General features: G+C 66.5%; 87 protein-coding genes and 3 tRNA genes (1 of these 90 running past the window's edge). 62 read left to right on the plus strand and 28 right to left on the minus strand.

The genetic code is table 11. From position 1 onward, the window contains the following. The 4 genes from CXY91_RS07400 to CXY91_RS07415 form a co-directional block, all read left to right on the plus strand. Positions 1-683, plus strand: partial view of a M20 family metallopeptidase gene (locus CXY91_RS07400; RefSeq protein WP_100960067.1) — the 3' portion only. 538 nt of this gene lie to the left of the window's left edge; only the last 683 of its 1,221 coding nucleotides appear in the window; the start codon falls outside the window, past its left edge; it ends in the stop codon at positions 681-683. Between the two features lie 327 nt (positions 684-1,010). Further along, complete coding sequence (locus tag CXY91_RS07405) at positions 1,011-1,340, plus strand: ArsR/SmtB family transcription factor (protein ID WP_100960069.1); 330 nt, start codon at positions 1,011-1,013, stop codon at positions 1,338-1,340. After that, positions 1,337-1,795, plus strand: a complete 459-nt coding sequence (locus tag CXY91_RS07410) for an SRPBCC family protein (RefSeq protein ID WP_248307390.1) — start codon at positions 1,337-1,339, stop codon at positions 1,793-1,795. Before CXY91_RS07405 ends, CXY91_RS07410 begins: the two co-directional genes overlap by 4 nt. A gap of 58 nt (positions 1,796-1,853) precedes the next feature. Next, positions 1,854-2,273 carry a GFA family protein gene (locus CXY91_RS07415; protein ID WP_100960071.1) on the plus strand — a complete coding sequence of 140 codons (420 nt, stop codon included), beginning with the start codon at positions 1,854-1,856 and terminating at the stop codon, positions 2,271-2,273. 139 nt (positions 2,274-2,412) lie between these two features. On the opposite strand, the gene pobA is transcribed toward CXY91_RS07415, so the two are convergent. Next, a complete protein-coding gene (pobA, locus tag CXY91_RS07420; protein ID WP_100960073.1) occupies positions 2,413-3,582 on the minus strand; it encodes a 4-hydroxybenzoate 3-monooxygenase in 1,170 nt (389 codons plus the stop codon). Between the two features lie 128 nt (positions 3,583-3,710). On the opposite strand from pobA, the gene CXY91_RS07425 reads away from it, so the two are divergent. Next, positions 3,711-4,586, plus strand: a complete 876-nt coding sequence (locus CXY91_RS07425) for a helix-turn-helix domain-containing protein (RefSeq protein WP_158673305.1) — start codon at positions 3,711-3,713, stop codon at positions 4,584-4,586. A 133-nt stretch (positions 4,587-4,719) separates the two neighbouring features. Next, a complete protein-coding gene (gene thpR / locus CXY91_RS07430) occupies positions 4,720-5,280 on the plus strand; it encodes an RNA 2',3'-cyclic phosphodiesterase (RefSeq protein ID WP_158673306.1) in 561 nt (186 codons plus the stop codon). A gap of 18 nt (positions 5,281-5,298) precedes the next feature. Here thpR and CXY91_RS07435 read toward each other — a convergent pair whose 3' ends face one another. Continuing rightward, entirely contained in the window at positions 5,299-5,880 is a 582-nt protein-coding gene (locus CXY91_RS07435; protein WP_100960079.1) for a phosphoribosyltransferase family protein, read from the minus strand. 181 nt (positions 5,881-6,061) lie between these two features. On the opposite strand from CXY91_RS07435, the gene CXY91_RS07440 reads away from it, so the two are divergent. The 3 genes from CXY91_RS07440 (at position 6,062) to CXY91_RS07450 (ending at position 8,396) form a co-directional block, all read left to right on the plus strand. Continuing rightward, positions 6,062-6,412, plus strand: coding sequence for an ArsC family reductase (locus CXY91_RS07440; protein ID WP_100960798.1), 351 nt, complete (start codon positions 6,062-6,064; stop codon positions 6,410-6,412). A gap of 71 nt (positions 6,413-6,483) precedes the next feature. Beyond that, positions 6,484-7,608 (plus strand): tRNA guanosine(34) transglycosylase Tgt, encoded by a 1,125-nt coding sequence (gene tgt, locus CXY91_RS07445; RefSeq protein WP_100960081.1) that lies wholly within the window; start codon positions 6,484-6,486, stop codon positions 7,606-7,608. Continuing rightward, positions 7,605-8,396: a hypothetical protein gene (locus CXY91_RS07450; protein ID WP_248307391.1), complete on the plus strand. Its 792-nt coding sequence runs from the start codon at positions 7,605-7,607 to the stop codon at positions 8,394-8,396. The genes tgt and CXY91_RS07450 overlap by 4 nt, the downstream gene beginning before the upstream one ends. On the opposite strand, the gene CXY91_RS07455 is transcribed toward CXY91_RS07450, so the two are convergent. Together CXY91_RS07455 and eno are read right to left on the minus strand one after the other, a co-directional pair. Beyond that, a complete protein-coding gene (locus tag CXY91_RS07455) occupies positions 8,370-9,278 on the minus strand; it encodes a DMT family transporter (RefSeq protein WP_158673307.1) in 909 nt (302 codons plus the stop codon). The two genes, CXY91_RS07450 and CXY91_RS07455, sit on opposite strands and share 27 nt — an antisense overlap. Before the next feature lie 100 nt (positions 9,279-9,378). After that, entirely contained in the window at positions 9,379-10,662 is a 1,284-nt protein-coding gene (eno, locus tag CXY91_RS07460; RefSeq protein ID WP_100960083.1) for a phosphopyruvate hydratase, read from the minus strand. Between the two features lie 158 nt (positions 10,663-10,820). Between eno and queF the strand changes: the two genes are divergently transcribed. Beyond that, on the plus strand, positions 10,821-11,276 hold the full coding sequence (gene queF / locus CXY91_RS07465) for a preQ(1) synthase (protein WP_100960803.1): 456 nt from the start codon (positions 10,821-10,823) through the stop codon (positions 11,274-11,276). Between the two features lie 17 nt (positions 11,277-11,293). Here the strand turns inward: queF and CXY91_RS07470 are convergent, their stop codons facing one another. From CXY91_RS07470 to CXY91_RS07480, 3 genes are all read right to left on the minus strand, one after another. Further along, a complete protein-coding gene (locus tag CXY91_RS07470) occupies positions 11,294-12,511 on the minus strand; it encodes an MFS transporter (protein ID WP_100960085.1) in 1,218 nt (405 codons plus the stop codon). After that, positions 12,504-13,373, minus strand: coding sequence for a 3-deoxy-8-phosphooctulonate synthase (gene kdsA / locus CXY91_RS07475; protein WP_100960087.1), 870 nt, complete (start codon positions 13,371-13,373; stop codon positions 12,504-12,506). The genes CXY91_RS07470 and kdsA overlap by 8 nt, the downstream gene beginning before the upstream one ends. Before the next feature lie 66 nt (positions 13,374-13,439). Further along, entirely contained in the window at positions 13,440-14,810 is a 1,371-nt protein-coding gene (locus tag CXY91_RS07480) for a multicopper oxidase family protein (protein ID WP_248307392.1), read from the minus strand. 241 nt (positions 14,811-15,051) lie between these two features. Between CXY91_RS07480 and CXY91_RS07485 the strand changes: the two genes are divergently transcribed. From CXY91_RS07485 to CXY91_RS30535, 6 genes are all read left to right on the plus strand, one after another. Next, positions 15,052-15,136 (plus strand) — tRNA-Leu (locus CXY91_RS07485). Between the two features lie 84 nt (positions 15,137-15,220). Then, positions 15,221-16,654: a trigger factor gene (gene tig, locus CXY91_RS07490; protein WP_100960091.1), complete on the plus strand. Its 1,434-nt coding sequence runs from the start codon at positions 15,221-15,223 to the stop codon at positions 16,652-16,654. Between the two features lie 144 nt (positions 16,655-16,798). Next, positions 16,799-17,419 (plus strand): ATP-dependent Clp protease proteolytic subunit, encoded by a 621-nt coding sequence (locus CXY91_RS07495; protein WP_100960805.1) that lies wholly within the window; start codon positions 16,799-16,801, stop codon positions 17,417-17,419. 269 nt (positions 17,420-17,688) lie between these two features. Then, positions 17,689-18,957, plus strand: a complete 1,269-nt coding sequence (gene clpX / locus CXY91_RS07500; RefSeq protein WP_091829463.1) for an ATP-dependent Clp protease ATP-binding subunit ClpX — start codon at positions 17,689-17,691, stop codon at positions 18,955-18,957. A gap of 336 nt (positions 18,958-19,293) precedes the next feature. After that, complete coding sequence (lon, locus tag CXY91_RS07505) at positions 19,294-21,723, plus strand: endopeptidase La (RefSeq protein ID WP_100960093.1); 2,430 nt, start codon at positions 19,294-19,296, stop codon at positions 21,721-21,723. Positions 21,724-21,835: 112 nt separating this feature from the next. Then, positions 21,836-22,918, plus strand: coding sequence for a MerR family transcriptional regulator (locus tag CXY91_RS30535; protein ID WP_199777376.1), 1,083 nt, complete (start codon positions 21,836-21,838; stop codon positions 22,916-22,918). Positions 22,919-22,936: 18 nt separating this feature from the next. Here CXY91_RS30535 and CXY91_RS07520 read toward each other — a convergent pair. Further along, positions 22,937-23,012: transfer RNA gene (locus CXY91_RS07520), tRNA-Val, on the minus strand. A 354-nt stretch (positions 23,013-23,366) separates the two neighbouring features. Here CXY91_RS07520 and CXY91_RS07525 point away from each other — a divergent pair. Further along, positions 23,367-23,443 (plus strand) — tRNA-Asp (locus CXY91_RS07525). Positions 23,444-23,646: 203 nt separating this feature from the next. Here the strand turns inward: CXY91_RS07525 and CXY91_RS07530 are convergent. Next, a complete protein-coding gene (locus tag CXY91_RS07530) occupies positions 23,647-24,264 on the minus strand; it encodes a YcbK family protein (protein ID WP_100960095.1) in 618 nt (205 codons plus the stop codon). 410 nt (positions 24,265-24,674) lie between these two features. Here CXY91_RS07530 and CXY91_RS07535 point away from each other — a divergent pair, with 410 nt between their 5' ends. The 24 genes from CXY91_RS07535 (at position 24,675) to queA (ending at position 46,905) form a co-directional block, all read left to right on the plus strand. After that, positions 24,675-25,040, plus strand: a complete 366-nt coding sequence (locus CXY91_RS07535; protein WP_091830508.1) for an NADH-quinone oxidoreductase subunit A — start codon at positions 24,675-24,677, stop codon at positions 25,038-25,040. A gap of 67 nt (positions 25,041-25,107) precedes the next feature. Next, positions 25,108-25,686, plus strand: a complete 579-nt coding sequence (locus CXY91_RS07540; protein ID WP_091830506.1) for a NuoB/complex I 20 kDa subunit family protein — start codon at positions 25,108-25,110, stop codon at positions 25,684-25,686. Positions 25,687-25,722: 36 nt separating this feature from the next. Then, on the plus strand, positions 25,723-26,328 hold the full coding sequence (locus CXY91_RS07545; RefSeq protein ID WP_100960097.1) for an NADH-quinone oxidoreductase subunit C: 606 nt from the start codon (positions 25,723-25,725) through the stop codon (positions 26,326-26,328). A gap of 12 nt (positions 26,329-26,340) precedes the next feature. Further along, positions 26,341-27,531, plus strand: coding sequence for an NADH-quinone oxidoreductase subunit D (locus CXY91_RS07550; protein WP_091829454.1), 1,191 nt, complete (start codon positions 26,341-26,343; stop codon positions 27,529-27,531). After that, positions 27,531-28,775, plus strand: a complete 1,245-nt coding sequence (gene nuoE / locus CXY91_RS07555) for an NADH-quinone oxidoreductase subunit NuoE (RefSeq protein ID WP_100960100.1) — start codon at positions 27,531-27,533, stop codon at positions 28,773-28,775. Before CXY91_RS07550 ends, nuoE begins: the two co-directional genes overlap by 1 nt. 10 nt (positions 28,776-28,785) lie before the next feature. Continuing rightward, positions 28,786-30,090 (plus strand): NADH-quinone oxidoreductase subunit NuoF, encoded by a 1,305-nt coding sequence (nuoF, locus tag CXY91_RS07560; protein ID WP_092154251.1) that lies wholly within the window; start codon positions 28,786-28,788, stop codon positions 30,088-30,090. A gap of 4 nt (positions 30,091-30,094) precedes the next feature. Beyond that, on the plus strand, positions 30,095-32,158 hold the full coding sequence (gene nuoG, locus CXY91_RS07565) for an NADH-quinone oxidoreductase subunit NuoG (RefSeq protein ID WP_100960102.1): 2,064 nt from the start codon (positions 30,095-30,097) through the stop codon (positions 32,156-32,158). 6 nt (positions 32,159-32,164) lie between these two features. Further along, a complete protein-coding gene (gene nuoH, locus CXY91_RS07570) occupies positions 32,165-33,184 on the plus strand; it encodes an NADH-quinone oxidoreductase subunit NuoH (RefSeq protein WP_091829447.1) in 1,020 nt (339 codons plus the stop codon). Continuing rightward, complete coding sequence (locus CXY91_RS07575) at positions 33,184-33,423, plus strand: hypothetical protein (RefSeq protein ID WP_091829444.1); 240 nt, start codon at positions 33,184-33,186, stop codon at positions 33,421-33,423. The genes nuoH and CXY91_RS07575 overlap by 1 nt, the downstream gene beginning before the upstream one ends. A gap of 21 nt (positions 33,424-33,444) precedes the next feature. Beyond that, on the plus strand, positions 33,445-33,933 hold the full coding sequence (gene nuoI / locus CXY91_RS07580; protein WP_057192642.1) for an NADH-quinone oxidoreductase subunit NuoI: 489 nt from the start codon (positions 33,445-33,447) through the stop codon (positions 33,931-33,933). A 129-nt stretch (positions 33,934-34,062) separates the two neighbouring features. Continuing rightward, positions 34,063-34,686: an NADH-quinone oxidoreductase subunit J gene (locus CXY91_RS07585; protein ID WP_091829442.1), complete on the plus strand. Its 624-nt coding sequence runs from the start codon at positions 34,063-34,065 to the stop codon at positions 34,684-34,686. Continuing rightward, positions 34,683-34,991 (plus strand): NADH-quinone oxidoreductase subunit NuoK, encoded by a 309-nt coding sequence (nuoK, locus tag CXY91_RS07590; RefSeq protein WP_091829440.1) that lies wholly within the window; start codon positions 34,683-34,685, stop codon positions 34,989-34,991. Before CXY91_RS07585 ends, nuoK begins: the two co-directional genes overlap by 4 nt. Before the next feature lie 26 nt (positions 34,992-35,017). Beyond that, positions 35,018-37,057, plus strand: a complete 2,040-nt coding sequence (gene nuoL, locus CXY91_RS07595; protein WP_100960104.1) for an NADH-quinone oxidoreductase subunit L — start codon at positions 35,018-35,020, stop codon at positions 37,055-37,057. A 4-nt stretch (positions 37,058-37,061) separates the two neighbouring features. Beyond that, entirely contained in the window at positions 37,062-38,573 is a 1,512-nt protein-coding gene (locus CXY91_RS07600; RefSeq protein ID WP_100960809.1) for an NADH-quinone oxidoreductase subunit M, read from the plus strand. Between the two features lie 10 nt (positions 38,574-38,583). Further along, positions 38,584-40,014 carry an NADH-quinone oxidoreductase subunit NuoN gene (gene nuoN, locus CXY91_RS07605; protein ID WP_100960106.1) on the plus strand — a complete coding sequence of 477 codons (1,431 nt, stop codon included), beginning with the start codon at positions 38,584-38,586 and terminating at the stop codon, positions 40,012-40,014. An 8-nt stretch (positions 40,015-40,022) separates the two neighbouring features. Then, positions 40,023-40,802 (plus strand): biotin--[acetyl-CoA-carboxylase] ligase, encoded by a 780-nt coding sequence (locus CXY91_RS07610; protein WP_248307393.1) that lies wholly within the window; start codon positions 40,023-40,025, stop codon positions 40,800-40,802. A gap of 105 nt (positions 40,803-40,907) precedes the next feature. After that, positions 40,908-42,578, plus strand: a complete 1,671-nt coding sequence (locus CXY91_RS07615; protein ID WP_100960107.1) for a ribonuclease J — start codon at positions 40,908-40,910, stop codon at positions 42,576-42,578. A gap of 48 nt (positions 42,579-42,626) precedes the next feature. Continuing rightward, a complete protein-coding gene (gene mce, locus CXY91_RS07620; protein WP_091829432.1) occupies positions 42,627-43,031 on the plus strand; it encodes a methylmalonyl-CoA epimerase in 405 nt (134 codons plus the stop codon). A gap of 3 nt (positions 43,032-43,034) precedes the next feature. Then, positions 43,035-43,436 (plus strand): RidA family protein, encoded by a 402-nt coding sequence (locus tag CXY91_RS07625; protein ID WP_100960109.1) that lies wholly within the window; start codon positions 43,035-43,037, stop codon positions 43,434-43,436. Further along, entirely contained in the window at positions 43,433-43,663 is a 231-nt protein-coding gene (locus CXY91_RS07630) for a DUF1467 family protein (protein WP_100960111.1), read from the plus strand. The genes CXY91_RS07625 and CXY91_RS07630 overlap by 4 nt, the downstream gene beginning before the upstream one ends. A gap of 394 nt (positions 43,664-44,057) precedes the next feature. Continuing rightward, the gene (locus CXY91_RS07635; RefSeq protein WP_100960113.1) at positions 44,058-44,630 is read left to right on the plus strand and encodes a peptidylprolyl isomerase; all 573 of its coding nucleotides are present in this window, start codon (positions 44,058-44,060) and stop codon (positions 44,628-44,630) included. A gap of 4 nt (positions 44,631-44,634) precedes the next feature. Continuing rightward, positions 44,635-45,267 (plus strand): hypothetical protein, encoded by a 633-nt coding sequence (locus CXY91_RS07640; RefSeq protein WP_100960116.1) that lies wholly within the window; start codon positions 44,635-44,637, stop codon positions 45,265-45,267. After that, a complete protein-coding gene (locus tag CXY91_RS07645) occupies positions 45,267-45,734 on the plus strand; it encodes a peptidylprolyl isomerase (RefSeq protein WP_091829418.1) in 468 nt (155 codons plus the stop codon). The genes CXY91_RS07640 and CXY91_RS07645 overlap by 1 nt, the downstream gene beginning before the upstream one ends. Before the next feature lie 76 nt (positions 45,735-45,810). Beyond that, the gene (gene queA, locus CXY91_RS07650; protein WP_100960118.1) at positions 45,811-46,905 is read left to right on the plus strand and encodes a tRNA preQ1(34) S-adenosylmethionine ribosyltransferase-isomerase QueA; all 1,095 of its coding nucleotides are present in this window, start codon (positions 45,811-45,813) and stop codon (positions 46,903-46,905) included. Between the two features lie 3 nt (positions 46,906-46,908). On the opposite strand, the gene CXY91_RS07655 is transcribed toward queA, so the two are convergent. After that, positions 46,909-47,925, minus strand: a complete 1,017-nt coding sequence (locus CXY91_RS07655; RefSeq protein WP_100960120.1) for a purine-nucleoside phosphorylase — start codon at positions 47,923-47,925, stop codon at positions 46,909-46,911. A 65-nt stretch (positions 47,926-47,990) separates the two neighbouring features. Beyond that, positions 47,991-48,395 carry a VOC family protein gene (locus CXY91_RS07660; protein ID WP_100960123.1) on the minus strand — a complete coding sequence of 135 codons (405 nt, stop codon included), beginning with the start codon at positions 48,393-48,395 and terminating at the stop codon, positions 47,991-47,993. Positions 48,396-48,465: 70 nt separating this feature from the next. On the opposite strand from CXY91_RS07660, the gene CXY91_RS07665 reads away from it, so the two are divergent. The 4 genes from CXY91_RS07665 to CXY91_RS07680 all read left to right on the plus strand — a co-directional run bounded on the left by CXY91_RS07665 (position 48,466) and on the right by CXY91_RS07680 (position 51,827). Then, a complete protein-coding gene (locus CXY91_RS07665; RefSeq protein ID WP_100960125.1) occupies positions 48,466-49,071 on the plus strand; it encodes a TetR/AcrR family transcriptional regulator in 606 nt (201 codons plus the stop codon). A 154-nt stretch (positions 49,072-49,225) separates the two neighbouring features. After that, a complete protein-coding gene (locus CXY91_RS07670; protein ID WP_100960127.1) occupies positions 49,226-49,888 on the plus strand; it encodes a tetratricopeptide repeat protein in 663 nt (220 codons plus the stop codon). Between the two features lie 104 nt (positions 49,889-49,992). Then, complete coding sequence (gene der / locus CXY91_RS07675; RefSeq protein ID WP_100960129.1) at positions 49,993-51,381, plus strand: ribosome biogenesis GTPase Der; 1,389 nt, start codon at positions 49,993-49,995, stop codon at positions 51,379-51,381. Continuing rightward, positions 51,381-51,827 carry an NUDIX hydrolase gene (locus tag CXY91_RS07680; RefSeq protein ID WP_100960130.1) on the plus strand — a complete coding sequence of 149 codons (447 nt, stop codon included), beginning with the start codon at positions 51,381-51,383 and terminating at the stop codon, positions 51,825-51,827. The genes der and CXY91_RS07680 overlap by 1 nt, the downstream gene beginning before the upstream one ends. A gap of 70 nt (positions 51,828-51,897) precedes the next feature. On the opposite strand, the gene CXY91_RS07685 is transcribed toward CXY91_RS07680, so the two are convergent. The 10 genes from CXY91_RS07685 to rpsF form a co-directional block, all read right to left on the minus strand. Next, positions 51,898-52,638: an SDR family NAD(P)-dependent oxidoreductase gene (locus CXY91_RS07685; protein WP_100960132.1), complete on the minus strand. Its 741-nt coding sequence runs from the start codon at positions 52,636-52,638 to the stop codon at positions 51,898-51,900. Positions 52,639-52,657: 19 nt separating this feature from the next. After that, a complete protein-coding gene (gene purF, locus CXY91_RS07690; protein ID WP_100960134.1) occupies positions 52,658-54,127 on the minus strand; it encodes an amidophosphoribosyltransferase in 1,470 nt (489 codons plus the stop codon). 141 nt (positions 54,128-54,268) lie between these two features. After that, complete coding sequence (locus CXY91_RS07695) at positions 54,269-54,985, minus strand: CvpA family protein (RefSeq protein WP_091829397.1); 717 nt, start codon at positions 54,983-54,985, stop codon at positions 54,269-54,271. Between the two features lie 193 nt (positions 54,986-55,178). Then, entirely contained in the window at positions 55,179-56,603 is a 1,425-nt protein-coding gene (radA, locus tag CXY91_RS07700) for a DNA repair protein RadA (RefSeq protein ID WP_091829395.1), read from the minus strand. A gap of 162 nt (positions 56,604-56,765) precedes the next feature. Further along, entirely contained in the window at positions 56,766-57,896 is a 1,131-nt protein-coding gene (gene alr, locus CXY91_RS07705; protein ID WP_100960135.1) for an alanine racemase, read from the minus strand. Then, on the minus strand, positions 57,893-59,386 hold the full coding sequence (locus CXY91_RS07710) for a replicative DNA helicase (protein ID WP_091829391.1): 1,494 nt from the start codon (positions 59,384-59,386) through the stop codon (positions 57,893-57,895). The genes alr and CXY91_RS07710 overlap by 4 nt, the downstream gene beginning before the upstream one ends. A gap of 164 nt (positions 59,387-59,550) precedes the next feature. Beyond that, positions 59,551-60,111 carry a 50S ribosomal protein L9 gene (gene rplI / locus CXY91_RS07715; protein ID WP_091829389.1) on the minus strand — a complete coding sequence of 187 codons (561 nt, stop codon included), beginning with the start codon at positions 60,109-60,111 and terminating at the stop codon, positions 59,551-59,553. A 37-nt stretch (positions 60,112-60,148) separates the two neighbouring features. Continuing rightward, complete coding sequence (locus CXY91_RS07720) at positions 60,149-61,093, minus strand: DUF2232 domain-containing protein (protein WP_158673309.1); 945 nt, start codon at positions 61,091-61,093, stop codon at positions 60,149-60,151. 151 nt (positions 61,094-61,244) lie between these two features. Continuing rightward, positions 61,245-61,490, minus strand: coding sequence for a 30S ribosomal protein S18 (gene rpsR / locus CXY91_RS07725; RefSeq protein WP_038367644.1), 246 nt, complete (start codon positions 61,488-61,490; stop codon positions 61,245-61,247). Positions 61,491-61,492: 2 nt separating this feature from the next. Next, complete coding sequence (gene rpsF / locus CXY91_RS07730; protein ID WP_091829385.1) at positions 61,493-61,945, minus strand: 30S ribosomal protein S6; 453 nt, start codon at positions 61,943-61,945, stop codon at positions 61,493-61,495. Between the two features lie 464 nt (positions 61,946-62,409). Between rpsF and fabD the strand changes: the two genes are divergently transcribed. From fabD to gmk, 7 genes are all read left to right on the plus strand, one after another. Next, entirely contained in the window at positions 62,410-63,354 is a 945-nt protein-coding gene (gene fabD, locus CXY91_RS07735) for an ACP S-malonyltransferase (RefSeq protein ID WP_100960813.1), read from the plus strand. 30 nt (positions 63,355-63,384) lie between these two features. After that, positions 63,385-64,122, plus strand: a complete 738-nt coding sequence (fabG, locus tag CXY91_RS07740; protein WP_100960139.1) for a 3-oxoacyl-[acyl-carrier-protein] reductase — start codon at positions 63,385-63,387, stop codon at positions 64,120-64,122. 370 nt (positions 64,123-64,492) lie between these two features. After that, a complete protein-coding gene (locus CXY91_RS07745) occupies positions 64,493-64,726 on the plus strand; it encodes an acyl carrier protein (protein ID WP_043236751.1) in 234 nt (77 codons plus the stop codon). A gap of 179 nt (positions 64,727-64,905) precedes the next feature. After that, complete coding sequence (gene fabF, locus CXY91_RS07750) at positions 64,906-66,171, plus strand: beta-ketoacyl-ACP synthase II (RefSeq protein WP_091829379.1); 1,266 nt, start codon at positions 64,906-64,908, stop codon at positions 66,169-66,171. A 133-nt stretch (positions 66,172-66,304) separates the two neighbouring features. After that, complete coding sequence (gene mltG, locus CXY91_RS07755) at positions 66,305-67,699, plus strand: endolytic transglycosylase MltG (RefSeq protein ID WP_100960141.1); 1,395 nt, start codon at positions 66,305-66,307, stop codon at positions 67,697-67,699. A gap of 141 nt (positions 67,700-67,840) precedes the next feature. Continuing rightward, positions 67,841-68,722 carry a YicC/YloC family endoribonuclease gene (locus tag CXY91_RS07760; protein WP_100960143.1) on the plus strand — a complete coding sequence of 294 codons (882 nt, stop codon included), beginning with the start codon at positions 67,841-67,843 and terminating at the stop codon, positions 68,720-68,722. A 5-nt stretch (positions 68,723-68,727) separates the two neighbouring features. Then, on the plus strand, positions 68,728-69,375 hold the full coding sequence (gene gmk / locus CXY91_RS07765; RefSeq protein ID WP_091829373.1) for a guanylate kinase: 648 nt from the start codon (positions 68,728-68,730) through the stop codon (positions 69,373-69,375). On the opposite strand, the gene rsmA is transcribed toward gmk, so the two are convergent. Genes rsmA through lptF form a run of 5 tightly spaced genes read right to left on the minus strand, consistent with a single transcriptional unit; the run spans position 69,376 to position 76,135 of the window. Next, positions 69,376-70,233: a 16S rRNA (adenine(1518)-N(6)/adenine(1519)-N(6))-dimethyltransferase RsmA gene (gene rsmA, locus CXY91_RS07770; RefSeq protein ID WP_100960145.1), complete on the minus strand. Its 858-nt coding sequence runs from the start codon at positions 70,231-70,233 to the stop codon at positions 69,376-69,378. Further along, positions 70,230-71,246 carry a 4-hydroxythreonine-4-phosphate dehydrogenase PdxA gene (pdxA, locus tag CXY91_RS07775; RefSeq protein WP_100960147.1) on the minus strand — a complete coding sequence of 339 codons (1,017 nt, stop codon included), beginning with the start codon at positions 71,244-71,246 and terminating at the stop codon, positions 70,230-70,232. The genes rsmA and pdxA overlap by 4 nt, the downstream gene beginning before the upstream one ends. Positions 71,247-71,252: 6 nt before the next feature. Beyond that, a complete protein-coding gene (locus tag CXY91_RS07780; RefSeq protein ID WP_100960149.1) occupies positions 71,253-73,823 on the minus strand; it encodes an LPS-assembly protein LptD in 2,571 nt (856 codons plus the stop codon). Positions 73,824-73,859: 36 nt separating this feature from the next. After that, entirely contained in the window at positions 73,860-74,945 is a 1,086-nt protein-coding gene (lptG, locus tag CXY91_RS07785; RefSeq protein ID WP_091829365.1) for an LPS export ABC transporter permease LptG, read from the minus strand. Then, complete coding sequence (lptF, locus tag CXY91_RS07790; RefSeq protein ID WP_091829363.1) at positions 74,945-76,135, minus strand: LPS export ABC transporter permease LptF; 1,191 nt, start codon at positions 76,133-76,135, stop codon at positions 74,945-74,947. Before lptF ends, lptG begins: the two co-directional genes overlap by 1 nt. A gap of 178 nt (positions 76,136-76,313) precedes the next feature. Between lptF and CXY91_RS07795 the strand changes: the two genes are divergently transcribed. The 4 genes from CXY91_RS07795 to CXY91_RS07810 all read left to right on the plus strand — a co-directional run bounded on the left by CXY91_RS07795 (position 76,314) and on the right by CXY91_RS07810 (position 79,314). Beyond that, positions 76,314-77,807: a leucyl aminopeptidase gene (locus CXY91_RS07795; RefSeq protein ID WP_100960151.1), complete on the plus strand. Its 1,494-nt coding sequence runs from the start codon at positions 76,314-76,316 to the stop codon at positions 77,805-77,807. A 48-nt stretch (positions 77,808-77,855) separates the two neighbouring features. Beyond that, complete coding sequence (locus tag CXY91_RS07800; protein ID WP_100960152.1) at positions 77,856-78,308, plus strand: DNA polymerase III subunit chi; 453 nt, start codon at positions 77,856-77,858, stop codon at positions 78,306-78,308. Then, the gene (locus tag CXY91_RS07805) at positions 78,305-78,715 is read left to right on the plus strand and encodes a hypothetical protein (RefSeq protein WP_248307394.1); all 411 of its coding nucleotides are present in this window, start codon (positions 78,305-78,307) and stop codon (positions 78,713-78,715) included. The genes CXY91_RS07800 and CXY91_RS07805 overlap by 4 nt, the downstream gene beginning before the upstream one ends. Before the next feature lie 116 nt (positions 78,716-78,831). After that, positions 78,832-79,314, plus strand: a complete 483-nt coding sequence (locus tag CXY91_RS07810; RefSeq protein ID WP_158673310.1) for a YegJ family protein — start codon at positions 78,832-78,834, stop codon at positions 79,312-79,314. Positions 79,315-79,321: 7 nt separating this feature from the next. Here CXY91_RS07810 and abc-f read toward each other — a convergent pair whose 3' ends face one another. Further along, positions 79,322-81,187 (minus strand): ribosomal protection-like ABC-F family protein, encoded by a 1,866-nt coding sequence (gene abc-f / locus CXY91_RS07815; protein ID WP_091829354.1) that lies wholly within the window; start codon positions 81,185-81,187, stop codon positions 79,322-79,324. Positions 81,188-81,376: 189 nt separating this feature from the next. On the opposite strand from abc-f, the gene CXY91_RS31100 reads away from it, so the two are divergent. From CXY91_RS31100 to CXY91_RS07840, 6 genes are all read left to right on the plus strand, one after another. Continuing rightward, positions 81,377-81,508 carry a hypothetical protein gene (locus CXY91_RS31100; protein WP_282569366.1) on the plus strand — a complete coding sequence of 44 codons (132 nt, stop codon included), beginning with the start codon at positions 81,377-81,379 and terminating at the stop codon, positions 81,506-81,508. Positions 81,509-81,600: 92 nt separating this feature from the next. Beyond that, positions 81,601-83,739 carry a methyl-accepting chemotaxis protein gene (locus CXY91_RS07820; protein ID WP_158673311.1) on the plus strand — a complete coding sequence of 713 codons (2,139 nt, stop codon included), beginning with the start codon at positions 81,601-81,603 and terminating at the stop codon, positions 83,737-83,739. 219 nt (positions 83,740-83,958) lie between these two features. Continuing rightward, complete coding sequence (gene coaD / locus CXY91_RS07825; RefSeq protein WP_100960158.1) at positions 83,959-84,459, plus strand: pantetheine-phosphate adenylyltransferase; 501 nt, start codon at positions 83,959-83,961, stop codon at positions 84,457-84,459. Between the two features lie 139 nt (positions 84,460-84,598). After that, a complete protein-coding gene (proS, locus tag CXY91_RS07830) occupies positions 84,599-85,942 on the plus strand; it encodes a proline--tRNA ligase (RefSeq protein WP_100960160.1) in 1,344 nt (447 codons plus the stop codon). A 16-nt stretch (positions 85,943-85,958) separates the two neighbouring features. Beyond that, complete coding sequence (locus tag CXY91_RS07835; protein ID WP_100960162.1) at positions 85,959-87,251, plus strand: lipoprotein-releasing ABC transporter permease subunit; 1,293 nt, start codon at positions 85,959-85,961, stop codon at positions 87,249-87,251. Positions 87,252-87,261: 10 nt separating this feature from the next. Next, the gene (locus CXY91_RS07840) at positions 87,262-87,951 is read left to right on the plus strand and encodes an ABC transporter ATP-binding protein (protein ID WP_100960164.1); all 690 of its coding nucleotides are present in this window, start codon (positions 87,262-87,264) and stop codon (positions 87,949-87,951) included. A 9-nt stretch (positions 87,952-87,960) separates the two neighbouring features. On the opposite strand, the gene tagH is transcribed toward CXY91_RS07840, so the two are convergent. Next, positions 87,961-88,775 (minus strand): type VI secretion system-associated FHA domain protein TagH (gene tagH, locus CXY91_RS07845; RefSeq protein ID WP_248307395.1); only part of this gene is annotated, 815 nt, incomplete at its 5' end.

An 88,775-nucleotide genomic window follows, 5' to 3' on the forward strand; every position in this document is an offset into this window, starting at 1 on the left:
CCATGCACGCCTGTGCCTTCTCCTTCGTGATCGAGCTCACCGGCAACACGCGCCACCTCTCCAAGCGCGAGCACGCGGTCGATGCGATCATGGCCGCCTGCGACCTGATCCCGAAGCTGAACGCCATGACCTTCTCCGGCGCGCCGTCGCCCGAGCATGAATCGATCAACCGCGTCCATGTCGGCGTCGTCCACGGCGCGCTCGGCAAGGAACTGCACGAATGGCGCGCCCCGCAGGTCTCGGACTATTGCAAGCTCAAGGGCTCCGGCCGCTATGCGCCCGGCCAGACGCAGGAAGGCGCGCTCGCCGACATGCGGCGCGAGCTCACCGCGCTGGAGCAGCGCTTCCCCGGCCTCAAGACCGCGATCCGCATCGAGAAAAAGGAGGGGCACCAGTCGATGCCGGCCTTCGAGGTCGCGAAGGACGCCCGCATCGTCAAGAGCATCAACGCCGCCTACCAGGTGGTGCGCGGCGAGGCGCAGCCGACCGGGGCGATCAAGCCACCCGGCTTCTTCGGCACCGATGCCGGCCATCTCTATGCCGAGGCAGGCATGGAAGGCATCGTCTGCGGTCCCGGCGGGCGCTACAACACCATGCCCGACGAGCGCGTCGAGATCCGCGACTTCCTCGACATGGTCCGCATCTACATGCTGACCATCCTTGACATCTGCGAAGTGGCGTGAGTCCGGTCTTCCCGCGCGAGGACTTCACCCGCCGGGTCGCCAGGGCCCGGACCGCCATGGCGCAAGCGGGCGCCGAGCCGCTGCCGGTCGACCATGCCGAATTACTGTCCTGACTGACCAGCTATACCGTCTCGGAGACGATTTATCGCGTCGCCTTCCTGCCGCGCGAGGGGCCGAAGGCTGCCGGAGACTGACCGCGACGCCGGGCGGGCTGCTCACCAACCGCATGGACTGAGAGAGAGGGAGGGCCGGCCTTTCGCCGGCCGGCCTTCTTGGCTCAGTCGAATTAGTATTGACTAATGAATTAGCGATTGCTAATTGATTTGTATGCTCGAGATCGCTCCCGTCTCCACCGTCATGCGTGCGCTCGCCGATCCGACCCGGCGTGCCGTGTTCGAGCGCATTTCCGCTTGCGACGAGATCACCGTCGCGGAGCTCACCCGCGGTAGCGGCGTGACGCAGGGCGCCATCTCGCAGCATCTCAAATCACTGAAGCAGGCCGGCCTCGTCGCCGAGCGGCCGGAGGGTCGCAACGTCTTCTATCGCGCCGAGCCGGAAGGCCTGGCGCCGCTCGTCGACTGGATCGGCCATTACGGCGTGTTCTGGCGCGAGCGCTTCGCCAACCTTCGCAGCCTTCTCAAGGAGATCGACCCGTGATCGACCTGAAGCCCGCCACACAGGCGATCATCGTCGACGAGATCCTGCCGCACGCGCCCGAAACGATCTGGAAGGCGCTGACCTCGAGCAGGCTGATCGCCCGCTGGATCATGGAACCCACGGGCTTCGCGCCCGTCCAGGGCACGCGCTTCACCTTCAAGACGACGCCGGCCGGCGCCTGGGACGGCACGATCCATTGCCAGGTGCTCGAGGTGATCCCGAACGAGCGACTGTCCTATTCCTGGAAGGGCGGTGACGACGGCAATGTCGGCTACGGCTCCCGGCTCGACACGGTCGTCACCTGGACGCTGTCCAGGCAAGGGGACGGCACGCGCGTGCGCCTCGTCCATTCCGGCTTCGAGCTGCCGCGCAACGAGATCGCCCTCACCAATATGGGCCGCGGCTGGAAGAGTATCCTGCCGCGCCTCGGCGATTTCGCTGGCGAGGACGACTGACCACCGCCGACGCCTTCCACAGTCTCGGCTGTTTCCCATCCCTTCCTGGAGAATGACGATGAGCCATGCCTATACGGGCGGCTGCGCCTGCCGCGCGATCCGCTACGAGATCACTGCCGAACCGGTCGCGAGTAATGACTGCCAGTGCCGCCAGTGCCAGCGCCAGAGCGGCACCGGCCACAGCTCTTATCTCAGCTTCGCCGGCGCGCCCGTCACGGTCGAGGGCAAGGCGAGCACCTGGGACGTGGCCGGCGAGGGCGGCACGGTCAAGCGCTGCGCCTTCTGCCCAACCTGCGGCTCACCGGTCTACCTGACCTTCCCGGACATTCCCGACCTGTTCATCATCCGCGCCGGCAGCCTCGACGAGCCCGCCCGCTACAAGCCGGAGATGGTGTTCTGGCATTCTGTCGCCCAACCGTGGGACCATGTGCCTCCAGAGGCCACGAAGTTCGAGAAGCTGCCGCCTCGGGGAGGTTGAGCATCTTCGGAATCACGCCGTCATCCCGGGCTTGACCCGGGACCCATTCCGGAACCTCACTCGGAAAGGCTCCGGAATCGGTCCCGGATCTCCGCTTCGCTCCGGCGACACCAACTTTGGCGGAGCAATCTTGCCGGCCTCAATAGGGCAGGCCGACATAGTTCTCCGCGACGCTTGTGAGCGCGGCCTGCGATTGCGCGAGGTAGTCGAATTCGGCGCGCCTGATGCGCTGGTCGAAGGCGCTCGCCTCCGGAAACAGATGCAGCAGGTTGGTCATCGACCAGGAGAAGCGCACCGCCTTCCAGACCCGCGCCAGCGCCTTCGCCGAATAGGCATCGAGCCCGGCATCGGAACGCTCGGCATAGTGCTCGCGCAGCGCCTCGAACAGGTAGTGCACGTCGCTGGCGGCGAGGTTCAGCCCCTTGGCGCCGGTCGGCGGCACGATGTGGCCGGCATCGCCGGCGAGGAAGAGCCGGCCGAAGCGCAGCGGCTCGGCGACGAAGCTGCGCAGCGGCGCGATGCTCTTTTCCAGCGACGGTCCTGGCGTCACCGCCGCTGCGACCTCTTCCGGCACGCGCCGACGCAACTCGTCGAAGAAGCGCTGATCCGACCAGGCCTCGACCGTCTCGTCGAGTGCCACCTGGACATAATAGCGGCTGCGGGTCTGCGAGCGCATCGAGCAGAGCGCGAAGCCAAGGGGCGAGCTGGCATAGACCAGTTCATGTGCAGCCGGCGGCCGGTCGACCAGCAGGCCGAGCCAGCCGAAAGGATAGACGCGCTCGAACGTCTTGATCGCCTCGATCGGGACCGAGGCGCGGCAGATGCCGTGGAAGCCATCGCAGCCGGCGATGAAATCGCAGGCGATCTCGCGGCGCTTGCCCGCGACGATGAAGCTGACGCGCGGCAAGGTGCCGTCGAAATCATGCAGCTGGACGTCCTCTGCCTCGTAGAAGCTCGTCGTGCCGGCGCCCTGCCGTACCTCCATCAGGTCCTGCGTCACCTCGGTCTGGCCGTAGACCGTGACCTGCTTGCCGGTCAGCCCCTTGAGATCGACGCGCTGCAGGCGGCCTTCGAAGGCAAGCGAGAAGCCGTCATGCGGCAGACCCTCCGCCGCCAGGCGCGCGCCGACGCCGGCTTCATGCAGCAGGTCGACCGTGCCCTGTTCGAGCACGCCGGCGCGAATGCGCGAGAGCACATAGTCGGCGCTCTTGCGTTCCAGGATGACGTTGTCGATGCCCTGCCGGCTGAGCAACTGCCCAAGCAGCAGGCCGGACGGTCCGGCGCCGACGATCACGACTTGCGTGCGCATGGCGTTCTCCCTGGAATCCCCGGCTCGCCGAGCCTCGGTACTTTCAAGTGAATCTGCCATTGCGATTGCTTGACGTGAATGGAGCTTTCACCCAACCTCTTGGACAAATCGAACATCGGATGGTTCGAATGCCGCTCGCCTCGGTGCCCGCCTACTGGCTCTATGACGAGCCGCGAGAGCAGCGGTTTCCAGATGCGCTGCATATCGAGCGGATCAGCGCCCGCAGCGCCCCGCGCGACTGGCGGATCGAACCGCACCGCCACCAGGACATGGCGCAGTTCTTCCTGATCGCCTCCGGTGGCGGGCTGGTGCGGATCGACGGCACCGACCATCGTCTCATCCCCGGCACGGTTCTGCTGCTGCCGCCGCTGGCGATCCATGAGTTCCGTTTCGATCCGGATACCGAAGGTTTCGTCGCCAGTGTCGCGACCTCGACGCTGACGCCGCTGATCGAGGCCGAGCCGGCGCTCGGCGCCGTGCTAGGGGAGGCCTTCGTAGGTCGGCGAGGGGTGGACGACGCCAGCATCATCGAGCTCATAGTGGTGATGGAGACCGCGCTGGCCGAATTCGCCCGCAACCGCGGCAGCCGCGAGCTCGCGCTCGCCGCCCATGCACGGCTGATCGCGATCTGGTTTGCCCGAATTGCGCGCTCGCATGCGGTCGCGGCCAGCGGCGCCAACGATGCCCGCGCCGTGCTCGTCCGCCGCTTCATCGAGCGGGTCGAGAGCTATTTCCACACGCATGAGCCGCTCGCCGCCTATGCGCGTGACCTCGGCGTCACCGGCCCGCACCTGACCCGTGTCTGCCGCGAGCTGCTCGGCCATTCCGCCATGCGGGTGATCCAGGGGCGGCTGATGATCGAGGCGCGGCGGGATCTCGTCTACACCCGCTCGCCGGTCTCGCAGATCGCTTTCCGGCTCGGCTTCTCCGACCCCGCCTATTTCTCCCGCTTCTTTGCGGCGCGGGCTGGCATGTCGCCGTCGGAGTACCGGGCGGCGGGGTGAGGGCGTTCAGGGACCGGGCTCAGCGGTTATTCATGTTCTCTTTTTGTTCTACTATCAGAAGATGAGGAGATCATCTCCCGACCAGTTCGACCTATTCGGCGGAGGTGGAGACACTGGACCCGCGAAGCCCTCGTTGCAGGCCGAGGGCCAATCTGACGCGGCTTGGTGCAGCTACTTTTTTGCTGTCGTGCCGCCATCCAACATCGCTCGGTCGATCGACGCGCTCGGGCGTCAGCTTCGGCAATCAATGAAGCTGCGGGGCAATCTGGTCGGGCCCGAACGCTATCATGTCAGCCTGTGCGGTATCGGCGCGTTCGGCGAAGCCCCGTCTGGAATTGTCGATCGTCTGAAGCAGATTGGCGCGTCAATTCACGAGCCACGCTTCGATATCTTTTTTGACCAGGCGGAAGCGTTTGGTAGCTCGTACGGACAGCGGTCGCTCGTTCTTACGGCTAGTGACACGCTGCCCGCCTTGCTCGCACTCCAAAGACGCCTTCATGATGCCATGCAGGCGGCGAGCATACCTGTCGACGAGCGGTTCGATCCGCACATCACTCTGCTCTACGACAAGCGGCCCGTTCCCCGGATCGAGATACCGCGTCTGAGCTTCACCGTTCCCGAGTTCGTCCTGATCCGCAGCGTCCATGGCGCGAGCCGCCACGACCATCTCGCCCGCTGGTCACTCGGCAGTTGATGACCACGCAGCGTCCGCTTAGGCGCCTTCTCCTTCAGGTGCTATCCGCGGGACAGTGCGCAACACCTCTGCCGTAATGCCGCCACCCGCAAGCCGCTCACGCCCGCCCATGCCCTCGATGTCGAAGACGAAGAGCGCCGTGTTGCAATGGCCGCCGAGCCGGCGGATCAGGCGCGCCGCCGCCAGCGCCGTGCCGCCGGAGATCAGGCAATCGTCGACGATCGCGACATGGCGCCCCGCCAGCCGCGCGCCTTTCGAGATCACGACGCCTTCGCCGAGCTCGTAGTTCGCCATGATGCTGCGCATCACGCCGTTGCGCAGCGAATCGACCTTGCGGATGTCGAAGAAGCCGAGGCCGTTGCGAGAGGCCAGCGCGCCGGCGAGGCCGAGCCCGCCAATGTCGATGCCGGCGAGGATCTCGACCTTCGCCGGAACTCGTTGCGCCAACTCGTCCACCATGCGTCGCGTCAGGGTCGCGTCGACGGTTGTGATCGAGATATCGGGAAAATCGACGCCGGCGGCAGGATGATTTTTCCAGGGGCGGAACGGAATGTCGAAATCGTCGTCGCCCGTCGCGAGTGGATCAAGTCCATCGATCATGACACGTCCATTCGATTCTCTGCTCGCCCGATACGCGCCATCGTTACCGATAGCATGACGGAGCGCGAGGGGAGCCGAATGGGTTTGGGCCTCATGCGTTGAGGCTCCGCGGAGACGTCGCTTGATCTCCAACGGCCATCATGCCAACCCGCGCCGACGGCAATCAGGGACGGCCCGGACGATGGTCACGCTCTACGGCATCAAGAACTGCGACACGATGAAGAAGGCCTGGAGCTGGCTCGACGCGCACAAGGTCCCCTACGTCTTCCACGATTACCGCGTCTCAGGCATCGACAAGGCCCATCTCGAAGCCTGGTGCCGCGAGCTCGGCTGGGAGAAGGTGCTCAACAAGGGAAGCACGACCTTCCGCGAGCTGCCCGAGGCCGACAGGCAGGGTCTCGACGAGCAGAAGGCGATCGCGTTGATGCTGGCACAGCCGACCATGATTAAGCGCCCGGTGCTCGATCTCGGCGACCGCCGTATCCTCGCCTTCAAGCCCGACGCCTACGATGCGGCTTTCGCCAAGCGCTGAGCTGCCGACACAGGCCCGCACAGCGCGCAAGGCTCTTCCGTAGAGTGCCGCGCTGGGCTAGGCCCGCGCCCATGACGACGGATTTCAGCTTCCATCTTCTCGGCCGGGACGGCGCTGCCCGCACCGGCGAGGTCCGCATGCCGCGCGGTGTGATCCGCACGCCGGCCTTCATGCCGGTCGGCACCGCCGCGACGGTCAAGGGTATGTATCCCGAGCAGGTCAAGGCGCTCGGCGCCGATGTCGTGCTCGGCAACACCTATCACCTGATGCTGCGGCCCGGCGCCGAGCGCGTCGCCAGGCTCGGCGGCCTGCACAAGTTCATGAACTGGCCGCACCCGATCCTGACCGATTCCGGCGGCTTCCAGGTGATGTCGCTCGCCAATCTGCGCAAGCTGACCGAAGAAGGCGTTACCTTCCAGTCCCACATCGACGGCTCGAAGCATGTGCTGTCGCCGGAGCGCTCGGTCGAGATTCAGAACCTGCTCGGCTCCGACATCGTCATGCAGCTCGACGAATGCGTCTCGCTGCCTTGCGAGGACAAGGTTGCCGAGAAGGCGATGCATCTGTCGCTGCGCTGGGCCGAGCGCTGCAGGAAAGCCTTCGGCGATCCGGCGGGGAGGGCGCTGTTCGGTATTGTGCAAGGTGGCGCCGTGCCGGCCCTGCGCGTCGAGAGCGCCCGCGAGCTCGCCGCCATGGATCTCACAGGCTACGCCATCGGCGGGCTCGCCGTCGGCGAGCCGCAGGATGTGATGCTGGCGATGATCGAGACGGTCGAGCCGCATCTGCCCAGTGAGAAGCCGCGCTATCTGATGGGCGTCGGCACGCCCGACGACATCGTCGAGGCGGTCAGGCGCGGCGTCGACATGTTCGACTGCGTGATGCCGACGCGGGCCGGACGCCACGGCCAGATCTTCACCCGCTTCGGCCGCATGAACCTGAAGAACGCCAAGCACGCCGAGGATGGCAGGCCGATCGATCCGCAATCCTCCTGCCCGGCGGCGAACAGCTATTCGCGCGCCTATCTGCACCATCTGGTCAAGGCCGAGGAGATGCTCGGCAAGATGCTGCTGACCTGGGTCAACCTCGCCTATTACCAGGAGCTGACGGCGGGCCTGCGCGCCGCTATCGCAGCAGGGCGCCTGGAAGACTTTATCGCTGAGACCAAGGAAGGCTGGGCCAAGGGCGAGCCGGCGTGATCGAACCATGGCTCGGCCTGCTGCTGCTGAAGATGGCGGTCGCGGCCGCCATCGTCGTCAGTTGTTCGCTGCTGGCCGAACGGAGCGGGCCATTGCTCGCGGCGATGATCGCGACGCTGCCGATCTCGGCCGGGCCGGTCTATGTCTTTCTGGCGCTCGACCATGACGCCGCCTTCATCTCGGCGAGTGCGCTCGCCAGCATGAGCTCCAATCTCTCCAATGCCGGCCTGTCGCTGGTTTATGTCCTGCTGGCGCAGCGCTTCGGCACCGTGACCTGCCTTGTTGCGGCGCTGCTGACCTTCTTCGTGCTGGTCTCCGGCCTGCAGGCGCTGGCCTTGCCGTTCAGTGCCATGCTGGTGGCGACGCCGGTCGTCTTCCTGATTCTGCACCGTATCGTGCGGCCTTACCTCGCCGCGCGCCCCGCGATCACACCGCGGCGGCCCTGGTATGCGATCCCGCTGCGGGCCGCGGCGGTCGCGGCCCTGGCCGGCACGGTCACCACCATCAGCGCGCGCGTCGGCCCGGCCTGGTCGGGCGTGCTGGCGACCTTTCCGATCGTCCTGTCGAGCCTGATCGCGATCCTGCAGCCGCGTATCGGCGGGCCGGCCAGTGCCGCGGTCATTGCAAACAGCCTGCTGGGGCTGCTCGGTTTTGGCTTCGCGATGGCGCTGGTCCATGTCGCGGCCGTGCGGCTCGGCTCGTGGCCGGCGCTCGGTCTCGGCCTGCTGGTCTGTATCGTCTGGAATCTTGGGCTGATGGCGCTAGCGCGCCGGCGCGCGCCGCCATGAGGCGACGAACAGTCCGGCGATGATCAGCGCGATGCCGCCGACCTGCAGCCCGCTCGGAATCTCGCCGAGCACGGGGATCGCCAGCAGCGTGCCGGCGACCGGGATCATCGGCGGAAAGCGCCCAGCGACGGAGGGGCCCAGTACCGGCGTCGACCAGCTCCAGATCCACAGGCCGACGATGACGTTGAGGACGCCCTGATTGATCGCGTGCAGCAGCAGAACCCACCAGGGCGCGACGTCGAAGCCGCGGAAATAGAAGGCGAAGTAGATTGGCAGATAGGCCATCGACAGCACCGAAACGACGGCCGTGGCCTTGAGTGCATTGACCCGCCAGAGCTGGATCAGCAGCGGATAGCCGCCCCAGACCAGCCCGACGCCGAGGAAACAGAGATCGCCGAAAACGATGCTCGGATTGGAATGCGTCGTGCCGGCAATGCCGAGACATGCGAGGCCGACGAGCACCGCGATCACGCCGAGCACGAGCTGCCGCGTCAACAGCGCGCCGAACAGGACGACGCTGCCGACGATGCCGATCACCGTGACGGTGCCCGGTCCGATCACTGCGCCGTGCGCTGCCGGGGCGAAGGTCAGCCCGGTCATGAGCAGGAAGCTCATCGGGAAACCGCTCATCACCGCCAGGACCAGACCGCGCTTCCAGCCGAGACCGGCGCAATCGCGCAGGCCGCCAGCCATCATGAAGCTCGGCAGCAGCAGGAAGCCGGCCGTGACGAAGCGCAGCGCCAGCATGTCGTGCGATGAAAGCCCGTTCAGCACGGCGTGACGGCTGACGACGAAGTTGGCCCCGAAGATCAGCATGGCGAACGTCATGCCGGCAAAGGCGAGCCGCCGGCGCCGGCGCAGCCGCTCGTCCGAAAGGGGCACGGTTTGATGCATGCCCCAACCTAGTTCAAAGCTGGAGCATGCGGTTAGTGGTGCCAGCGCATGGCGCGGCCGCGCCGCTGGCTATTCCGGTGCCACAGGCTCAGGCCAGCGCCTTCAGCGCCGAGCGGCCGGCATAGACCGCCTGCGCGCCGAGTTCCTCCTCGATGCGCAGCAGCTGGTTGTACTTCGCAGTCCGGTCGGAGCGGGCCAGCGAGCCGGTCTTGATCTGCCCGCAATTGGTCGCAACGGCGAGGTCGGCGATGGTCGCGTCCTCGGTCTCGCCCGAGCGATGCGACATCACCGCGGTGTAGCCGGCGCGCTGGGCCATCTCGACGGCCGCCAGCGTCTCGGTCAGCGTGCCGATCTGGTTGACCTTGACCAGGATCGAGTTGGCCGTCTTCGCCTTGATGCCCTGCGACAGGCGGGTGACGTTGGTGACGAAGAGGTCGTCGCCGACGAGCTGGCACTTGTTGCCGACGAGATCGGTCAGCGCCTTCCAGCCCTCCCAGTCGTCCTCGGCCATGCCGTCCTCGATCGAGACGATCGGATAGCCGGCGACCAGCTTGGCGAGGTACTTCGCCTGCGCCTTCGGGTCGCGGGTTTTGCGTTCGCCTTCATAGACATAGGAGCCGTCCTTGAAGAACTCGGTCGCGGCGCAGTCGAGCGCCAGCGCGACGTCTTCGCCGGGCTTGTAGCCGGCCTTTTCGACCGCCTGCATGACGAAGTCGAGCGCCGCTTCCGCCGACTTGATGTTGGGGGCAAAGCCGCCCTCGTCGCCGACATTGGTGTTGTGGCCGGCGTCGTGCAGCGCCTTCTTCAGCGTGTGGAAGATCTCGGCACCCATCCGCAGCCCCTCGGCGAAGGAGGGCGCGCCGATCGGCATCACCATGAATTCCTGGAAGTCGATCGGGTTGTCGGCATGGGCGCCGCCGTTGACGATGTTCATCATCGGAACGGGGAGGACGCGGGCCGAGGTGCCGCCGACATAGCGATAGAGCGGCAGGCCGGAGGCGTCGGCCGCCGCCTTTGCGACGGCGAGCGAGACGCCTAGAATGGCGTTGGCGCCGAGCTTGCTCTTGTTCGGCGTGCCGTCGAGCTCGATCATCGCCTGGTCGATCGCGGCCTGGTCCTCGGCGTCCATCGCGACGATCGCCTCGGCGATCGCGACGTTGACGGCCTCGACCGCCTTGAGCACGCCCTTGCCGAGATAGCGGCTCTTGTCGCCGTCGCGGAGCTCGACCGCCTCGTGCGCGCCGGTCGAGGCGCCCGACGGCACGGCGGCGCGGCCCATCGAGCCGTCCTCGAGCACGACATCGACCTCGACCGTCGGGTTGCCGCGGGAATCGAGGATCTGGCGGCCGATGATGTCGATGATCGCGGTCATGTCAGGCTCCGGAGCTGAGGTGGGCAAGGGATGCCGCGCTTCTAGACAAGACAGGCGGCGACGGGAAGGGGCGGTGGCGTTTATCCGGGCCCGGCATTAAAAGCCCCAGCAACTCCAGCGTCTGCCTACGGCGGATGTACATCGATCAGGACCACGCCATGACCATCGACGCCTCGACCCTCCAGCTCGGCAAGGCGAGCGACCTGCCGCGCTCTCCGGAGGAGGCCCGCCTCGACCGCGTGCCGAACCCGCATGCCGGCACCGACTATCTCGCCCGCTTCACCTGCCCGGAATTCACCTCGATCTGCCCGGTCACCGGCCAGCCCGATTTCGGTATCCTGGTGATCGACTATCTGCCGGGCGACTGGCTGGTCGAATCGAAGTCGCTCAAGCTCTATCTCGGCGCCTTTCGCAATCACGGCGCCTTCCACGAGGACTGCACCGTCGGCATCGGCAAGACGCTGGTCGAGCTGCTCGAGCCGAAATGGTTCCGCATCGGCGGCTACTGGTATCCGCGCGGCGGCATCCCGATCGACGTCTTCTTCCAGACCGGCGAGCCTCCGAAAGGCCTCTGGCTGCCCGATCAGGGCGTCGCGCCTTATCGCGGGCGCTGACGCGCAGCGCTGAACCTCTAAGTCCGGCTGCCGGCCAGCGGCAGGACGCGCGGCGTTGCGAAGCCGAGCAGGGTGATCCCGGCGGCGAAAAGCAGGATTGCGCCGCTGGTGCCGAACAGATGCAGGGCGGCGCCCATCAGCACCGGCCCGAGCGCATGGCCGCAGAACAGCGCGCAGGCGAAGAGCGCCACCGCCGAGCCGCGCGCGGTCGGTGCAAGCTCGGTCGCCTGTGCCTGGAAGGTGCCGTGCATCAGGAAGAAGCCGAAGCCGTTCAACGTGAAGATCGCGACCGCGCTCCACCAGGGCAGGAAGGGGAGCGAGAACAGAGCGAAGGCGAGGCCCATCACGATGCCGCCCAGCGTCGTCATCCGGGTCGGGCCGAGCCGCTCGACCAGGATGCGGGTCAGCACGCCATAGACGATGCCGCCGAGCCCGGTGCCGGCGATGACGAGGCCCGCCTGCGACGGCCCGACGCCGGCGCGCTCCTGCAGGATCGCGGCGATATAGGGCGGCATGCCGAAGATCAGGCTGCCCTCGACGATGACGAGCCCGTAAAGCAGCTTCGAACGCGGATTGGCGAAGACGGCGGCATAGTTCGCGAGCGCGCCGGCGAAGCTGAGTGGCGCGCGTCGCGCATCCGGCCGCGGCTTCAGCACCAGCACGACGAGCAGCCCGGCGATTGCGGCGATTGCGCCGGCCATCAGGAAGACGTAGCGCCAGCCCAGATGCTCGGCGACCAGGCCGGAGCAAGCCGCCCCGACCATCTGCCCGACGATCATCAGCACCAGGAAGCGGCCGAGCATGACCTGCCGCTCGGCCATGGGAGCCCGGTCGCCGATCGCCGCCATCGCGACCGGAATGATGCCCCCGGCGGCGATGCCGGCGACCATGCGCACGACCGTCAGCACTTCGAACGAGCCGGCGAAAGTCACGGCGAGCGACAGCAGCGCGAGTGCGCCGAGGCAGGTCGCGATCGTCCGGAGCTTGCCCAGAGAATCCGCGATCGGTCCGAGGAAAGGCTGGCCGACGGCGTAGGCGAAGGAGAATGCGGTCGCGACGGTAGCGACCTGGGCGATGCTGCGGCCGAACTCGGCCGCCAGCGTCGGCACCAGCGGGTCGAGCAGCCGCATGGTGAAGGTCGAGGCGAATCCGCACGCCCCGAGCACGAGGATGAGTGAATTCAGCGAACCTTGCGGGGGCGCGGGCGGAGCGGTGCTGGCTGACGTCTCAGACATACGCCAGCGTAGAATGCGCCGAGCGCTTGGCAAGCCGGTCGAACTCTTGCAGCTCTGCGATTAGTGCATGGAAGTCACGCAGTGGCACCATGTTCGGCCCGTCCGACGGGGCGTTGTCGGGGTCGGGATGGGTCTCGATGAAGACGCCGGCGACGCCGACCGCGACCGCGGCACGCGCCAGCACCGGCACGAATTCGCGCTGGCCGCCGGTCGAGGCGCCCTTGCCGCCGGGCTGCTGCACCGAATGGGTGGCGTCGAAGATCACGGGCGCGCCGATCTCCGCCATGATCGGCAGGCTACGCATGTCGGTGACCAGCGTGTTGTAGCCGAAGGAAGCCCCGCGCTCGGTCAACATCACGTTCGGATTGCCGCTCTCGGTCACCTTCGCGGCGACGTTGACCATGTCCCAGGGCGCCAGGAACTGGCCCTTCTTGACGTTGACGACGCGGCCGGTCCTGGCGGCGGCGACGAGCAGATCGGTCTGCCGGCAGAGGAAGGCCGGAATCTGCAGGATGTCGACCACCTCGGCGACCGGCGCGCACTGGCTCACATCGTGGATATCGGTCAGCACCGGCAGCCCGGTACGCTCGCGGATCTCGGCGTAGACGGGCAGGGCGGCGTCCAGGCCCATGCCACGCTGGCCCTTCACGCTGGTGCGGTTGGCCTTGTCGAAGGAAGCCTTGAAGACCAGCCCGATACCGAGCTTTTCAGCCGTCTCCTTCAACTGCAGCGCGATCTCGAGCGCGTGATCGCGGCTCTCCATCTGGCAGGGGCCGGCGATCAAGGCGAGCGGCAGGCCATTGCCGAAGCGGACGGGGCTGGAAAGATCAGCGCCCACGGTGACGATGGCGTTGGCGGTCATGGTGGGCTCCTTGGCTAAGGGCGCGGGTTTAGAAGCCACCCGCGAAGCTGACAAGCCAACGCGGCGTCACGTCACCTCGAACCAACTCCATAGCCCCCGGTCGAAGCGCTCCAGCACGGTGGAGGAGATCAGCCAGCGCCCGGGATTGTCGGCGATGAAGGCGATGTGCAGGCGCTTGCCCTCGGGAATCTGCACCGTATCGAGGAAATAGGGCTCCCAGCCGTCGTCGAGCGGGTGCAGCAAGCGGAAGCAGTGGCCGTGGACATGGAAGGGCTGCAGGAAGGCGGTCTTGTTGGTGATGCCGATCACCACCGGCGAGCCGCGCCTGACGCTGAACAGCGGCTTGCCCTTCGGATCGCCCTGGCCACCATTGACGGTCCAGGGCTTCGCAAGGTCGAGACCCGTCAGGTCGAGCTTGTTCTCCGGCGTGACCTTGGCTCCGCCCTCGATGATCATCTCCGAGCGTCTGGCATCCTGGAGTCGCACCGCCGCCGGCAGGGCGGGGTTGAGCGGCATCGCGGCGATCGCCGGGCGCGCCGCTTTCGCCGTGCCCTCGCTGACGAAGCGCACCAGCGGCACGCCCGGGCCGATCAACGCGGTGACGCTGGCGGCGGCGCCAACCGTCTCCGGCATGTCGAAGATCACGTCGTAGCGCGTGCCCGGCGCGAAAGGCAGCTGGCCCCGGACCGGCTCGAAGGTCTCGGTCGGCTGGCCGTCGACCGCAGCGACGAAGGCTTTCATCTCGTCGAAGCGCAGCCGCATGATCCGGGCATTGCAGGCATTGGCGAGACGAAGCCGAACGCGGGCGCCGGGCGGCAGCTTGACCGGCAGCGGCGGCGGCTTGCCGTTGACGGTGAGCCAGCTGCCGAGCCGGCCGGCCGCCGCGCCGTCCTGCCCGTCGGCAGCGAACGGCAGCAGCTTCTGGTCGTCGCCGAGCAGCCAGTCGCCGATCAAGGCGGGCAGATCGAGATCGACCGAAGGCGGCTCCTTCTCCTCGACGATGAGCAGGCCGGAGAGCCCGCGTCCGGCCGGCTCGGATGAGCCGCCAACCAGCATCGGCCGATAGAGGAAGGTGCCGGAATCAGGCGGCGTCAGCCGGTACTCGAACTGCCCGCCCGGAGGCACCGGCTCCTGGCTGAAGCCGCCGACGCCATCCATGACGTGATCGGCCCGCAGGCCGTGCCAATGCAGCGAAAGTGGCTTGTCGGTCCGATTTTGCAGGTTGAGACGCAAGGTCTCGCCCTGCTTCACCTTGAGGACCGGGCCCGGGGTCGCGCCGTCGAAGGCCCAGACCTCGGTCTCGGGCGCCGGCGCCGGTCGCAGGCGCAGCTTGGCGGGGGCTGCGACGAGATTCCGTGCGGCGCCTGCCGAAGCCGCCTGCGGAGCGGCCGGTGCCTGCTGGGCCAGTGCTAAAGATGGCGAGAACAGGGTCGCCATGCCCGCACCCTGTGCGATGACGAGGCGTCGACTGGGATGAGGGCGCGCGGCCGGCGGCGAAGCGTCTTTGCTCATGCTCGCGACATAGCCTCACCGGGTCATTCTGGCGAGCGTAAAGCCGCCTGGAAGCCGCGTTCGCAGAACTGTCGCATTTTTTTGCTGCATGACGCGCCCGAAATGGTATAGCGGCGCGGCCTACGGTGCTGCTGTCGCGAAGACTGCGATATGGCGCACCGGGTCGGCGGGCGTGGCGGAACTGGTAGACGCACTGGTTTTAGGTACCAGCGGCGAAAGTCGTGGGGGTTCGAGTCCCTCCGCCCGCACCATGATTCGGATTTCGCGAGCGCGGCGGCGGTCATCCGGCGTCGCGCTTTGGACATTGAAGTAACGAGCTGTTGGCGGATCGAACAATGAACGTGACGGAAACCCTGTCCCAGGGCCTCAAGCGCGAATTCCAGGTGGTGCTGAACGCCACGGACCTCAAGTCGAGGCTCGATGGCGAGCTGCAGAACCTGCAGGGCAAAGCCAAGATCAACGGCTTCCGCCCCGGCAAGGTCCCGGTTGGCCATCTGCGCCGTCTCTATGGCCGCTCGGTCATGGCTGATGTCGTCCAGAACGCCGTCAACGAGGCGAACCAGAAGATCGTCACCGACAATGGCCTGAAGCTCGCCTTCGAGCCGCAGATCAAGTTCCCCGAGAACAAGGACGAGATCGAGGCCGCGATGGAGGCCAAGGGCGATCTCGCCTTCACCGTCGCGCTCGAAGTTCTGCCGAAGATCGAGGTTGCCGACGTCTCCGACGTGTCGCTCGAGAAGCCTGTCGCGGACGTCCCTGAGGCCGATGTCGATGCGGCGCTGGAGCGCATGGCCTCGCAGAATCGCGCCTTCGAGACGAAGAAGGACGGCGCCAAGGCCGCCAAGGGCGATCGCCTGCTGATCTCCTTCGTCGGCACGCTCGAAGGCAAGCCCTTCGATGGCGGCACCGGCTCGGAAATCCCGCTCGAACTCGGCGCCGGCCAGTTCATCCCGGGCTTCGAGGAGCAGCTCGAGGGCGTCAAGAAGGGTGAGCAGCGCACCGTTTCGGTGACCTTCCCCGAGAACTACACCGCGACCCATCTTGCCGGTAAGCCGGCCGAGTTCGCCGTCACCGTCGACGACGTCCAGGCTCCGGGCGAGCTGAAGATCGACGACGAGCTCGCCAAGGGCTTCGGCATGGAGTCGCTCGACGCGCTCAAGACCGCGATTCGCGAGCAGATCGGCCGCGAGTTCGGCGAGCAGTCGCGCCGCAAGATCAAGAAGGCCCTGCTCGACGCGCTCGACGGCAAGTACAGCTTCGAGCTGCCGCCGACCCTGGTCGAGCAGGAGTTCGCCGCGGTCTGGAGCCAGGTCGAGGCGGACATGAAGAACGCCAACAAGACCTTCGCCGACGAGAACACCACCGAGGACGAGGCTCGCGCGGAGTACCGCAAGATCGCCGAGCGTCGCGTTCGCCTCGGCCTGGTCCTGGCCGAGATCGGCGAGCAGGCCAAGGTCCAGATCTCCGATGACGAGGTGACGCAGGCGCTGATCGCGCGCGCCCGCCAGTTCCCGGGCCAGGAGAAGGAAGTCTGGGAGTTCTATCGCAAGAACCCGCAGGCGCTCGCCGAGATCCGCGCCCCGATCTTCGAGGAGAAGGTCGTCGACCATCTGCTCGGTCAGGTGAAGGTCTCCGACAAGTCGGTCTCGCGCGAGGCGCTCTTCGCCGACGATGAGGACGAAGGCGCTGCCGAGGCCAAGCCGAAGGCCGCCAAGGCGAAGAAGACCAAGAAGTCTGCGACCGATGCGGCGGACGAGGCCTCGGCCTGATCCTTCCCAGCTGATCGACGATATCGGCGCCGTCCGCACTCTGCGGGCGGCGCTTCCCTTTTCAGCCGCCGCAGGCATGCTTATGTGGGGTCTTCGCCGCTATCGGCTGATTCCCGCCCGCTTTGACCCCAAGGACCGACGATGATGCGTGACCCGATCGAGACCTATAACAATCTCGTCCCGATGGTGGTCGAGCAGTCGAGCCGCGGCGAGCGTGCCTTCGACATCTATTCGCGGCTGCTGCGCGAGCGCATCATCTTCCTGACCGGCCCGGTCGAGGATTACTCCGCCTCGCTCATCGTGGCGCAGCTGCTGTTCCTCGAGGCGGAGAACCCGAAGAAGGAAATCTCCTTCTACATCAACTCGCCCGGCGGCGTGGTGACCTCGGGCCTGTCGATCTACGACACCATGCAGTTCATCCGCTGCCCGGTGACGACGCTCTGCGTCGGCCAGGCCGCCTCGATGGGCTCGCTCCTGCTGACCGCCGGCGCCAAGGACATGCGCTTCGCGCTGCCGAACGCCCGCATCATGGTCCACCAGCCGTCCGGCGGCTTCCAGGGCCAGGTCACCGACATCCTGATCCATGCCCGCGAGGTCGAGAGCCTGAAGCGGCGCCTGAACGAGATCTACGTCAGGCACACCGGCCGCTCCTACGAGGACATCGAGGCGGCGCTGGAGCGCGACAATTTCATGACCGCAGACCAGGCCAAGGAATTCGGCCTGATCGACAAGGTCATCGACAAGCGCGCGGACGAGGCGGCCTGAGGTCGTTGGAGGTACACGCGCCTGTGGGTTGGCGAGCGGCTCCCGAAGGGCCATATTGCCTTGAGACTAGGCCCCATGTTTGCATGGGGCATCTGAAGGGCGCAGCAAGGCGCTCGAGCGGTCCGATTTTGGGTCAGTTTCGTCGCCACCTGCGCCAGAGCGACGCGTTAACCCAAAAATCGTGATCTGGGCGCCTATTATGACGGGGAGACGACATCAGCCCGCCGTTTTTCGGTGGCGGATTTTGTCCTCCGAGATGGAGAATCACGATGACTAAGGCCAGCGGCGGCGATTCCAAGAGCACGCTCTACTGCTCCTTCTGCGGCAAGAGCCAGCACGAGGTCCGCAAGCTGATCGCGGGCCCGACCGTGTTCATCTGCGATGAATGCGTCGAGCTCTGCATGGACATCATCCGCGAGGAATCGAAGTCCGCGCTGGTGAAGTCGAAGGACGGCGTGCCGACCCCGAAGGAGATCCGCAAGGTTCTCGACGACTACGTCATCGGCCAGGACCACGCCAAGAAGGTTCTCTCGGTCGCGGTCCACAACCATTACAAGCGGCTCAGCCACGCGACGAAGCACAACGACGTCGAGCTGGCGAAGTCGAACATCCTGCTGATCGGGCCGACCGGCTCGGGCAAGACGCTGCTCGCGCAGACGCTCGCCCGCATCCTCGATGTGCCGTTCACCATGGCCGATGCGACGACGCTGACCGAGGCCGGTTATGTCGGCGAGGATGTCGAGAACATCATCCTGAAGCTGCTCCAGGCTTCCGACTACAATGTCGAGCGGGCGCAGCGCGGCATCGTCTACATCGACGAGATCGACAAGATCAGCCGCAAATCGGACAATCCCTCGATCACCCGCGACGTCTCGGGCGAGGGCGTGCAGCAGGCGCTCCTCAAGATCATGGAGGGCACCGTCGCCTCCGTGCCGCCGCAGGGTGGGCGCAAGCATCCGCAGCAGGAGTTCCTGCAGGTCGACACCACCAATATCCTGTTCATCTGCGGCGGTGCCTTCGCCGGGCTGGACAAGATCATCTCCGGCCGCGGCAAGGGCACCTCGATCGGCTTCGGCGCGACCGTGAAGTCTCCTGACGACCGCCGTACCGGCGCGATCTTCCGCGAGGTCGAGCCGGAGGACCTGCTGAAGTTCGGCCTGATCCCGGAATTCGTCGGCCGCCTGCCTGTGCTGGCGACGCTGGAGGACCTCGACGAAGCCGCGCTCAAGACCATCCTCACCGAGCCGAAGAACGCGCTGGTCAAGCAGTATCAGCGTCTGTTCGAGATGGAGGACACTGAGCTCACCTTCACCGACGAGGCCGTCAGCCTGATCGCCCGCAAGGCGATCGAGCGCAAGACCGGCGCGCGTGGCCTGCGCTCGATCATGGAGGGCATCCTGCTCGAGACCATGTATGAGCTGCCGGGGCTGGAAGGCGTCGAGCAGGTCGTCATCGGCCCCGAGGCGGTCGAGTCGAAGTCGCGTCCGCTGTTCATCTATGCGGATCGCGAAGAGGAGACCAAGTCGGCCTCTGCCTGAGCTGAAGCAGATTCTGGCTCACTTCGGAACGCGCGCCTTTCGGCGCGCGTTTTGCTTTGTGGGCCAGTGTGGTCAAAGCTGCCTCGAAACCGCCCTTGCGTCGCCGGATCCCTCACGGCCTCGTGTGCCTGTTGCGGTAGAAGCGGCGGTGGACTGCGTTAGGCGTCGCTTGAAAGCCGGCGTCGAAGCATCCACCTTATGCTCACCTGTTGGAGTCGCGTGCCTGTCGAGGGCGCGGCCGGCAGGGGCGCCTGGCGCGAATGGTCGCGCCGCGCAGTACGTCCGATCGATTGCCTTTCGAAGGGATCGGCCGGGCGAAAACTTGAAGGACTAGACATGACTGGCTCGACGCCCCGCGCTCCGCTCGTCCCCGGCACGACCGATACCTATCCGGTCCTGCCGCTGCGCGACATCGTCGTCTTCCCGCATATGATCGTGCCGCTCTTCGTCGGCCGCGAGAAGTCCATTCGTGCGCTCGAGGAGGTGGTCAAGAACGATGGCCTGATCCTGCTCGCCACGCAGAAGAATGCCGGCGACGATGATCCGGAGACCAGCGACATCTACGAAATCGGCACGCTCGCCCGCGTGCTGCAGCTGCTCAAGCTGCCCGACTCGACCGTGAAGGTGCTCGTCGAGGGCATCGGCCGGGCCAAGACGACGACCTATACCGCGACCGACAACTTCTACGAGGCGAAGGCCGAGGCTCTCGCCGAGGAAGAGGGCAAGAAGGTCGAGGTCGAGGCGCTCGCCCGCTCGGTCGTCAGCGAGTTCGAGAACTATGTGAAGCTCAACAAAAAGATCTCGCCCGAGATCGTCGCGGCGGTCTCCCAGATCGACGAGCCGGCCAAGCTCGCCGATACGGTCGCCTCGCATCTGGCGGTCAAGATCGCCGACCGGCAGGCCGTGCTGGAGGTGATGAACGTCGCCCACCGGCTCGAAAAGGTGCTCTCATTGATGGAGAGCGAGATGTCGGTGCTGCAGGTCGAGAAGCGCATCCGCTCGCGCGTCAAGCGCCAGATGGAGAAGACCCAGCGCGAGTACTATCTCAACGAGCAGATGAAGGCGATCCAGAAGGAGCTGGGCGACGGCGAGGAAGGTCGTGACGAGCTGGCCGAGCTGGAAGAGCGTATCGCCAAGACCAAGCTGACCAAGGAGGCGCGCGACAAGGCGCTCGCCGAGGTCAAGAAGCTCAGGCAGATGTCGCCGATGTCGGCGGAAGCCACAGTCGTGCGCAACTATCTCGACTGGCTGCTTGGTATCCCGTGGGGCAAGAAGTCCAAGATCAAGAAGGACCTCGCCGCGGCGCAAAAGGTGCTCGACGACGACCATTTCGGCCTCGACAAGGTCAAGGACCGCATCGTCGAATACCTGGCGGTGCAGCAGCGCGCCAACCGGCTCGCCGGCCCGATCTTGTGCCTCGTCGGCCCTCCGGGCGTCGGCAAGACCTCGCTCGGCAAGTCGATCGCCAAGGCGACCGGCCGCGAGTTCGTGCGCATGTCGCTCGGCGGCGTGCGTGACGAGGCCGAGATCCGCGGTCACCGCCGCACCTATATCGGCTCGATGCCCGGCAAGATCATCCAGTCGATGAAGAAGGCCAAGACCTCGAACCCGCTCATCCTGCTCGACGAGATCGACAAGATGGGGCAGGACTTCCGCGGCGATCCGTCGGCGGCCCTGCTCGAGGTGCTCGACCCCGAGCAGAACTCGACCTTCAACGACCATTACCTCGAGGTCGACTACGACCTGTCGAATGTGATGTTCGTGACCACGGCGAACACGCTGAACATCCCGCCGGCCCTTTTGGACCGCATGGAGGTGATCCGCATCGCCGGCTACACCGAGGACGAGAAGGCCGAGATCGCGCGCCGCCACCTGATTCCGGGGGCGATCGCCAAGCACGGCCTGCAGTCCAAGGAATGGTCGATCGACGACGAGGCCCTGACGACGCTGGTCCGGCGCTATACGCGTGAAGCCGGTGTCCGCAACCTCGAGCGCGAGATCGCCAACACCGTCCGCAAGGCGGTGAAGGAGATCGTGCTGACCAAGAAGAAGAAGGTCGCGGTCACGCCTGCGGTGCTGGAGGATTATCTCGGCCCGCCGCGTTATCGCTTCGGCATGGCAGAGACCGAGGATCAGGTCGGTGTCGTCACCGGCCTGGCCTGGACCGAAGTCGGCGGCGAGATGCTGACGATCGAAGGCGTGATGATGCCCGGCAAGGGCAAGATGACCGTCACCGGCAATCTGCGCGACGTGATGAAGGAATCGATCTCGGCAGCGGCGTCCTATGTCCGCTCCCGTGCCATCGATTTCGGCATCGAGCCGCCGCTGTTCGACCGGCGCGACATCCACGTCCATCTTCCCGAAGGGGCGACCCCGAAGGATGGTCCGTCGGCGGGCATTGGCATGGCGACGGCGATTGTCTCGGTCATGACCGGCATCCCGGTCCGCCGCGATGTCGCCATGACCGGCGAGGTCACGCTGCGGGGCAGGGCGCTGCCGATCGGCGGTCTCAAGGAGAAGCTGCTCGCTGCTCTGCGCGGCGGCATCAAGAAGGTGCTGATCCCTGAGGACAACGCCAAGGATCTGGTCGATCTGCCGAAGTCCGTGAAGAACGGGCTCGAGATCGTCCCGGTCTCGCGGATGGACCAGGTGCTCCAGCACGCGCTGGTGCGTCAGCCGACGCCGATCGTCTGGGAAGAGGACCTGAAGGCACCTGTGCCCAAGGGCCCCGAGGACGACGCAGCTACGGCTGGCGTCGCCCACTGAGCCCAGCGCTCGCGAATTGAGAGGCCGCCGGCATCGCCGGCGGCCTTTTTTATTGGCTGGGCCCTTGAGCCGCACCCTGCGTCATAGCTTAGCGCTGGGTCAGGAGGTGCCGATGAGCGCGCGGAACGATAGCGAGATCTGGCTCGAGGCCAATGAGTGTTCGGCCCGGATCGGGCTGTCGAAGCGGGCTTTGCGGCTCTACGAGGAGCACGGCCTGATCCGGCCGCGGCGGACGCAGAAGGGTTGGCGCCTCTACGGCGCTAACGAGATCGCGCGCTTGCACGAGATCCTCGCGCTGAAGCGGCTGGGCCTGAGCCTGCAGCGGATCACGGCCTTGCTGCAGGGCAAGGCCACCGATCTCGCCGGGGTTCTCAGCATCCAGCACGATCTGCTCGCCGAGCAACGCGAGCGGGCCGAGCAGGGGCTTGCCCTGGTCCGCGCCGCGCAGGCCAAGCTGGCCACAGGCGCCTCCCTCACTGCCGACGAACTGATCAGGCTCGCGAAGGAGGCCAACATGACCGAGAGCAACACCGATACCGTTGCCTGGCGGCGCTACGACCAGGCGCGGCCGCGCACCGAGGTCAAGATCGACCCACGCCGCTTCGCGCGCTGTACGGGCTTCTACAAGCATCCTGTCGGGCTGATCATGGCCGTCACCCTGGAAGGCGATCGCTTCTTCCTGCAGCTCACCGGCCAGCCCAAGGTCGAGCTCTTCGCCGAGAATGAAAGCAATTTCTTCCTGAAGGTCGTTCCGGCCCAGCTCACCTTCGCGTCGGCTGGGAGCGACCGCGCCGAGACGCTGACACTGCATCAGGGCGGGTACGAGGCTGTCGCCAAGCGCATCGACGAGGCCGAGGCGAAGCGCCAGAGCGAGGAGCTTGGCAAGCGGGTGCGCAACCGTGTCCCGCATCCGCGCAGCGAAGAGACCTTGCGCCACTTCCTCGAACAGCAGCGGTGCGGCACCATACCGTCCGAGCTTTTGAGTGAAGAGCTGGCGGAGATCGTGCGCGAGCAGCAGCCTATCGTCAGCGCCGAACTCGAATCGAAGGGCGATCTGCGCAAGCTCGGCTTCCGCCGGGTCGCCGACGATGGCGTCGACATCTACGAGGCGCAGTTCGCCCAGGGCACTCTGCAATGCGGCATTGGCTTCGGCCAGGACGGCCGCGTCCACACGCTCTGGATGCTGCCGGCCTGAGTGGCTCAAAGGAAAGACTGGTGGGCGGTGACGGGCTCGAACCGCCGACATCTTCGGTGTAAACGAAGCGCTCTACCGACTGAGCTAACCGCCCTTGCCCGCCGTTTAAGGCTATGGCGCCGGCTGCGCAAGCCACAGGGCGCGGAGTCCGCAGCCTTTGCCCAGCGGCGAGTTTCGCGGCAAATCGCGCGGGGCGATCTGAACAGCTCCAGGCGCCATGCCAGAAAGACGCAATTGCGCAGTCCGCAGCCGAGATTCGCCGTCGCTGGTCGGGCACGCCGATCGATCAACGCAGGTCGCCTCGATCGCAGAGCTGGAGAACTGCCGGTTTCAGCCTCTTTCCACCGACTTTGGCGGTGATCGATATTTTGACGGCTTCTGTGCTTGACAGTCAGGGCCGGGGGCCATAATCCCAACGCCGCCGGGGACGAGTTCCTCCGCCGCCCGCGCGGGCGTAGCTCAGTTGGTTAGAGTGCCGGCCTGTCACGCCGGAGGTCGCGGGTTCGAGCCCCGTCGCCCGCGCCATTTTCAGCACATAATCCCAGTCTGTTGAAGCGGTTGCTTCATGTCGTGCTGAAGCTGTTCCGACACGGGTTCCCGTCCTCCGCAAATTGCCCGCACTGTCCGATGCGACGTCTTGCTTGGCTGTCGCCTATGCTGCGCCGAGGCGGTGAGGGAGCGCCCGGATCACGCGCTCCGACACGCTCCGGGCAGGAGCCGGCATGAGCTCACCAGGGCCGGCGCGGCCCTGTGTCGATGTGGATCAGCCCGTTCCAGTAGACTTTGTTGCCGCCGACCTCGGGCAGGGTACGTACCCATTCCAGCACGGCGCGCGGCCTGACGCCCGGCACACGGAAATCCATCGCCTCGCAGCGCTTGTGGAAGGAGCCGCGTCGTGCCCGCCAGGGCGGCCGCCAGGTCGAGGTCACCTTCACCGCTCCGTACTTGTCCGAGATCTTGCCGAGAATGCTCTTCAGCACCGGCGGCAGGCAGACGATCGAGGTGCCCGGATCGGTCGAGATTCCCGGCCTGTCGGGCTTCTCGTTGGGATCGAAGGCGGGTTCCTCGGCGGTCTGCCCCGGCGTCCGCTGAGGCCATTCGGGTCCCTCATCGTCATCGTGCTCCGGCTGGGCGAGGGTGGGCGCAGGACCCGGCGTGGTCACGACGCTGGCCGCGATCGGAGCCTGGGGGAGCACGACGACCGGTGGCGCGCCCGGCTTGACCTGCAGGTCGAGATCGAAGGGGCGTTCGGGCGGCAGCGGCGCGAGCATCATCTGCGCCGTCGCCTCGGCGCCGAACGCTGTCGCAATGGCGCAGGCCAGCGCTGTCCTCCGCACTGCGCTCATGCGATCCGGGATGCCGATGACAAGGCTGCGGCCAAGAGCGCGCGATCACGATGCGTTGTTGGCCACGGCATTCCCGCAACGGTGCTCCTGACGCATCGGCAGTGCCTGCCGACGAATCGTGTCGGCGCCGAAGACTTCGCATTGCGTCCCCGTTTGCCATGCTTCTGCGCGCTGCGACAACCGTCTTGGGCTAGGCGCGGCCGATCACGAAAATCGGCCCCGAAACAGCCGGGAATCGCGACGCTTCCGCGGGCGGCTCGCGCGTATGCGGCAAAGACATGGCGACAGGCGCGTTGTGCGGCGCGGCGAACCCTTGCGTGATTCTAAAGCAGGGTCTAATCGACTGGCGAGATTGAGGGCGCCAGTCGCGGCGCCGGGTTGAAGCGGGGTGACAGATGCAAGCTCTTCCTGTGCAGTCCCTGCTGTCGGACTACCTGCCTCTGGTGATCTTCATCGGCCTGTCGCTGGTGATCGGCCTCGCCTTGCTGATCGCGCCCTTCGCCGTGGCCTATTCCAAGCCGGACGCCGAGAAGCTCTCGGCCTATGAATGCGGCTTCAACGCCTTCGACGACGCGCGCATGAAGTTCGACGTGCGCTTCTATCTCGTCGCCATCCTCTTCATCATCTTCGATCTCGAAGTCGCTTTCCTTTTCCCCTGGGCGGTCGCCTTCGGCGGGCTCGGCTGGGTCGGCTTCTGGTCTATGATGGTTTTTCTCGGCGTGCTGACGGTCGGCTTCGTCTACGAGTGGCGCAAGGGCGCGCTCGAGTGGGATTGATCGTTTTGTCGCGTCGGGCTGATATCAATTTACATTCGACGAAACCCAAAGGTTCGAACTGATGGCCATGACAGCGATCGATCGCGGTGATCCGCTCGTCGCGCAGGCTCCCAGGGGTCTGCTCGGCCCCGACGGCAAGCCGCTCGGCGCGCGCGATCCCTATTTCGTCGAGATCAACAACGAGCTGGCCGACAAGGGCTTCCTCGTCACGGCGAGCGACGACCTGATCAACTGGGCCCGCACCGGTTCGCTGATGTGGATGACCTTCGGCCTCGCCTGCTGCGCGGTCGAGATGATGCAGCTGTCCATGCCGCGCTACGACGTCGAGCGCTTCGGCTTCGCCCCGCGCGCCTCACCGCGGCAGTCGGACGTCATGATCGTCGCCGGCACGCTGACCAACAAGATGGCCCCGGCCCTGCGGAAGGTCTACGACCAGATGCCGGAGCCGCGCTACGTCATCTCGATGGGCTCCTGCGCCAATGGCGGCGGCTACTACCACTACAGCTATTCGGTGGTGCGCGGCTGTGACCGCATTGTGCCGATCGACGTCTATGTGCCGGGCTGCCCGCCGACCGCGGAAGCGCTGCTCTATGGCGTGCTGCTGCTGCAGAAGAAGATCCGCCGGACCGGGACGATCGAGCGCTGAGGCGCTTGGCGACCGGCGGCTTGCGAAGGTGATGCGATGAGCGAAGCGCTCGTGACATTGGGCGAAGAGATCCAGGCGGCGCTGCCCGGCGCGGTGACCGACATCGTCGTCGCCTTCGACGAGATCACGGTGCTGGCCGAGGCGGCCGAGATCGTGCGGGTCCTCAAGACCCTCTATGACGATCAGCGCTTCCGCTTCGTCAATTTCACCGACATCGCCGGCGCCGACTATCCGCAGCGCGAGAAGCGCTTCGAGGTCGTCTATCACCTGCTCTCGCCGCGCCATAACCGGCGCATCCGCGTCAAGGTCCAGGCCGACGAGGCGACCCCGGTCCCTTCCGTGATCGAGGTCTTCCCGGCAGCGAACTGGTACGAGCGCGAGGCCTACGATTTCTACGGCATCCTGTTCTCGAACCATCCGGATCTGCGCCGCATCCTCACCGACTACGGCTTCGAGGGTTATCCGCTGCGCAAGGACTTCCCGCTGACCGGCTTCGTCGAGGTCCGCTACGACGATGAGCAGAAGCGCGTCGTCTACGAGCCGGTGAAGCTGAACCAGGAATTCCGCAACTTCGACTTCCTCTCGCCCTGGGAAGGGACGGAATACGTCCTCCCGGGCGATGAAAAAGCCAAGACGGCCTGATCGGACTGGGCGATGTCAGAGCACAACATCCGCAATTTCTCGATCAACTTCGGCCCGCAGCATCCGGCGGCGCACGGCGTGCTGCGTCTGGTGCTGGAGCTCGACGGCGAGATCGTCGAGCGCGTCGATCCGCATATCGGCCTGCTGCATCGCGGCACCGAGAAGCTGATCGAGCACAAGACCTATCTCCAGGCCGTGCCCTATTTCGACCGGCTCGACTATGTCGCGCCGATGAACCAGGAGCATGCGTACGCGCTCGCGGTCGAGAAGCTGATGGGCGTGACCGTGCCGCGCCGCGGCCAGCTCATCCGGGTCCTCTATTCCGAGATCGGCCGCATCCTCTCGCACATCCTCAACGTCACCACGCAGGCGATGGACGTCGGCGCGCTCACCCCACCGCTGTGGGGCTTCGAGGAGCGCGAAAAGCTGATGATCTTCTACGAGCGGGCCTGCGGCGCGCGCATGCACGCGGCCTATGTCCGGCCGGGCGGCGTCCACCAGGACCTGCCGACCTCGCTCATCCACGACATCGCCGAGTGGTGCGACCCGTTCCTCAAGGTCTGCGACGACCTCGAAGGCCTGCTCACCGACAACCGCATCTTCAAGCAGCGCAATGTCGACATCGGCGTCGTCGATCTCGAAACCTGCTGGAAATGGGGCTTCTCGGGCGTGATGGTGCGCGGCTCCGGTGCGCCCTGGGACCTGCGCAAGTCGCAGCCCTACGAGTGCTACGAGGAGATGGAATTCGACATCCCCGTCGGCAAGAACGGCGACTGCTACGACCGCTACTGCATCCGCATGGAAGAGATGCGCCAGTCGGTGCGCATCATGAAGCAGTGCTGCGAGAAGCTGCTGGCTGCCGATGGCGGCGGCCCGGTCTCCTCGCTCGACGGCAAGATGGTGCCGCCCAAGCGCGGCGAGATGAAGCGCTCGATGGAAGCGCTGATCCACCACTTCAAGCTCTACACCGAGGGCTACAAGGTGCCCGAGGGCGAGGTTTATGCCGCCGTCGAGGCCCCGAAGGGCGAATTCGGTGTCTATCTCGTCTCCGACGGCACCAACAAGCCCTATCGCTGCAAGATCAAGGCGCCGGGCTTCGCCCATCTCCAGGCCATGGATTTCATGTGCCGCAAGCACATGCTCGCCGACGTCTCCGCGATCCTCGGCTCCCTCGATATCGTCTTTGGTGAGGTGGACCGCTGATGTCCGTCCGTCGTCTCGCGCCCGATCACGTTCAGCCGGCCTCCTTCGCATTCAATGCGGCGAACGAGAACTGGGCCGACCAGCAGATCGCCAAGTACCCCGAAGGCCGGCAGGCCTCGGCCGTGATCCCGCTGTTGTGGAAGGCGCAGGAGCAGCATCATGGCTGGCTGCCGCGCGCCGCGATCGAGGCGGTTGCCCAAAAGCTTGGCATGGCGCCGATGCGGGTGCTGGAGGTCGCGACCTTCTACACCATGTTCAACCTGCAGCCGGTCGGCACGCATTTCATCCAGCTCTGTGGCACGACGCCCTGCGCCCTGCGCGGCGCCGAAGCGCTGAAGAAGGTCTGCGAGGACGTAATCGGCCCGCAATCGACCGTCACGGCCGACGGCAAGCTGTCCTGGCTCGAGGTCGAGTGCCTCGGCGCCTGCTGCAACGCCCCGATGGCGCAGATCAATTTCGATTACTACGAAGACCTCGACCCTGAGAATTTCCGCAAGCTGCTGGACGATCTGCGCCACGGCCGCCCGACCAAGCCCGGCCCGCAGGTCGACCGCTCCTGCTCGGAGCCGCTCGGCGGCGGCGACACGCTGAAGGACCCGGCCCTGTTCGACGGTTCGGTGATTGGTGCCGGCGACTGGCAGGCCCGCATCACCAGGCAGCGCGAAGAGGCTGCGATCAGGATCGCCAGCGAGAACGCTGCGGCCGAGGCCAAGGCCAAGGCGGAGGCGGAGACTGCAGCCGCGGCGGCCAAGGCCGGCCCGACCGACGTCAAGACCGCGCCGGCTCCCGAGGCAGCCGCGCCCGGCCGCCCGCAGCCCTCCGATCCGAAGCAGCCGGCGAGCGCCGCGCAGGACACCCCGTCCGCGACGAGCAAGGCGATCAAGGACACCGCCAAGACCGAGGCTCCGAAGGCACCGGCGGCCAAGGCTGCACCCGCCACGGACCCGGTTCCCGCCGTACCCGAATCCAAGCCCGCTCTGCTGACCGCGGCCCGCGACGGCAAGGGCGACGATCTCGAACTGATCTGGGGCGTCGGTCCCAAGCTCGGCAAGATGCTCAACGAGATGGGCGTCTGGCACTATGACCAGATTTCTGCCTGGACCCCGGCTGAACTCGCCTGGGTCGATGCAAGACTGACCGGTTTCAAGGGCAGGGCGGTCCGCGACGACTGGATCTCGCAGGCGAAGAAGCTCGCTACCGGCTGGCGGCCGGAGAGCAAGCTCGGCGACAAGCCGGCGAACTGAGGCGATAACGATGCTTGCTGATCGCGACCGCATCTTCACCAATCTCTACGGCCTCCATGACCTGTCGCTGAAGGGCGCCATGCAGCGTGGCGCCTGGGACGGCACCAAGTTCCTGCTCGAGCAGGGGCGCGACTGGATCATCGACGAGATGAAGAAGTCGGGCCTGCGCGGGCGGGGCGGCGCCGGCTTCCCGACCGGCCTGAAATGGTCGTTCATGCCCAAGCAGAGCGACGGGCGCCCGCACTACCTCGTCGTCAACGCCGACGAGTCGGAGCCCGGCACCTGCAAGGACCGCGAGATCATGCGCAACGACCCGCATACGCTGGTCGAGGGCTGCCTGATCGCCTCCTTCGCCATGGGCGCACACGCTGCCTACATCTACATCCGCGGCGAATATGTCCGCGAGCGCGAGGCGCTGCAGCGTGCCGTTGACGAGGCCTATGAGGCGAACCTCATCGGCAAGAACAACAAGCACGGCTATCCCTTTGACCTCTATGTGCATCACGGCGCCGGCGCCTATATCTGCGGTGAAGAGACGGCGCTGCTGGAGAGCCTCGAAGGCAAGAAGGGCATGCCTCGGCTGAAGCCGCCTTTCCCGGCCAATGTCGGCCTCTATGGCTGCCCGACCACCGTCAACAACGTCGAGTCGATCGCGGTCGCGCCGACCATCCTGCGCCGTGGAGCGAGCTGGTTCTCATCGATCGGCACGCCGAACAATGTCGGCACCAAGCTGTTCTGCGTCTCCGGCCATGTGAACAAGCCCTGCAACGTCGAAGAGGCGATGGGCCTGACCTTCCGCGAGCTGATCGACCGCCATTGCGGCGGCATCCGCGGCGGCTGGGACAACCTCAAGGCGGTCATTCCCGGCGGCTCGTCGGTGCGCATGGTGCCGGCCGAGCAGATCATCGACACGCCGATGGATTTCGACTCGCTCTCCAAGCTGAAGTCGGGCCTCGGCACGGCGGCGGTAATCGTCATGGACAAGTCGACCGACATCATCCGCGCCATCGCCCGCATCAGCTATTTCTACAAGCATGAGAGCTGCGGCCAGTGCACGCCTTGCCGCGAGGGCACCGGCTGGATGTGGCGCGTCGTCAACCGCATGGCGGAAGGCCGCGCCCAGAAGCGCGAGATCGATATGCTGCTTGACGTTTCCAAGCAGATCGAAGGCCACACCATATGCGCGCTGGGCGATGCTGCCGCCTGGCCGATCCAGGGCCTGATCAACCATTTCCGTCACGAGATCGAGCAGCGCATCGACGACTATGCCGCCAACCCGCATGGCGAGCCGGTCAGGCTCATGGCGGCGGAGTGAGACCATGACCAAACTCCTCATCGACGGCATCGAGGTCGACGTCCCGCCGGAGTACACCGTGCTCCAGGCCTGCGAGGCGGCTGGCGCCGAAGTGCCGCGCTTCTGCTTCCATGAGCGGCTCTCGATCGCTGGCAATTGCCGCATGTGCCTGGTCGAGGTGAAGGGTGGCCCGCCGAAGCCGCAGGCCTCCTGCGCCATCGGCGTGCGCGATCTGCGCCCCGGCCCGAACGGCGAGCCGCCGGTCGTCTCGACCAAGTCGCCCATGGTCAAGAAGGCGCGCGAAGGGGTGATGGAGTTCCTGCTCATCAACCACCCGCTCGACTGCCCGATCTGCGACCAGGGCGGCGAGTGCGACCTGCAGGACCAGGCCATGGCCTACGGCGTCGACACCTCGCGCTATGCCGAGAACAAGCGCGCTGTCGAGGACAAGTATATCGGCCCGCTGGTCAAGACCTCGATGACGCGCTGCATCCAGTGCACGCGCTGCGTCCGCTTCACCACCGAGGTCGCCGGCGCCTCCGACCTCGGCGCGATCGGCCGCGGCGAGGACATGGAGATCACCACCTATCTCGAGCACGCGATGAGCTCGGAGCTGCAGGGCAATGTCGTCGACCTTTGCCCGGTCGGTGCCCTGACCTCCAAGCCCTACCAGAACAAGGCCCGGCCGTGGGAGCTGACCAAGACCGAATCCATCGACGTGATGGACGCGGTCGGCTCGGCGATCCGCGTCGACTCGCGTGGCCGTGAGGTGATGCGCGTTCTGCCGCGCGTCAACGAGGCGGTGAACGAGGAGTGGATCTCCGACAAGACCCGCCACATCGCCGACGGCCTGCGGACCCAGCGGCTCGACCGGCCCTATATCCGCGAGAACGGCGCCCTGCGTCCGGCGAGCTGGACCGAGGCGCTCGCGCTGGTCGCGTCCAAGCTCAAGGCCGCCAAGGCGGAGCGGATAGGCGCCATCGCCGGCGATCTCGCCGCGGTCGAGGAGATGTATGCGCTGAAGGCGCTGATCTCTGGCCTCGGCTCGGCCAATCTCGACTGCCGCCAGGATGGGGCGAAGCTCGACCCGGCCTTCGGCCGGGCCAGCTACATCCTCAACACCGGCATCGCCGGCATCGAGGACGCGACCTCGCTGCTGATCATCGGCTCGAACCCGCGTCGCGAGGCGCCGATCGTCAATGCCCGCATCCGCAAGCGCTGGCTGCGTGGCGACTTCAAGGTCTCGCTGATCGGCGAGAAGGTCGACCTGACCTATGCCTACGACTATCTCGGCGCCGGCGCCGAGACACTGGCCGATCTGGTCAAGCGCGCCGGTGCGGCCGGCGAGCGGCCGATGGTGCTGGTCGGGCAGGGCGCTCTCGCCCGCGGCGACGGCGCCGCCGTGCTCTCGCTCGCGGCCAAGGCGGCCGAGGTCCTCGGCGCGGTCAAGGACGGCTGGAACGGTTTTGGCGTGCTGCACACCGCGGCGGCCCGCGTCGGCGGTCTCGATCTCGGCTTCGTGCCGGGCGAGGGCGGTCTCGACGTCGCCGGCATGACCAGGGAGGGCGCGCTCGACGTGCTCTTCCTGCTCGGCGCCGACGAGATCGAGGTGCCGGCCGGCGCCTTTGTGGTCTACCAGGGCAGCCATGGCGACAAGGGCGCGCACCGCGCCGACGTGATCCTGCCGGGCGCGGCCTACACCGAGAAGTCCGGCACCTTCGTCAACACGGAAGGGCGGGTTCAGATGGCGGCGCGCGCCACCTTCCCGCCGGGCGATGCCAAGGAGGACTGGGCGATCCTGCGGGCGCTCTCCGCGTCGCTCGGCAAGCCGCTGCCCTTCGATTCTCTGTCGGCGCTGCGCCGCGAGCTCTATGCCGCCCATCCGCATTTCGCGGCAGTCGATACGGTCGCCGAAAGCGATCGCTCCGGACTGGCGAAGCTGGCTGGGCAGGGCGGCGCGACCGACAAGGCCGGCTTTACCCCGGCCATCGCCGACTTCTACACCACGAACCCGATCGCCCGCGCTTCGGCGGTGATGGCGGAATGCTCGGCGCTGGCCTCCGGCCGCATGCGCCAGGCGGCGGAGTAAGCCTCGATGAACTGGGACCTCGTCCTCGATCTCGCGATCATCGCCGGCAAGAGCCTGCTGCTCTTGGTGGCGCTGCTGGTCTTCATCGCCTTCATGCTGCTCGCCGACCGCAAGGTCTGGGCGGCGGTGCAGCTGCGCCGCGGCCCCAACGTCGTCGGCCCCTTCGGCCTGCTGCAGAGCTTCGCCGACCTGCTGAAATTCGTCTTCAAGGAGCCGATCATACCCTCGGGCTCCAACAAGGGCGTGTTCCTGCTGGCGCCGCTGGTCACCTGCCTGCTGGCGCTGGCGGCCTGGGCGGTGATCCCCGTGGCGGAAGGCTGGGCGATCGCCGACATCAATGTCGGCGTGCTCTACATCTTCGCGATCTCCTCGCTCGGCGTCTACGGCATCATTATGGGCGGCTGGGCTTCGAACTCGAAGTACCCGTTCCTCAGCGCGCTGCGCTCGGCGGCGCAGATGGTCTCCTACGAGGTCTCGATCGGCTTCGTGATCGTCACCGTGCTGCTCTGCGTCGGCTCGCTCAACCTCTCGGCGATCGTCGAGGCGCAGAACACCAGGGCCGGCCTGTTCGGCTGGTACTGGCTGCCGCTCTTCCCGATGTTCATCGTCTTCTTCATCTCGGCGCTGGCCGAGACGAACCGGCCGCCCTTCGATCTGGCCGAAGCGGAGTCGGAGCTCGTCGCGGGCTTCATGGTCGAATACTCCTCGACCCCTTATCTGCTGTTCATGCTCGGCGAATACGTGGCGATCATGACCATGTGCTCGCTGACCACGATCCTCTTCCTCGGGGGCTGGCTGCCGCCGTTCCCGATCGCGCCCTTCACCTGGCTGCCGGGCGTGGTCTGGTTCGTGCTGAAGGTGATGCTGGTCTTCTTCATGTTCGCGATGGTGAAGGCCTTCGTGCCGCGCTACCGCTATGACCAGCTGATGCGGCTGGGCTGGAAGGTCTTCCTGCCTCTGTCGCTGGCTTGCGTCGTGATCGTGGCGGCGGTGCTGCAGATCACCGGTTGGGGGCCCGCTCCCTGATGGCGGGTCAGGCCGGCCTGATCGGAGCCCTGATCGGCTTCGTCGTCGGCCTGATCGAGTATCGGCTCGTCACTGGACTGGTGGTCGGCGCCTTGCGCCGCACCGACAGCTCGAAGACTGAGGCCGAGAAGGACGACTACGAACGGCGCATCCGCCTGTTGAAGGCGGCGGTGCTGGTGGTTTCGGTGGGCGGTCTGCCCATCGTCGGTTACCTGATCGGCCGGACTCTGTTTGGCTGAGACGAGAGAAGGACGAGACGGATGTCACTCGCGCAAGCCGCCAAGGGACTGCTCCTCAAGGAGTTCGTCGGCGCGTTCGCCTTGTCGATGCGCTATTTCTTCAAGCCGAAGGCGACGCTGAACTACCCCTTCGAGAAGGGCGTGCTCTCGCCGCGCTTCCGGGGCGAGCACGCGCTGCGCCGCTATCCCAACGGCGAGGAACGCTGCATCGCCTGCAAGCTCTGCGAGGCGATCTGCCCGGCGCAGGCGATCACGATCGAGGCCGGCCCGCGCCGCAATGACGGCACCCGCCGCACGACGCGCTACGACATCGACATGACCAAGTGCATCTATTGCGGCTTCTGCCAGGAGGCCTGCCCGGTCGACGCCATCGTCGAGGGGCCGAATTTCGAGTTCGCCACCGAGACGCGCGAGGAGCTGTTCTACGACAAGGACAAGCTGCTCGATAACGGCGCCCGCTGGGAACGCGAGATCGCGCGCAACATCGCGATGGATGCACCGTATCGCTGAGGACTGCGGCCCGTCGCGCGGTTGTCGCGCTGGGCGGGCCTGACTATAGACGCTCCAAACTGCGGCGGGACTCGAGCCCGCCGCTTGATGAAACGAGGGCCGCCCGCAAGGGCGGAAAGGCTGGCGAAGATGAATGCCGCAGCGGCTTTCTTCTATCTCTTCTCAGGCGTCACCATCGCCTCGGCGCTGATGGTGATTTCGGCGCGCAACCCGGTGCATTCGGTGTTGTTCCTGATCCTCGCCTTCGTCAACGCGGCGGGCCTGTTCCTGCTGCTCGGGGCCGAGTTCCTGGCGATGCTGCTGGTCGTCGTCTATGTCGGCGCGGTCGCGGTGCTCTTCCTCTTCGTGGTGATGATGCTCGACGTCGATTTCGCCGAGTTGCGCCAGGGCTTCCTGCAATACCTGCCGATCGGCGGCCTGATCGGACTGATCTTCGCGGTCGAATTGCTGCTGGTCGTCGGCGCCTGGGTGATCGATCCGCAGATCGTGCGTGCGCCCGTCGCGGCGATCCCGGCCAATGTCACCAACACCGCGGCGCTCGGCCAGGTGCTCTACACGAAGTACATCTACTATTTCCAGGCGGCCGGCCTCGTGCTCCTGGTCGCGATGATCGGCGCGATCGTGCTGACGCTGCGCGACCGCAAGGGCATCAAGCGCCAGGATATCCCGACCCAGAACGCCCGCACCAAGGCTGCGGCGATGGATGTGAAGCAGGTGCCCTCGCGCGCCGGCGTTCCCGAGGAGATGGCGTGATGGTCGGGCTTGGATCTTACCTCGCGGTCGCTGCGATCCTGTTCACGCTCGGCGTGCTCGGCATCTTCATCAACCGCAAGAACGTCATCGTCATCCTGATGTCGATCGAGCTGATCCTGCTCTCGGTCAACCTCAACTTCGTCGCCTTCTCGAGCTTCCTGAACGACATTGTCGGCCAGGTCTTCGCGATGCTGGTTTTGACCGTCGCCGCTGCCGAGGCCGCGATCGGGCTCGCCATTCTCGTCGTCTACTTCCGCAACCGCGGCACGATCGCGGTGGAAGACATCAACATGATGAAAGGCTGAGCGCGGCGACGCGCCCGTAACCTGCCATGTATCAAGCGATCGTCTTCCTTCCCCTGATCGGCTTCCTGATCGCCGGCCTCTTCGGCCGGCTGATCGGCGCGCGAGCCTCGGAGATCGTCACCACCACGCTGCTGCTGATCTCAGCGGCGCTGTCCTGGGTCGCCTTCGTTCAGGTCGGCTTCGGCTCCGGCACCACACGCGTCCAGGTCGCGACCTGGCTGGCCTCGGCCGACCTGCGCGTCGACTGGGCCTTCCGCATCGACACGCTGACCGCGGTCATGCTGGTCGTCGTCAACACCGTCTCCTCGCTCGTGCACCTCTATTCGATCGGGTACATGCATGAGGACCCGTCGCGGCCGCGCTTCTTCGGCTATCTGTCGCTGTTCACCTTCGCCATGCTGATGCTGGTGACGGCCGACAACCTCGTGCAGATGTTCTTCGGCTGGGAAGGCGTCGGTCTCGCCTCCTATCTGCTGATCGGCTTCTGGTACCAGAAGCCCTCGGCCAACGCCGCGGCGATCAAGGCCTTCGTCGTCAACCGCGTCGGCGATTTCGGCTTCCTGCTCGGCATCTTCCTGGTTTTCGTGCTGACCGGCTCGGTCGCCTTCGACAGCATCTTCCCGCAGATCGCCGGTCTCACCGAGCGCAGCTTCCGCTTCCTCGGCTATGACTGGAACGCTCTGACGCTGACCTGCCTGCTGCTGTTCATGGGCGCCATGGGCAAATCGGCGCAGTTCCTGCTGCACACCTGGCTGCCGGACGCGATGGAAGGCCCGACCCCGGTCTCGGCGCTGATCCATGCCGCGACCATGGTCACCGCCGGCGTCTTCATGGTGGCGCGCCTGTCGCCGATCTTCGAATACGCCCCGGTCGCGCTCACCGTCGTCGTCGTCATCGGCGCCACTACCGCCTTCTTCGCCGCCACCGTCGGCCTGGTGCAGAACGACATCAAGCGCGTCATCGCCTATTCGACCTGCTCGCAGCTCGGCTACATGTTCGTGGCGATGGGCGTCGGCGCCTACTCTGCCGGCATCTTCCATTTGTTCACCCACGCCTTCTTCAAGGCGCTGCTGTTCCTGGGCGCCGGCTCGGTCATCCATGCGATGCACCATGAGCAGGACATGCGGAACATGGGCGGCCTCAGGAAGCACATCCCGCTGACTGCTGCGGCCATGACGATCGGCACGCTGGCGCTGACCGGCTTCCCGCTCTTCGCCGGTTACTTCTCCAAGGATGCGATCATCGAGAGCGCTTACGCCTCGGTGGCGCATGGCGGCTTCGCCAGCTCCTATGCCTTCGTGCTGCTGGTCGTCGCCGCGCTGATGACCTCGTTCTACTCCTGGCGGCTCTATTTCATGACCTTCGAGGGCGCCCCGCGCTGGGGCGGCCACGGCCATGCCGCTCACGGCCACGACGATCACGCGCATGGCCATGGGCATGACGACCATGCCCACGCCGCGCATGCTCACGACGATCACGGCCATGGCCATGGTCACGACCACACGCCGCATGAGAGCCCGCTCGTCATGCTGATCCCGCTCGCCGTGCTCTCGCTCGGTGCTCTCCTGGCCGGCTACGCCTTCAAGGAGGCGTTCATCGGCCACGACTACGAGCACTTCTGGAAGACGGCGCTGTTCACCGGCAAGGACAACCACATCCTCCATGCCATGCACGAAGTGCCGAAATGGGTGGTCTGGTCGCCCTTCGTCGCGATGCTGATCGGCTTCCTGCTCGCGCTCTACATGTACGTGCTGCGCCCGGACGTCCCCGGCAAGCTCGCCGCCGCCAATCCGGTTCTCTACAAGTTCCTGCTCAACAAGTGGTATTTCGACGAGATCTACGATTTCCTGTTCGTGCGTCCGGCGATGTGGCTCGGCCGTTTCCTCTGGAAGAAGGGCGACGGCGCCGTCATCGACGGCCTCGGCCCGGACGGGGTCTCGGCCCGTGTCGTCGACGTGACCAACCGGGTCGTGCGGCTGCAGACCGGCTATGTCTACCACTATGCCTTCGCCATGCTGATCGGCGTCGCCGGGCTGGTGACCTGGTACCTCATGGCCCGCGGGTGAGATGATGTTCGGCTTCGGTATCCTCACCGGTCTTCTTGTCCTGCCGCTGGTCGGCGCCGCCTTCATCCTGGCGCTGCGCGGTGACGAGGCTTCGGTCAATTCGAACGCCCGTTGGGCGGCGCTGTTCTTCACGACGGGAACGTTCATCCTGGCGCTGGTCGCCTGGGGCCGCTTCGACTCGGCAAATCCCGGCTTCCAGATGGTCGAGAGCCATGCCTGGGTCTCCGACATCATCAAGTTCAAGCTCGGCGTCGACGGCTTCTCCTTCCCCTTCGTGGTCCTGACCGCCTTCCTGATGCCATTCTGCATCCTGGCGTCCTGGACCTCGGTCGAGAAGCGGGTGCGCGAATACATGGTCGCGTTCCTGATCCTCGAGACGCTGATGATCGGCGTCTTCGTCGCACTCGACCTCGTGCTGTTCTACCTGCTGTTCGAGGCGGGCCTGATCCCGATGTTCCTGATCATCGGCATCTGGGGCGGCAAGCGCCGGGTCTACGCCAGCTACAAGTTCTTCCTCTACACGCTGCTCGGCTCGGTGCTGATGCTGCTCGCCATCATGGCGATGTACTGGAACGCCGGCACCACCGACATCCCGACGCTGCTGGCGCACAAGTTCCCGGTCCAGATGCAGCCCTGGCTCTGGCTCGCCTTCTTCGCCTCCTTCGCGGTGAAGATGCCGATGTGGCCGGTCCACACCTGGCTGCCCGACGCGCACGTCGAGGCGCCGACGGCCGGCTCCGTCATCCTGGCGGCGATCCTGCTGAAGATGGGTGGCTACGGCTTCATCCGCTTCTCGATCCCGATGTTCCCGGACGCCTCGGCGATGTTCGCACCGCTGGTCTTCGCGCTCTCCGTCATCGCCATCATCTACACCTCGCTGGTGGCGCTGATGCAGGAGGACATCAAGAAGCTGATCGCCTACTCCTCGGTGGCGCATATGGGCTTCGTCACCATGGGCCTGTTCACCCTGACGCCGCAGGGCATCCAGGGCGCGATGTTCCAGATGGTCAGCCACGGCCTGGTCTCGGGCGCGCTCTTCCTTTGCGTCGGCGTGATCTACGACCGCATGCACACCCGCGAGATCGCCGCCTATGGCGGCCTGGTGAACCGGATGCCGCTCTATGCGGTGGTGTTCATGATCTTCACCATGGCCAATGTCGGCCTGCCCGGTACGGCGGGCTTCGTCGGCGAGTTCCTGACCCTGATGGGCGCCTTCAAGGCCAATCCCTGGGTGGCGTTCCTGGCGACCACCGGCGTGATCCTGTCGGCGGGCTATGCGCTCTGGCTCTATCGGCGCGTCGTCTTCGGCGAACTGGTGAAGCCCGAGCTCAAGGACATCACCGACCTCAACGCCCGCGAGATTGCGATCTTCGTGCCGCTCGTCCTGCTGACGATCTGGTACGGCATCGCGCCCGGCACGATCCTCGACGCCTTCGCGGCGCCGACCGAAGCCCTCATCAAGAACTATCAGGCCGCCATCACCGCCGCGAAGACGGCGATGCTGGCAGTCCAGTAAGGCTGCTCCGATGACCACCTTGCCCGCTTTCGGTCCGGCGCTCCCGGAAATCGTCATGGCACTGGGCGCCATCGCCATGGTGCTCTACGGCGCGATCCAGGGCGAGCGCTCGACGCGCACGCTCGAGATCGCGGCGCTCGCGCTTTTCGCGCTGGCGCTGGTGCTCGTCCTGCGCGGCGAGGGCAAGGTCGTCACCTTCAACGGCGCCTTCATCGCCGACGGCTTCGGCCGCTTCATGAAGGTGCTGACGCTGATCGGCGCCGCGGCCGCGATCGTGCTCTCGGCCGATTTCCTGCGTCGCGACGGCGCCATGCGCTTCGAATTCCCGATCCTCGTCGTCCTCGCCACCATCGGCATGATGATGATGATCTCGGCCAGCGACCTGATCGGGCTTTACGTTGGCCTGGAGCTGCAGTCGCTCGCGCTTTATGTCGTCGCCGCCTTCGATCGCGACAATCCGCGCTCGACCGAGGCTGGCCTGAAGTATTTCGTCCTCGGCGCGCTCTCCTCGGGCATGCTGCTCTATGGCTCGTCGATGGTCTACGGCTTCACCGGCACGGTGAGCTATGCCGGCATCGCCGAAGCGGTGAAGGGCGGCCATCCCGGCATCGGCCTGATCATCGGCCTCGTCTTCGTCGCCGCCGGCGTCGCTTTCAAGATCTCGGCCGTGCCGTTCCATATGTGGACGCCGGACGTCTATGAGGGCGCCCCGACCCCGGTCGCCGCCTTCTTCGCTTCGGCGCCGAAGATGGCAGCGATGGCGATGACCGTGCGCATCTTCGTCGGCGCTTTCCCGGGCGCGCTGCACGACTGGCAGCAGATCATCGTCTTCATGGCGATCGCCTCGATGGCGCTCGGCGCCTTCGCCGCGATCGGCCAGACCAACATCAAGCGACTGCTCGCCTATTCCTCGATCGCGAACATGGGTTACGCGCTCGTCGGCCTCGCCGCCGGCACGCCGGCCGGCGTCCAGGGCGTGATGACCTATATGGCGATCTATCTCGCCACCACGCTCGCCGCCTTCGCCTGCGTCCTGATGATGAACCGCAATGGCAAGCCGGTCGAGGATATCGGCGAGCTCGCCGGTCTGTCCCGCACCAATGGCTGGATGGCCTTCGCGATGTCGATGATGATGTTCTCGCTCGCCGGCATCCCGCCGCTCGCCGGCTTCTGGGCGAAGTGGTACGTCTTCCTCGCCGCGATCGAGGCCAAGCTCTATGTGCTCGCCGTCGTCGGCGTGATCACCAGCGTCGTCGGCGCCTATTACTATCTGCGCATCGTCAAGGTGATCTATTTCGACGACGCCAAGCCGGCCTTCGACAAGGGCGACGCCGGCGTGCGCGGCGTCTTGCTGATCTCGGCGCTGTTCGTGCTGGTGCTGTCCTTCCTGCCGGCGCCGCTGTTCGACTCCGCTGCCGCGGCGGCGAAGTCGCTGTTCTGAGCGCCTAGGTGCTCGGCGAAGGCGCTCGCGCCGCCGGCTATCGCCTGATCGTCCGCGACGAGGTCTCCTCCACCATGGAGGAGGCGCGCCATGCGCTGCGCGAGGGCGATCCCGGACGACTCTGGATTGTCGCGAAAAGCCAGAATGCCGGGCGCGGCCGGCATGGCCGGCATTGGGGTTCGCCGCCCGGCAATCTCTATGCCAGCCTGCTGCTGGTCACTCCCTGCGAGCCGGCGCTGGCGCCGCAGCTCGGCTTCGTTGCGGGCCTTGCCTTGCACGATGCGGCTGCAGCCGTGACCGGCCTGTCCCATCCGGCGCTTGCCCTGAAATGGCCGAACGACCTGCTGATCGGCGGGGCCAAGACCTCGGGCTTGCTGCTGGAGGGCGAGAGCCGGGCAGGGCGCTTCAATGTCGTCATCGGTATCGGGGTCAACGTGGCCTCCGCGCCGGAGGGGACGCCTTACCCCGCCGCCCACCTTTCCGCGCATGCGGCCGAGGCGACCGTCGAGCGCCTGCTGGCAGCCCTGTCGGATGCCTGGCACCGGCGCGTCTCGGCGTGGGAGCTTCCGGGCGGCTTCGGCCCGACCCGCGCCGCCTGGCTGGAGCGTGCTGCCTATCTCGGTGAGACCATCACCATGCGGCTGCCCGAGGGCCCGGTCTCCGGTCGCTTCCTTGGCCTCGACCCGTCCGGGCGGCTGGAACTCGAAACCGAGGCCGGCCGGCGCCTGATCGATGCCGGCGATCTCTACTTCGGCTCCGCCACAATTCCAGATGCATCGAGCGGTTGATACCGGCCGTCCGCCGGCTCCTGCCGCTATGGAGGCGCGTCGGAGAGCATGCTAGGCCTGCCGTCGGCCGTTCCGCCCGCCTCACCATGAATGTCAGGATTGCCAGTGACCCCTTCCAGCGACCAGCTCGTCTTCGTTCCGCTCGGTGGGCTCGGCGAGATCGGCATGAACGCCGCGCTCTACGGCTTCGGGCCTGAGAAGAAGCGCAAATGGATCCTGGTCGATTGCGGGCTCTCGTTCGCCGGGCCGGAGGCGCCCGGCGTCGACATCGTCCTGCCCGACCTCAGCTACATCGTCCAGGACCGGGCCAACCTGCTCGGCATCATCATCACCCACGCCCATGAGGACCATATCGGCGCGCTCGCGGCGCTCTGGCCGTCACTGCGCGTTCCGGTCTGGTGCACGCGCTTCGCTGCCGGGCTGCTGGCGACCCGGCGCCTCTCCGAGCCGGGCGCGCCCAAGGTCGAGATGAACATCGTCGCCCAAGGGGGACGCTTTACGCTCGGCCCGTTCGACATCGAGTTCGTTCCGGTGGCGCACTCGATCCCGGAATCGAACGCGCTCGCGATCCGCACCCCGGCCGGCCTCGTCGTCCATACCGGCGACTGGAAGATCGACCCGACGCCGCGCGTCGGCCTGCCGACCGACGAGGCCCGCCTGCGCGAGCTCGGCGAGGAAGGCGTGCTGGCACTGATCTGCGACTCCACCAATGTCCTGCGCGACGGCATCAGCCCAAGCGAGGCGGATGTCGCCGCCAAGCTGAAGGAGCTGGTCGCCTCTGCCCCGAACCGCGTCGCCGTCACCACCTTCGCCTCGAATGTGGCGCGTCTGCGCGCCGTCGCCGAGGCTGCGATGGCCAATCAGCGCGAGGTCGTCGTTGTCGGCCGCGCCATGGACCGCGTCATCGACGTCGCCCGCGAATGCGGCTTCCTCGACGGCATTCCCGCTTTCCGCGGGGTCGAGACCTATGGCTATCTGCCGCGCGACCGGGTCGTGGCACTCGTGACCGGCAGCCAGGGCGAGCCGCGCGCCGCGCTTTCGCGGATTGCTGCCGACGACCATCCCGAGATCGCGCTCTCGCCGGGCGACCGGGTGATCTTCTCCTCGCGCACCATCCCCGGCAATGAGAAGGCCGTCGGCGCCATCCTCAATCGGCTGGCGCGCGACAATATCGAGATCATCACCGACCGCACCCATCTCGTGCACGTCTCCGGCCATCCGCGGCGCGAGGAGCTGGCGCGGCTCTATGGCTGGCTCAAGCCGAAGATCGCGATTCCAGCCCATGGCGAGGACCAGCACCTGACCGAACACGCCACCTTCGCCCGCAGCCTCGGCGTCAAGCATGTGCTGCGCGCAGGCAATGGCGATGTCGTTGTGATCGCCGAGGACGGAGCCCGCAAGCTCACCGAGGTCCAGCATGGCCGGCTCTATCAGGATGGCGAGCTCCTGATCGGCGCGCTCGACCGCACGATTCCCGAGCGCCGCAAGCTGTCCTTCGCCGGCGTCATCTCGATCGCGGTGGCCCTGGATGAGAAAGGCGAACTTGCCGGCGATCCGGAGGTCGCACTGATCGGCCTGCCGCTTGCCGCCAAGGATGGCACGCCCTTCGACGATATCGTCGCCGATGCGGTCGAGGACCTGATCGAGGGCCTGCCCAAGGGCAAGCGCCGCGATCCCGAAGCCGTGCGCAGCGCGCTGGAGCGCGGCGTGCGCGCCGCGGTCAACGAGGAGTGGGGCAAGAAGCCGCTGGTGAACGCGCTGGTGATCACGGTGTAGGATCGGGCATATCGCCCGCTGAACGCTGCGCCTGAACGGAGTCTTTGCATGATCGGACGCCTCAACCACGTCGCCATCGCCGTGAAGGACCTCGCCGCCTCGACCGCGCTCTATCGCGACACGCTCGGCGCCCGCGTCTCGCAGCCGCTGCCGCAGCCGGAGCATGGCGTCACCGTCGTGTTCGTGGAACTGCCGAACACCAAGGTCGAGCTGCTGGAGCCGATGGGCGCGGATTCGCCGATCGCCAAGTTCCTCGAGCGCAATCCCGACGGCGGCATCCACCACATCTGCTACGAGGTCGACGACATCCTCGCGGCGCGCGACCGGCTGAAGGCGCAGGGTGCGCGCGTGCTCGGTTCGGGCGAGCCGCGCATCGGCGCCCATGGCAAGCCTGTGCTCTTCCTGCACCCCAAGGATTTCTGCGGCACGCTCGTCGAGCTGGAGCAGGCCTGAGCCATGATCTCCGAGATCGCCTTTTTCGGCGAGCCGGAACACGGCTCACCGCGCCCCTTCAGCCTGGCGACGCGGGCCGGCGGCCTCGTCTTCGTCTCCGGCCAGTCGGCGCCCCATGAGCCTGCGAAGGGTATCGTGCGGGGAGAGACGCCGGCCGAGCAGGTGCGGCAGGCGCTGGCGCATGTCGCCGCCATCCTGGCCGAGGCCGGCAGCAGCCTTGAGCGCGTCGTGCAGATGACGATGCTGATCACCGATCCCGGCGACTATGCCGCCTGCAATGCTGAATATGTGAAGCATTTCCGGAATGGCTTGCCGGCTCGGCACACGGCGCGCTTCGGCGTGCCGACCGACGCCAAGGTCGCGTTCGCGTGCATTGCCCTGGCTGACGAGGAAAGGCCGTCATGACGATCGGTGGCGGGCTCGCGGTCTATTTCGTGATCTGGTGGACGGTGCTGTTCGTGACGCTGCCTTTCGGCGTGCGCAGCCAGGCGGAGAGTGGGACTGTCGAGAAGGGCACCGATCCTGGTGCACCTGTCCTGCCGGGCTTGGCCAAGAAGGCGGTCGCGACCTCGATCATAGCTGGCATTGTCTTCTGCATCGTCTGGTATATCTGGACGCAGCTCGATGCCTGAACAGTGTTCAGTAGTGTTTAGTGTATAGACCAAAACAAAAGGCAAGGCTTGCGCCCTGCCTTTGGAAGTCTGTTTTTTACCGCAGTATCGGCGCACCATTATTCCCGCGCACTCATATACTGAACGGCTGTTTGTTCCTCCCGAGACCTGGTCCGCGGCGCCCTGAAAACGGTCGGGCGTGCCCAGCGCAAGAGTGATTAGCCCATCGCAATAATGTTGTCACCTGTTTAGGCAGGCCGAGATCGATTTTTTTGCAAAATTATTCCAAATTGCTCTTGTGCAGTGCAACATTGTTCGCTTGGCGCGATTCCTCGCCTTGTTCCAGTCATAGGATGTCGCTACCTCGCAACGTCAGATGCGCCGGGCCGTTCCGGCGGTCAGGAGAGGTTTTTCGATGCTTCGCACCACGCTCGCCGCCCTGGCACTTTCCGCTTCGCTCGGCCTGGCCCAGTCTCAAGCCAATGCCCAGGCGCCGGCACCGGCTAATCTCGATCCGCAGAACACCCTGGCGCTCGACACCAAGGATGGGCGCGTCACCATCCGCCTGCGGCCGGACCTGGCGCCCAAGCATGTCGAGCAGATCAAGGCCCTGACCAAGCGTGGCTTCTATGACGGCATCGTCTTCCATCGCGTCATCGATGGCTTCATGGCCCAGACCGGCGATCCGAAGGGAGACGGCACCGGCGGTTCCGACCTGCCGAACATCCCGGCCGAGTTCACCCCGACCCCCTATAAGGTCGGCTCGGTCGGCATGGCCCGTTCGCAGAGCCCGAACTCGGCCAATTCGCAGTTCTTCATCTGCTTCGAGGGTTGCGGCTCGCTGACCGGCCAGTACACCCTGTTCGGCGAGGTCGTCTCCGGCATGGACGCCGTGCGCAAGATCAAGAAGGGCAGCAGCGCCAATAACGGCGCGGTGAGCGGCCCCGACAAGATCATCCGTATGCGCCTGCTGGCGGACGCCAAGTAGTCCGATGCGCGGCTCGCGCGTGCTTGTGCTCTCGCTTGTGCTGCTGGCCTGGGCCAGCGGCCCGGTACAGGCGCAGGACACGCGCGATCTTGGCCTGCCGCCTGCATCGGGCTTCCAGAACCCCGTCATGCCGCCGCCGTCCGGCTCGCAGAACCCGGTGCTGCCTCCGCAATCGGGCCAGCGCTACATGCCGGGTATCGGCGGCCCCTTCGGCGAGGGCGCGCGCCGCCCGGTGGCACCGTCGCCGACGCCCGGCGTCGATCGCGGCGTCATCGGCACCGTCAATCCCGAGACGATCGGAATTGGCGAAGAGACTGTCGACCGGCTCGATCAGATCGGCCCGGCGCTGCGACGCTGCTGGAAGCCGCCGGCGCTCGATGCCCAGAGCGGCGGCGCCAGCGCCACTGTCCGTTTCAGCCTGCGCCGCGACGGCACGCTCTTCGGCCAGCCGCGCGTCAGCTGGGAGATGCGGCGGGCGCCGACTGGCCTGCGCGAGCGTTTCAGCGACTCCCTGATGAGGGCCGTGCGCGATTGCACGCCGATGAGGTTGTCGCCGGGGCTCGGAGGGAGTATCGCAGGCCGCCCGATTACAATCCGCTTCTTCGGCCGTGTGCCGACCAACGAAAGATCAGTCTGATGTCGCTCGATCCCGAGAACACCCTCGTCATGGAGACCACCAAGGGCCGCGTGGTGATCAAGCTGCGGCCGGACCTCGCCCCCAACCATGTCGAGCGCATCAAGCTGCTCGCGCGCGAGGGCTTCTATGACGGCATCGTCTTCCACCGCGTCATCGACGGCTTCATGGCGCAGGTCGGCTGCCCGCACGGCACCGGCACCGGCGGCTCGAGCTATCCGGACCTCGCCCAGGAGTTCAACGCCGAGCCGCATGTCCGCGGCGTCTGCTCGATGGCGCGCGCCCAGAACCCGAACTCGGCCAACAGCCAGTTCTTCATCGTCTTCGACGATGCCCGCTTCCTCGACAAGCAGTACACCGCCTGGGGCCAGGTCGTGGAGGGCATGGAGAACGTCGACAGGATCAAGCGCGGCGAGCCGGTGCGCGATCCCGACTCCATCGTCTCGATGAAGGTGATGGCGGACGCCTGAGGCGTTCCCATACGTTGCGAACAACGTCATCCCGGGTCGACTTCGTCGGCCCGGGATGATTTTTCAGGATCGGTCCATGGACGTCGGTCTCTTCGATTTCGATCTGCCCGAAGAACGCATCGCGCTGCGGCCGGTAACTCCGCGGGATGCGGCCAGGCTGCTCGTCGTACGCCCCGGCTCGCCTGAGCCTCTTGCGGATCGCGGCGTTCGTGATCTCGTCGAGCTGCTGCAGCCGGGCGATGCGCTGGTGTTGAACGACACCCGCGTCATCCCATCCCGCCTCTGGGGGAGGCGCACTCGCGGCGAGGCTTCGGCCCGCATCGAGATCATGCTGCACAAGCGCGAGGCGGATGATCGCTGGCGCGCCTTCGCCCGTCCGGCCAAGAAGCTCAATGTCGGCGAGACGATCGTTTTCGACAGCGACGGCGCCGGCAATGCCTGCGAGCTCGCCCGGCTTCAGGCCGAAGTCGAGGACAAGGGGGAGGGCGGCGACATCGGCCTGCGCTTTTCGCTGACGGGTCCCTATCTCGACGAGGCGATCGCGCGGCTCGGCGAGTTGCCACTGCCGCCTTACATTGCCGGCAAGCGCGCGACCGACCAGGCCGATGCCCAGGACTACCAGACCACCTATGCGCGCGAGGAAGGCGCCGTCGCCGCGCCGACCGCCGGCCTGCACTTCACGCCGGAGCTGTTCGATGCGCTGAGGACGCGCGGCGTCTCCAGCCATTTTGTCACCCTGCATGTCGGCGCCGGCACCTTCCTGCCGGTCAAGGCCGAGGACACCGACGAGCATCGCATGCACGCCGAATGGGGCACAGTCGGCGCCGCGACGGCCGACGCGCTCAATGCGGTTCACGCCGCCGGCGGCCGCATCGTCGCGGTCGGCACGACCTCGCTGCGCCTGCTCGAAAGTGCGACCGGCGAGGATGGCGTCGTCAAGCCGTTTTCGGGCGATACGGCGATCTTCATTACGCCGGGCTATCGCTTCCGCGCCGTCGACCTGCTGATGACCAATTTTCACCTGCCGCGCTCGACGCTGTTCATGCTCGTCAGCGCCTTCAGCGGGCTCGATGTGATGAAGCGCGCCTATGCCCACGCCATCGCCGAGGGCTATCGCTTCTATTCCTATGGCGATGGCAGCCTGCTGTTCCGGGCCGACGCTTCTGCCTGAGCCTTACTTGGCCGGTAGCGGCGGCACGCCCTTTTGCCACTCGCCCCAATTGCCGACGATGTGATCGACGACACGCGAGCCGACCGCCTCGACATTGGCGACGGTCTCGGCAAAGCCGCCCGCGGTCTGGCCGGGTGCCGGGTCGAGATGCTGCTGCGTCGTCTCGTTCGGATTGCCCTGGTCGAAGTTGACCGCGCCGCGCAGGCTCAGGATCCGGTCGGTGCCGAACTGGCGCTTGATCACCAGCGTGATTGCCGCGGCCTCCATCTCGGTGATGACATAGTCGTCGGCGCCATAGAGCTTCGCCATGTACTGCGCCTCCTTCGACAGGCCCGGGCCGTGGAAGAAGGTGTCGCCGGTCATGTGCGTGCCGGTCTGGACGGAGGGCGCCGCCCGCGCCTTCTCGTCCGGATAGCGCTGGCGATACTGCTTCGCCGACTCCGAATCCTGCAGGTTGACCCCGGCGCTCAGCTGCGTCGCCCAGCCGACCAGCGTCGGGTTGAGCTTGAAGACCCGGTACTCCTCATAGCCCTTGCGCGGGATGAATACCGGCTCGCCCGGCTTGCCTTCCTCCGGCGCCCAGCGATGGCCGAGATCGTAGTCGACCAGCCAGGTGCCCCAGGAGACGTCGCCGATCGTGCCGCGCGAAGGCGGCGTGCCGGCAACGCCGGTGATGAGGAAATAGGCTTGCGAGAAGTCGTATTCGGGATCGAGCAGGATCGCCTGCATCGAGGAGGATGAGTTGACCTTGCCCATGCCGAGCACCGCGCCGCAGACACCGTCGTCATTGCAATAGGCCGGCTTCAGCGCGCCGCGCACCTCGTGCGGCTGGCTCTTCTGCCAGTAGCGCTCATACCAGTGCTGGAACTCGCCAGCCCGGTCGCCGGTATTGGCGCCGATCTCGAACATCGAGGCGACGAAGACCTTGACCTTGATCGGTGCCGCTTCTGCCGCACCGCCATTGCCGAGCGGGGCGAGGCTGAGAAGGGCTGCTCCGAGCCTGCTGGCGATCCGGTTCATGGCGCTCTCCTTGCCGCAGCGTGATGGTGGACGCTGAAGCAAGGTGCCTGCCACGAACGGTGCGATCAAGCGTGGGCTTCGGGCGGCGCGCTCATCGGGATCGGCTTGATCACGTCGATCAGCACGCCGCTCGGATCGGCTGTGATGAAGTGGCGCTGGCCGAACCATTCATCGCGCAGCTCCTGCAGGATCGGCAGACCGGCTGCCGTCAGCCTGGCATATTCGGCGTCGACGTCCTCGACCTCGAAGTTCAGGATCAAACCGCTGACGCGGCCGCGGCCGGGGAGGGGGATGGTGTCGTGGCTCCCGTCCAGCACCGCCAGCGTCACCCGCTCGTCGACGGTCGACTGCAGATGGACATACCAGTCCGCCTCGAACTGGGCCTCGAAGCCGAAATGAGCAATGTAGAAGGCGGCGGTCTCGGCGACCTTGTCGGTCATGATCACCGGGTAATAGCTGCTGACTTTCATGGGCTTGCCTGCCTTTCATCAAAAACATACAATCTGCATGTTTATGTGAATTAACATACAGGCTGCACGTATGCAAGAAGCTGGACGACGGTCCAACAAGGATCGCTCCGACACCACGCGCGCCGCGCTGATTGCGGCGGGGCGCAAGCTCTTCGTCAGCCGTGGCTATGCCGAGACCGGCACGCCGGATCTTGTCGCCGAGGCGGGGGTGACGCGCGGCGCGCTCTACCATCACTTCGCCGACAAGCGGGCGCTGTTCCGGGCCGTGGTCGAGGTGGAATCGGCGGCGGTCGCGCGGGAGATCGAGAGCGCGGCCCGGCCCGGCCTGGCGCCGCTGAAAGCACTCAGCAGGGGCGGCGCGGCCTTCCTGGAGGCGATGCGGGAACCGGGCCGAACCCAGCTTCTGCTGATCGATGCCGCGGCGGTGCTCGGCCGCGAGGAACTCGACGCGATCGATGCGCGCCATGGCGGGCGGACGCTTCGCGAAGGGCTAGCAGCGGCGATACAAGCTGGTGCATTGCCAAAGTTGCCGCTGGCGGCAACAGCCCAGTTGCTCGGCGCGGCCTATGACCGCGCTGCTCTTGCGATCGCGGCCGGAGCTGAGCCGAGCGAATGGCACAAGCTCATCGATGCTGTGGTGGCTGGCCTGGCTGTGCCGGGCGCGCCGTCACGATAGGCTTGCCCTGACGGCTCCGTGTGGCCGTTCCGGCTCGCATTCCGCCGGCAAAGATGCTACCCGGCATGCCGCAGCTTTTCAGCTTTGCGCGAATTCTGTCGGTTTGGCCGATTTTGGTCGAGCGGATGGCGCGTGAAGATCAATTCGAGGCGTCATGTCCGACATTTTCCGCGAGATCGACGAGGAGGTTCGCCGCGACAAGGCGAGCGCCATCCTCAAGAAATATGGCAATGTCTTCATCGCCATCGCCGTGCTGGCGGTGGCGGGCGTTGCCGGCTGGCAGTTCTGGCAGCAGCAGGAGCGCAAGAAGGCCGAGGCCGTTGGCGCCAGGTTCGAGGAGGCGGTACGCGCCTCGCGCGACAACAACGTCAGCGCGGCCGAAGCGACGCTGACCGAGCTCGCCGCCAATGCGCCGGCCGGCTACCGGCTGCTCTCGCGCTTCCGCCTCGCTTCCGAGGTCGGCAAGCGTGATGCGGCTGCCGGCGCGACCGCTTTCGACGCCCTCGCCAACGACACCACGCTCGACCAGTATTATCGCGATCTCGCCCGCCTGCGTGCCGGCATGCTGCGCGTCGACCTCGTGCCTTTCGCCGAGCTGCGCAAGGAGCTCGAGCCGCTGGCGACGCCCACCGGGCTGTGGCGCCATTCGGCCCGCGAATTCCTCGGCATTGCCGCGCTGAAGGCCAACCTGTTCGAGGATGCCGGACGCTGGTTCGACGCCGTGGTTGCCGATCCGCAATCACCGCAGGTGCTGCGCCAGCGCGTCGAGCTCTATCTCACGCTGGTGCGCGGCGGCCCCGTCACCATCAAGAACTGACATCGGGCGCCGCCGTCACAGGTGGCCGCCCTCCAGGCTTGGGCCCCTTCCGGACAGTGGAGCCACTTTCCGGACGAGGCCCGATGCTGCATTAAAGACGGATCATGAGCGCCATCATCGCCATCGTCGGCCGACCCAATGTCGGCAAGTCGACCCTGTTCAACCGGCTCGTCGGCAAGAAGCTCGCGCTCGTCGACGATCAGCCTGGCGTCACGCGCGATCGCCGCGAGGGCGACGCCAGCCTCGGCCATCTGCGCTTCACGGTGATCGATACCGCCGGCCTCGAAGAGGCCGACAAGGATTCGCTCGCTGGCCGCATGCGCGCCCAGACCGAAACCGCGATCGACCAGGCCGACGTCATCCTGTTCATGATCGATGCCCGCCTCGGCCTGACGCCGATGGACCAGCCTTTCGCCGAGCTGGTGCGCCGCTCCGGCAAGCCCGTCATCCTGCTCGCCAACAAGGCCGAGGGGAACAAGGGCAAGGACGGCGTGATGGAGGCCTTTGCGCTCGGGCTCGGTGATCCCGTGCCGTTCTCGGCCGAACATGGCGAGGGCACCTCCGACCTGCTGGAGGCCCTGGCGCCTTACGTCGACGACGAGCCGGAGGAGGACGAGGAGGAGGCCTGGGCCGACGTGCCCGCCGATGCCCCGTCTGATGAGGACATCGATCCGAACCGGCCGCTGCGCGTCACCATCATCGGCCGGCCCAATGCCGGCAAGTCGACGCTGGTCAACCGGATGATCGGCGAGGAGCGCCTGTTGACCGGCCCCGAGGCCGGCATCACCCGCGACACCATCTCGGTCGAATGGGAATGGCGCGGACGGCCGGTCAAGCTGTTCGACACCGCCGGAATGCGCAAGCGCGCCCGCATCGACGAGAAGCTCGAAAAGCTCGCCGTGGCGGATTCGCTGCGGGCCATCCGCTTCGCCGAGGTCGTGGTAGTCCTGCTCGATGCCACCATCCCCTTCGAGAAGCAGGACCTGACCCTGGCCGACCTGAGCGAGCGCGAAGGCCGCGCCGTCGTCATCGGCCTGAACAAATGGGACCTCGTCGCCGATAAGCAGGGCCTGCTCGCCGAGCTGAAGGAGAAGGCGCATCATTTGCTGGCGCAGATCCGCGGCGTCGAGATCGTGCCGCTCTCCGGCATCGCCGGCGAGGGCATCGACCGGCTGATGCAGGCGGTGTTCCGCTCCTATGAGGTCTGGAACCGTCGCGTGTCCACCGCGAAGATCAATCGCTGGCTCGAAGGCGTGCTCTCGGCCCATCCGCCCCCGGCCGTGGCCGGCCGGCGCATCAAGATCCGCTACATGACGCAAGCCAAGGCGCGGCCGCCGACCTTCGCGCTGTTCGGGAACCAGCTCGATCACCTGCCGGTGTCCTATACGCGCTACCTGGTCAACAACCTGCGTGAGGCCTTCGAACTGCCCGGCACGCCGATCAGGCTCCACACCCGCGGCGGCGCCAACCCCTACGACAAGAGCAAGGGCTGATGCTGGAGACCGTCAGCGCGCTGTTCCTGCGCGCCGACGGGCGGGTGCTGCTCGGGCTGCGCGCCTCTTGGAAACGCGCCTGGGCCGATCACTGGGACGCGATCGGCGGCAGGGTCGAGGCGGGCGAAGCGCTGGATGCCGCGCTCATCCGCGAATGCCGGGAGGAGGTCGGGCTGGTCCCGCAGACCTACCGGCTGATGCTCTCCGCCGAAGAGCGCTTTCCGGAGCGCAACGGCGCAGCGCTGCACCACATCTATGTCGTTTCCGGCTGGGACGGCGACGAGGCCGAGAACCTCTCCGACGAGCATGTCCGCATCGGTTGGTTCTCTCGACGAGATGGCGGCGTTGCCGAACCTTACGGTGCCAGACCTGATCGCGGTGGTGCGGGAGTATGCGGCGACGTGAAGAGGCGCGTCATGCTCGGGCTCGACACGAGCATCTCATGACGGACGGCGCCTCTATCGGCCTGAGATTGTCGGCTCTGCGCTTCGCTTCGGTCGAGAATGACGCCGGTTGTTAAGCCGGCATCTGCGGCGTCAGCACCTTGCCCTGCGGGAAGTCGAAGATCTTGCCGGTCTCGCTCCACTCCGGCGAAGCGATCTCGACGAGGTGCGGCGCCAGATCCTCGGGCGTCTTCAACGTCATCGGGTCTTCGCCCGGCATCGCCTGGGCGCGCATGCGCGTGCGCAAGGGGCCCGGATTGACCAGCATGACCCGCAGATTGGTCGAGCGGGTCTCGTCGGCATAGCTGCGCGCCATCGCCTCAAGCGCTGCCTTGGAAACGGCATACGGCGCCCAATAGGCGAGGCCCTTATGCGCCGCGCCGGAGGACAGGAAGATCGCCCGGCCGGATTCGGACGCCTTCAGCGCCGGCTCGACCGATTTCAGCAGCCGCCAGTTGGCGCTGACATTGATGTCGAAGACCTCGGCCCATTCCTTGGCGCTGACATGGGTCAGCGGCGCCAGCGGTCCGAGGATGCCGGCATTGGCGAGCAGGATGTCGAGCCGGCCCCAGCGCTCGAGCAGGGCAGGGCCCAGCTTCTCGATCGCGGCGGCATCGGCGAGGTCGGCCGGGACCAAAGTCGCGCTGCCGCCGATCGCCCTGATCTCGTCGTCGAGCTCTTCCAGCCCGCCGGTGGTTCGCGCCAGTGCGATCACATGGGCACCTGCCTCGGCAAAGGCGAACGCTGCGGCGCGGCCGATCCCGCGCGACGCGCCGGTGACGAGCGCGATGCGCCCTTCCAGAGGCTTGGTCATCGAAATCCCGTCGAAAGGCTCAGCCGGCGGCCAGAAGCGACATCTGCTGCTTGGCACTCTCGCCGACGACATCGGTCAGCGAGGTCGGATAGTCGCCGGTGAAGTAATGGTCGGTGAACTGCGGCCGGGTCGGATCACGCTGTTCATGCCCCATCGCCTTGTAGAGGCCGTCGACCGAGATGAAGGCGAGCGAATCGGCGCCGACGAACTGGCGCATCTCCTCGAGCGTATGGGTCGCGGCGAGCAGCTTCTGCTGGTCGGGCGTATCGATGCCGTAATAGTCGGGATGGGTGATCGGCGGCGAGGAGATGCGGAAATGCACCTCGCGGGCGCCAGCCTCGCGCATCATCTTGACGATCTTCAGCGAGGTCGTGCCGCGCACGATCGAATCGTCGACCAGCACGATACGCTTGCCCTCGACCACGCTGCGATTGGCCGAGTGCTTCAGGCGCACGCCGAGCTCGCGCACCTTCTGCGTCGGCTCGATGAAGGTGCGGCCGACATAGTGGTTGCGGATGATGCCGAGCTCGAACGGGATGCCGCTCGCCTGGGCATAGCCGAGCGCCGCCGGCACGCCGGAATCGGGGACCGGCACGATCACGTCGGCGTCGGCCGGGGCTTCAGCGGCGAGCTGCGCGCCCATTGCCTTGCGGCGCTCATAGATGCTGCGGCCCTTCACGATCGAATCCGGCCGGGCGAAATAGATGTACTCGAAGATGCAGGGCCGTTCCGGTACCGGCGGGAAGGGCTTGTGGCTCTCGATACCCTGCTCGGAGATGACGATAACCTCGCCATTCTCGATCTCGCGGACAAACTTGGCGCCGATGATGTCGAGCGCGCAGGTCTCGGAGGTCAGGATCGGGCAGCCATTGAGGTCGCCGAGCACCAGCGGGCGGATGCCAAGCGGGTCGCGCGCGCCGACAAGCTTCTTGTTGGTGATGCCGACGAAGGCATAGGCGCCCTCGATCTGCCGCAGCGCGTCGATGAAGCGCTCGATGAATTTCGGCTTGCGGCTGCGTGCGACGAGATGGAGCAGCACCTCGGTGTCCGAGGTCGACTGGTAGATCGCGCCGTCACGGACGAGATTGCGCCGCAGCGTCAGCCCGTTGGTCAGGTTGCCGTTATGTGCTACCGCGAAGCCACCGCCATGCAATTCGGAGAACAGCGGCTGGACGTTGCGCAGGATGGTCTCGCCGGTGGTCGAATAGCGGACATGGCCGATCGCCTGCTTGCCCTTGAGCTTCTCGATCACGCTCGCATCGGAGAAGGCGTCGCCGACCAGGCCAAGTTGGCGCTCGGTGTGAAAGCGCTTGCCGTCGAAGGAGACGATGCCGGTCGCCTCCTGGCCGCGGTGCTGGAGTGCGTGCAGGCCGAGCGCGGTCAGCGCGGCGGCGTCCTCATGGCCAAAGATGCCGAAGACGCCGCACTCCTCACGCAAACGGTCGGCGTTCGGATCGAACACGGCGTCGGCATCGTGGATCAGGCTCATCGCAAGGCTCCATCGCGGCTTCAATACGGCTTCCGTTCGGCAGGCCGCCGAACGGAGAGAATCTGCCAACTACTTGTTAGAGCGGGGCGTCATCGCAAGAACGGGTGCCGTTTTTGTGATGAGGCCAGGCTCTGGTTCCAATCAGGGCCGGCGTTGCGCCGGGGCGGGCGTCGTGCCGGTGGCGGCCGGGGCAGTTGTATCGATCACGCGCTGCAGCGCTTGCCGGTCGGTGGCGGGCGCCTGGGTGCGGCGCTGCGGATCGGCCGGAGCGGTGCCGCCGGCCGGCGGGTTGGTGCCCGGCGTGCGCGGCTCCTCGGCCGGTGCGTCGGTCGATTCAGGCGTCTTCGGCTGCAGCAGCTTCTTCACGAATTCCGAATCGATATCCTGAGGCAGCATTGTCAGCAGGCTGCGGCCGGTTTCTTCCAGAAGCGGCTTGGAGCGCGAATCGCGTGCCCAGGCCGGCTGCATCTTTTCCGGCACCAGCGCGGTGAAGAAGAGATAGCCGACGACGGCCAGCAGCAGGCCGCGGGCGGCGCCGAAGACGAAGCCGAGAGTGCGGTCCAGCGCACCGATGCGCGAATCGAGCACGAAGTCCGAAATCCGCGCCGTGATCAGCGAGACGACGATCAGCGTCCCCAGGAACAGGGCCGCGATCACCGCGACGAGCGCCACGGTCTTGTTCGGGATGTGCTGCTGCACCAGCGGCAGCAGCTGTGGATGGAATATCCAGGCGACGACGGCGGCGGCGGCCCAGGAGGCGATCGCCAGCACTTCGCGCGTCAGGCCGCGCACGGCTGCCAGCAAAGCCGAGATCAACACCACGCCGATGACGACGAGATCGAGAATTGTCACAGGCATGTCAGGGCCGCTTCGCTGCAAAATCGGGGCCGGCACGCGTCAAATGGGTGGGCCGGACGGATTTTGCTATACCTGCTCGCGTGCCGCGCGTCACCCATCCAGTCGGCTCATTTTGCACTGCGGGAGCCGGATTCGATCAGGTTATCCAAGCTGATCGGAGAATCCGCCTCTCCACTCTGATATCGAGTCCGCTTCATCGGTCTGCTTGCTGAGCGCGCTGACTGGAACGAGCCCGGGGAGCGCTTGCTGCGATTTCTGCAACGAGCTCGCCGACATGACTGAGACGGCGCAATCTCAGGCCGTTGCCGTCGCCGATATCGGCTCCCGCTGCGGGCAGGACGGCACTCTCGAAACCCAGCTTGGCGGCCTCGCGCAGTCTCGCAGCTGCGACCGAGACCGGCCGGATCGCGCCCGACAGGGCGATTTCGCCGAAATGGACCGCGCCGGACGGCAGGATCGCCCCGGTCAGCGAGGAAACCAGCGCGGCGGCGACGGCAAGGTCGGCCGCCGGCTCGCCGACGCGCAGGCCGCCGGCGACGTTGAGATAGACGTCGTGCTGGCCGAGCTTTAAGCCCCCATGCGTCTCCAGCACGGCCAGCACCATGGCCAGGCGGCTGTTTTCCCAGCCGACCACGGCGCGGCGGGGCGTGCCGAGCGCACTCGGCGCCACCAGCGCCTGGATCTCGACCAGCACCGGCCGCGTGCCCTCGATGCTGGCGAGCACGGCGGCGCCCGGCGCATCCTGGTCGCGCCCGGCGAGGAAGAGGGCGGAGGGGTTGCCGACTTCGGAGAGGCCGGCGCCCGTCATCTCGAAGACGCCGATCTCGTCGGTGGCGCCGAAGCGGTTCTTCTGGCCGCGCAGGATGCGGAAGGAATGGGTGCCTTCGCCTTCGAAGGACAGCACCGCGTCGACCATGTGTTCGACGACACGCGGACCGGCGATCTGGCCATCCTTGGTGACGTGACCGACCAGGATCAGGCAGGCGCCGGAGGTCTTGGCGTAGCGGATCAGCGCCTGGGCCGAGCCGCGCACCTGAGTCACCGTGCCAGGCGCGCTCTCGACCTCGGACGACCACATGGTCTGGATCGAATCGATCACCACGAGGGCAGGGCGCTCGCCTTGCCCGAGCGTGGCGATAATGTCTTCGATGTTCGTCTCGGCGGCGAGGTCGACCGGCGCTTCTGCGAGCCCCATGCGCTGGGCTCGCAGGCGAACCTGGCTGGTCGATTCCTCACCCGAGACATAGACCACGCGCCGACCGGTCATCGCCATGGCGGCGCAGGCCTGCATCAGCAGGGTCGACTTGCCGATGCCGGGATCGCCGCCGATCAGCAGGACCGATCCCGGCACGAAGCCGCCGCCGGTAACGCGGTCGAGCTCGCCGATCCCGGAGACGATGCGCGGTGCGTCCTGCGTCTCGCCCTTCAGGCTCTCCAGCGCGAAGATGCGGCCGCGGGCTCGACCGCCGGAGGGCACTCGGCCCCCACCGGGGACCGGCGCGGCCTGAGCCTCTTCGGAGAGCGACGACCAGGTGCCGCAGGAATCGCACTTGCCCTGCCAGCGGTGGTAGACCGCGCCGCAGGCCTGGCAGACGTAAGTCGGGCCGCGCTTGGCCATCGCTACATTGTCATTCCGGGGCGCGGCAAAGCCGCGAACCCGGAACCCATGACGGGGTGCGGCCTTTGCCTGGCGCTGCAGGAAGCGTTCACCCGGTCGTGGCTTCCGGGTTCTTCGCTGGCGCGAAGCCCCGGAATGACAATGGAGGTGGCAGCCATCGCGTCAAAGCCCGACATAGCGCCGCGCGTGGCGGCGGCCGAGGCTGGTCAGGATTTCGTAGCCGATCGTCTTGGCCCCGGCGCCGACCGCCTCCAGGTCGAGCTCGCCCCCGATCAGCGTAACGGCTGAGCCCCGTTTGGCCGCCTCGGCCGGTGCGTCCGAGACGTCGACGATGATCAAATCCATCGAGACCGTGCCGACGAAGGGGCAGCGCACCCCGCCGACCAGCGCCGAGCCGCCCTGCGAACGATCGGTCCAGCTGGCATTGCGCGGGTAGCCGTCGGCATAGCCCAGGCAGATGGTGGCGAGCTTGCGCCGACCCTTCGCCGTCCAGGTGCCGTTATAGCCGACCTGCGTGCCGGTCTCGACCTCGCGCAGCTGGATGATCTGCGCCTCGAGCCCGACCACCGGCCGCATCGGATTCGGCTTGCCGGGTGTCGGATTACCGCCATAGAGCGCATAGCCAGGCCGAGTGATTTGGTAGGAGGGACAACCCGGCAGGAAATGGCCGGAGGAGTTCAGCAGCGAGGCGGGCACGCCGGGAAAGGCCGCGGCGACTTCGGCGAAGGCCGATACCTGCCGGGCGTTGGCTGGGTCGTCGATCACTTCCGACGCAGCAAAGTGGCTCATCACCAACCCGATCCCTGCGGCGGCGACCACCCCGCTTTTTTCGCGTGCCAGGTCGAGCCCTTCGCCGGGCCAGAGCCCGAGCCGGTTCATGGCGGTGTCGACATGCAGAGCCGCCGGCCTGACCTTGGCGCCGCTCTGCCGGAAGCCGGCCCATTCGAGCAACTCCTCGTGCGAGCCCAGCACTGGCGAAAGGTCGTGCTCGGCGTAAGTCCCGCCGGTTTCCGGCGCGAGGCCGTTGAGCACATAGATCGCGGCCTCAGGTGCGACGGTACGGGCGCGCACCGCCTCGGACAGATGCGCAACGAAGAAGGTCCTGCAGCCGGCCTTGGCAAGGGCCGTGACGGCCGGCTCGATGCCGATGCCATAGGCATTGGCCTTGACCACGGCGGCGGCTTCCGTGCCGGCGCGCTGCTTCAGCATACGCCAATTCGCGACGAACGCGCCGAGATCGATCGTCAGGATGGCGCCGTGGCCGGCATTCTCGGGCGTGTCGAAGGCGTTCATTCGAGACGTTCCGGTAGATGGCTCTGATCGGCCCTGTCGGAGAAGCGCGTCACGTCGGCGTCGAACTGCAGCGCGACGGTTCCGGTCGGGCCGTGGCGCTGCTTGCCGATGATGAGCTCGGCGAGCCCATGGGCCGCCTCCATCTCCATCACCCACTTGTTGTGCTCGTCGGTGCCCGGCCGTGGCTCCTTGCCCTTGAGATAATACTCTTCGCGATAGACGAACATCACCACGTCGGCGTCCTGCTCGATCGAGCCGGATTCACGCAGATCCGAGAGCTGGGGGCGCTTGTCGTCACGGTTCTCGACCTGGCGCGAGAGCTGCGAGAGCGCGACGATCGGGACGTTGAGCTCCTTGGCCAGCGCCTTCAGGCTGGTAGTGATTTCGGTCAGCTCCTGCACGCGGTTCTGGCCGGCCTTCGAAGAGCCGGAGAGCAGCTGCAGGTAGTCGATGAACAGGATGTCGAGCCCCTTCTGGCGCTGCAGGCGGCGGGCGCGGGCGACAAGCTGGGCGATCGAGATGCCGCCGGTCTGGTCGATATAGAGCGGCAGTTTCTCGATCTGGGCGGCAACGTCGGTCAGCCGGGCGAAATCGCCCTCGGTGATGCGGCCCTGCCTGATCTTGTAGGAGGAGATGCCCGACTGCTCGGCGACGATACGGGTGGCGAGCTGGTCGGCCGACATTTCGAGCGAGAAGAAGCCGACGATAGCGCCGTCGACCGACTTGATCGTGCCGTCCTCCTGGCGCTCGCCGCGCCAGGCCTTGGCCATGTTGAACGCGATATTGGTCGCGAGCGAGGTCTTGCCCATGGCCGGGCGGCCGGCGAGCACGATCAGGTCGGAGCGCTGCAGGCCGCCCATCCGCGCGTCGAGATCGCGCAGCCCCGACGAGATGCCGGAGAGGCCGCCGGCGCGCTGGAAGGCGCTCGCCGCCATGTCGATGGCGAGCCGCAGCGCCCCGTCGAATTTCTGGAAACCGCCCTCGTACCGGCCCTTCTCGGCGAGCGCATAGAGCTTGCGCTCGGCATCCTCGATCTGCTCGCGCGGCGCCATGTCGACCGGCGCGTCATAGGCGACGTTCACCAGTTCTTCGCCGACGCCGATCAACTGGCGACGGACGGCGAGGTCGTAGATGGTCCGGCCATAGTCGGCAGCGTTGATGACGGTCGTCGCCTCGGCCGCGAGCCGGGCGAGATACTGCGGCGCAGTGATGCCGCCGAGATCGATCTCGCCGACGAAGGTCTTGAGCGTGATCGGCGTCGCGATCTTCCCCGCCCGGATCATGCTGCTCATCAGCTCGAAGATCCGCCGGTGCAGCTCCTCGAAGAAGTGCTCGGGCTGCAGGAAGTCCGAGACCCGGTAGAAGGCGTCGTTGTTGACCAGGATGGCGCCCAACAGCGCCTGCTCCGCCTCGATATTGTGCGGCTGGACGCGGAAGTTGGCCTCGTGACTGGTCTCGAGGCGGGCGACGAGGGCGGTGGCAGTGGCCATAGCCTGCAGGCAATCTCGCTGGGATGAGTCGGAGCTGGTTCACTCTAGCATTTGCCGGCGCTTGGCGAGTGTCAGGAACGCAATCCACCCCAGTTCACAGGCGATACGAAAAGGGCGCCGTGTTGCCACGGCGCCCATTGACTCGTGCAAGCCTCTGAAAGGGCTCAGCGGTCGTCGCCGGCCTCGGCCAGCGCCGCGCCGACTTCGAGGCCGAGATCGTCGAGATCGAACTCCTCGCGGGCGGTGACGTTCTCGCCGGCCGCCTGGCGCTGGGCCTCTTCAGCCGAGCGGGCGATGTTGACGGTCACGGTGACCGAGACTTCCGGGTGCAGCACGACCGGGACGGTGTGCAGGCCGAGCGTCTTGATCGGGGTGTTGAGCGTGACCTGGTTGCGGTCGACGGTGAAGCCCTCGGCGCCCAGCGCCTCGGCGATGTCGCGGGTCGAGACCGAACCGTAGAGCACGCCGGACTCGCCCGACTGGCGCAGGATCACGACCGACTGCCCGTCCAGGTTCTCAGCGACCGAGTCGGCCTCGCGCTTCAGCTCGAGGTTGCGGGTCTCGAGCTGGGCGCGCTGGGTCTCGAAGCGCTTCTTGTTCTCTTCGGTGGCGCGCAGGGCCTTGCCGCGGGCGAGCAGGAAATTGCGGGCATAGCCGTCGCGCACACGGACGGTCTCGCCCATCTGGCCGAGCTTGGCGACGCGTTCGAGCAGGATCACTTCCATGGGTCTTCTCCTTTGAGTTCGTGAGAGGCGTTTGGGTTCAGGCAGCAGGCGACGCCGGCGGCTTGCGCCGGCGAAGGTCGATCAGCGCGTCGGCGATGCCGAGCAGCGCGAGGAATGGGAAGACGGTGATCAGCATGACCACGAGCGCGAGATAGATCGCGAGCAAGGTCGGCGTCCGCCAGGATTTGCCCCGGCTGAGGTCGTGGACGGCGGCGAGCCCGGCGAGGCCGAAGGCGGCGACCAGCGCGCCTGCCAGTGCAGCTCCGGCCAGGCCGATGAAGCCGCCGGCGAAGCTGAGCAGGATCCCGCCGACGAGCCCGGCCACGGCCTGCGCCGGCAGTCGGGTCGCGGAGATGAGAGGCCAGGGGCGCGGCAGCCGGCCGGAGACCCGCACCGCCTTCGCCGCCAGCCAGAGATTGGCGACGATCATCGGCACGAAGGAGGCGCCGGCCGCGGCGGGCACAAGGGCCGCGAGCCGGGCCGCGATTTCGCCGGCGTCAACGCCGGCCGGCAGCCGCACGACAGGGCCGATGCCCTCGCCGCCGCTGAGCACGAGCCGCAGACCATGCGTCATGACACGCTGGTAGGTCTCGAAATCGGTGGAGATGGCGAGCGCGCCGCCCACCGTCACCAGCGTCGCGACGGCGGCGATCCAGACCAGCAGGCGTCCGAGCGGATACCATTCGCTGTTGTTCTGGTCGTCATTGCGGGCCAGCAAGGCGAGATAGGCGATCCACCAGGCCGGCAGGGCCGCGCCGATGGCGAAGGCGAGCCCGAGCGAGAGCTTGAGCACGAGGGTGACCGCGAGCGTGCCGGAAGCGACGGCGACCAGTCCGGCGCGGTGGTTCCAGCCGAGCGCTGCGATGAAGACGGGGAGCGGGGCGACATAGGACAGCAGCAACGCCAGCGGCGATCCGGTGATCACCACTGTGAACAGAAGGGCTGAAACCAGCCCGGCGCCGATGCCGACGATGGGGAGCATATCCGTCCTGCTGTCCCGCTGCTCGAAAAGGGCAGGGTGAGAGGCTGATCGCCTCAACATACCAGACGGGTTTTCACCGCCTGGCGACTAAAGTTTACGTGGGATCGAAAGCCCGGCGGCGCTGGGCGCCGCCGGGGAAATCTTCACCCGCTCAGCGGATGACGTAAGGCAGCAGGCCGAGGAAGCGGGCGCGCTTGATCGCCTGGGCGAGCTCGCGCTGCTTCTTGGCCGAGACAGCCGTGATGCGCGACGGCACGATCTTGCCGCGCTCGGAGATGTAGCGCGAGAGCAGGCGCACATCCTTGTAGTCGATCTTCGGCGCGCCCTCGCCCGAGAACGGGCAGGACTTGCGGCGGCGGAAGAAGGGGCGGCGGGCGCCGGCGGATGCAGTCGACATGCTCAGGCCTCCCCAGCGGTAGCTTCGGTCGTCGCTTCGTCTTCACGACGCGGACGCTCGCGGCGCGGGCCGCGGTCGAAACGGTCACCGCCGCCCGGGCCACGGTCAAAGCGATCGCTACGCTCGTCGCGGTCGCGCTTCTGCAGCATGACCGACTGACCTTCCTCGAGTTCCTCGACGCGGATGGTCATGAAGCGCAGCACGTCTTCGTTGATGCGCATCTGGCGCTCCATCTCGGCGACGGCCGCCGCGGGAGCGTTGATGTTCAGCAGCGAGTAGTGCGCCTTACGGTTCTTCTTGATGCGATAGCCCAGCGACTTCACGCCCCAGTACTCGACCTTGGGGACGGAACCGCCATTCGCCTCGACGATGCCCTTGAACTGCTCGACAAGGGCCTCGACCTGCTGCGCGCTGACATCTTGCCGCGCGAGCAGAACGTGCTCGTACAATGCCATGATTGGCCTTTCTTCGTTCACCGGTTTCGTTCGACGCGGAGCCCTCCGAGCCCTGGATAAAGGCCCGACAGGATTTCTTCGAAGGCGGAGACACGGGACGGCGGCCCCTTGATGCGGAGCCTACGAAACGCTTCCTTGCGGGAATGGCTTCGCCGTCCGTTCAGCCTCCGGCCGAACAAACCGAGGCGGTCGTTACAGCGAGGCAGTCCATCATGCAAGCGGAAAACATCGCAAAAAGCTGATGCAAGTCGACTTTCGTCGCGTAAACGCCTTGACTTGGCCAGCTGCACGGTGCGACTGCGCCCCGACTTGTTAACCAAGAGCAGGATGCGAAAAAGCGGGAACTGGTTTTTCGCATCCTGCTCTCAACTTTAAGTCGGAGACGGATCTAGTTTTCAGTGGAAACGCGTGGCGCTTCGACCGAAAACATCCGGCTCCGGCATCGTTTTCAGGACCATTGCGACATGGCGACGGCTTTCATCTTTCCAGGGCAGGGTTCGCAGGCGGTCGGCATGGGCAAGGCGCTCGCCGAAGCCTTTCCGGTGGCGCGCGCCGTCTTCGACGAGGTCGATGCCGCGCTTTCGCAGAAGCTCTCCGCCTTGATGTGGGAAGGGCCGGGCGAGGAATTGACCCTGACCGCCAATGCCCAGCCGGCGCTGATGGCGGTGAGCCTGGCCGCGATCCGCGTGCTCGAGGCCGAAGCGGGGCTGTCGCTCAAGAACGACGCCGCCTTCGTCGCCGGCCATTCGCTCGGCGAGTATTCGGCGCTGGCTGCGGCCGGCACCGTCTCGATCAGTGATGCCGCCCGCTTGCTGCGCATCCGCGGCGACGCCATGCAGAAGGCGGTGCCGGCCGGCGAGGGCGCCATGGCGGCGCTGCTCGGCGTCGAGCTCGACCAGGCCCGCGCGATCGCGGCCGATGCTGCGCAGAGCCAGGTCTGCCAGGTGGCCAATGACAATGGCGGCGGCCAGGTCGTGCTCTCCGGTGCCAAGGCCGCGGTCGAGCGGGCGATCGCGCTTGCCGGCGAACGCGGCGTGCGCCGCGCCATGCTGCTGCCGGTTTCCGCGCCCTTCCATTGCGCCCTGATGCAGCCGGCGGCCGAAGCGATGCAGGCAGCGCTCGCCGAGGTCGCGATGCAGGCTCCGGCCGTGCCGGTCATGGCCAATGTCGGCGCCGCGCCTCTGAGCGATCCGGCCGCCATCCGGGCTTCGCTGGTGGCGCAGGTCACCGGCACCGTGCGCTGGCGCGAATGCGTCGAGGCGATGGCGGCAGCCGGCGCCACTCAATTCTATGAGGTCGGCTCGGGCAAGGTGCTCGCCGGTCTGGTCAAGCGTATCGCGGCAGGATCCGCTGCGGCGTCGATCGGAACCCCCGACGACATCGCGGCTTACAAGGCCCAGAAGGGCTGACCGGCTACAAGCCGGGATAGGGGAGGCACAATGCTCGATCTGACGGGTAAGAAGGCGCTTGTCACCGGCGCCACCGGCGGCCTTGGCGGCGCTATCGCGCGCAAGCTCCATGCCCAGGGCGCGACCGTGGCCTTGTCTGGCACGCGTGTCGAGGCGCTGGAGGCGTTGGCGAAGGAACTCGGCGAGCGGGCCGAGGTCACGCCCTGCGATCTGTCGGATAGCGATTCGGTCGAGGCGCTGGTGCCGGCTGCCGAGGCCAAGCTCGGCGGGCTCGACATCCTCGTCAACAATGCCGGCGTCACCCGCGACAATCTCTTCATGCGTCTCAAGGACGAGGACTGGGATCTCGTTCTCGCCGTCAACCTGACCGCCGCCTTCCGGCTCTCGCGCGCGGCGGTGAAGAGCATGATGCGCCGGCGCTATGGCCGCATCGTTTCGATCGGCTCGGTAGTCGGCACCAGCGGCAATCCGGGGCAGGGCAACTATGCGGCATCCAAGGCCGGCCTGATCGGCATGTCGAAGTCGCTTGCCGCCGAGGTTGCGAGCCGTAACATCACTGTCAATGTCGTCGCTCCCGGCTTCATCGAGTCGCCGATGACCGACGCGCTGAACGACAAGCAGCGCGAGAGCATCCTCACCGACGTGCCGATGGGCCGGCTCGGGCGGGGAGCGGACGTTGCGGCGGCCGTGGCCTATCTCGCCAGCGAGGAAGCCGGTTACGTCACCGGGCAGACCCTTCACGTCAACGGCGGAATGGCAATGATCTGAACCGGTTATGTCGGTCTTTCAATGCACTTAAAGGTTTGATCTGCGCTCTCGCCAGCCTATTGCGAGTGTGTTAAGGACCCAGCCGGCCACGCGCCGACCGTTGTTTCGGAGCTCGAACCGATCAGGTTGACGCAACCTGATGGGCAGATTCGGCTCTGGGCTCTTGTTGGGGGATGCGTGATCCGATCAGATGGCGTGGCAATCTGTTCGGCACGTGCTCTTGGGACTTGACGCCGGCCCGGTTGTTGCGTTTGTGCAGCCATGAACACCCGGCGTGGTCCGCCGCCAGGCGAAGGATCCGGGCCGGGAAATCAGTTTCACCCACGCGTCGCTGTCAGCGGTGTGTTTTTGAGGTTTGAGGGAAAGACCCATGAGCGATGTCGCCGAGCGCGTGAAGAAGATCGTGATCGAGCACCTCGGCGTTGAGCCGGAGAAGGTTGTCGAGGGCGCCAATTTCATCGAGGACCTCGGTGCCGACAGCCTCGACACCGTCGAGCTGGTCATGGCTTTCGAGGAAGAGTTCGGCGTCGAGATCCCGGACGACGCGGCCGAGACGATCGTGACCGTCGGCGACGCGGTCAAGTTCCTGTCGAAGTCGGCCTGACAAGGCCTTGGCCCCGGCGCGCGCCGGAGCCGGATGATTTCAGCTGGAAACGCCTTGCGTTTCCAGCTGAAATCTGAATCCGTCTCTCAACTGTAGTTGGAGCAGGATTCATGCGAAAAGCCGGTTTCCACTTTTTCGCATCCTGCTCCAGCGCGCCGGAGCTGAATTGAGGAAGACCGATGCGGCGTGTCGTCGTCACCGGACTGGGCATGGTGACTCCGCTCGGATGCGGGGTCGAGCCGAGCTGGTCACGCATTCTGGCTGGCGAAAGCGGTGCCGGCCCGATCACCACTTTCGATGTCTCCGACCTGCCGGCCCAGATCGCCTGCAGTATACCGCGCGGCGATGGCTCGAACGGCACCTTCAATCCCGACGATTGGATGGAGCCGAAGGAGCAGCGCAAGGTCGATGATTTCATCGTTTTCGCCATGGCTGCGGCGACGCAGGCCCTGCGTGACTCCGGCTGGAAGCCCGAAAGCTATGAGGATCAGATCGCGACCGGCGTCGCCATCGGTTCCGGCATCGGCGGGCTTGGCGGCATCTATGAAGCCTCGCTGCTGCTGAAGGAGCGCGGCCCGCGCCGGCTCTCTCCCTTCTTCATCCCCGGCCGTCTCAGCAATCTCGCCGCCGGCTATGTCTCGATCGAGCACGGGCTGAAGGGCCCGAACCACGCCGTCGTCACTGCCTGCTCGACCGGCGCCCACGCTATCGGCGACGCTGCCCGCATGGTCGCGCTCGGCGACGCCGAGGTCATGCTGGCAGGCGGCGCCGAATCGGCGATCAACCGCATCGGCATCGCCGGATTCTGCGCCTGCCGCGCGCTTTCGACCGGTTTCAACGAGACGCCCGAGAAGGCCTCGCGCCCCTATGACAAGGATCGCGACGGCTTCGTCATGGGCGAGGGCGCCGGCGTCGTCGTGCTCGAGGAACTCGAGCACGCTAGGGCCCGTGGCGCGCGCATCTATGCCGAGGTCGTCGGCTACGGCATGTCGGGCGACGCCTATCACATCACCTCGCCGTCCGAGGATGGCGACGGCGCCTATCGCTGCATGCAGGCGGCGTTGAAGCGCGCGGGTCTGCGCGCCTCGGAGGTCGACTACATTAACGCACACGGCACCTCGACGCAGGTCGGCGACGAGATCGAATTGCGTGCCGTCGAACGCCTGCTCGCCAATGCGCCGAACCGGCCCGCCATGTCCTCGACCAAATCGGCGACCGGCCATCTGCTCGGCGCCGCCGGCGCGATCGAAGCGATCTTCTCGGTGCTGGCGATCCGCGATCAGATCGTGCCGCCGACGATCAATCTCGACAACCCGTCCGTCGAGACCGAGCTCGATCTCGTGCCGCACAAAGCCAAGAAGCGGAAGGTCGACATCGCCCTGTCGAACTCGTTCGGTTTCGGCGGCACCAATGCCTCGCTGGTGATGCGCCGCCTCGTCGACTGAGGACAAGCGCGCTTTCGCCACAATTTTCGCTAGCCTGTCGCCGCCGTCGTGCAAGAATGCCGCGGTCCGGCCGACAGGCTGGTGTCGACACCGGCGCTGCCGGTCGTGATGTCAGGGAATTAGGCGAAACATCATGAGCCAGCCGCCTCGCGTTGCGCCGAGGAGCCCCAACGAAGCGCTGAAGCCCGTTGCACCGCCGGCCCCGCCGCCGAAGGCACGCAAGCGCCGTCGCTCGCCCTTCGTTGGCCTACTCAGCGGGCTCTTCACCACTGTCCTCGTACTCGCCGGCGCCGTTGGCGGCGGCATCGCCTATCTCGACAGCCGCAGCAAGGCTCCCGGCCCGCTCGCAGCCGATCGCGTCCTGATCATCCCGAAGGAGAACGGGGTCACGGAGATCGCTGATCTGTTGCAGCGCGAGGGCCTGATCGAGCATCCCTGGGCCTTCAAGGTCGCGGCCTACACCTCGGGCAAGGCTGCCAGCCTCAAGGCTGGTGAATACCTCTTCAAGGCGCGCGCCAGCCAGAAGGACATTCTCGACGTCATCGCCGAGGGCAAGGCGGTCGAGCACTCGATCACCATCCCTGAGGGGCTGACGAGCGAGCAGATTATCGCTCGCCTGCAGCAGAATGACCTGCTCGCCGGCGACATCAACCAGGTGCCGCGCGAAGGGCAGATACTCCCGGATACCTACAAGTTCCAGCGCGGTTCGACACGCCAGGCCATGGTCGACCGGATGACGCGCGACCAGCGCCGCATCCTCAACGAGGTCTGGGCCAAGCGCCCGGCCGACCTGCCGATCAAGACGCCGCAGGAACTCGTGATCCTCGCCTCGATCGTCGAGAAGGAAACCGGACGCGCCGATGAGCGCCCGCGCGTCGCCGGCGTCTTCATCAACCGGCTGAACCGCAAGATGAAGCTGCAATCCGACCCGACGATCGTCTATGGGCTCGTCGGCGGCAAGGGCACGCTCGGCCGTGGCATCACGCGCCCCGAAATCACCCAGGCGACACCCTACAACACCTATGTGATCGACGGCTTGCCGCCGGGGCCGATCGCCAATCCGGGCCGAGCGGCGCTGGAGGCGGTGGTCAACCATTCGCGGACCAAGGATCTCTACTTCGTCGCCGATGGCAGCGGCGGCCATGCCTTCGCCGAGACGCTCGAGCAGCACAACCGCAACGTCGCGCGCTGGCGCCAGGTCGAATCGGCGAGACGCGACTCCGGACGGCCAGCCGCCGACGCCGGCGTCGACCGCGCCGAGCCGCCTCCGGGGCCGGATCAGCGCACCGAGGCGCCGGCCGCCAGCCGCCCCGACAGCCAGGCAGCGACGACGCCCGACCAATCCGAGCCCGAGACCTACCCGGTTCCCGGCAATCGTCGTGCGGCGGCCGGCCAGCCTGTGCAGGCGGGCGCGGCCGGGACGCGGGCGCGCGCCTTCGACGCCTCCGAAGGCACGACGCGCGATCCGCTGCTGAACAAGACCTTCGACCTCAACAGCCCCAAGCAGGTCCCGCAGCTGAAGCCCTGAGCGACCTTTCCACATCTCGCGCTTGTAGAGCAGGCCGGGCCTGAATAGGGTCCGCGCGCATCGCGCATTCCGCTCGGCGTTCCGATCGAGCGATCAGAATTCGCGCCAGCATCTACGTTGCGAGAAGGAAGACGGCGGCCTATGGCGATCGAGAGCATGACGGGGTTCGCGCGCGCGGCCGGCACGACCGGGGCGCACGCCTTTGCTTGGGAAGTCCGTAGCGTCAACGGTCGTGGCCTCGATGTCCGCGTTCGCGTCCCCACCGGTTTCGACAGCTTCTCCGAGGCGGCCCGCAAGCAATTCTCCACTGCCTTCACCCGCGGCACCCTGCATGTCAGCCTCGCCATCACCAGCGAAGCCTCGGCCCCGCGTCCGCGCATCAACCAGGAGGCGCTCGCCGCGCTGATCGAGGCCGCGAGCCAGGTGAAGCTGCCTGCAGGCATCGCGCCGGCGACGCTGGACGGCCTGCTGGCGATCCGCGGTGTCGTCGAGGTCTCCGAGGAGAGCGGGGATGCGCTGTCCCAGCTCGAGAAGCCCGTGCATGCGGCGCTGGCGGAGACGATCGCGGCGCTGAAACAGGCGCGGCTGGCCGAGGGGCGGGCGCTCGAAGCCATCATCTCCGGCCATCTCGACACCATTGCCCGCCTGACCCTGGCCGCGGAAGCCCATCCCGGTCGCAGCGTCGAGGCAATCCGCGCCCGCCTCGCGGGACAGATCGCCTCACTGCTCGACGCCAGCAATGCGCTGGAGCCCCAGCGTTTGCATCAGGAAGCGGCGCTGCTGGCGGTGAAGGCCGATATCCGCGAGGAGATCGACCGGCTCCATGCGCATGTCGCGGCCCTGCGTGAACTGCTCGCCCAGGGCGGGCCGATCGGCCGCAAGCTCGATTTCCTGGCACAGGAATTCGGTCGTGAAGCCTCGACGCTTTGCGCCAAGGCCGGCGATCCCGGATTGTCGCGGATCGGGTTGGAGCTGCGCACGGTCGTCGACCAGTTGCGCGAGCAGGTTCAGAACGTGGAGTGACGGCGATGGCCGATCTCATTCGCCCCGCCCGCCGCGGCCTGATGCTGGTCTTGTCGTCGCCGTCCGGCGCCGGGAAGTCGACGCTGACGCGGACCTTGTCGCAGAAGGAAACCAATCTCGACCTGTCGATCTCGGTGACGACGCGCGGACGGCGCCCATCCGAAATCGACGGCGTCCATTACCGCTTCATCGATCGCGAGGCCTTCGACCTGCTGCGCGATCGCGACGATCTGCTGGAATCGGCCGAGGTCCATGGCAATGGCTACGGCACGCCGCGCAAGCCTGTCGAGGCGGCGTTGAAGGCCGGTCGCGACGTCCTGTTCGACATCGACTACCAGGGCACGCAGCAGATTCTGGAGAAGGCGCGCGAGGACGTCGTCGCGATCTTCATCCTGCCGCCTTCGATGGCGGAGCTGCGCTCGCGGCTGGTCCGGCGGGCTGAGGATGCGCCGGAGGTGATTGCGCGCCGGCTTGCCAATGCCCGCGACGAGATCGCGCGCTGGCACGTCTACGACTACGTCATCATCAACGACGATCTCGGTGCCGCCTACGAGTCGGTACGCTCGATCCTGGCGGCCGAGCGGCTGAAGCGCAGCCGCGCCACCGGCATGCCGGCCTTCGTCGAGACCCTGCTGGGCGAGCAGGTCGGCTGATCAGCTCCGCGCTGTTGCCAGCGCATTGGCTAGTGCGACGAAACCGCTGACCGAGACTTCTTCGGCCCGCATCGTCGGCGACAACCCAGCGGCCTCGATCATCGCGACTGGGTCGGGGAACACCGCTTTCATGCTCTGGCGTAGCATTTTCCGGCGCTGGCCGAAGGCGGCGAGCGTCACCTGCTCGAGAAGGCGCCGGTCGCAGGGCTCCGGCTGCTGGCGCGGTACCAGCTGGACGATCGAGGAGGTGATCTTCGGCTGCGGCACGAAGGCGGTCTTCGGCACGTCGAACAGGATTTTCGTCTCGCAGCGCCAGTTGGCAAGCACGGCGAGCCGGCCGTAGGCGGCGCGCTGCTCCGGCGTCGCGACGATCCGCTCGGCGACCTCTCGCTGGAACATCAGCGTCAACGAGCTCCACCAGGGCGGCCAGGAACCGGCGCTGAGCCAGCCGACCAGCAGCGGTGTGCCGATGTTATAGGGCAGATTGGCGACGATCCGCGCCGGGCTGCCGCCGAGCAGGCCGGTAAGGTCGACCGCGAGCGCATCGCCATCGACGACGTCCAGCTGGCCCGGATAATGGGCGGCGATCTCGGCCAGCGCCGGCATGCAGCGCCGGTCTCGCTCGATTGCGATGACACGGCCCGCCCCGTTCGCCAGCAAGGCGCGGGTCAGCCCGCCGGGACCGGGGCCGATTTCGACCACGGTCTGGCCTTCGAGCGGGCCGGCGGCGCGGGCGATCCGGCCGGTGAGATTAAGATCGAACAGGAAGTTCTGGCCGAGCGCCTTCTGCGCCATCAGCCCGTGGCGCTCGACGACCTCGCGCAGTGGCGGCAATCCGTCCTGGGCGGCGTTGCTCATGCCGGCGCTCCGTGCTCGGCGGCAGCCATGCGGGCGGCCAGCCGCAAGGCCGCGCACAGGCTGTCCGGCCGCGCGATGCCCTTGCCGGCGATGTCGAAGGCGGTGCCATGGTCGGGCGAGGTTCGGATGAAGGGCAGGCCGAGCGTGACGTTGACGCCATCGTCGACGGCGATGGTCTTGATCGGGATCAGCGCCTGGTCGTGATACATCCCGAGCGCCACGTCGTAGCCGGCGCGGGCGCGCGCGTGGAACAGGGTGTCGGCCGGATAGGGGCCGCTCGCTTCGATGCCGAGCGCCCGCAACCGCTCGATTGCCGGTGCGACCACGGCCGCATCCTCCTTGCCGAGCGCGCCGCCTTCGCCGGCATGCGGGTTGAGGCCGCAGAGCGCCAGCCGCGGGCGTGCGACACCGAAGCGGCGCTTGAGATCGGCGGCGGCGATCCGGCCGGTCTCCACGATCAGCTCGGTCGTCAGCTGCTCCGGCACCGCCTCCAGCGGGATGTGGATGGTGACCGGAATGACCGCGAGCTCTTCCGACCAGATCATCATCACGGGCCGCGGTGTGGCTTCGCGTCCGCGACCGGCGATCTCGGCCAGGAATTCGGTATGGCCCGGATGCTGGAAGCCGGCAGCGTAGAGCACGCTCTTGGCGATCGGATTGGTGACGAGCGCGGCGGCCTTGCCGGTCTCGACGGCTTCGACCCCGCGCTCGATCGATTCGATGACGCCCGCCGCGTTGGCAGGATCAGGCCGGCCGGACTGCGCCTGCGCACGATGCTCGAGCTCGATCACGGGCAATGCGGTGTCGAAACAGGCCTCGGCCTCGTCCCAGCCGACGCTGCGCAGTGGAATCGGCAATTCCAGCCGTTCCGCCAAGGTCGAAAGCATCGCGCTGTCGCCGAGATAGGCGAAGGGCGGAATGCCTCTCTGCTCGCGCTGCCACCAGGCGGCAAGCACGAGCTCGGGTCCGATCCCCGCAGGCTCGCCTAGCGTCACGGCAAGCAACCGGCGCAACTGCGCTTAGCGGCTGCTGGAGGAGACGCCGTCACCCGCGCTGCTCGAGCCGAGGTTCTGCGAATAGCTGATCTCGCCGAGCGTGCGCAGTTCCAAGCGAAACATGACGGTCCGCGTATCGTTCGTCCGCGCGCCGTTGACCGCGCGATCGGCGTAGGACTGGTTGTACGAGATGTCGAAGATCGTGCACTCGTCCTGATAGCGCAGCCCTACCGACGTCGAGGCCATCTGGAACGGCCCGGTGTTCGGGTAAATCGGGTTGGCGTACGCACCAGGATTCGACTGGTAGAGCGCCAGTGCGTCGCGATAGCGCTCGCGGTCGTATTTGTACTTGTCGAGGTCGAACAGGACGCTGCCGCGCACGCTCCAGTACTGGGCGAACGAGACGGACTGCGTGATGCTCAGGCCTTCGCGGCGACGGGTGATGCCCAGATCCGGCTGCGGCTCATAGCGGCCGTATGCGACCGAGGTCGACAGGAATTTGTAGCTGAACGCGGCCGATGCATCGATGCGCTGCGCTTCGAAATTCGACTCGTTGAAGCGCCCGCCGGCCTGAAGCAACAGGCCCTTGAAGGGCTGGTACTGCGCCTTGGCGACGTAGTCGGAACGGCGGGTGTCCAGTCCCGAATTGAGGCCGACATTGACGAGGTCGCCGCTGGTGTAGGAGTTGCGGCCGCCCAGGTGATAGGACTGCCCGACCAGCAGGTTGGCGTATGACTCGGTGCCGAAGGTGCCGCTGTAGCGCAAGCCGACATTGGCGCGGCTGCCGCCCTCGACCCGGTCGTAGCCCGAGAACTTGTTCCATTCGAACAGGTTGGTGTCGTCGAAGACCAGGCTCTGCGAATCCTCGTTGGCGACGCGCAGGCTATTGGTCTCGTTCGGCCGGGCGACGACCTGCGCGACCGGCTCCAGAGTATGCGTGCCCCAGGAGGTCGAGGCGATGAAGGGGAAGCGATACATCAGGCCGACCGCCGGCATTGCGCGGCCGAACACCTCATCCGAGGCGTCCGCGATCGTGGTGACGTTGGCGTTGGCGTATTTGGTCGTGTTCGGGTTGATCGAGAACAGGTCGGCCCTGAGCGAGGCGTAGGGCGTCCAGACCTGCCCGATCGGGTCGACGATGTTTCGCCTCCAGTCGACTTCGGCTGTGGAGCGCGCGATCGTGCCGGCCATGCCCGTCACCAGGCACTTGCTCTTGTCATAGACAATGCAGCCGTCGAACAGGCTATAAGCAGGCCGGCCGGTGGCGGCGTCGCCGCCGCTCTTGACCAGATAGTCCTGATTGGCCGGCGTCAGCGATTTGAACGACGCCGCCTCTCGGGTGAGGTTGGTTATGTTGACGGTGAACGACAGCTCGCCGCCGATCATCGACGGCTTGTGGATCCGCTTGTTGTAATCGACGACCGGCGCGACGATCGGCTGCTGCTTCTGCCAATCGTAATAGGTCAGAGGCTGGAAATAATAGCCGCGCATGTCGAACCATGCATCGGCGCTCTGGCCGTTGAGCGCGACGGTCGAGGTCGATTCCTGCAGATAGCTCGTGGTGGTGAGGCTCTCGCTGCGGATCCGGTAGTTCTTAAAGAAGTAGCGATCGGTCGCGCCGGCGACGTCCCAGTTGAAGGTCCAGCGCGGGTTGAGGAAGACCTTGCCGGACGTCTCGATCGAGCCGCGGAATGTGTCGTCGCCAGCCCCGAGCGGGCTTTTCAGGTAGGCGTCCTTGTCCTGCTGGAAGATGCCTGCGGCGCGGATGTTGTACGAGCCGTTGACGAAGCGATGCCGCCACTCGGCCTGGCCGAGAAAGCCCTGGCGCGACAAGTAGGTCGGCGTCAGCGTCAGATCGTAGTTCGGCGCCAGATTGATGAAATAGGGCAGGCCGACGCCGTAGCCGAGCGCCGCAGTGTTGATGAATTTCGGCGCCAGGAAGCCGGTCTTACGCTTAACGGTCGCATCCGGTCCCGACATATAGGGGATATAGGCGATCGGGACGCCGGCGAACTCGATCCGGGCGTCCTCGTAATAGATCATCTGTTCGGACTTCTTGTGGATGATCCGGGCCGCGCGCACCTGCCAGAACGGCGGGCGCTCGGGCTGGTCCACGCAAGGCTCGCAGGCCGTGTAGATGCCCTTGTCGAAGACGAAGACCTCACCGTCGGTGCGTTCGGCGCGCGGCGCCGAGAAGCGGGTCTTATCGGTGTTCACGACACGCAGCGAATCGATGAAGCCGTCGCGGAAGTCGTCGGTCAGGTTGAAGCGGTCACCGGTGATCACCGTGCCGTTGGATTCGGTGATGCGGGCATTGCCGGTCGCGACCACGCGCTTGCTCTGGCGGTCGTAGACGACGCGATCGGCCTCGATCGTACGGCCCTGGTAAAGAATCTGCACGTCGCCGACTGCGGAGACGGTGTTGTTGTCCTTGTCATAGACGAGCTCACGCGCGTCGACGACCATCCGCTCTCCGGGCTTGCCGGTCGGAGCTTGGGCATAGGCAAGACTCGTCCAGCCGAGGACCGGAGCGAGCGTCGTCACCAGCGCGGTCGCAGCCGCAAGGCGCCTGATGCGTCTTACGCCGGAAGCCATGAACTCAATCCAAAATTAACCATAGCCACCGTATTCTCAGCCATCTTCCTGATGGAGGAGCGCAAGCACGCCAAGCAGCGTGCCCACGGTCGCGGGCAGCCAGGCGGCCACCGAGGCGTTGACGATCCCCGATGAGCCCAGCTCCTCAGACAACTGTGTCGCAACATAGAGCACGAACCCCGCAGCGACGCCACCTACCACCAATCTGGTCACACCACCAAACCGGAAAAATCTTAAGGAAACGGATGCCGCGACCAGGATCATGGCGATCAGCAGCAGCGGCCGCGCCTTGAGCGATTCGTAGCGCAACTCGTAGCGCGTCGTATCCAGCCCAGCCTTCTGGGTTCGATCGAGCACGGCCGGCATCGACCAGAACCCGACCGAGTCAGGCGGAGTGAAACTTTGTCGCACCTGGTCGGGCTCCAGCGTCGTCGCGACGAGGTATGTCGAGTACGTCTGTGGCTCTTCCGTGGCCGAGGTGACGCGTGCCTCCGACAATTCCCAATAGCCGCGATAGAGCACGGCCTGCTTCGCCTCGATGCGCTCTCTGAAGCCGCCATCGGGCGAGAAGGCAAAGAAGGCGACCTGGGCGAGCCCGACGCCTCCATCTAGCGCTGCCGCCGCCCGGATGATCGCCTGGCCGTCGACGCTGCGCTGGCGAATCCAGATCTCCTTGCCGACGACCTGTCCGGTTTTGGCGAAGAGCGAGACTTCGAGCGCCGTGGCGCGCTGTTTCAGCTCGGCGGCGATCGGGTTGTAGATGCCGACGGATACCAGTCCGACCAAGCCGGCGACCAGCGCCGCCGGTTGCAGGAACTGCCAGGCTGAGATGCCGACCGAGCGGGCGACCACCAGCTCGAGCTTGCGGCTGAGGTTGAGCAGGGCGAACATTCCACCGAACAGCACCGCGAACGGGAAGATCTGCTCGGCGACGGAGGGCGCGCGGTAGAGCGCGAGCTGGATGATGCTGGGCGTCGTCGCGGTCGGGGAATCGCCTGCGCGGCGCATCAGCTCGACGAAGTCGAGCGTCGCGATCAGGAAGAAGAAGGTGCCGAACACGCTCAGGATCGCGCGCAGGAAGCGCTGCGTCAGATAGCGGCCGAAGGTCTTGAACAGTAGCATCAGGCGCGCCGGAAACGGGCTGCAAGGGCGAGGAAGGGCGCGATCAGCGGCTCGGTCAGCTTGTCGATGAAAACGCGCGTCCGCGAACCGAAGCCGATCGCCAGGGCCGCCAGCAGGATCGTGCCCAGCGGCAGGATGTAGAGCAGGGCGGCGGCGATGGGCGAGCGCACGCTGGCGGTCCATGCGGCATAGGCGCCGATCCTGATGGCGCCGACCAGGAAGATGGCGATCTGGATCGCGGCGGCACGCCCTTGCCGGGTCGTGCGGGCCTCGCCGAGGATGGCGAAAGCGACAAGCATGAAGGCGATCGGGTAGAGTGGCGCCGACAGGCGATTGTGCAGTTCGGCCCGGAACCGCCCTTCCTGGATCTTGTAGTAGGGCTCGTTCTTGTCCTGTGTGAGCAGCGCCCAGGTCGTCCGTTCGCGCGGCTTGTAGATCACCCTGGCGCCGTCCTCGCCACCGGCTCCGTCGGCATCGCCCGTCAGCGCCGACAGATTCAGCGCATAGCGCTCGAACGAGATGATCGAGCTCGAATTCTGGTTGCGGCTCTCGCGCTGGATCGTGCCCTTCTCCAGCATCAGGAAGCTGTTGCCGTCAGCCTCGGCCGACTGGCCGCGCTCGGCGATGTAGACGGCCGGCTGATTGGGATCGCGCCGGTCCTGCATGAAGATTCCCAGCAGCGCCTGTCCCTGCTTTTCGCGATAATGGAAGGTGACGCCGGAATCGAGCGAGACGAACTGGCCTTCCTTGATCACGTTGGCGACGAAGTCGGCGCGGATCAGCGTGATCAGGTCGCGCAGCGCCCGGAAGCCGGCGGGCATCACCACCAGCGACATCCAGCCCACCAGCGCGGCGGTGATCAGTGTCAGCGCGAAGAAGGGGCGCGTCAGCCGATGCGGCGCGACGCCGGCCGCGTTCATCACGATCAGCTCGGAATCGCTGTTGAGCTTGTTGAGCGTGTAGAGCGTTGCCATGAACAGCGCGACCGGGGCGATGCCGGCGATCAGCGCCGGCAGCGACAGCAGCGTGACCGTGAAGAAGATCAGGATCGTCTGACCTTTGCCGGTGATCAGGTCGACCTCGCGCAGCGCCTGCGTCACCCAGATGACGCTGGTCAGGCCGACGAGCAGAATCACCGCCGCGCCGGCGGCGATTTTCAGGATGTAGCGATCGAGAAGTCCAAAACGCACGAGGGTGAAGATCCCGAGGCCTGCATCCTTGAAGAAGGCGCTCCCCTTGGACGGCTCGCCTCGAACTCCCTATGGTATAGCTTCGATCATGGCGCAAACGGGAATCGTTTGTGGCCTTTGCTGGCCTTACCAGGCTGGCGTCCCCGCAAGTCTTTCTCCCGCAACCCGTGAGCCGTCGATGTCGCAGCGCCTGAAGCTTGAGGTCAAAGCCCTGAACGCCATTGCTGGGGGGGATCTGGTCATCCTCGTCTCGGACAGGCTGGCGCCGCCGAAGGTGGCCGAGGAATGGATCGGCTCGGGTGCCCATGCCCTGATCGCGCGTGCCGCTGCCGCGGAACGCTTCAAGGGCAAGGCACTCGCCGGGCTGACGCTGCTTGCGCCGGAAGATGCAGGTTATGAGCGTCTGATCCTGGTCGGTACCGGGCCGGAATCGGAGCGCGACAAGCTCGATTTCGCCGCGCTCGGCGGCGCGATCGCCGGCCGCCTCGGCCATGGCCGCAGCGCCGACATCATTGCCGCGCTGCCCGAGGGCGAATTGTCCGCCGGCGAGATCGCGGAGATCGGGCTCGGACTTCGGCTCAGAAGCTACGCCTTCGACCGCTACAAGACCAAGAGCCGCGACAAGGACCAGGCCGAGCCGAAGATTGTGACGCTCCGCGCGCCGGATCCCGCCGCGGTCAAAAAGGCGCTGAAGGCGCGCGAGGCGATCGCCGGCGGCGTCGAGCTCGCTCGCGACCTCGTGAACGAGCCGCCGAACGTGCTTTTCCCCGAGGAGTTCGCCGAACGCGCAGCCAAGCTCGACAAGCTTGGCGTCGAGGTCGAGATTCTCGACGAGAAGGAATTGAAGAAGATCGGCATGCGCGCGCTGCTCGGCGTCGGCCAGGGCTCGCATCGCGAGAGTCGCGTCGTGGTGATGCGCTGGAACGGCGGCGCCAAGGGCGACAAGCCGGTCGCCTTCGTCGGCAAGGGCGTGACCTTCGACACCGGCGGCATCTCGATCAAGCCGGCCGGCGGGATGGAGGACATGAAGGGCGACATGGCCGGCGCCGCTTGCGTCACCGGGCTGATGCAGGCGCTGGCCGCCCGCAAGGCCAAGGTCAACGCCGTCGGCGTGATCGGGCTGGTCGAGAACATGCCGGACGGCAAGGCCCAGCGGCCTGGAGACATCGTCACCTCTCTGTCGGGGCAGACCATCGAGATCATCAACACCGACGCCGAAGGTCGGCTCGTCCTCGCCGACGTGCTCTGGTACACGCAGGAGCGCTTCAAGCCGGTCTTCATGGTCAACCTGGCGACGCTGACAGGAGCGATCCTGGTCGCGCTGGCGCAGGAGAACGCGGGCCTGTTCTCCAATAATGACGAATTGTCGGAGCGGCTCTTCGCTGCCGGCAAGGCGACCGGCGAGACCGTCTGGCGCATGCCGCTCTCGGCGGCTTACGACAAGATGATCGATTCCAGGTTTGCCGACATGAAGAACTCGTCTGGCCGTCATGGCGGCTCGATCACGGCGGCGCAGTTCCTGCAGCGCCATGTCAACGACACGCCCTGGGCGCATCTCGACATTGCCGGCACCGGCATGGGCTCGCCGAACAGCGAGACCAACCGTTCCTGGGGCTCGGGCTGGGGCGTGCGCCTGCTCGACCGGCTGGTGGCGGATCACTACGAGAGCTGATTCGGCTCATCAGCCGATTCTCCCAAAGGATTGAACCGACTTAGGATTATGGCCGAGGTTCTGTTCTACCATCTGCAGGGGCGCCCCCTCGAACAGGTCCTTCCGACCCTGCTCGAGCGCTCGCTTTCCCGCGGCTGGAAGGCGGTGGTCGAATTGTCGAGCCGCGAGCGTCTGGCCGGACTCGACGACCGGCTCTGGACCTACGCGGACGAATCCTTCCTGCCGCATGCGACGGCCGCCGAGCCGGACGCCGCCGCCAATCCGATCGTACTCACCACGAACTCCGACAATCCGAACGGCGCGCAGGTGCGCTTCTGCGTTGACGGTGTCCGCATTCCCGACGCATTGGATGCTTACGAGCGCGTCATCCTGATGTTCGATGGCGACGATCCCGATGCGCTCGCCTCGGCGCGTGAAGACTGGAAAAAGCTGCGGACGCTCGGCATCGCCGCCACTTATTGGCAGCAGGACGAGACCGGCCGCTGGGAGAAGAAAGCGTGAAAGTTCCTGTTGCCCTCGCTCTGGCGGCTGCGCTCGCCGGCTGTTCCGTCGATATGGGTGGGTTTTCCTTCGTCTCCGACGAGCGCGGCACCCGTACCAGCAGTGCTTCGGCCCGCGTCTCGACGCAGGAAGCGCTGCTCACTCCGGAAGGCGAATGCAGCGCAGACGTCTCGCTCGATCCTTCGACGCGCCCGCTGCCCAAGGAGATCGCGGTCGGCATCACCGAATGCGAGCTCGTCAGGCTCAAGGCGAAGCGGCCCACGGATGTCCTGATCGGCGACAATGGCCGCGGCCAGCGCGAGGTTCAGGTTCTTTATTCGGAACCGGGCAATCGTGAGATCTATATGTTCACCGACAACCGCCTGAGCCGGATCGTCAAGCCGGGCCAGCCCGAGCAGCAGGGCTGACGCGCGTTCATCGCCCAGGAAATCCGCCTCTGATGCCACTAAGGCAACCGTTCGGCCGATCGGCGCGTTTGCAGTTGATCGGGAGCGGCCGAAGGCGCAGAGGCGGGAGTGTCGAGATGCAGGTTCAACGGCAGAGGCGGGCGGTGCTCAGTGGCCTTGGGCTTCTGGGTGCCGCGCTCATAGCCTTGCCCGCGGCGTCGCAGGTGATCGACTTCCGCTCCTCCGACCGCGAGATGAACCGGGCGATCGATGAAGCCCGCAAGACGCTGCCGGATTTCGTCGCGCTCTATCGCAGCGGCAAGGGCGAGCGCCATGCCGTCAAGGTCGCGATTCCCTATGACCGCGGGCGCGAGCACATCTGGATGAACCTGACGGCGATCGAAGGCGATGTCTTCGTCGGCAGGATCGCGAACGATCCCGTCCATCTCGACAAGTTGAACAAGGGCGACAGCTACCGGACCGGCAGCGCGATGGTCAGCGACTGGAACTATATGTCGGGCGGCCAGATGTACGGCAGCTACACCACCCGCGTCGCAATCAAGAAGCTCACCCCGACGCAGGTTAGGGAGCTCGGCCTCAAGCTCGCGCCGCTGCCCTGAGAAGGCGTCAGGCGCTCTCCAGCTCCTCGCTCAGCGTCAGCCATTCCTCTTCGGCCGCGGCCAGCGCCTCGGTCAGTTCGCCGCGCTGGCGCGAGAGCTGCAGCGCCTTGTCCGGCTCACGCGCAAAGGCGCCGTTGGCGAGCGCGCCGTCGACCTTCTCGATCAGCCCGGTCAGCTTGGCGATGCGTGCCTCGGCGAGGTTGAGCTTCTGCCTGAGCGGTCCTTGTGCCTGGCGCTTTGCCGCCGCGCCCTTGCGCTCCTCGGCCTTGCCTGCGGCTTCGGCATCGGGCTTGCCGCGCTGGGCCGGCTTGTCGCGACCGAGCACGAAGTCGCGATAATCGTCCATGTCGCCATCGAAGCTTTTCACGGTGCCGTCCCCGACCAGCCAGAGCCGGTCGGCGCAGGCCTCGATCAGGAAGCGATCGTGGCTGACCAGGATGACGGCGCCGGGATAGTCGTTGATCGCGTTGACCAGCGCGGTGCGGCTGTCGATGTCGAGATGGTTGGTCGGCTCGTCGAGGATGAGCAGGTGAGGGCCGCCGAAGGTGGCGATGCCGAGCATCAATCGGGCCTTCTCGCCGCCGGAGAGGTTCTTCACCGGCGTGTCGGCCTTGTTGGCGGGAAAGCCGATCTGCGCGGTGCGCGCCCGCACGCGCGCTTCCGGCGCATCCGGCATCAGCTCGCGGATATGGCCGACCGGCGTGTCCTCCATCCGCAACTCGTCGAGCTGGTGCTGGGCGAAATAGGCCGTCTGCAGCTTCGAGGAGCGCCGCATCTCGCCCGAAAGCGGCGCAAGCCGCCCGCCGATCAGCTTGCAGAAGGTCGATTTGCCGTTGCCGTTGGAGCCGAGCAGCGCGATGCGGTCGTCCGGCGCAAGGCTCAGGTTGAGCCGCTGCAGCACCTTGCGCTCGCCATAGCCGGCGCTGGCGCTCTCGAGCACGATCATCGGCGGCGAGAGCGGCCGCTCGGGGGCGGGGAAATTGAACGGCTGGACGTCGCGATCCTGGATGACCGCGATCTCCTGCATCTTCTCCAGGCGCTTGACGCGCGACTGGGCCTGGCTGGCCTTGGATGCTTTGGCCTTGAAGCGGTCCACGAAGGATTGCAGGTGCTTGCGCTCGGCCTCCTGCTTCTCGCGCGCCTTGGCGAGATGCGCCTGCTTCTCGGCCCTGAGCTTCTCGAAGTCGCTATAGCCGCCACGGTAGATGGTGAGCTTGCCCTGGTCGAGATGCAGGATGTGATTGACGCAGGTGTCGAGCAATTCGCGATCGTGGCTGACGACCAGCACCGTATGCGGATAGCGCTCGAGATAGTCGTAGAGCCAGAGCGTGCCTTCGAGATCGAGATAGTTGGTCGGCTCGTCGAGCAGCAGCAGGTCGGGCTCGGAGAACAGCACGGCTGCGAGCGCGACGCGCATGCGCCAGCCGCCCGAGAAGTCGGAGCAGGGGCGCTGCTGCGCCTCCTCGTCGAAACCGAGCCCGTACAATACGGTCGCGGCCCGAGCGGGCGCGGAATGGGCGCCGATATCGGCGAGCCGCGTCTCGATCTCGGCGATCCGCATCGGGTCGGTTGCACTCTGCGCCTCCGTCATCAGCGCCGCACGCTCGGTGTCGGCGGCCAGCACGACCTCGATCAGCGTTTCGGGCCCACCGGGGGCCTCCTGCGCCACCCCGCCGATGCGCATGCCCTTGGGCAGGGCGACGTTGCCGCCTTCCGGAGAAAGATCGCCGGTGATGATGCGGAACAGCGTCGTCTTGCCGGTGCCGTTACGGCCGACGAGGCCGACGCGCGAGCCGGTGGGCAGGAAGGCGCTGGCATGGTCGAGCAGCAGGCGCTCGCCGAGGCGATAGGTGATGTCGTTGAGGGTCAGCATGGCGGGCGGGGTGTAGCGCGCTTTCGCCCCCGCTGGAACCGGCGTGACGGCAGGAAATTGTCGGCGCGACGTGCAAGAGCACGGCTGCCGCAGAGGCATGCCATGGTTTCTCCACCTTTCCGCCACGGCATGGCCAGGCGCTCGCGACACCCATGGACTGGGTAACGCACTGATTCGCATCGAGGATCCATGCAGTTCGACTCTCTGGTCCGGCGCCCGCGCCGGGTGTCGCTGGCAGCCGTCGCCGTCGCGCTGTTCACAGTGGTTCTCGGCAGCGCCGCCGCGCTCGCCGCCTTCGCGCCGCTGCCCGGCGTCTTGTAAGCTCGTTGCAGCGCATCTGGCGCTTCAAGCAACGTTAACCGCGCTCGTGTTGGCTGTTCCTGCGCAGTCGATGTCGGGCGGAGACCTGATTCGTGTTCAGTCTCAGGATCAGGCTCCCGGTCGCCATGCTCGCCCTGGCCCTGCTCGCCGCATTGGCAGTAGGCTCGTCCGCCTATCTCGCCGTCTCGAACTGGGCGCAGGGCGCCGTGCGCGAGCGCATGCACGCGCTGGCCGAAAGCCATGTCCGCGCCATCGAGCGGCGCTGGTTGCAATTGCGCGCCGAACTTGCCGTCCAGGCCCGCAGCGCCTTCACCGTCTCGGCGCTCGACGAGATCGGCAAATGGCTGGAGCTCGGCCCGCACGATTACCGCAGCATTCTCGGCTACTATCAGGGTGACGGTTCGCTCTCGCTGGCCGAGCGCGTCGCCCGCACCGGCCGCGAGCACCAGCACGGCTATTCCTGGCGGCATGTGCCGGTCCACGAGACCTATTCGGCGGCACTCAAGCAATTCAATTACGCCGATATCTACCTGGTCTCGCGCAAGGGCAGGGTGGTTTACAGCGTCACCAAGGGGCCCGAGTTCGGCCGCCTCCTGAGCGACGAGGATCTCGCCGACACCGGCCTGGCTAAATCGGTGGAGCTGGCGCGCGGCAAGGCGGCGGGCGAACAGGTGGTGCTCGACTTTGCACCCTATGACCCGGTCGGCGGCGATCCGCGCGCCTTCCTGGCGGCGCCCTTCTACGATGCCGAAGCCGGGACGGGCGAACAGGTCGGGACGATCGTCATCGCCGTCGACACACGCCTGATCGATGACGTCCTCGCCTTCAACCCGGCTGGTTCCGGGGCCGAGCGGATCTTCGTCATCGGCTCCGACGGCTTCATGCGCTCCAATCCGGCTGCCCGGCGCAATGGCGCCTCACCGCGCGAAACGCTCGATCGCAGTCGATTGGCCGGGCAGCCGGAGCATGCGCTCATCCGCATGACCAGTCATGATGGCCGCTCGCTTGTCGCCAGCGGGCAGGAGGTGGTCATCGGCGATCAGCGCTGGCTGCTCTGGCTGACCGAGCCGGAGGAGAACGCCTTCGCCGTGGTCGGCACGATCCGCAGCGCCGTCGTTTCTGCCGGCTTGCTCGTGCTGCTGCCGTTGTTCGGCATCGCGATCCTGCTCGGCTGGTCGGTGGCTCGCCCGATCGCGCGGCTGTCCGACAGGCTGGCCGGTGTCGCCGCGGGGCGGACCGAGGAGGGCATTCCTGGAGCCGGACGTCGCGACGAGATCGGCGGCATCGCCAAGTCGATCGATATGATCCGCGAGACCTTGCGCGGCGAGGCACAGCGGCGGGAGACAGAGCAGGGCATCCGCCTTGCCGACGCCGAGCAGCACCGCCGCGTCTTGCTGAACGAGCTGGCAGGCGAACTCGAGGAGTCGGTCAGGACCGTCTCGGCCTCAGTCTCCGTGTCGGCGCAGACCCTGGACCAGACGGCGCGTCAGCTTGCGGAAGGCGCGCGCGAGACCCAGGCCGGCGCCGCCGATACCGACGGTGCGACCGGCAATGCCATCCGCAGTGTCAAGTCGATCGAGCGCGCGGCTCAGGATCTGCTCGGCGCGGTTGATGCGCTCGCCGCCGAGGTACGCTCCTCGGATGCGACCGCCGGCCAGGCGCGCGAGCATGCGGATTCGGTCAGCCGTATCGTCGATGGCTTGTCCAATGGCGCGGCGCGGGTCTCGGAGGTGGTCGGGCTGATCTCGGCCATCGCCGGCCAGACCAATCTGCTCGCGCTCAACGCCACGATAGAGGCCGCCCGCGCCGGCGAAGCCGGCAAGGGCTTCGCCGTCGTCGCCAATGAGGTGAAGTCACTGGCGACGCAGACCGCCAATGCGACGCAGGATATCGCCCGCCAGATCGAGGCGATGAACCAGGCGACCGCGGCGACGGTCGAGGGTATCGTCGGTATCCGTGCGCTGGTGCAGGAGCTGAACGAGGCGACGCGCCGCACCAGCCAGACCATGCAGCGCCAGCATGAGGCGGCCCACGCCATCGCCGCCGACGTCCTCGCCGCGACCCAGGAGATCGTGCTGATCGGCCAGGCCACGAGCCAGGTCGCACTCGCCTCGCGCAACACCACCGGCGCGTCGGATGCGGTGCTGAAGGCGGCGAGCGAACTGACCGGATTGGCCCAGGCGCTGAATGCCCGCGTCGATCACGTGATCGGCGAGCTGCGCGTAGCTTGACCGTCAGCTTGAAAACCCACAGCCCTCATCCTGACGAGGTCGCGCCAGCGACCGTCTCGAAGGATGCTCCAGTCGCCTCCCGAACCTCCTGACGCATCCTTCGAGACGCGGGCTGAAGCCCGCTCCTCAGGATGAGGGCTCAGGGAATCTTCCGGCTCTGCTCTGAGCGGCCCCCACGAACCCTTGTCGCGGGAGCCTGCGTTGGCTAACGCTCACGGCATGAGCCACACCGCCTTCTACGCCGGGTCGTTCGACCCCGTCACCAACGGCCATCTCGACATGATCGAGGCCGCCTGCCGGCTGGTCGACAGGCTGGTCCTCGCCATCGGCGTCCACCCCGGCAAGACGCCGATCTTCACCGCCGAGGAGCGCGCCGAGCTGCTGCGCGCCATCGCGGGCCCGGTCGCCGCGCGGTTCAAGACCGAGCTCGAGGTGACGACCTTCGCCGACCTGACCATCGACGCGGCCAAGCGCGCCGGCGCCACCATCCTGGTGCGTGGTCTGCGCGACGGCACCGATCTCGACATGGAAATGCAGCTCGCCGGCATGAACCACACCATGGCGCCCGAGCTGCAGACCGTGCTGCTGCCCTCGACGCCGCAGGCGCGCCACATCACCGCGACTTTGGTGCGCCAGATCGCCGCGATGGGCGGCGACGTCTCCGCCTTCGTTCCGCCTGTTGTCAGCGACAGGTTGAAGGCGAAGTTCGCTAGGCGCTGACGCCTTCGCAAACGCCATCGATGTGCATTTGCCTCGCGGCGACGTGCATTAGCGTTTGCAATTTGCAAACGCCGATGGTGTCTCTGGACTGATCTGAATCGGTGCGCGCTCGGTGCACCGCCCCTTCGACGAGTGTTCCATGCGCCTGTCCCGCTACTTCCTGCCGATCCTGCGCGATACGCCCAAGGAGGCGGAGATCGTCTCGCACCGGCTGATGCTGCGCGCCGGCATGATCCGCCAGCAGTCTGCTGGGATCTATTCGTGGCTGCCGCTCGGCCTGCGCGTACTCGACAAGATCAGTGCGGTGGTGCGCGAGGAGCAGAATCGCGCTGGCGCCATCGAGATCCTGATGCCGACCATCCAGTCGGCCGATCTCTGGCGCGAAAGCGGGCGCTACGACGCCTATGGCAAGGAGATGCTGCGGATCAAGGACCGGCATGACCGCGACATGCTCTACGGCCCGACCAATGAGGAGATGGTCACCGAGATCGTCCGCTCATACGTCAAGTCCTACAAGGATCTGCCGCTCAACCTCTATCATATCCAGTGGAAGTTCCGGGACGAGGTCCGCCCGCGTTTCGGCGTGATGCGCGGCCGCGAGTTCCTGATGAAGGACGCCTATTCCTTCGATCTCGACAAGGAAGCGGCGCGGCACGCCTACAACCGCATGTTCACCGCCTACTTGCGCACCTTCACCCGGCTCGGCTTGAAGGCGATCCCGATGAAAGCCGACACCGGCCCGATCGGCGGCGACCTCAGCCACGAATTCATCGTGCTCGCATCGACCGGCGAGAGCGAGGTCTTCTGCCACAGCGACTACCTGACCTTCGACACGCCGGCCGCAGACACCGATTTCGACAGCGCGCCCGGCCTGCAGGGAATCTTCGACAAGTGGACGAGCCTCTATGCGGCCACCGAGGAGATGCATGACAAGGCCGCCTTCGAGGCGATACCGGAGGACAAGCGCGTCTCCGCCCGCGGTATCGAAGTCGGTCATATCTTCTATTTCGGCACCAAGTACTCCGAGCCGATGGGGGCGAGTGTCACCGGTCCGGACGGCCAGCAGGTGCTGCTGCATGGCGGCTCCTACGGCATTGGCCCCAGCCGTCTCGTCGCCGCGCTGATCGAAGCGGGTCATGACGAGGGCGGTATCGTCTGGCCCGACGAGATCGCGCCCTTCGACATCGCCGTGCTCAACCTCAAGGTCGGCGACGCCGCCACCGACGCCGCCAGCGAGCGGCTCTACAAGGGGCTCGCCGCGAAGGGGTACGACATGGTCTATGACGACCGCGACGAGCGCCCGGGCGGCAAGTTCGCCACCGCCGACCTGATCGGCATCCCCTGGCAGATCATCGTCGGCCCGAAGGGGCTGGCCGAGGGCAAGGTCGAGATCAAGCGTCGCGCCGGCGGCGAGCGCGAGCTGGTCTCGCTCGAGGCGGCGCTGGCGCGCTTCCCCGGCAAGGTCGCGGAGACCAACGCGTGAGCGGAGGAGGGCGGTCATGAGCGCCGGCTCCGGGGCTCGGGAGAGCGTGCCGACCGGCACGAAAGCCTTCGCCGGCTTCGAATGGCTGCTCGCCGGCCGCTATCTGCGCACGCGCCGGCGCGAGGGCTTCGTCTCGGTCATCGCCGGCTTCTCCTTTCTCGGCATCCTGCTCGGCGTCGCAACGCTGATCATCGTGATGTCGGTGATGAACGGCTTCCGAAAGGAGCTGCTGGAGAAGATCGTCGGCGTCAACGGGCACATCTTCGCAACGCCGATCGACCGGCCGCTCGACGATTACGAGGCGGTCGCGGCCAAGCTGCGCCAGGTGCAGGGCATCAAGCTCGCGATCCCGCTGGTCGAGGGGCAGGCGCTGGCCTCCTCGCAGGTCGGCAATGGCGGCGTCCTGGTGCGCGGCATCTCGGAAAGCGACATCAAGTCGATCCCCTTCATCGCCGGCAATGTCCGCCAGGGCACGCTCGACGGATTCGCCGCGGCCAACGGCGTCGCGATCGGCCGGCGGCTTGCTGGCTCGCTTGGCCTGCAGGTCGGGGACACCCTCACCATCGTCACACCGCGCGGCGCTTCGACGCCGTTCGGCACGGCGCCGCGAATCAAGGCCTATCCGGTCACGGCAATCTTCGAGATCGGCATGTCGGAGTTCGACGCCTCCTTCGTCTTCATGCCGCTCGCCGAGAGCCAGGCCTATTTCAATCGCGACGGCGACGTGAACGTCGTCGAGATCTTCATCGACAATCCCGACCAGACGCAGGCGGTGCGCGACCGGATCGAGGCCGACCCGCCGCGGCCGCTCGTGCTGTCCGACTGGCGCCAGCGCAATCGCACCTTCTTCAACGCGCTCGAGGTCGAGCGCAATGTCATGTTCATCATCCTGACCCTGATCGTGCTGGTCGCGACGCTGAACATCGTCTCCGGCCTGATCATGCTGGTGAAGGACAAGACGGAGGACATCGCGATCATGCGCACCATGGGCGCCTCGCGCGGCACGGTGCTGCGGGTCTTCCTGATCACCGGCGCGGCGATCGGCGTTGTCGGCACATTCGCCGGCTTCGTCCTCGGCATCCTCTTCGCCAGGAACATCCAGACCATCAACAAGGGCTTGAGCAAGCTGCTGGGTATCAATCCCTGGGATCCGACCGTGCGCTTCCTGAGCGATATTCCCTCGGTGATCGACTGGCGCGAGGTTGCCACCGTCGTGGTGATGACGCTCATCCTGTCGCTGCTGGCGACGCTCTATCCGGCCTGGAAGGCGGCGCGGCTCGACCCCGTCAAAGCCCTGCGGATGGGTTGAGGACGCGACAATGGCAACCGAGACGCCGGCGCTCTTCCTCTCCCAGATCGAGCGCTACTATCCCCAGTCCGACGGTCCGCTCGAGATCCTGCGCAAGGCCGATTTCGCGATCTGGCCGGGCGAGCTCGTCGCGCTGGTCGCCCCGAGCGGTACCGGCAAGTCGACCCTGCTGCACGTCGCCGGCCTGCTGGAGAGTCCCGATGGCGGCGAGGTCTTCATCGGCGGCGTGCCGACCTCGCAGCTCGACGACAAGGGCCTGACCCGGCTGCGGCGCACCGAGATCGGCTTCGTCTATCAGTTTCACCATCTCCTGCCGGAGTTCACCGCGCTGGAGAATGTCGTCCTGCCGCAGCGCATTCGCGGCCTCGGCAAGGCCGAGGCTGCATCGCGCGCGACCGAGCTGCTGAGCTTCCTTGGTCTGGGCGACCGGCTCGATCACCTGCCGGGCGAATTGTCGGGCGGCGAGCAACAGCGCGTCGCGATCGGCCGCGCCGTCGCCAATGCGCCGCGCGTGCTGCTGGCCGACGAGCCGACCGGCAATCTCGACCCGCACACTTCGCTGCACGTCTTCAACACGCTGGTGGCGCTGGCGCGTGCTTCGGGCCTCGCGGCGCTGATCGCGACGCATAATCTCGACCTCGCCTCCCGCATGGACCGCCAGGTCACGATCCGCGACGGGATGGTCGTGCCGCTCGGCTGAGATCTTGGCTCAGCCCCCGCCGCGGTCGTAGCACTCGGCGAAATAGAGCATGAAGGCGTCGACCAGCCCGTCCTCGTAAGGAGCGGTCTTCGCCTCCCAGCGCGCGACATAGGCGTCCCAGAGCTTGCCCTTGCGCGAGGAGAGCAGGCCGTCGAGCCCGCGCCCGACGTCGAGCCCTTCCGCGACCGCCTGCGGATCGAGGTCCTCGACCAGCATGCGCAGCGCGTGCTGCATCGCCGAATAGGTCTTGATCTGGTGGACCTTGAGGTCCCTGAAGCTTTCCTCGAACGCCTTCTGCGCATTGAGGTAGCCGCTCGTCGGCCGGCCGAAGATCAGCTTCAGCGCATCCTCGATCGTCGGCGAGAACTTCAGCGGGTTGTTGTCCTGCGCCTGGATCATCGTCTGGTTGGAGCTGCGCGCGATGCGCTTGCTCTCGGCCCGCGCCGCCAGCAGCGCCTTCAGCTCGATGGCGATCAGGCGCATCAGCGCGCCGGTCTGCTCGGCGAAGGCGCCGGGATCCTGCCAGGTCAGTTCCTCGACCGGCAGGCCCGCCCCACGCGCGAAGCGGGCGATGAACTCGGCCGCCGAGATCGACGGGCCGCCCGCTGGAGCGCCCATTGGCGGCGGGGGAGGTGGCGGCGGCGGCGCCATGGGCCGGGGCGGCGGGTCGTAAGGAGCGTCGAAACTCGGACGTGGTGGCGGCACGGCCGGCGCCTCGTCCCACGGATTGCCGACCGGCGCGGCCGAGGGGGGCCGGCGCGGCGTCGGGATCGGGGCGATCGGCTCGGGCTCGGGCACCGGCGGTGGCTGGTAGGGCGCCCAGG

The sequence above is a fragment of the Allobosea sp. FBZP-16 genome, from assembly GCF_002831785.1.
Lineage (GTDB): Bacteria > Pseudomonadota > Alphaproteobacteria > Rhizobiales > Beijerinckiaceae > Allobosea > Allobosea lupini.

What these genes read in the sequence shown, in the direction of transcription:
- CXY91_RS07405 (WP_100960069.1), top strand. Translation starts at nt 1,011, where the DNA reads ATGCTCGAGATCGCTCCCGTCTCCACCGTCATGCGTGCGCTCGCCGAT.
- CXY91_RS07415 (WP_100960071.1), top strand. Translation starts at nt 1,854, where the DNA reads ATGAGCCATGCCTATACGGGCGGCTGCGCCTGCCGCGCGATCCGCTAC.
- pobA (WP_100960073.1), bottom strand. Translation starts at nt 3,582, where the DNA reads ATGCGCACGCAAGTCGTGATCGTCGGCGCCGGACCGTCCGGCCTGCTG.
- CXY91_RS07425 (WP_158673305.1), top strand. Translation starts at nt 3,711, where the DNA reads ATGCCGCTCGCCTCGGTGCCCGCCTACTGGCTCTATGACGAGCCGCGA.
- CXY91_RS07435 (WP_100960079.1), bottom strand. Translation starts at nt 5,880, where the DNA reads ATGATCGATGGACTTGATCCACTCGCGACGGGCGACGACGATTTCGAC.
- CXY91_RS07440 (WP_100960798.1), top strand. Translation starts at nt 6,062, where the DNA reads ATGGTCACGCTCTACGGCATCAAGAACTGCGACACGATGAAGAAGGCC.
- tgt (WP_100960081.1), top strand. Translation starts at nt 6,484, where the DNA reads ATGACGACGGATTTCAGCTTCCATCTTCTCGGCCGGGACGGCGCTGCC.
- eno (WP_100960083.1), bottom strand. Translation starts at nt 10,662, where the DNA reads ATGACCGCGATCATCGACATCATCGGCCGCCAGATCCTCGATTCCCGC.
- queF (WP_100960803.1), top strand. Translation starts at nt 10,821, where the DNA reads ATGACCATCGACGCCTCGACCCTCCAGCTCGGCAAGGCGAGCGACCTG.
- CXY91_RS07470 (WP_100960085.1), bottom strand. Translation starts at nt 12,511, where the DNA reads ATGTCTGAGACGTCAGCCAGCACCGCTCCGCCCGCGCCCCCGCAAGGT.
- kdsA (WP_100960087.1), bottom strand. Translation starts at nt 13,373, where the DNA reads ATGACCGCCAACGCCATCGTCACCGTGGGCGCTGATCTTTCCAGCCCC.
- CXY91_RS07480 (WP_248307392.1), bottom strand. Translation starts at nt 14,810, where the DNA reads ATGGCGACCCTGTTCTCGCCATCTTTAGCACTGGCCCAGCAGGCACCG.
- tig (WP_100960091.1), top strand. Translation starts at nt 15,221, where the DNA reads ATGAACGTGACGGAAACCCTGTCCCAGGGCCTCAAGCGCGAATTCCAG.
- CXY91_RS07495 (WP_100960805.1), top strand. Translation starts at nt 16,799, where the DNA reads ATGCGTGACCCGATCGAGACCTATAACAATCTCGTCCCGATGGTGGTC.
- clpX (WP_091829463.1), top strand. Translation starts at nt 17,689, where the DNA reads ATGACTAAGGCCAGCGGCGGCGATTCCAAGAGCACGCTCTACTGCTCC.
- lon (WP_100960093.1), top strand. Translation starts at nt 19,294, where the DNA reads ATGACTGGCTCGACGCCCCGCGCTCCGCTCGTCCCCGGCACGACCGAT.
- CXY91_RS30535 (WP_199777376.1), top strand. Translation starts at nt 21,836, where the DNA reads ATGAGCGCGCGGAACGATAGCGAGATCTGGCTCGAGGCCAATGAGTGT.
- CXY91_RS07530 (WP_100960095.1), bottom strand. Translation starts at nt 24,264, where the DNA reads ATGAGCGCAGTGCGGAGGACAGCGCTGGCCTGCGCCATTGCGACAGCG.
- CXY91_RS07540 (WP_091830506.1), top strand. Translation starts at nt 25,108, where the DNA reads ATGACAGCGATCGATCGCGGTGATCCGCTCGTCGCGCAGGCTCCCAGG.
- CXY91_RS07545 (WP_100960097.1), top strand. Translation starts at nt 25,723, where the DNA reads ATGAGCGAAGCGCTCGTGACATTGGGCGAAGAGATCCAGGCGGCGCTG.
- CXY91_RS07550 (WP_091829454.1), top strand. Translation starts at nt 26,341, where the DNA reads ATGTCAGAGCACAACATCCGCAATTTCTCGATCAACTTCGGCCCGCAG.
- nuoE (WP_100960100.1), top strand. Translation starts at nt 27,531, where the DNA reads ATGTCCGTCCGTCGTCTCGCGCCCGATCACGTTCAGCCGGCCTCCTTC.
- nuoF (WP_092154251.1), top strand. Translation starts at nt 28,786, where the DNA reads ATGCTTGCTGATCGCGACCGCATCTTCACCAATCTCTACGGCCTCCAT.
- nuoG (WP_100960102.1), top strand. Translation starts at nt 30,095, where the DNA reads ATGACCAAACTCCTCATCGACGGCATCGAGGTCGACGTCCCGCCGGAG.
- nuoH (WP_091829447.1), top strand. Translation starts at nt 32,165, where the DNA reads ATGAACTGGGACCTCGTCCTCGATCTCGCGATCATCGCCGGCAAGAGC.
- CXY91_RS07575 (WP_091829444.1), top strand. Translation starts at nt 33,184, where the DNA reads ATGGCGGGTCAGGCCGGCCTGATCGGAGCCCTGATCGGCTTCGTCGTC.
- nuoI (WP_057192642.1), top strand. Translation starts at nt 33,445, where the DNA reads ATGTCACTCGCGCAAGCCGCCAAGGGACTGCTCCTCAAGGAGTTCGTC.
- CXY91_RS07585 (WP_091829442.1), top strand. Translation starts at nt 34,063, where the DNA reads ATGAATGCCGCAGCGGCTTTCTTCTATCTCTTCTCAGGCGTCACCATC.
- nuoL (WP_100960104.1), top strand. Translation starts at nt 35,018, where the DNA reads ATGTATCAAGCGATCGTCTTCCTTCCCCTGATCGGCTTCCTGATCGCC.
- CXY91_RS07600 (WP_100960809.1), top strand. Translation starts at nt 37,062, where the DNA reads ATGTTCGGCTTCGGTATCCTCACCGGTCTTCTTGTCCTGCCGCTGGTC.
- nuoN (WP_100960106.1), top strand. Translation starts at nt 38,584, where the DNA reads ATGACCACCTTGCCCGCTTTCGGTCCGGCGCTCCCGGAAATCGTCATG.
- mce (WP_091829432.1), top strand. Translation starts at nt 42,627, where the DNA reads ATGATCGGACGCCTCAACCACGTCGCCATCGCCGTGAAGGACCTCGCC.
- CXY91_RS07625 (WP_100960109.1), top strand. Translation starts at nt 43,035, where the DNA reads ATGATCTCCGAGATCGCCTTTTTCGGCGAGCCGGAACACGGCTCACCG.
- CXY91_RS07630 (WP_100960111.1), top strand. Translation starts at nt 43,433, where the DNA reads ATGACGATCGGTGGCGGGCTCGCGGTCTATTTCGTGATCTGGTGGACG.
- CXY91_RS07635 (WP_100960113.1), top strand. Translation starts at nt 44,058, where the DNA reads ATGCTTCGCACCACGCTCGCCGCCCTGGCACTTTCCGCTTCGCTCGGC.
- CXY91_RS07640 (WP_100960116.1), top strand. Translation starts at nt 44,635, where the DNA reads ATGCGCGGCTCGCGCGTGCTTGTGCTCTCGCTTGTGCTGCTGGCCTGG.
- CXY91_RS07645 (WP_091829418.1), top strand. Translation starts at nt 45,267, where the DNA reads ATGTCGCTCGATCCCGAGAACACCCTCGTCATGGAGACCACCAAGGGC.
- queA (WP_100960118.1), top strand. Translation starts at nt 45,811, where the DNA reads ATGGACGTCGGTCTCTTCGATTTCGATCTGCCCGAAGAACGCATCGCG.
- CXY91_RS07655 (WP_100960120.1), bottom strand. Translation starts at nt 47,925, where the DNA reads ATGAACCGGATCGCCAGCAGGCTCGGAGCAGCCCTTCTCAGCCTCGCC.
- CXY91_RS07660 (WP_100960123.1), bottom strand. Translation starts at nt 48,395, where the DNA reads ATGAAAGTCAGCAGCTATTACCCGGTGATCATGACCGACAAGGTCGCC.
- CXY91_RS07665 (WP_100960125.1), top strand. Translation starts at nt 48,466, where the DNA reads ATGCAAGAAGCTGGACGACGGTCCAACAAGGATCGCTCCGACACCACG.
- CXY91_RS07670 (WP_100960127.1), top strand. Translation starts at nt 49,226, where the DNA reads ATGTCCGACATTTTCCGCGAGATCGACGAGGAGGTTCGCCGCGACAAG.
- der (WP_100960129.1), top strand. Translation starts at nt 49,993, where the DNA reads ATGAGCGCCATCATCGCCATCGTCGGCCGACCCAATGTCGGCAAGTCG.
- CXY91_RS07680 (WP_100960130.1), top strand. Translation starts at nt 51,381, where the DNA reads ATGCTGGAGACCGTCAGCGCGCTGTTCCTGCGCGCCGACGGGCGGGTG.
- CXY91_RS07685 (WP_100960132.1), bottom strand. Translation starts at nt 52,638, where the DNA reads ATGACCAAGCCTCTGGAAGGGCGCATCGCGCTCGTCACCGGCGCGTCG.
- purF (WP_100960134.1), bottom strand. Translation starts at nt 54,127, where the DNA reads ATGAGCCTGATCCACGATGCCGACGCCGTGTTCGATCCGAACGCCGAC.
- CXY91_RS07695 (WP_091829397.1), bottom strand. Translation starts at nt 54,985, where the DNA reads ATGCCTGTGACAATTCTCGATCTCGTCGTCATCGGCGTGGTGTTGATC.
- radA (WP_091829395.1), bottom strand. Translation starts at nt 56,603, where the DNA reads ATGGCCAAGCGCGGCCCGACTTACGTCTGCCAGGCCTGCGGCGCGGTC.
- alr (WP_100960135.1), bottom strand. Translation starts at nt 57,896, where the DNA reads ATGAACGCCTTCGACACGCCCGAGAATGCCGGCCACGGCGCCATCCTG.
- CXY91_RS07710 (WP_091829391.1), bottom strand. Translation starts at nt 59,386, where the DNA reads ATGGCCACTGCCACCGCCCTCGTCGCCCGCCTCGAGACCAGTCACGAG.
- rplI (WP_091829389.1), bottom strand. Translation starts at nt 60,111, where the DNA reads ATGGAAGTGATCCTGCTCGAACGCGTCGCCAAGCTCGGCCAGATGGGC.
- CXY91_RS07720 (WP_158673309.1), bottom strand. Translation starts at nt 61,093, where the DNA reads ATGCTCCCCATCGTCGGCATCGGCGCCGGGCTGGTTTCAGCCCTTCTG.
- rpsR (WP_038367644.1), bottom strand. Translation starts at nt 61,490, where the DNA reads ATGTCGACTGCATCCGCCGGCGCCCGCCGCCCCTTCTTCCGCCGCCGC.
- rpsF (WP_091829385.1), bottom strand. Translation starts at nt 61,945, where the DNA reads ATGGCATTGTACGAGCACGTTCTGCTCGCGCGGCAAGATGTCAGCGCG.
- fabD (WP_100960813.1), top strand. Translation starts at nt 62,410, where the DNA reads ATGGCGACGGCTTTCATCTTTCCAGGGCAGGGTTCGCAGGCGGTCGGC.
- fabG (WP_100960139.1), top strand. Translation starts at nt 63,385, where the DNA reads ATGCTCGATCTGACGGGTAAGAAGGCGCTTGTCACCGGCGCCACCGGC.
- CXY91_RS07745 (WP_043236751.1), top strand. Translation starts at nt 64,493, where the DNA reads ATGAGCGATGTCGCCGAGCGCGTGAAGAAGATCGTGATCGAGCACCTC.
- fabF (WP_091829379.1), top strand. Translation starts at nt 64,906, where the DNA reads ATGCGGCGTGTCGTCGTCACCGGACTGGGCATGGTGACTCCGCTCGGA.
- mltG (WP_100960141.1), top strand. Translation starts at nt 66,305, where the DNA reads ATGAGCCAGCCGCCTCGCGTTGCGCCGAGGAGCCCCAACGAAGCGCTG.
- CXY91_RS07760 (WP_100960143.1), top strand. Translation starts at nt 67,841, where the DNA reads ATGGCGATCGAGAGCATGACGGGGTTCGCGCGCGCGGCCGGCACGACC.
- gmk (WP_091829373.1), top strand. Translation starts at nt 68,728, where the DNA reads ATGGCCGATCTCATTCGCCCCGCCCGCCGCGGCCTGATGCTGGTCTTG.
- rsmA (WP_100960145.1), bottom strand. Translation starts at nt 70,233, where the DNA reads ATGAGCAACGCCGCCCAGGACGGATTGCCGCCACTGCGCGAGGTCGTC.
- CXY91_RS07780 (WP_100960149.1), bottom strand. Translation starts at nt 73,823, where the DNA reads ATGGCTTCCGGCGTAAGACGCATCAGGCGCCTTGCGGCTGCGACCGCG.
- lptG (WP_091829365.1), bottom strand. Translation starts at nt 74,945, where the DNA reads ATGCTACTGTTCAAGACCTTCGGCCGCTATCTGACGCAGCGCTTCCTG.
- CXY91_RS07795 (WP_100960151.1), top strand. Translation starts at nt 76,314, where the DNA reads ATGTCGCAGCGCCTGAAGCTTGAGGTCAAAGCCCTGAACGCCATTGCT.
- CXY91_RS07800 (WP_100960152.1), top strand. Translation starts at nt 77,856, where the DNA reads ATGGCCGAGGTTCTGTTCTACCATCTGCAGGGGCGCCCCCTCGAACAG.
- CXY91_RS07810 (WP_158673310.1), top strand. Translation starts at nt 78,832, where the DNA reads ATGCAGGTTCAACGGCAGAGGCGGGCGGTGCTCAGTGGCCTTGGGCTT.
- abc-f (WP_091829354.1), bottom strand. Translation starts at nt 81,187, where the DNA reads ATGCTGACCCTCAACGACATCACCTATCGCCTCGGCGAGCGCCTGCTG.
- CXY91_RS31100 (WP_282569366.1), top strand. Translation starts at nt 81,377, where the DNA reads ATGCAGTTCGACTCTCTGGTCCGGCGCCCGCGCCGGGTGTCGCTGGCA.
- coaD (WP_100960158.1), top strand. Translation starts at nt 83,959, where the DNA reads ATGAGCCACACCGCCTTCTACGCCGGGTCGTTCGACCCCGTCACCAAC.
- proS (WP_100960160.1), top strand. Translation starts at nt 84,599, where the DNA reads ATGCGCCTGTCCCGCTACTTCCTGCCGATCCTGCGCGATACGCCCAAG.
- CXY91_RS07835 (WP_100960162.1), top strand. Translation starts at nt 85,959, where the DNA reads ATGAGCGCCGGCTCCGGGGCTCGGGAGAGCGTGCCGACCGGCACGAAA.
- CXY91_RS07840 (WP_100960164.1), top strand. Translation starts at nt 87,262, where the DNA reads ATGGCAACCGAGACGCCGGCGCTCTTCCTCTCCCAGATCGAGCGCTAC.